This window comes from Rhodoluna sp. (genome assembly GCF_044239955.1).
Classification (GTDB): Bacteria; Actinomycetota; Actinomycetes; order Actinomycetales; family Microbacteriaceae; genus Rhodoluna.
Genome location: NZ_JBIIAL010000004.1, coordinates 1 through 84,889 on the forward strand (window position 1 = coordinate 1; position 84,889 = coordinate 84,889).

94 protein-coding genes and 4 tRNA genes are annotated in these 84,889 nt (G+C 47.7%); 57 read left to right on the forward strand and 41 right to left on the reverse strand.

Annotated elements, in window-relative coordinates; genetic code table 11:
* Position 1: 1 nt before the first annotated feature.
* Positions 2-74 (reverse strand) — tRNA-Arg (locus AC9UFE_RS02605).
* Between the two features lie 217 nt (positions 75-291).
* Between AC9UFE_RS02605 and AC9UFE_RS02610 the strand changes: the two genes are divergently transcribed.
* Both AC9UFE_RS02610 and AC9UFE_RS02615 read left to right on the forward strand, forming a co-directional pair.
* Entirely contained in the window at positions 292-591 is a 300-nt protein-coding gene (locus AC9UFE_RS02610) for a hypothetical protein (RefSeq protein WP_509545427.1), read from the forward strand.
* 16 nt (positions 592-607) lie between these two features.
* Complete coding sequence (locus tag AC9UFE_RS02615; RefSeq protein WP_509545428.1) at positions 608-2,515, forward strand: glycosyltransferase; 1,908 nt, start codon at positions 608-610, stop codon at positions 2,513-2,515.
* 38 nt (positions 2,516-2,553) lie between these two features.
* Here the strand turns inward: AC9UFE_RS02615 and AC9UFE_RS02620 are convergent.
* From AC9UFE_RS02620 to dnaA, 9 genes are all read right to left on the reverse strand, one after another.
* Positions 2,554-2,626, reverse strand: a tRNA-Ala gene (locus AC9UFE_RS02620).
* Between the two features lie 60 nt (positions 2,627-2,686).
* Positions 2,687-2,763, reverse strand: a tRNA-Ile gene (locus AC9UFE_RS02625).
* 71 nt (positions 2,764-2,834) lie between these two features.
* Positions 2,835-3,269, reverse strand: a complete 435-nt coding sequence (locus AC9UFE_RS02630) for a DUF3566 domain-containing protein (protein ID WP_509545429.1) — start codon at positions 3,267-3,269, stop codon at positions 2,835-2,837.
* Positions 3,262-5,760: a DNA gyrase subunit A gene (gene gyrA, locus AC9UFE_RS02635; RefSeq protein ID WP_509545430.1), complete on the reverse strand. Its 2,499-nt coding sequence runs from the start codon at positions 5,758-5,760 to the stop codon at positions 3,262-3,264. Before gyrA ends, AC9UFE_RS02630 begins: the two co-directional genes overlap by 8 nt.
* Before the next feature lie 15 nt (positions 5,761-5,775).
* Positions 5,776-7,836, reverse strand: a complete 2,061-nt coding sequence (gene gyrB, locus AC9UFE_RS02640; protein WP_509545431.1) for a DNA topoisomerase (ATP-hydrolyzing) subunit B — start codon at positions 7,834-7,836, stop codon at positions 5,776-5,778.
* A 123-nt stretch (positions 7,837-7,959) separates the two neighbouring features.
* On the reverse strand, positions 7,960-8,445 hold the full coding sequence (locus AC9UFE_RS02645; RefSeq protein WP_509545432.1) for a DciA family protein: 486 nt from the start codon (positions 8,443-8,445) through the stop codon (positions 7,960-7,962).
* Positions 8,438-9,601: a DNA replication/repair protein RecF gene (gene recF / locus AC9UFE_RS02650; protein WP_509545433.1), complete on the reverse strand. Its 1,164-nt coding sequence runs from the start codon at positions 9,599-9,601 to the stop codon at positions 8,438-8,440. Before recF ends, AC9UFE_RS02645 begins: the two co-directional genes overlap by 8 nt.
* Before the next feature lie 27 nt (positions 9,602-9,628).
* Complete coding sequence (gene dnaN, locus AC9UFE_RS02655) at positions 9,629-10,771, reverse strand: DNA polymerase III subunit beta (RefSeq protein WP_509545434.1); 1,143 nt, start codon at positions 10,769-10,771, stop codon at positions 9,629-9,631.
* A gap of 296 nt (positions 10,772-11,067) precedes the next feature.
* On the reverse strand, positions 11,068-12,486 hold the full coding sequence (dnaA, locus tag AC9UFE_RS02660) for a chromosomal replication initiator protein DnaA (protein ID WP_509545435.1): 1,419 nt from the start codon (positions 12,484-12,486) through the stop codon (positions 11,068-11,070).
* A gap of 299 nt (positions 12,487-12,785) precedes the next feature.
* Here dnaA and rpmH point away from each other — a divergent pair, with 299 nt between their 5' ends.
* The 8 genes from rpmH to AC9UFE_RS02700 all read left to right on the forward strand — a co-directional run bounded on the left by rpmH (position 12,786) and on the right by AC9UFE_RS02700 (position 17,649).
* Positions 12,786-12,923: a 50S ribosomal protein L34 gene (rpmH, locus tag AC9UFE_RS02665; protein ID WP_509545436.1), complete on the forward strand. Its 138-nt coding sequence runs from the start codon at positions 12,786-12,788 to the stop codon at positions 12,921-12,923.
* An 8-nt stretch (positions 12,924-12,931) separates the two neighbouring features.
* Complete coding sequence (rnpA, locus tag AC9UFE_RS02670; protein WP_509545437.1) at positions 12,932-13,258, forward strand: ribonuclease P protein component; 327 nt, start codon at positions 12,932-12,934, stop codon at positions 13,256-13,258.
* On the forward strand, positions 13,255-13,557 hold the full coding sequence (yidD, locus tag AC9UFE_RS02675) for a membrane protein insertion efficiency factor YidD (protein ID WP_509545438.1): 303 nt from the start codon (positions 13,255-13,257) through the stop codon (positions 13,555-13,557). The genes rnpA and yidD overlap by 4 nt, the downstream gene beginning before the upstream one ends.
* 4 nt (positions 13,558-13,561) lie before the next feature.
* The gene (gene yidC / locus AC9UFE_RS02680; protein ID WP_509545439.1) at positions 13,562-14,515 is read left to right on the forward strand and encodes a membrane protein insertase YidC; all 954 of its coding nucleotides are present in this window, start codon (positions 13,562-13,564) and stop codon (positions 14,513-14,515) included.
* Positions 14,516-14,524: 9 nt separating this feature from the next.
* Positions 14,525-15,019: a Jag family protein gene (locus AC9UFE_RS02685; RefSeq protein ID WP_509545440.1), complete on the forward strand. Its 495-nt coding sequence runs from the start codon at positions 14,525-14,527 to the stop codon at positions 15,017-15,019.
* A 6-nt stretch (positions 15,020-15,025) separates the two neighbouring features.
* The gene (gene rsmG, locus AC9UFE_RS02690; RefSeq protein ID WP_509545441.1) at positions 15,026-15,667 is read left to right on the forward strand and encodes a 16S rRNA (guanine(527)-N(7))-methyltransferase RsmG; all 642 of its coding nucleotides are present in this window, start codon (positions 15,026-15,028) and stop codon (positions 15,665-15,667) included.
* 142 nt (positions 15,668-15,809) lie between these two features.
* On the forward strand, positions 15,810-16,724 hold the full coding sequence (locus tag AC9UFE_RS02695) for a ParA family protein (protein WP_509545442.1): 915 nt from the start codon (positions 15,810-15,812) through the stop codon (positions 16,722-16,724).
* Positions 16,717-17,649: a ParB/RepB/Spo0J family partition protein gene (locus tag AC9UFE_RS02700; protein WP_509545443.1), complete on the forward strand. Its 933-nt coding sequence runs from the start codon at positions 16,717-16,719 to the stop codon at positions 17,647-17,649. The genes AC9UFE_RS02695 and AC9UFE_RS02700 overlap by 8 nt, the downstream gene beginning before the upstream one ends.
* An 18-nt stretch (positions 17,650-17,667) precedes the next feature.
* On the opposite strand, the gene trxA is transcribed toward AC9UFE_RS02700, so the two are convergent.
* From trxA to AC9UFE_RS02725, 5 genes are read right to left on the reverse strand one after another with little or no spacing between them, the layout of a single operon-like run.
* The gene (gene trxA / locus AC9UFE_RS02705) at positions 17,668-17,994 is read right to left on the reverse strand and encodes a thioredoxin (protein ID WP_509545510.1); all 327 of its coding nucleotides are present in this window, start codon (positions 17,992-17,994) and stop codon (positions 17,668-17,670) included.
* 40 nt (positions 17,995-18,034) lie between these two features.
* Complete coding sequence (trxB, locus tag AC9UFE_RS02710; protein ID WP_509545444.1) at positions 18,035-18,958, reverse strand: thioredoxin-disulfide reductase; 924 nt, start codon at positions 18,956-18,958, stop codon at positions 18,035-18,037.
* Positions 18,959-19,010: 52 nt separating this feature from the next.
* Positions 19,011-20,639, reverse strand: coding sequence for a murein biosynthesis integral membrane protein MurJ (gene murJ, locus AC9UFE_RS02715; RefSeq protein ID WP_509545445.1), 1,629 nt, complete (start codon positions 20,637-20,639; stop codon positions 19,011-19,013).
* A 3-nt stretch (positions 20,640-20,642) separates the two neighbouring features.
* Positions 20,643-21,155: a DUF6049 family protein gene (locus AC9UFE_RS02720; protein ID WP_509545446.1), complete on the reverse strand. Its 513-nt coding sequence runs from the start codon at positions 21,153-21,155 to the stop codon at positions 20,643-20,645.
* Positions 21,152-21,607 carry an NUDIX hydrolase gene (locus AC9UFE_RS02725; protein WP_509545447.1) on the reverse strand — a complete coding sequence of 152 codons (456 nt, stop codon included), beginning with the start codon at positions 21,605-21,607 and terminating at the stop codon, positions 21,152-21,154. The genes AC9UFE_RS02720 and AC9UFE_RS02725 overlap by 4 nt, the downstream gene beginning before the upstream one ends.
* A gap of 81 nt (positions 21,608-21,688) precedes the next feature.
* Between AC9UFE_RS02725 and AC9UFE_RS02730 the strand changes: the two genes are divergently transcribed.
* From AC9UFE_RS02730 to AC9UFE_RS02760, 7 genes are all read left to right on the forward strand, one after another.
* Entirely contained in the window at positions 21,689-23,104 is a 1,416-nt protein-coding gene (locus AC9UFE_RS02730) for a CCA tRNA nucleotidyltransferase (RefSeq protein WP_509545448.1), read from the forward strand.
* A gap of 123 nt (positions 23,105-23,227) precedes the next feature.
* On the forward strand, positions 23,228-23,698 hold the full coding sequence (gene rpsF / locus AC9UFE_RS02735; RefSeq protein WP_509545449.1) for a 30S ribosomal protein S6: 471 nt from the start codon (positions 23,228-23,230) through the stop codon (positions 23,696-23,698).
* Between the two features lie 2 nt (positions 23,699-23,700).
* Positions 23,701-24,207, forward strand: coding sequence for a single-stranded DNA-binding protein (ssb, locus tag AC9UFE_RS02740; RefSeq protein WP_509545450.1), 507 nt, complete (start codon positions 23,701-23,703; stop codon positions 24,205-24,207).
* A 23-nt stretch (positions 24,208-24,230) separates the two neighbouring features.
* Positions 24,231-24,488 (forward strand): 30S ribosomal protein S18, encoded by a 258-nt coding sequence (gene rpsR / locus AC9UFE_RS02745; protein ID WP_506557816.1) that lies wholly within the window; start codon positions 24,231-24,233, stop codon positions 24,486-24,488.
* An 11-nt stretch (positions 24,489-24,499) separates the two neighbouring features.
* Positions 24,500-24,952 (forward strand): 50S ribosomal protein L9, encoded by a 453-nt coding sequence (rplI, locus tag AC9UFE_RS02750; protein WP_509545451.1) that lies wholly within the window; start codon positions 24,500-24,502, stop codon positions 24,950-24,952.
* 60 nt (positions 24,953-25,012) lie between these two features.
* Entirely contained in the window at positions 25,013-25,771 is a 759-nt protein-coding gene (locus tag AC9UFE_RS02755) for an ABC transporter permease (protein ID WP_509545452.1), read from the forward strand.
* A 2-nt stretch (positions 25,772-25,773) separates the two neighbouring features.
* Positions 25,774-26,514, forward strand: coding sequence for an ABC transporter ATP-binding protein (locus tag AC9UFE_RS02760; protein ID WP_509545453.1), 741 nt, complete (start codon positions 25,774-25,776; stop codon positions 26,512-26,514).
* A 21-nt stretch (positions 26,515-26,535) separates the two neighbouring features.
* Here the strand turns inward: AC9UFE_RS02760 and rfbB are convergent, their stop codons facing one another.
* Positions 26,536-27,483 (reverse strand): dTDP-glucose 4,6-dehydratase, encoded by a 948-nt coding sequence (rfbB, locus tag AC9UFE_RS02765; RefSeq protein ID WP_509545454.1) that lies wholly within the window; start codon positions 27,481-27,483, stop codon positions 26,536-26,538.
* An 85-nt stretch (positions 27,484-27,568) separates the two neighbouring features.
* Between rfbB and rfbA the strand changes: the two genes are divergently transcribed.
* On the forward strand, positions 27,569-28,429 hold the full coding sequence (gene rfbA / locus AC9UFE_RS02770; RefSeq protein ID WP_509545511.1) for a glucose-1-phosphate thymidylyltransferase RfbA: 861 nt from the start codon (positions 27,569-27,571) through the stop codon (positions 28,427-28,429).
* On the opposite strand, the gene rfbD is transcribed toward rfbA, so the two are convergent.
* On the reverse strand, positions 28,418-29,251 hold the full coding sequence (gene rfbD / locus AC9UFE_RS02775) for a dTDP-4-dehydrorhamnose reductase (RefSeq protein WP_509545455.1): 834 nt from the start codon (positions 29,249-29,251) through the stop codon (positions 28,418-28,420). The two genes, rfbA and rfbD, sit on opposite strands and share 12 nt — an antisense overlap.
* Positions 29,252-29,303: 52 nt before the next feature.
* Between rfbD and AC9UFE_RS02780 the strand changes: the two genes are divergently transcribed.
* Together AC9UFE_RS02780 and AC9UFE_RS02785 are read left to right on the forward strand one after the other, a co-directional pair.
* Positions 29,304-29,876 carry a dTDP-4-dehydrorhamnose 3,5-epimerase family protein gene (locus AC9UFE_RS02780; protein WP_509545456.1) on the forward strand — a complete coding sequence of 191 codons (573 nt, stop codon included), beginning with the start codon at positions 29,304-29,306 and terminating at the stop codon, positions 29,874-29,876.
* A gap of 54 nt (positions 29,877-29,930) precedes the next feature.
* Entirely contained in the window at positions 29,931-30,842 is a 912-nt protein-coding gene (locus AC9UFE_RS02785) for a glycosyltransferase family 2 protein (protein WP_509545457.1), read from the forward strand.
* Here the strand turns inward: AC9UFE_RS02785 and AC9UFE_RS02790 are convergent.
* Positions 30,787-31,854, reverse strand: coding sequence for a glycosyltransferase family 2 protein (locus tag AC9UFE_RS02790; protein ID WP_509545458.1), 1,068 nt, complete (start codon positions 31,852-31,854; stop codon positions 30,787-30,789). The two genes, AC9UFE_RS02785 and AC9UFE_RS02790, sit on opposite strands and share 56 nt — an antisense overlap.
* Before the next feature lie 168 nt (positions 31,855-32,022).
* Here AC9UFE_RS02790 and AC9UFE_RS02795 point away from each other — a divergent pair, with 168 nt between their 5' ends.
* From AC9UFE_RS02795 to AC9UFE_RS02825, 7 genes are all read left to right on the forward strand, one after another.
* Complete coding sequence (locus tag AC9UFE_RS02795) at positions 32,023-33,297, forward strand: glycosyltransferase family 2 protein (protein ID WP_509545459.1); 1,275 nt, start codon at positions 32,023-32,025, stop codon at positions 33,295-33,297.
* 17 nt (positions 33,298-33,314) lie between these two features.
* Positions 33,315-34,304, forward strand: coding sequence for a hypothetical protein (locus AC9UFE_RS02800; protein ID WP_509545460.1), 990 nt, complete (start codon positions 33,315-33,317; stop codon positions 34,302-34,304).
* A 432-nt stretch (positions 34,305-34,736) separates the two neighbouring features.
* The gene (locus AC9UFE_RS02805) at positions 34,737-35,720 is read left to right on the forward strand and encodes a glycosyltransferase family 2 protein (RefSeq protein WP_509545461.1); all 984 of its coding nucleotides are present in this window, start codon (positions 34,737-34,739) and stop codon (positions 35,718-35,720) included.
* A 71-nt stretch (positions 35,721-35,791) separates the two neighbouring features.
* Positions 35,792-36,877: a DegT/DnrJ/EryC1/StrS family aminotransferase gene (locus tag AC9UFE_RS02810; protein ID WP_509545462.1), complete on the forward strand. Its 1,086-nt coding sequence runs from the start codon at positions 35,792-35,794 to the stop codon at positions 36,875-36,877.
* A 313-nt stretch (positions 36,878-37,190) separates the two neighbouring features.
* The gene (gene dnaB / locus AC9UFE_RS02815; RefSeq protein WP_509545463.1) at positions 37,191-38,546 is read left to right on the forward strand and encodes a replicative DNA helicase; all 1,356 of its coding nucleotides are present in this window, start codon (positions 37,191-37,193) and stop codon (positions 38,544-38,546) included.
* Between the two features lie 13 nt (positions 38,547-38,559).
* Entirely contained in the window at positions 38,560-39,072 is a 513-nt protein-coding gene (locus tag AC9UFE_RS02820; protein WP_509545464.1) for a hypothetical protein, read from the forward strand.
* A 15-nt stretch (positions 39,073-39,087) separates the two neighbouring features.
* Positions 39,088-39,300 (forward strand): hypothetical protein, encoded by a 213-nt coding sequence (locus tag AC9UFE_RS02825; RefSeq protein ID WP_509545465.1) that lies wholly within the window; start codon positions 39,088-39,090, stop codon positions 39,298-39,300.
* Between the two features lie 160 nt (positions 39,301-39,460).
* On the opposite strand, the gene AC9UFE_RS02830 is transcribed toward AC9UFE_RS02825, so the two are convergent.
* A complete protein-coding gene (locus AC9UFE_RS02830; RefSeq protein ID WP_509545466.1) occupies positions 39,461-40,081 on the reverse strand; it encodes an acetyltransferase in 621 nt (206 codons plus the stop codon).
* Between the two features lie 27 nt (positions 40,082-40,108).
* Positions 40,109-41,494, reverse strand: a complete 1,386-nt coding sequence (purB, locus tag AC9UFE_RS02835) for an adenylosuccinate lyase (protein ID WP_509545513.1) — start codon at positions 41,492-41,494, stop codon at positions 40,109-40,111.
* A 255-nt stretch (positions 41,495-41,749) separates the two neighbouring features.
* On the opposite strand from purB, the gene AC9UFE_RS02840 reads away from it, so the two are divergent.
* Positions 41,750-42,808, forward strand: coding sequence for an alpha/beta hydrolase (locus AC9UFE_RS02840; RefSeq protein WP_509545467.1), 1,059 nt, complete (start codon positions 41,750-41,752; stop codon positions 42,806-42,808).
* On the opposite strand, the gene AC9UFE_RS02845 is transcribed toward AC9UFE_RS02840, so the two are convergent.
* A complete protein-coding gene (locus AC9UFE_RS02845) occupies positions 42,795-43,220 on the reverse strand; it encodes a phage holin family protein (RefSeq protein ID WP_509545468.1) in 426 nt (141 codons plus the stop codon). The two genes, AC9UFE_RS02840 and AC9UFE_RS02845, sit on opposite strands and share 14 nt — an antisense overlap.
* Positions 43,221-43,294: 74 nt before the next feature.
* Between AC9UFE_RS02845 and AC9UFE_RS02850 the strand changes: the two genes are divergently transcribed.
* The 14 genes from AC9UFE_RS02850 (at position 43,295) to AC9UFE_RS02915 (ending at position 54,845) form a co-directional block, all read left to right on the forward strand.
* On the forward strand, positions 43,295-44,383 hold the full coding sequence (locus AC9UFE_RS02850; protein WP_509545515.1) for a thiamine pyrophosphate-dependent dehydrogenase E1 component subunit alpha: 1,089 nt from the start codon (positions 43,295-43,297) through the stop codon (positions 44,381-44,383).
* The gene (locus tag AC9UFE_RS02855) at positions 44,380-45,363 is read left to right on the forward strand and encodes an alpha-ketoacid dehydrogenase subunit beta (RefSeq protein WP_509545469.1); all 984 of its coding nucleotides are present in this window, start codon (positions 44,380-44,382) and stop codon (positions 45,361-45,363) included. The genes AC9UFE_RS02850 and AC9UFE_RS02855 overlap by 4 nt, the downstream gene beginning before the upstream one ends.
* A 14-nt stretch (positions 45,364-45,377) precedes the next feature.
* On the forward strand, positions 45,378-46,724 hold the full coding sequence (locus AC9UFE_RS02860) for a dihydrolipoamide acetyltransferase family protein (RefSeq protein WP_509545470.1): 1,347 nt from the start codon (positions 45,378-45,380) through the stop codon (positions 46,722-46,724).
* 42 nt (positions 46,725-46,766) lie between these two features.
* Complete coding sequence (locus tag AC9UFE_RS02865; protein WP_509545471.1) at positions 46,767-47,735, forward strand: metal ABC transporter solute-binding protein, Zn/Mn family; 969 nt, start codon at positions 46,767-46,769, stop codon at positions 47,733-47,735.
* Complete coding sequence (locus AC9UFE_RS02870; protein ID WP_509545472.1) at positions 47,690-48,538, forward strand: metal ABC transporter ATP-binding protein; 849 nt, start codon at positions 47,690-47,692, stop codon at positions 48,536-48,538. The genes AC9UFE_RS02865 and AC9UFE_RS02870 overlap by 46 nt, the downstream gene beginning before the upstream one ends.
* Positions 48,538-49,383 carry a metal ABC transporter permease gene (locus AC9UFE_RS02875; protein ID WP_509545517.1) on the forward strand — a complete coding sequence of 282 codons (846 nt, stop codon included), beginning with the start codon at positions 48,538-48,540 and terminating at the stop codon, positions 49,381-49,383. The genes AC9UFE_RS02870 and AC9UFE_RS02875 overlap by 1 nt, the downstream gene beginning before the upstream one ends.
* Positions 49,376-49,780 carry a Fur family transcriptional regulator gene (locus tag AC9UFE_RS02880; RefSeq protein ID WP_509545473.1) on the forward strand — a complete coding sequence of 135 codons (405 nt, stop codon included), beginning with the start codon at positions 49,376-49,378 and terminating at the stop codon, positions 49,778-49,780. Before AC9UFE_RS02875 ends, AC9UFE_RS02880 begins: the two co-directional genes overlap by 8 nt.
* 114 nt (positions 49,781-49,894) lie before the next feature.
* Entirely contained in the window at positions 49,895-50,131 is a 237-nt protein-coding gene (gene rpmB, locus AC9UFE_RS02885; RefSeq protein WP_509522845.1) for a 50S ribosomal protein L28, read from the forward strand.
* Positions 50,132-50,141: 10 nt separating this feature from the next.
* The gene (rpmG, locus tag AC9UFE_RS02890; protein WP_509522844.1) at positions 50,142-50,309 is read left to right on the forward strand and encodes a 50S ribosomal protein L33; all 168 of its coding nucleotides are present in this window, start codon (positions 50,142-50,144) and stop codon (positions 50,307-50,309) included.
* A gap of 2 nt (positions 50,310-50,311) precedes the next feature.
* A complete protein-coding gene (gene rpsN / locus AC9UFE_RS02895; protein WP_509522843.1) occupies positions 50,312-50,617 on the forward strand; it encodes a 30S ribosomal protein S14 in 306 nt (101 codons plus the stop codon).
* Between the two features lie 108 nt (positions 50,618-50,725).
* Positions 50,726-50,998 carry an HU family DNA-binding protein gene (locus AC9UFE_RS02900; RefSeq protein WP_509522842.1) on the forward strand — a complete coding sequence of 91 codons (273 nt, stop codon included), beginning with the start codon at positions 50,726-50,728 and terminating at the stop codon, positions 50,996-50,998.
* A gap of 74 nt (positions 50,999-51,072) precedes the next feature.
* The gene (locus AC9UFE_RS02905) at positions 51,073-51,537 is read left to right on the forward strand and encodes a methyltransferase family protein (protein ID WP_509545474.1); all 465 of its coding nucleotides are present in this window, start codon (positions 51,073-51,075) and stop codon (positions 51,535-51,537) included.
* Positions 51,534-53,486 carry a bifunctional copper resistance protein CopD/cytochrome c oxidase assembly protein gene (locus tag AC9UFE_RS02910; protein ID WP_509545475.1) on the forward strand — a complete coding sequence of 651 codons (1,953 nt, stop codon included), beginning with the start codon at positions 51,534-51,536 and terminating at the stop codon, positions 53,484-53,486. The genes AC9UFE_RS02905 and AC9UFE_RS02910 overlap by 4 nt, the downstream gene beginning before the upstream one ends.
* Positions 53,487-54,845 carry an ATP-dependent DNA helicase gene (locus AC9UFE_RS02915; protein ID WP_509545476.1) on the forward strand — a complete coding sequence of 453 codons (1,359 nt, stop codon included), beginning with the start codon at positions 53,487-53,489 and terminating at the stop codon, positions 54,843-54,845.
* On the opposite strand, the gene AC9UFE_RS02920 is transcribed toward AC9UFE_RS02915, so the two are convergent.
* Positions 54,842-55,951, reverse strand: a complete 1,110-nt coding sequence (locus tag AC9UFE_RS02920; protein ID WP_509545477.1) for a DUF2834 domain-containing protein — start codon at positions 55,949-55,951, stop codon at positions 54,842-54,844. The genes AC9UFE_RS02915 and AC9UFE_RS02920 overlap by 4 nt on opposite strands.
* Positions 55,952-56,013: 62 nt before the next feature.
* On the opposite strand from AC9UFE_RS02920, the gene dcd reads away from it, so the two are divergent.
* Entirely contained in the window at positions 56,014-56,610 is a 597-nt protein-coding gene (gene dcd, locus AC9UFE_RS02925) for a dCTP deaminase (protein ID WP_509545478.1), read from the forward strand.
* 2 nt (positions 56,611-56,612) lie between these two features.
* Here the strand turns inward: dcd and AC9UFE_RS02930 are convergent, their stop codons facing one another.
* Complete coding sequence (locus tag AC9UFE_RS02930; protein ID WP_509545479.1) at positions 56,613-57,944, reverse strand: MFS transporter; 1,332 nt, start codon at positions 57,942-57,944, stop codon at positions 56,613-56,615.
* A 213-nt stretch (positions 57,945-58,157) separates the two neighbouring features.
* On the opposite strand from AC9UFE_RS02930, the gene dnaK reads away from it, so the two are divergent.
* From dnaK to AC9UFE_RS02950, 4 genes are read left to right on the forward strand one after another with little or no spacing between them, the layout of a single operon-like run.
* Complete coding sequence (gene dnaK, locus AC9UFE_RS02935) at positions 58,158-59,999, forward strand: molecular chaperone DnaK (protein WP_509545480.1); 1,842 nt, start codon at positions 58,158-58,160, stop codon at positions 59,997-59,999.
* The gene (locus tag AC9UFE_RS02940) at positions 59,999-60,538 is read left to right on the forward strand and encodes a nucleotide exchange factor GrpE (RefSeq protein WP_509545481.1); all 540 of its coding nucleotides are present in this window, start codon (positions 59,999-60,001) and stop codon (positions 60,536-60,538) included. Before dnaK ends, AC9UFE_RS02940 begins: the two co-directional genes overlap by 1 nt.
* Positions 60,539-60,541: 3 nt before the next feature.
* Positions 60,542-61,459: a DnaJ C-terminal domain-containing protein gene (locus AC9UFE_RS02945; protein WP_509545482.1), complete on the forward strand. Its 918-nt coding sequence runs from the start codon at positions 60,542-60,544 to the stop codon at positions 61,457-61,459.
* Between the two features lie 15 nt (positions 61,460-61,474).
* Entirely contained in the window at positions 61,475-61,888 is a 414-nt protein-coding gene (locus AC9UFE_RS02950; protein WP_509545483.1) for a heat shock protein transcriptional repressor HspR, read from the forward strand.
* Positions 61,889-61,904: 16 nt separating this feature from the next.
* Here the strand turns inward: AC9UFE_RS02950 and AC9UFE_RS02955 are convergent, their stop codons facing one another.
* Positions 61,905-62,687, reverse strand: coding sequence for an exodeoxyribonuclease III (locus AC9UFE_RS02955; protein ID WP_509545484.1), 783 nt, complete (start codon positions 62,685-62,687; stop codon positions 61,905-61,907).
* Positions 62,688-62,704: 17 nt separating this feature from the next.
* Here AC9UFE_RS02955 and pyrE point away from each other — a divergent pair, with 17 nt between their 5' ends.
* Genes pyrE through AC9UFE_RS02975 form a run of 4 tightly spaced genes read left to right on the forward strand, consistent with a single transcriptional unit; the run spans position 62,705 to position 66,491 of the window.
* On the forward strand, positions 62,705-63,265 hold the full coding sequence (gene pyrE / locus AC9UFE_RS02960; RefSeq protein ID WP_509545485.1) for an orotate phosphoribosyltransferase: 561 nt from the start codon (positions 62,705-62,707) through the stop codon (positions 63,263-63,265).
* 1 nt (position 63,266) lies between these two features.
* Positions 63,267-64,496 (forward strand): MFS transporter, encoded by a 1,230-nt coding sequence (locus AC9UFE_RS02965; RefSeq protein ID WP_509545486.1) that lies wholly within the window; start codon positions 63,267-63,269, stop codon positions 64,494-64,496.
* Positions 64,497-65,156 carry a TrmH family RNA methyltransferase gene (locus AC9UFE_RS02970; protein WP_509545487.1) on the forward strand — a complete coding sequence of 220 codons (660 nt, stop codon included), beginning with the start codon at positions 64,497-64,499 and terminating at the stop codon, positions 65,154-65,156.
* A gap of 45 nt (positions 65,157-65,201) precedes the next feature.
* A complete protein-coding gene (locus tag AC9UFE_RS02975) occupies positions 65,202-66,491 on the forward strand; it encodes an adenylosuccinate synthase (protein ID WP_509545488.1) in 1,290 nt (429 codons plus the stop codon).
* Between the two features lie 3 nt (positions 66,492-66,494).
* On the opposite strand, the gene AC9UFE_RS02980 is transcribed toward AC9UFE_RS02975, so the two are convergent.
* The gene (locus AC9UFE_RS02980; protein ID WP_509545489.1) at positions 66,495-67,046 is read right to left on the reverse strand and encodes a hypothetical protein; all 552 of its coding nucleotides are present in this window, start codon (positions 67,044-67,046) and stop codon (positions 66,495-66,497) included.
* An 83-nt stretch (positions 67,047-67,129) separates the two neighbouring features.
* On the opposite strand from AC9UFE_RS02980, the gene AC9UFE_RS02985 reads away from it, so the two are divergent.
* Together AC9UFE_RS02985 and AC9UFE_RS02990 are read left to right on the forward strand one after the other, a co-directional pair.
* Positions 67,130-67,723, forward strand: coding sequence for a hypothetical protein (locus AC9UFE_RS02985; protein WP_509545490.1), 594 nt, complete (start codon positions 67,130-67,132; stop codon positions 67,721-67,723).
* Positions 67,713-68,084, forward strand: a complete 372-nt coding sequence (locus AC9UFE_RS02990) for a hypothetical protein (protein ID WP_509545491.1) — start codon at positions 67,713-67,715, stop codon at positions 68,082-68,084. Before AC9UFE_RS02985 ends, AC9UFE_RS02990 begins: the two co-directional genes overlap by 11 nt.
* On the opposite strand, the gene AC9UFE_RS02995 is transcribed toward AC9UFE_RS02990, so the two are convergent.
* Genes AC9UFE_RS02995 through purD form a run of 7 tightly spaced genes read right to left on the reverse strand, consistent with a single transcriptional unit; the run spans position 68,070 to position 74,725 of the window.
* Positions 68,070-68,960, reverse strand: a complete 891-nt coding sequence (locus AC9UFE_RS02995; protein WP_509545492.1) for an aldose epimerase family protein — start codon at positions 68,958-68,960, stop codon at positions 68,070-68,072. The two genes, AC9UFE_RS02990 and AC9UFE_RS02995, sit on opposite strands and share 15 nt — an antisense overlap.
* Positions 68,961-69,347 (reverse strand): hypothetical protein, encoded by a 387-nt coding sequence (locus AC9UFE_RS03000; RefSeq protein WP_509545493.1) that lies wholly within the window; start codon positions 69,345-69,347, stop codon positions 68,961-68,963. It lies immediately after the preceding gene.
* 9 nt (positions 69,348-69,356) lie between these two features.
* Positions 69,357-71,639, reverse strand: a complete 2,283-nt coding sequence (gene purL, locus AC9UFE_RS03005) for a phosphoribosylformylglycinamidine synthase subunit PurL (protein WP_509545494.1) — start codon at positions 71,637-71,639, stop codon at positions 69,357-69,359.
* The gene (gene purQ / locus AC9UFE_RS03010; RefSeq protein ID WP_509545495.1) at positions 71,636-72,331 is read right to left on the reverse strand and encodes a phosphoribosylformylglycinamidine synthase subunit PurQ; all 696 of its coding nucleotides are present in this window, start codon (positions 72,329-72,331) and stop codon (positions 71,636-71,638) included. The genes purL and purQ overlap by 4 nt, the downstream gene beginning before the upstream one ends.
* Before the next feature lie 3 nt (positions 72,332-72,334).
* Positions 72,335-72,586 carry a phosphoribosylformylglycinamidine synthase subunit PurS gene (purS, locus tag AC9UFE_RS03015; RefSeq protein WP_509545496.1) on the reverse strand — a complete coding sequence of 84 codons (252 nt, stop codon included), beginning with the start codon at positions 72,584-72,586 and terminating at the stop codon, positions 72,335-72,337.
* Between the two features lie 47 nt (positions 72,587-72,633).
* Positions 72,634-73,500: a phosphoribosylaminoimidazolesuccinocarboxamide synthase gene (locus AC9UFE_RS03020; protein WP_509545497.1), complete on the reverse strand. Its 867-nt coding sequence runs from the start codon at positions 73,498-73,500 to the stop codon at positions 72,634-72,636.
* Position 73,501: 1 nt separating this feature from the next.
* Positions 73,502-74,725 (reverse strand): phosphoribosylamine--glycine ligase, encoded by a 1,224-nt coding sequence (gene purD / locus AC9UFE_RS03025; RefSeq protein ID WP_509545519.1) that lies wholly within the window; start codon positions 74,723-74,725, stop codon positions 73,502-73,504.
* 58 nt (positions 74,726-74,783) lie between these two features.
* Here purD and AC9UFE_RS03030 point away from each other — a divergent pair, with 58 nt between their 5' ends.
* From AC9UFE_RS03030 to purM, 4 genes are read left to right on the forward strand one after another with little or no spacing between them, the layout of a single operon-like run.
* Complete coding sequence (locus tag AC9UFE_RS03030) at positions 74,784-75,143, forward strand: sterol carrier family protein (protein WP_509545498.1); 360 nt, start codon at positions 74,784-74,786, stop codon at positions 75,141-75,143.
* Positions 75,140-75,400: a hypothetical protein gene (locus tag AC9UFE_RS03035; protein WP_509545499.1), complete on the forward strand. Its 261-nt coding sequence runs from the start codon at positions 75,140-75,142 to the stop codon at positions 75,398-75,400. Before AC9UFE_RS03030 ends, AC9UFE_RS03035 begins: the two co-directional genes overlap by 4 nt.
* On the forward strand, positions 75,397-76,908 hold the full coding sequence (purF, locus tag AC9UFE_RS03040; protein WP_509545500.1) for an amidophosphoribosyltransferase: 1,512 nt from the start codon (positions 75,397-75,399) through the stop codon (positions 76,906-76,908). Before AC9UFE_RS03035 ends, purF begins: the two co-directional genes overlap by 4 nt.
* Positions 76,901-77,995 carry a phosphoribosylformylglycinamidine cyclo-ligase gene (gene purM / locus AC9UFE_RS03045; RefSeq protein ID WP_509545501.1) on the forward strand — a complete coding sequence of 365 codons (1,095 nt, stop codon included), beginning with the start codon at positions 76,901-76,903 and terminating at the stop codon, positions 77,993-77,995. The genes purF and purM overlap by 8 nt, the downstream gene beginning before the upstream one ends.
* Positions 77,996-77,998: 3 nt before the next feature.
* Here purM and AC9UFE_RS03050 read toward each other — a convergent pair whose 3' ends face one another.
* The 9 genes from AC9UFE_RS03050 to AC9UFE_RS03090 form a co-directional block, all read right to left on the reverse strand.
* A complete protein-coding gene (locus AC9UFE_RS03050; RefSeq protein WP_509545502.1) occupies positions 77,999-78,403 on the reverse strand; it encodes a DUF779 domain-containing protein in 405 nt (134 codons plus the stop codon).
* A 62-nt stretch (positions 78,404-78,465) separates the two neighbouring features.
* Complete coding sequence (gene exaC / locus AC9UFE_RS03055) at positions 78,466-79,989, reverse strand: acetaldehyde dehydrogenase ExaC (protein WP_509545503.1); 1,524 nt, start codon at positions 79,987-79,989, stop codon at positions 78,466-78,468.
* A gap of 118 nt (positions 79,990-80,107) precedes the next feature.
* Positions 80,108-81,139, reverse strand: coding sequence for an ABC transporter ATP-binding protein (locus AC9UFE_RS03060; RefSeq protein ID WP_509545504.1), 1,032 nt, complete (start codon positions 81,137-81,139; stop codon positions 80,108-80,110).
* Positions 81,136-82,587, reverse strand: coding sequence for an ABC transporter permease (locus tag AC9UFE_RS03065; protein ID WP_509545505.1), 1,452 nt, complete (start codon positions 82,585-82,587; stop codon positions 81,136-81,138). The genes AC9UFE_RS03060 and AC9UFE_RS03065 overlap by 4 nt, the downstream gene beginning before the upstream one ends.
* 89 nt (positions 82,588-82,676) lie before the next feature.
* The gene (locus AC9UFE_RS03070; RefSeq protein ID WP_509545506.1) at positions 82,677-83,681 is read right to left on the reverse strand and encodes an iron ABC transporter substrate-binding protein; all 1,005 of its coding nucleotides are present in this window, start codon (positions 83,679-83,681) and stop codon (positions 82,677-82,679) included.
* Positions 83,682-83,765: 84 nt separating this feature from the next.
* On the reverse strand, positions 83,766-83,963 hold the full coding sequence (locus AC9UFE_RS03075) for a DUF3073 domain-containing protein (protein ID WP_509545507.1): 198 nt from the start codon (positions 83,961-83,963) through the stop codon (positions 83,766-83,768).
* 93 nt (positions 83,964-84,056) lie between these two features.
* A complete protein-coding gene (locus tag AC9UFE_RS03080; protein ID WP_509545508.1) occupies positions 84,057-84,392 on the reverse strand; it encodes a fluoride efflux transporter FluC in 336 nt (111 codons plus the stop codon).
* Positions 84,389-84,778 (reverse strand): fluoride efflux transporter FluC, encoded by a 390-nt coding sequence (locus AC9UFE_RS03085; protein ID WP_509545509.1) that lies wholly within the window; start codon positions 84,776-84,778, stop codon positions 84,389-84,391. Before AC9UFE_RS03085 ends, AC9UFE_RS03080 begins: the two co-directional genes overlap by 4 nt.
* A gap of 21 nt (positions 84,779-84,799) precedes the next feature.
* A tRNA-Phe gene (locus AC9UFE_RS03090) sits at positions 84,800-84,875 on the reverse strand.
* Between the last annotated feature and the right edge of the window lie 14 nt (positions 84,876-84,889).

The following is an 84,889-nucleotide window of genomic DNA, read 5'->3' on the forward strand; positions in this document are numbered from 1 at the left end:
GTGCGCTTGGAGGGACTCGAACCCCCAACCTTCTGATCCGTAGTCAGATGCTCTATCCGTTGAGCTACAAACGCTAGCTTCTCAAATGAGAGGCGTTGTTGTTGTGACGATAATTCTAGTCAATAATGTTTTGTATCTCCAACGCCCAAATGCGTATTACACACTTGGGTGGATGTTGGGCCCGGCATCCTGACTAGATTTTCTCCAAATAGAAACCGATTCTCAGCTAAGATATTGGAATTCGTTGATGTTTTGGGCTTCACGTGAGGATCGCATAGGGGTGATGTGTCGATGAACGAAAGAAATCAACTTGAAAACAAAATCGTTCTGAGTGAATCCTTGGAACGGGAAATCGAACTGTACGCCTTCGAAAACTCTATGGTCTCGGCCAAAATTTCCGCCGAAAAGAATCTTGAAGAAGCAATTTTGAAGTATGAGGAAGTCCAGGCAAAGTACGACGATATTCTCCAGTCCAGAACTTGGCGTTACAGCTATCCGCTCCGAAAGATAAGCCACTGGGTCAAGACCCAATTTAGAGGTTCGGCATTTGGCCGATTTACACTAAAACTATTTAAGAAAATCTTCGGATAAACAGAAACATTTGAAAATGACTCTTTCTAGAGAATTAACTGTCTCTGTTGTCGTCGTTGGCAGGAACAATTTTGACTTAACCTCCAAATCTGTTGAGTCGGTTCTGACGCACACTGATAAAGACGTGGAAGTAATCCTGGTCGATAATGGCAGCGATTCTTATGTACTGGATAACCTAATTGAAAAGTTCAGGGATACAAGGGCCTCCATTCTGTCTGTTGGCGTAAATAGGTTTTTTGGTGAAGGCAGCAACATTGGTGCAGAATCAGCGACTGGTGAGATTCTGGTTTTTCTCAACAACCAAGTCATGGTTACAGAGAACTGGCTAGAGCCGCTGGTTCAAGAATTACAAGCAAACCCAAATGTGGGAGCTGTTGGTCCTAAATTTCTTTATCCGGGCGGATCGATTCGGGAGGCTGGGGCTTTCTTGGATAGGAATGCTCGATCCGTTCACAGAGGCAGGGGGCAAGCCTCGGGTGCTGGACTGTTTAGTGAAAAACGCGAGGTTCAATATGTATCGGAAGACTGTTTCGCAGTACGCAAGAGAGATTTTCTAAAAGTCGGTGGATTTAACTTCGTTTATGAGCCTGGCAATTACGAGGACGCCGGCTTGGGCTTTTCGCTCCGCGCGGCCGGACTAACGATCGTCAATCAACCGGAATCAACGGTGATAGACATAGGAACTCCAACAACCGCTGCTGCCGGCAACACCCCGCTTGTTGAGGGGGTATTTGAAATGAATCGAATCAAATTTCTGAATCGGTGGGGGAATGGAAAAATTCCGCCTCGATTGTCGATCGACACTCAAAAACCTCCTAGGGCGATTACCTCAGGCGGTCCAACTGTTGTGATTTACACACCTTTTGATCTGGTTTTTGGGGGTGGAGAGAAATACATACTAAGTGTCGCTCACGCTTATTCAAGCTCGGGCTTCCGAACAATACTTGCTACAAGACATAGGTATTCAAAAGTTCGCCTTATGGCACTTGGGATTGATTTTGGGCTAGACCTTGGCTCAATCGAGCTTGCCACTCTGGAGGAGGTGAGCTCTCCGGTTGACATATTTATAACCATGGGCAACGAGGTCTATCCTCCTGTTGAGCCAATTGGAAAGAAAAATATTCACCATTGTCAGTTCCCTTTTCCTCCTGAATCTCAGACAGACGACCAGGTTTCACGCCTAAACAAAATTGATTATGTTGTGGTTAATTCTGAATACACAAAAGGTCACTACCTACAAGCGGCTCAATCAGTGGGCTTCAATCATCTAAATGTTGTTGTCGTTGCTCCCCCTATTTCGGATTTAGTTGTATCTGATAGGGCTAAAAAGCCTTATCAAATTCTTTCTGTTGGCCGGTTTTTCGTTCATGGCCATAGTAAAAACCAACACATGCTAATAACCGCATTCCGTGAGCTATTGAAAAAGTACCCCGAGGCAACTTTGGTATTGGCCGGGGGTCTTGCACCTGGCTCTGTCCATCGTGAGTACCTAGATATGTGTCGCGACCTCGCTGAGGACCTTCCTGTTACTTTTCAAATTGATGCCGAGCGTGACAAGATTTCGTCACTTATGGAAAGTTCATCGATTTACTGGCACGGGGCGGGTTTTGAAGTGGACCCAGGGCTTTACCCGGAGCGTTGCGAGCATTTCGGCATTTCACTTGTAGAGGCAATGGGTTCTAGGCTCATCCCAGTCGTGGTTGGTAACGGTGGCCCTGGCGAGATAGTTCAATTTGGGGTAAATGGATTTAAGTATCAATCCTTAGAGGGGTTGGTGCGGCGTACTGGGCTTATCTTTGATCTAGATGATCAAAGTCGAGACATGATGCGCGAGTCCGCCCGAGCAAGATTTGAAGAGTACTTCCGTTTCGATTTTGATTTGGCTTGGACGTCATTAGCTCAGACTATTTCTCCACACAAGTAAAAAACTCCCCTGTAAAAACAAGGGAGTTTTTTGACTAGTGGAGACTAGGGGGGTCGAACCCCTGACCCCCTGCTTGCAAAGCAGGTGCTCTACCAACTGAGCTAAGTCCCCGGATCGTTAGATCTGGTGTTTCTTGGTTGGAACCATCACTTCTGATGAAGAGATGCTCCCTGGTGGGCCTAGGAGGACTTGAACCTCCGACCTCTTCATTATCAGTGAAGCGCTCTAACCACCTGAGCTATAGGCCCGTAGAGCTTCATTGAGTCTATTACATCCAAAAACAATGCTCAAACCGCTTGAAGCCAAACCAGTTGTGAATCTAGTTGTTTGTGAAGCTAACCGCAATACCGCCAGTCATCTTGCCGATTACGTTAAAGATCATGGCGTAAAGAGAAGCCAAGGCCGTTCCTATAATTACGTTGAAAATAGATAGACCGAAAGCAAAAGACATAACTCGAGGCAACGAAAGCTGCTGTTCTACGTCTATGCCACCTTCACCAAAAGCACCGGCTAGCAAAGTGTTCAAAGAAGAAAATAAGCCAAGTTGTCCTACAACTAGCCACATAGCAAAGAAACCAACGATTGTTGCTACTCCTACAGCCACTGTTACGAAGAAGCCGGCTTTAGCTGCTGACCAAACTTCGATGTTCACAAGCCTAAGCTGCACTCTTTTTTGGTCGGCGCTAGGGGTTGGGCGGAGCTTAAATCTGCTTAGAGATCTCAGTTTAGATTTCTTTGATGGTGCTTCACTCATTCTCTATTGAACCTTCCAAGTTTCGCTCTGAGTTCTTTGCTAGTCCTATTACTGAGTCCGCCTCGTCAAATCTGGCAAACACCACTCCCATGGTGTCCCGGCCCTTGGCCGGTACCTCGCTAACGGCGGACCTGACAACTTTACCGCTAGAGAGCACAACTAGCACCTCGTCGGCTTCAGAGCAGATGATGGCACCCACTAAATCACCGCGTTTTTCCTCTAGTTTGGCGACCTTGATACCCAAACCACCGCGGTTTTGTGGGCGATATTGATCGACCGCGGTTCTCTTGGCATAGCCACCTTCGGTGGCTATGAAGACGTAAGAATCATCAATGTCGTTGATAACTGTGGCCGATAGAAGTTCGTCACCCTTACGGAAGTTCATACCAATGTTTCCGGAGGTATCACGGCCCATCGGGCGAAGTGATTCATCCGATGCGGAGAATCTAATCGACATGCCCTTGCGAGAAACCAGCAGCAGGTCATCTGATTCTGAAACCAACATGGCCGAAATAACTTCATCATTGCCTTTTAGCTTGATAGCGATGATTCCACCGGATCTTGGGGTGTCATAAGACTCAAGCTCGGTTTTCTTTACCAACCCAGACTTTGTTGCGAGAACAAGATAAGGCGCTTGGTTGTAATCTCTGATGTCCAAAATTGAAGCGATTTGCTCATCTGGTTGCAGAGCCAACAAGTTGGCTACGTGCTGACCTTTTGCATCACGCCCTGCTTCCTGGACTTCATAAGCCTTGGCTCTGTAGACACGACCTTTATTGGTAAAGAAGAGTAGCCAATGGTGGGTGGTGGTAACAAAGAAGTGAAGTACGACATCGTCTGCTCTAAGCGACGCACCCTTGACGCCCTTACCTCCACGGTGCTGGCTGCGGTAGTTGGTGCTCTTGGTTCTCTTGATGTAACCACCGCGAGTAACGGTGATAACCATTTCCTCTACAGGAATTAGATCCTCTGTTGAGACATCGTCATCGCCACCAGATTGAATCTGGGTACGGCGCTCATCGCCGTGCTTTTCAACAACCTCGACCAATTCAGTTTTGATGATTTCGCGCTGTCTCTTCGGGCTTGCGATGATGGCCTTGTAATCCTTGATTTCAAGTTCAAGAGCAGCAGCTTCATCGATGATTCTCTGGCGCTCAAGAGCAGCAAGTTGACGCAGCTGCATGTTCAAGATTGCACGAGCTTGCAGCTCATCAATCTTGAGAAGCTTCATTAAGCCGTCTTTAGCAACATCTGCGTTCTCACTCTTTCGAATAAGAGCAATTACGGCATCGAGGGCGTCTAGGGCTTTGAGGTAACCACGGAGGATGTGGGCTCTTTCTTCAGCTTTTTTCAGCCTGAAGTTAGTTCTTCTAACAATCACATCAACCTGGTGGTTTACCCAGTGCGAGATGAAACCGTCCAGAGAAAGTGTCCTCGGGACACCGTCAACAAGTGCCAACATGTTGGCACTGAAGTTATCTCTCAGCTGGGTGTACTTATACAGGTTGTTTAGAACAACCCGTGCAACAGCGTCTCTCTTTAGAACAATGACCAGACGCTGGCCGGTGCGACCAGAGGTTTCGTCTCTGATGTCTGCAATTCCGGTCAGTTTGCCTTCCTTGACTAGCTCTGCAATTTTTTGAGCTAGGTTGTCAGGGTTTACTTGATATGGAAGCTCTTTTACAACAAGACAGGTTCTTCCTTGCAATTCTTCAACGTTTACGATTGCTCGCATGGTGATCGAACCACGGCCGGTTCTATAAGCATCCTCGATTCCACGGCGACCGATGATTTCAGCACCGGTTGGAAAGTCTGGGCCCTTGATGCGTTGCATCAATGCGGAGAGTAATTCTTCTTCAGATGCTTCTGGGTTCTCTAGATACCAGATTGCGCCCTCTGCAACCTCGCGAAGGTTGTGAGGAGGAATGTTGGTGGCCATACCAACGGCGATACCAATCGAGCCATTTATTAGAAGGTTTGGAATTCTGCTTGGAAGAATGGTCGGCTCTTGAGTTCTGCCATCGTAGTTATCTTGAAAATCAACGGTGTCTTCGTCGATGTCACGAACCATCTCCATGGCAAGTGGTGCCATCTTGCATTCGGTATATCTTGGAGCAGCTGCAGGATCGTTTCCTGGAGAACCAAAGTTTCCTTGACCTAAAACAAGTGGGTAGCGAAGGTTCCAAGATTGAACAAGTCTTACCAAGGTGTCGTAAATAGCGGTGTCACCGTGAGGGTGATACTGACCCATAACGTCACCAACGACACGAGAGCACTTTGAGAACTGCTTGTCTGGTCGGTATCCCCCGTCATACATCGCATACAAAACACGACGGTGCACTGGCTTTAGTCCGTCTCTAACATCCGGTAACGCGCGTCCGACAATAACGCTCATTGCGTAGTCGAGGTAGCTTCGCTGCATTTCAACTTGCAGGTCCACTTGCTCAACGTGGTCCATACGAGGCTCTGGTGCGTCTGTCTTATCTGCCATGGTTTTCTCTCTTTCCTAGATATCTAGGAAACGAACATCTTTCGCGTTTTTCTGGATAAATGATCTTCTGGCCTCAACGTCTTCACCCATAAGAGTTGAGAAAACCTCATCTGCAAGGGCCGCGTCATCGAGGGTTACTTGGAGGAGTGTTCTTCTGGCTGGGTCCATGGTGGTTGCCCAAAGCTCGTCGTAGTCCATCTCTCCAAGGCCTTTATAGCGCTGGATTGAGTTCTCTTTCGGAATTCGTCTTCCGGCCTTTTCTCCCTCTTTGAGCCTGAGGTCGCGCTCTTGATCTGTGTATACATACTCATGCTCTGCGTTGGTCCACTTGATTCGATAAAGCGGAGGCTGAGCAAGATACACATAACCGTGCTCAATAAGTGGTCTCATGTATCTAAATAGCAATGTCAGTAACAGGGTTCTGATGTGCTGGCCGTCAACGTCAGCATCAGCCATCAAGATGCACTTGTGGTATCTGATCTTCGAGACATCAAACTCTTCACCGATTCCGGTGCCAAAGGCAGCAATAAGTGCTTGCACTTCGGTGTTGGCAAGAGCTCTATCAAGTCTTGCCTTCTCGACGTTTAGGATCTTTCCACGAAGCGGCAGGATTGCCTGGTGCTCTGGGTCTCGGCCGCTAACTGCAGAACCACCCGCAGAGTCACCCTCGACGATGTAAATTTCTGACAACGCTGGGTCTCTCGAAGAACAATCACGAAGCTTGCCTGGCATACCTCCAGATTCCAAAAGACCTTTTCTTCTGGTTGCTTCGCGAGCTTTTCTAGCAGCCATTCGAGCAGCAGCAGCTTGGATTGCTTTGCGAACGATTTCTTTTGCAGACTGGGGGTTGCGCTCTAGCCAGTCGCCAAGCTGGTCGTTCACAATTTTTTGGGTGAAAGTTTTGGCTTCTGTGTTTCCAAGTTTGGTTTTGGTTTGGCCCTCAAACTGAGGCTCGGAAAGCTTGATTGATATAACCGCGGTTAAACCCTCGCGCACATCGTCACCGGAGAGGTTCTCGTCCTTCTCCTTTAGCAGGTTGTTAGATCTGGCGTATTTATTGAGCAAAGAGGTAATGGCTGTTCTAAAGCCCTCTTCATGGGTACCACCCTCATGCGTGTTGATGGTGTTGGCGTACGTGTGAACCGACTCAGTATAGGCATTGGTCCACTGCATTGCCACTTCAATTGACATGTCCTTCTTTGAGGTTTCTGCCTCAAGGGAGATGATCTCGTCGTGGACGATTTCAATCTTCTTTGATGCGTTTAGAAACTCCACATAGTCAACAAGACCGCGGGTGTATTTGTAACTGTCAGTTTTGTCGTTTCGCTCGTCGGTAAGAGTTATCCCAAGGCCTTTGTTTAGAAATGCCATCTGCTGAAATCTAGCTCGTAGTGTTTCGTATTCGAACTCAACTGTTTCAAAAATTGATCCGTCTGGTTTGAATTCGATTGTGGTTCCGGTGTAGTCAGCTTTCTTTCCCCTAACAAGCGGTGCTTGAGGAACACCGATCTTGTATTCCTGGCTCCATAAGAATCCATCTCTTGCTACCAGAACTTTTAGATCGGTCGATAAAGCGTTCACTACAGATGCTCCAACACCGTGCAATCCACCGGAGACCGCGTAGCCACCGCCGCCGAATTTTCCACCAGCGTGTAAAACGGTTAGCACCACTTCAACGGCAGGCTTTTTCTCAACCGGGTGCATGTCAACCGGAATACCCCTACCGTTGTCGGTTACTTTGATCCAACCCTTTTTGGTGATAAACACATTGATTTCATCACAGTGACCAGCAAGTGCTTCGTCAACAGAGTTGTCCACTATCTCGTAAACAAGATGGTGAAGACCGCGCGGACCAGTTGATCCGATATACATTCCGGGTCTTTTGCGAACTGCTTCTAATCCCTCGAGGACTTGAATGCTTCCGGCGTCATAGCCAGATTTTGACGCAGCTTTAGGTTTGGTTTCTTTTTCAGATTTAGGTTTTATCGCTACTTTTTGAGTGGTTTTGGCGGGAGCTTTGGCTGGTGTTTTCACGGCCGTTGTTGCTTTTTTTGCCGGTTCTTTCTTGACTGCCATTTACGAAATGCTCCTCTAGTAACGAGTTAGTTCCACATAACAGCGCAATGCGACTTAAATTCGGGTTTGCTAACTTATCTATTTTACCTTGTCAAAAGAGCAAATATTCCAGGTTGGGGAAATCTATCCGTAGGTGTCTCTAGGTCCCCGACCGGGAACCGATCTTGACCCTTTTTTCCAACTTGGTGCGTCTGGACCAATGAAGGAAATATTCGATATCTTTAGCTCTGGAAATGCGGCCTCGATTTTCTCCAAAATCTGAATTTGCATTAGACGCAATTCGGTTGCCCAAGCGGTCGATTTACAACGAATTGTTAACTTGCCATTATTCAAGGTTTCAGGTTGTGAATTCTTGGCGTTGATTTCGCCGACAATTTCACTCCAGCGAACAAATAACTCCGCTTCCTCTAGCTGCGATTGCCAGCGAAAATCGTGCATTAGGGAGTCGATGGTGTTTCCCGCCGGGACCGGGTCTCGGCCAGAATCAAAAGGTTTTGAGCGAATTTTCTTCTTTTCGATTATTCGCTTCTGATCCTTGGATACCCTGCCGGTAACGGCGGCCTTCATGGCGTAATAGAAATCAACTGCAAAGCCATTGTCTTCAGACATGTGTCACTCTCCCAGAATCGACTTCAAACTTATTGGCAAGGAGGTTATCAGGAACATCTTCTATTACCGCGGCTGTGATTAGCACCTGTTCATTTTGCTGCACTAAGTCAGAGAGTTTTTCTCTTCGGTCTTTATCTAGCTCTGCAAAGACGTCGTCGAGAATCAGGATTGGATCCCCTAGTTTGGATTCAGATTTAAGTATCTCAAGCGATGCAAGCTTGAGAGAAAGAGCGTATGACCAGCTCTCCCCATGGCTTGCATAGCCTTTCGCTGGAAGAGAGCCGAGGTTGAGCTGAAGATCGTCTCGGTGTGGGCCGACAAGTGTTATGCCACGCTCGAGTTCTTTCGCTCGCATCAGGGAAAGTTTCTGCTGAAACAGGCCAGATACTTCTTCTTTGTTGGTTGTAGATAACGCATCCTGAGTTTCTAGATCATCTTGATCAAGCTTGCTTGATTCCACTACAGACGACCTAACGAACATGCCTGGTTCGTTATTGCTCTTGGCAATGTTTTGGTAGTTAGTCACAAGCGGGGGTGAGAGTTTTTCGGTGATAGCAACTCGTGCAGCGATGATTTCAGTTCCGTTTTTCACCAGTGCCTGGTCCCAGGCGTCCAGGGTGGATAAGCCTTCTCCCTTGGTGCCTGTGGCTCTGGCTGACTTCAATAGAGTGTTTCTTTGTTTTAGAACACGGTCATAATCGGCATAAACACCGTGCATTCGGGGGTTGAACTGGACAATAAGTTGATCTAGAAAGCCCCTTCTATTACTTGGGTCGCGTTTTACTATATCTAGGTCCTCGGGGGCAAAAATCACCGAGTTTAGATACCCCAGTATGTCTTTGGGTTTAGCGACCTCAGACTTATTGAGCCTGCCTCTGTTTGATGAATCAATGTTGATCTCATACTCAAGAATTAAGTCTCTGTTGTCATGAGATAACTCGAGGGATATGATCGCAGTTGATTTACCTTGTTTTATAAGTGGGCTGTGTCCGGCAACTCGATGTGAATCCAGGGCGGCAAAGAAATTCAAGGCTTCAACTAGGTTTGTTTTTCCTTGGCCGTTGGGTCCATAAATTAGATTTACCCCGGATGAAAAATCGATGTCTGCTGACTCGTAGTTTCTAAAGTTGGTGAGCTTTACTCGCTTTGCAAACATCTTTTCGAGAAAACTCTATTTGTCTTTTTAGCGGCCAAGAAGATTTGGCTGTAAAAGATACATGTAGCTATCGCTAGCTGATTTTTCTTTTGCCTGATGGTTGGTAATCAAAACTGGACTTGGTCTATTTGGGTTGTCGCTGTTAGTGAAACCAATTTTAACAAACTCAGTTTTTACACCGGCCAAACCGTCGATCAAGAATTGTGGCTTTAGAGAAACTGTTACATCGGGCCCGGTAACTTGGACATCAATGCTTTCAGAAGCTTGGGCGGTTTCTCCCCCAGCGGCCTCTAAATTCAAGGAAGTTGAAGTAAAGATGTATTTGATTGGACTTTCGCGCTCCAGAACCAAAGAAACTCGCTTGGTTGAATCTAGTAAATCCTGTGTATTGATGATTGCGAAGTTTTCAATTTTTTCTGGGAATAAAGTTTTTACAGCAGGAAAGTTTCCTTTAATGAGTCTTGAGGTAACGGAGCGGTTGTTTGCCTTAAAAGCAATTAAATCTTTTTCATCTGATGGGTTAATTGAAATAGCAACCTCACCTTGATTAGCAAAAGTTTTTGCTATCTCCTGAAGAGTCTTTGCTGGAATTAATGCTGTTTGGTTGGCACCGGAGGTTTTTGATTTCCAAGGGATATCTTGAACCGCAACACGGTAACGGTCTGTTGCTACAAGAGAAATGTTTTCAGCTGAGGTTTCAAGTAGCACTGTTGTGAGAACTGGTGTCACGTCTTCTTTGGAGGCAGCAACAGAAATTTGAGAAATAGCTGATGCAAAATCTTCACCTGAAACTTGACCTGAGGTTTCTGGAATTTCTGGAAGGGTTGGGTACTCATCAATTGGCATGGTTAGAAGCGAGAATTTAGCCGAGCCACAATTGACTTGAACTTTGGATCCATCGGTTGAAAAATCCACAACAGAGTTAGGGAGTTTATTAACGATCTCAGCCAAAAGGCGGCCAGAAACCAAGACCCTTCCGGATTGTTCAACTTTGGCCACAATTTCCACCTGGGCTGAGGTGTCGTAGTCAAAGACTGATAACCGGAGGTTATTGGCATCGGCTTCAATAAGGATTCCACTAAGGATTGGGAGGGTGGTTCTTTGAGGGAGTAATCTCACCGCAAATGACACGGCCTCATTTAGAACGTCTTTATTGACTTGAAACTTCAATTGGTTCCCCTCCTAGTAGGTCTTCAATCTTGACACATTCTGATCTTGGTTTTTGACCAGTATTTCTATATGGGTTATAGGTTCTCTAAGAACTAATTAAAGTAATAACCACATTAACCCCTGTTGAAACTGTGGATAACTAGCTATATCCCTTTATTTACCTAAAAACTACATCTTTGAAACTTGTTTACACAGTTGTGTATAAGCCTGTGTATAACCACCCACCCTGTTGATTTACACTAGCCAGAAGGTTGGTTTTTGGGGAAAATTAGGCACTTTCCACACTTATCCACAGGTTATCCACGGGACTTCTGCTTCACCCTGTTGAGGATCTCAGTGACTTGGTTGTAGAGCGCCCTGCGCTCTTTCATCAAGTCGGTGACCTTCTTGTTGGCATACATAACCGTTGTGTGGTCGCGGTTTCCAAACAGTTGCCCAATCTTTGGAAGAGACAAGTTTGTCTGCTCCCGAATTAGATACATGGCAATCTGACGGGCTTGGGCAACAGCTTGCTGCCTCGAGGACCCAAATAGGTCACTTGGGGTGATTGAGTAATACTTGGAAACCTCGGCGATGATGTCGTTTGGGACAATAATGTTCTGCTCCCCCAATGGGACAACGTCCTTTAGGACAGTTTGAACTAGGTTCATATCGACCCGGGTCCTATTCAAGGCCGCGAAAGCAGTCACTCGAATCAATGTGCCCTCAAGCTCTCGGATATTTGAGGCAACTCGGGCAGCCATATATTCAAGGATCTCGTCTGGGACTTTAATTTTCTCGTTTTCGGCCTTTTTCCTGAGGATGGCGATTCGGGTCTCAAGCTCTGGAGCTTGGATATCGGTTATTAGACCCCACTCAAACCTAGAGAGCATTCTCTCCTCAAACCCAGTTAGCTCTTTTGGTTGCAAATCAGAGGTAATGACCACCTGCTTGTTGTGATCATGAAGGGTGTTGAAGGTGTGGAAAAAAGCCTCTTGGGTCTGGTCTTTACCTTGTAGGAATTGAATATCGTCGATCAAGAGAACATCGATATCCCGATATTCGGCCTGAAAAGCTGAGCTTCGGTTGTTCTGGATGGCATTGATGAAGTCGTTAGTGAATTCTTCAGAGGAAACGTAACGAACCTTGATTTTTGGATAAAGACTCAGGGCGTAGTGGCCAATGGCATGCAAAAGATGGGTCTTGCCAAGGCCTGATCCACCATAAATGAACAGCGGGTTATATGCCTTTGCTGGAGTTTCCGACACAGCAAAAGCTGCGGCATGGGCAAAACGGTTGGAGCCTCCGGTAACGAAGTTATCGAAGTTGTATTTGGGGTTCAGCCTGGTGTCAAAAACTACCCCAACTGACCCAGTTTTTCTTGGGTATTCATCGCTTTGAAGGGACGGGGCTGAGCCAATCGGAAAGACGTTTTCAGGGGTCTCAGAAACATTAGATTTGCCCTCAATATCTGGGTTTACCACAACGGCGAAGTTAGTTGGTCCCCCCATTAGGGCGTCTTCTTGCAAAACATCGAGGATATCGGTTCTAATGCGCTGCTCTAACATCCCGCGGGTCAGGTCGTTTGGAACCTCAAGATACAAGGTGTCCGCTAGGACACCCTTGGGTTCAACCAGAGTTAGAAAACCCATCAACTGGGGGCTCAGGGATCCTTTGGTGGTCAATCTAGAAACAACCGATGCCCACTGTTTGGTGACTTCTTCGAGTTCACTCATTTAGGACCCCCCTTTCTAGATTGAATAGTTTTCCACACTTTTACACACGATGACGAGGCTGTGGAAAACATCGGAACACCCGAGAAGTAGTCAACTGAAAACTGGGATTAAAAGCAAATCGAAATATTTTATTTGCGACCCTTCTCCACAAAAAATTAGTCAGTTTTCGACTTGACCAAACACCCCTCTAGGCTCTAGATTTGAGAGGTTGCGCTGTAGCAAGGAACCAACAGCCCAATAAACTAAAGGCCACTAGCCGACTCACCTGGTTCCTAAACAAATTTTCGGAGTGTATTCAAATGAGCAAGCGCACTTATCAGCCAAACAACCGTCGTCGCTCAAAAAAGCACGGCTTCAGACTTCGCATGGCAACTCGCGCCGGCAGATCTATTTTGGCTGCACGTCGTCGTAAGGGCCGCAAAGAACTTTCGGCCTAGAAACCAAAATGCTGGATCGGTCAAACCGACTAGTTCGTGGTGATGACTTTCGCAAAATCATGCGAGCCGGCAAAAAACAATCCACTAGTCACCTGGTCGGTTACCGACTAATTGAAGAAGCCGAACCCAAAAGATTTGGGTTCGTGGTTTCCAAGGCTAGTGGTGGAGCTGTCAAGAGGAATCTTCTGAAAAGAAGACTTAGGAGCCTAGTGAGGAAGCAATTGGAATCGTTTCCAACTGGCTCTCAGGTTGTGCTCAGGACCCTCCCAGGCAGTGCAGAACTAGATTTTCAGCAACTTTCCGTCGAGTTTGAGAAGGTTTGCGGGCTGAAATGAAGATCTTGTGGACAATTTGGCTGGTTCCTAGGAACCTGGTCGTCTTGTTTCTCAAGGGGTATCGGAAGTTCATATCTCCGCTTTATGGGGACGTTTGCAGATACTACCCGACCTGTTCGGCTTATGGCTTAGGCCAAATCCAACAGCGGGGAGTGATTGTTGGTAGCGTGTTGACAGCGGCAAGGATTGTCAGATGCAACCCTTGGTCCCAAGGGGGAATTGACCAGGTCAAGCCCTCAAACCAAAGGTTTTTTGTTTTAGAAAACGGCTTTGTTTCAACAAGGCCCCAGGGAAGGTAATTAGATGGATCTACTATTTCCAATCAAGTGGGTAATCGAGCTGATTTTGGTCAGTTTTCACTCCCTTTTTGCTTTCTTCGGCATTGCCCCAGAGTCCGGTCTTAGCTGGGTTTTGGCCATTGTTGGCCTTGTTTTGGTGGTCCGTTCGGCCCTAATCCCCCTATTTGTTAAGCAGATTAAATCTCAGCGAAACATGATGCTGGTCCAGCCGGAGCTTCAGAAGCTGCAGAAAAAATACAAGGGCAAAAATGACCGTGAATCCAGAGAGAAGTTTGCCAAAGAGCAGATGGATCTATACAAGAGAACCGGATCCAACCCCCTAAGCTCCTGTCTCCCGATTCTGGTCCAAATCCCTATCTTTACAGGCCTTTTCTTTGTTTTGAACGACGCCCAGGCCCAAAAAACTGGGGTTGGCCTGATGAATGCCACCTTGGCTACCCAGTTTTCAGAAGCCACCTTCTTTGGAGCCAAACTCTCCGAAACCTTCTTGACCGCTACCGGCATTGAGGTCCAGATCCTGGCTGGAATCATGGTGGTTTTGATGTCTGCCTCCCAGTTCATCACCCAGAAGCAGATCATTGCTAAGAACCAGAACCCTGATGTCCAAAACAGCCAATACATGCAGACCCAGAAGATCCTGTTGTATGTGTTCCCTCTAATCTTCGTGATTTCGGGAGTTTCCTTCCCTATTGCGGTTATCTTTTACTGGCTAACCTCAAACTTTTGGACCATGGGCCAGCAGTTCATTGTGATCCGCAACATGCCAACCGAAGGCTCCCCAGCTTATAAAGCCCGTATCGAGCGCCTAGCCAAGAAGGGCAAGCTTCCGAAAGAACTCCAGGAGAAGAAGGACGCCGACGACGCTGCCAAAGAAGCAGCCGAAGCCGCCGAGAAGGCCCAAAGAGAGCAGCCAGTTTCAAAGAAACGGGCCAAAAAAGACCAGAAAAAGAAGAAGTAGGAAACCAAGATGGCAGATTTAGAAGAAAGTAAAGAAAGAACCGTTAAGCAGCTAGAAGAAGAGGGCGACATCGCCGCTGACTACCTAGAAGAATTACTTGACATAACAGATTTGGATGGTGATATTGACATCGACGTTCGTGAAGGCAGAGCCTACCTAGCGGTAACCGCTAGTAAGGATTCCAACCTAGCGCTAGTGTCCCACCCGGACACCGTTGAGGCCCTTCAAGAGCTAACCCGTCTGGCTGTCCAGGTCAAGACTTCTAGCTACTCACGCCTAATCCTCGATGTTGGGGGCTCAAGACAGGCCAAGATCGACCAGCTAACCAAGGTGGTCGAGAAGTTTATTGCCCAAGTCAAGGAGACTGGCGAGCCAAAGCACTTGAAGCCAATGAGCTCTTACGAGAGAAAACTAGCCCACGATCTAATTGGCGAAGCTGGTTTGGGCTCAGAGTCCGAGGGTGAAGGCCGCGACCGTCACATCGTAATCTCCAAGCCTGCATAGTTTCACGTGAAACAATTCGAGGCTGAGCCAGAATCAGCCAAGGCAATCTTTAGCTCCCAAATCGACAAAGCAAGAGCATTTGCGCAGAAGCTCGCCAACGACAGCGACGACCTAGGCCTTCTTGGCCCAAGGGAACTAGACAAGCTTTGGTCCCGTCACATCCTCAATTCGGCTGTGGTGGCTGAAACGGTCAAACCAGGGGACAGTGTGGCGGATGTGGGATCAGGTGCCGGGCTCCCCGGAATACCAATGGCCCTAGCTCAGCCAGAGGCCAATTTTGTCCTTATTGAGCCCATGGAGCGAAGGTCCAACTGGATGCTCGAAGTAATCGAGGAGCTGGGGCTCAAAAACGTCCAGGTCAGAAGAGCTCGCGCTGAGGAAGTTACGGATCAGAAGTTTGAAGTAGTGACCGCCAGAGCGGTCGCAGCTTTGGATAAACTTCTTCGACTCTGTGTTCCTCTTTTGAAGCCAGGGGGGTCGTTGGTCGCCTTGAAGGGATCAAAAGCCAGCGAGGAAATCGAGGCTGCAAAGAGGCTTCAAAAGAAGCTCAGGATTGTCTCATTCGAGATTCAAATTTGTGGCGAAAAGTTTCTTGCTGAGCCCACATCGGTAGTTAAAACTACGCTAGATTCTTCAGTGGAGAAATAAATGTCAGAACAGCCTTCAGAAGCTACAGCAGTCACTAAAGCCACTGTTGTCAAGGGTTTGGGCTACCCTAACGCTCGACTTGAGAGTTCTCCACAACCCACAGGATGGCTTGTGGATAAGTCAGAGATTTCGGAGGTTTCACGTGAAACATCCCGATGATTTAGCACCAAATTTGACCGACTTAGCTGATACACCGCTGGCTCGAGAGCTTGTGGAAAACTCTCAACGTTTAGAGCAAGCTGGGTCTAAGGTTGTGGATAAACCTTTAACTACGAGAATCATAACTATTTCCAACCAAAAAGGCGGTGTTGGTAAAACCACCACCACAGTTAACTTAGCTTCAGCGCTAGCTTCTAAAGGCTTGAAGGTTCTGGTTGTAGACCTAGACCCTCAGGGCAACGCCTCTACGGCTCTTGGAATCGATCACCACGCCGACATCAAGAGCATCTACGAAGTACTCATCGACGACGTGCCTATGGCCCAGGTGGTCCAGCTAAGCACTGAAAGCCCAGGAGTAACCTGCGTACCGGCAACCATCCATCTTGCCGGAGCTGAGATTGAACTGGTGTCACTGGTTGCTCGTGAGCAACGCCTGCGCACAGCAATCGAAACTTACCTTCAATCAACACCCACCCCACCAGATTTTGTATTGATTGACTGCCCACCAAGCCTTGGACTTTTAACAGTCAACGCATTCGTCGCGGCTAAAGAAGTTTTGATTCCGATTCAGTGTGAGTACTACGCACTCGAAGGACTTAGCCAACTCATCAAGAGCATTGAGATGATCAAGAAGCACCTTAACCCTTCTCTTGAACTTTCAACAATCTTGTTGACGATGTATGACTCGAGAACAAAACTTGCTTCGCAAGTTGCTGATGAAGTAAAACTTCATTTTCCAAATCAAGTTTTGTCGACCATCATTCCAAGATCAGTTCGAGTTTCAGAAGCACCAAGCTATGGACGCACTGTCATTTCTTACGATCGAACATCACCAGGTGCAATTGCATATCTGGAAGCTGCAATCGAAATTGCGAACAGAGGAGCAAACCGTGGCTGAGAAAAAAGGCGGTCTCGGAAGAGGCATTGGTTCACTAATTCCAACTTCAGATAAATCCACTGAACGTCCAGTGGACATATTTTTTCCGGCCGGTGGAACTAAAGAATCAAACCTTGTGGCAGTTCCAGGTGCGCGCTTTGGTCACCTAGACGTTCAAGCAATTGTTCCTAACCCAAAGCAACCAAGATCTGTTTTTGAACCAGAAGCTTTTTCGGAACTCGTTCATTCCATTCGCGAGCTAGGTGTTTTGCAGCCGATTGTCGTTAGAGAAAAATCTGAAGGCAAATATGAATTGATCATGGGGGAGCGAAGACTCCGCGCATCCAAAGAAGCTGGACTGACAAAGATCCCCGCTGTTATTCGTGAAACAGCAGACGAGAACATGCTCCGTGATGCTCTATTGGAAAACCTTCACCGCAGTGATCTAAATCCACTAGAAGAAGCAAGCGCCTATTCGCAACTGTTGGAAGATTTTGGAATCACTCAAGAACAGCTTGCAGAGCGCATTGGAAGGTCACGTCCGCAAATCACTAACACTTTGCGGTTACTGAAGCTACCGGCAAGTGTGCAAAGACAGGTTGCATCCGGTGTCTTATCTGCCGGTCACGCTAGAGCAATTCTTGGTGCAGCAGATGCATCCAGAATGGAATACTTCGCAAACAAAACAATCAACGAGGGACTCTCAGTTAGATCCCTAGAAGAAATCGTCGGCATTGATAAGCCAGAAAATAAAAAGCCAAAAATAATTCAAGGGACCCGCCAGGATCTTTTGAAAGAAATTTCAGAAGGCTTGGGCGACCAACTCAACACCACGGTGAAGATCGCTCTTGGTCGTAAGAAGGGTCAGCTGATTATTGACTTCGCAACGGTCGCGGATTTGAACCGAATCTTGGATGAGATTGGTTACAAGAAAAAAAGTAGCTAACTAAAAACCAAACTGGTTTTAGGCTAGGAACTCTGCAAGGTCAGCAACGATAGCCTGCTTAGGCTTAGCCCCAACCATTTGCTTGACCATCTGGCCACCCTGGAAGATTCCCATTAGAGGAATGCCAGTTACTCCGTACTGCATGGCTAGCTGTGGCTCTTCATCAACGTTGACTTTTACGATCTCGATCTTGTCTGAGTACTCAGCCGCGATCTCGTCAAGAATTGGTGAAACCATTCGACATGGGCCACACCACTCGGCCCAAAAGTCCACCATTACGGGCTTCGGGTTTGACAGCACGTCTGCCTGGAAGGAAGCGGTGGTTACATTCTTGGGTGCCATGATTTCTCCTAATTGATCGATCTGTACTAAATCTACTGCGGGCCTATGAGTTATCTGTGAGGAAATGCTCAGCGTCTAAGGCTGCGACACAACCAGACCCTGCTGCAGTGATTGCCTGACGGTAAGTTGGGTCAATCACATCGCCACAGGCAAAAACCCCGGGCAAAGAGGTCTTTGAGCTTCGGCCATCCACCTTGATGAACTTTTCTTCGGTTAGCTCCAGCTGGTTCTCAACTAACCAGACTCTTGGGTCGTTTCCGATAGCAATAAAGAGGCCATCTAGATCCATCTGGGACTCGGCTCCAGTGACGGTGTCCTTTAGTTTCACTCCGGTTAGTTTGCCTTCACCCAAAAGCTCCTCAACACCTGAGTTCCAGATGAACTCAATCTTGGGGTTTGCTTTTGCTCTATCCTGCATAATCTTTGATGCCTTGAGCTCGTTTCTGCGGTGAATAACATAAACCTTGGAAGCAAAGCGGGTTAGGAAGTTAGCTTCTTCCATAGCAGAATCTCCTCCACCAATAACTGCAATGGTTTTGTCCCTAAAGAAGAATCCATCACAGGTTGCACACCAACTCACACCGTGACCAGATAACTCTTTTTCCTTTGGCAAACCAAGTTCGCGGTAGGCAGCGCCGGTTGCCAAGATAACCGTCTTGGCCTCAAAGGTTTCACCGGTGCCAATCTTGACGATCTTTGGGTTTGCTTTAAGATCCACTTCGACCACGTCTTGCATCAAGATCTCGGTTCCAAAACGCTCAGCCTGAGCCTGGAACTTCATCATTAGATCTGGACCCATTAGGCCATCTGGGAAACCAGGGAAGTTTTCAACATCGGTGGTTTTCATTAGCTCACCACCGGCTTCAACGCTGGAAGCGATAAGAAGAGGTTTCAGGCCTGCTCTAGCGGCATATATGCCCGCGGTATATCCAGCGGGGCCAGATCCAATAATGATTACTTCGCGCATCTTCTTCTTTCTTAGTGAGGCATCACTAGCCGCCACTCAACAAGAACTAAGTTTAGCGACGCAGTATTCCGCGAATTCCCCTAAGGGCAGTAACTATCTCTGGAACACCAAGAATCCTTAAAACCAGAACATAGGTTAGAAGCATTGCTGATCCCGTGGCAAAGATAACCGTGACCGCTCCAAATATCGAACCAAGTGCCAAACTACCCTCACCGGTTCCACCTAGGGTCACTATCAATCCATAGCCAACCAGCGCGGCCGCTAAACCAGCAGCTAAAACTCTCAGGGTCAGGCCCTCTCCCTTTGGCGGCGCCCCGATGCGCCCAACCCGCGATCGCAGGAACAAGTAAGCAACTAACGCTTGAATCGAAACAGTTACGCTGGTGAGCCCAGCAAGGGACATCACAAGAAACTCAGATGTCATGGTGAAAAACAAAGTGATTGACCCAGCGATGTGAATAGCTATTTGAATTGTTGTGAAAACAAATGGTGTTCTGGTGTCTTCAAGGGCAAAAAATGCTTTTTGAAACATGAACACTAAACCAAAAGGAACCAAACCAAACATGGTTGTAAATAACACGTTACCTAGGGCAACTGTCGATGGATACTCACCGACAAACACCCTGGCAACTGGGTAACTAAGCAAAATAAGCGCGATTGAAGAAAACACATTCACTAAAACAACCACTCGAAGAGCTGAGCGAAGGTCAATCTTCATAAGATCGATTCTTTTATCGTGAACATGCTCGCTCATTTTGGTGAAGTAAGCCGTAGCTATCGAAACCGTTACCACGGAGTGAGGAAGCATAAAAAGCAACCAAGCAATCAGCATGGCTGCAATTGAAGCAATGGCCAGATCCTCGGATCTATCTGCTACTGCGCGAGAGGCTACGAAGGTCTGAACCAAACCACCAATCTGGGAAACCAAAACCATTCCAATAGTCCAAGTGGCTGCCTTCATAGCCGGACGAAGCCCGACTCCTCGCCATGAAAAGTTCATCTGGAAATTGATTCCGATTCTCTTCCAAGACAAAAACAAAATTAGCGCTTGCGATGCAACCCCTAGGGTTGTGGAGCCACCAAGCAGAGCAATTTGGTCTGGGCCCCAATTCTCAACAGATCTGGCCCCAACTGGGTCTGCTCCAAAAATTACATAGAAGCCAATCAAACCAATTAGCCCTACGACGTTATTTAGAACCGGAGCCCACATGTAGGGACCAAATGCGCTTCGCGCATTCAAGACTTCCCCGAGCATCGCATAGAGACCGTAAAAGAAAAGCTGTGGAATACACCAGTAAGCAAAGGCGGTGGCAAGTGCCAGCTGGGCTGGTGTCCAACCGGTTGTATAAATAGAAATCAAAAAAGGTGCAGCAATAGTGGCAATCACGGTAACTGCTGCAAAGACAACTATTGCCAAAGTCAGCAGCCGGTCGATATACCCAAGCCCACCGTCCTTATGAGATCGTGCCTTTACTATCTGCGGAACCAAAACCGCAGATAAAACACCACCTGCGATAATCGCGTAGACGTTGTTTGGTAGTTGGTTTGCAACACCAAAAGCATCGGCTGCGTCGGTGGTAACACCAATTGTTAATGCCAAAACAATAGTTCTAAAGAAACCAAGGATTCTTGAGGTGATAGTTCCACCGGCCATCAACAAGGATGATTTAGCGACACTCATAATTTATTTTCCCTGGCTAGATTTCGATTTACGCCTAGTGCGAATGAAACCAAGGACTACTAGGACCGCCACAAGACCCAAAAACAAAATTATTGACCAAGTTTCGATGTCAGGATTAACTGTCAGTTTGATCTGCAATTTTGGGCCCATCTCGACTCCGCTAATCGTAGTTAACCAGGCAACCATCACAACATCGCCACTACCGATTGCAGAAACTGGAAATTGGGCGTTGACAGTAGTACCGGGTTGCATAACGAGCCAAACGGTGTTTTCCTCAACAGAAAGTTTTGGACTAGTAGACACCAGGTGCACAATCACCCTGGCTTCACTGTTCAGACTGTTATTCACGACCACCGGAAAACTTGATTGTCTGGCAACCAAAGTGATATCTGATCCGCTCTCAATCGAAACGCCAGGAGAAGGAGTCTCAGTTAGTTCTGCTGGGAAGGCAGGCATTGCCGCCATCCCCATGGAGGCGGCAATGGCAACAATTAAGACAATTGTTATTTTCTTCAACTTCGAGCCTCGATAAGTTCCAGTGCTACTTGGGCAATTCTTTTTTCACTTACGTGAGAGAGCCTTTCTATTAGCTCGCTCAATTTTACCCAGGCTAGTTCACTTGCCTCATGATTTGGGTCGTGCTCCATGGTTAGCTCACCGGCCACTTGATTCATTAAGTACACATGAACAGTTTTGGACACAGCCTTACCTTTTTGATTAAAGGTGTAGCTAACATCCCCCAAATAATCTGTAATTTCCGCCCCCAAGCCAGTTTCTTCAAAAACCTCTCTGAGTGCTGCCTGCTCTTTGGTTTCGTTGGGCTCTAAATGCCCCTTTGGGATACACCACTCAAGTTTTCCACCCCGATTAAACCTCGCCATAAGTGCCACCAGAGTCGAGTCAGTTTTAGAAACCACAAAACCACCAGCCGAGATTTCGATAACAGGAGATGGCTTTTCGCGGGTCATGCTATTAAGCCTAACCTCAACACTAAATGCTCCTATTTTGCTTGATAGAAACCACCTATTCGTTGTGGCAAGGTTGAATCTATGCAAACATCCGAAGCAATGAGCAATCTGGAGCGTGTTACAAAAACACCGCTTCTTGATTCGCTCGGTGCGATGTTTCACAACGCAGGTTACGAATTAGCCCTCGTCGGAGGCCCGGTTAGAGATGCAATTCTTGGTCGAGTCGCGCCAGATATTGATCTCACCACAAACGCGACTCCTGAACAGATTCTTCAAGTCATAAAGGGCCAAGTAGATACTCATTGGGAAATTGGAAAAGAATTTGGAACCATTGGGTGCCGAATTGGTGATGATCAAATTGAAATTACAACTTATCGAACCGATAAGTACGATGCCGACTCAAGAAAACCAGAAGTAAAGTTCGGAACAGATTTGAAGCACGATCTGCAACGCCGTGACTTCACCGTGAACTCAATGGCCCTAACTCTCCCCGCCAGGGAGTTTGTTGATCCGTTTGGAGGCTTGCGTGATCTGAACGACAAGGTTCTCAAAACCCCAGGTAAGCCAGAAGACTCCTTTGTTGACGATCCTTTGCGAATGCTTCGTGGAGCAAGATTCTCATCACAGCTCGGATTTGAAATTGAACCCGCAACTTTCCAGGCCATGCAGTCGATGCGCCAAAGAATTGAAATTGTCTCGGCCGAGAGAATCCAAGTCGAATTACAAAAACTAATGCTTGGAGCAAATCCAAGATTGGGTCTTGAGGTGTTAGTTGATTCAGGGCTTGCAGAAATAGTTCTACCGGAGCTTCCTGCCTTAAAGCTAGAAACCGACGAGCATCATCACCATAAAGATGTCTATCAGCACACCCTGACTGTTGTCGAGCAAGCAATCGATTACGAAAAGGATTACAACTTAGAGCCCGATTTTGTCTTGCGGTTTGCCGCCCTGCTTCACGACATCGGAAAGCCGGCAACTAGAAAGCTGGAGCCAGGTGGGGCAGTTAGCTTCTACCACCACGATGTGGTGGGAGCCAAGCTTGCGACAAAAAGAATGAAGGCACTTCGTTTTGATAACGAGACTACAAAAGCGGTTTCCAAGCTTGTCGAGCTACACCTACGGTTTTTTGGTTACAGCGATCAAGCTTGGACTGATGCAGCCATAAGAAGGTACGTTCGCGATGCTGGAGAGCAGTTGGTTCGGCTGCACATACTTACTCGCTCCGATGTAACTACAAGAAATAAGCGAAAAGCTGACCAGCTCTCTCACGCCTATGACGATCTAGAAAAGAGAATCGCAGTTGTCATGGAGCAAGAAGAGCTCAATGCCATGAGGCCTGATCTAACTGGCGAGGAGATAATGGAAATCCTGAATCTGAAGCCAGGGCCTAAGGTCGGTAAGGCCTATAAGTACCTTTTGGAGCTTCGGATCGAGAATGGCCCACTTGGGCCAGAGGCTGCGAAGAAGGCCTTGCTGGAGTGGCACTCTAAGGGCTAGACTCTTGAAGTTGCCTAGATTTCGACTCTGAAGTAAAGAAACGAAATCAAGAAAACAGATGCCACATACCCTCCTGTCATGGAACGTCCATGGCCGCTCTAGTCCAAAGGAGGTGGGTTAGCTATGCATCAGTATGAAGTAATGGTAATTCTCGACCCAACAGTTGAGGAAAAAACCGTTGAACCATCAATCCAGAAGTTCCTCAAGGTCATCACTGACGCCAAGGGAACAATCGACACTCTTTCCATTTGGGGAAGACGCCGCTTGGCTTACGAAATCAAGAAGCAGACCGAAGGTATCTACGCCGTCATTAACATGACAGCACCTTCTGAAGCTGTAATTGAGCTTGACCGTCAGCTAAACATTTCTGAAGCCGTAATGCGCACCAAGGTTTTGCGCGCAGAAGACGTTCAGTTCACCATCACACCTATTGAGTACTCACCAGAGCGTCCGGCACGTAAGCCATATGCCAAAAAGGGTGACTCAGATTCAAGATCAGATTCTCGTTCAGACTCTCGTTCAGATTCCCGCTCAGACAGCAAGCCTTCATACAAGAAGGAATCAGCTCCTGAGGTAGAAGCGGTGGTTGAGTAATCATGGCTGGAGAAGTAAACATCACAGTAGTTGGCAACCTAGCTGACGACCCAGAACTTCGTTACACCCAAGGCGGCATCGCTGTTTGCAGCGTGCGTGTTGGTTCAACTCCAAGAGTTATGAACCGCACTACCAACGCCTGGGAAGACGGCGAAACCGTTTGGGTTCGTTGCACCGCTTGGCGTGAACTTGCAGAAAACGTAGCTCAGAGCCTAACCAAGGGATCCCGTGTTGTAGTCTCCGGACGCCTAAAGGCACCTTCTGCTTACCAGAGTGCTCAGGGAGAATCTCGTGCATCGCTTGAGGTCGACATCGAAGAAATCGGTCCATCACTACGGTACGCAACAGCGGCTGTTACCCGTCGCGCTCGCGAGGGTGGACCAGCTGGTGGAGCCGCTCAGGTTCAATCAGACCCATGGGCAAACACCCCAGCTGCCCCGGCAGCTACCAAGGCCGATGACGGCTGGGCTAACCCAGGTGCACCTGCATCTGACGACACACCTTTTTAAAGATTAGAAACTAGGAGAAATAAATGGCTGGAAAAACCGACCCACGTCGTAAACCAACTAGAAACTCGAAGCTAGACAAACTAGCTCCAGTTAAGTTCATGAAAGTCGGCATCATCGATTACAAAGATGTTGCAACCTTGAGAAAGTTCATCTCTGACCGCGGAAAGATCCGCGCTCGCAGAATCACTGGCGTCTCTGTTCAAGAGCAGCGCCTAATCGCAACCGCTATCAAGAACGCACGCGAGATGGCACTATTGCCATACGCTGGCGCTGGCCGCTAAGGAGAAACCCCATGTCAAAGATCATTCTTACCAATGAGGTTTCTGGCCTTGGCTCCGCTGGAGATGTTGTTGAAGTAAAAAACGGCTATGCACGTAACTACCTACTGCCTAGAGGATTTGCAGTTATCTGGAGCAAGGGTGGAGAAAAGCAAGTAACTTCTATCCGCGCAGCTCGTGACGCACGTCAACTAGCAACTGTCGAAGAAGCACAGACCCTAAAGGCAAGACTTGAAGAGGGTTCCGTGAAGCTTGCAGTTAAGGCTGGCGTTGGCGGAAGACTGTTTGGCTCTGTGAAGACTGGCGACATTGCCGCTGCAGTATCCGAAGCTGGCCTTGGTCAGATCGACAAGCGTAAGGTCGAAATTCCAAATGCGATTCGCTCTGTTGGTGAGTACTTGGCAACCGTTAGATTACACGGTGACCTAGTAGCGACCATCAAGCTAAAAGTTGTAGCCAAGAAGTAAACTGCTATTGCTTTAGGGCAATAAAGTTCCTGAACTCTAACTTTAGGAGAGTCAAAACAGGTGAGAAAAACGCTTGGAATTGGCTTGATGCTTGGCTGGCAAGATATTAGGCAGTCATACCGAAGAAGTGTTTTTGGTCAGCTTTGGATAACTATCGGAATGGCAGTAACCATCTCTGCTATAGGGATAGTCTTCGGAACGATATTTAACACTCCACTAGAAGTGTTTCTTCCTTACCTAGCTTCTGGACTTATTACTTGGGGTTTGATTGCCGGAATTCTTAATGAAGGCAACCAGGCATTTATAGTCGCCGAAGCGATGATCAAGCAGCTGCCGCTGCCAAAGATTGTTTATGTTGTTCGAGTTGTTTGGCGAAACATTATTGTTTCTGCCCACAACATCGTGATTATGCCAGTTGTGATCCTCATCTTTGGCGGAGGATTTACTTGGGCATTGTTGCTATGGCCGCTTGGAGTTTTGCTGGCTGTGATTGCTTTATCTGGAATGGCAATGATTTTTGGAATTGTGGCAACAAGGTTTAGAGACCTCCCTCAAATTATCAGCGCTGCTTTGACCGTTGCTTTCTACATAACACCAGTTATCTGGATCAAAGAAAGTCTTGGAGACAACGAATTGGTTGAGTCGATTGTGAGCCTAAACCCGCTGTATCACATTTTGCAGGTGATGAGATTGCCACTTATCAGTCAATACCCGTCTCTTGAAAATTGGATATGGGTTGTGGTCATGGGAATAGTTCTATGGACAATTGGACTTTTGTTATTCAAGAAGTACGAAAAAAGAATTGCGTATTGGGTATAGACATGGCACACATAAGACTAAACAACGCCTCCGTCACACTCCCCATATATAACTCATCTGCAAGGTCACTCACAAATACTCTTGTGAGTGCTGCTACCGGAGGAGCTCTAACCGCTCAACGAGGCGGCCACCTCAGTATTGAAGCCTTGAAAGAATTGAATCTTGAAATCAAATCTGGTGACAGGGTTGGAATAATCGGTCACAATGGTGCCGGAAAGAGCACCCTATTGAGACTTTTTACTGGAGTGTTCGAGCCAAGTACCGGAATGGTTGAGAGATCAGGCACCATTTCCTCCTTGGTGGATATCTCTCTTGGCATTAATCCAGAAAACACCGGAAGAGAAAACATTCTCCTTCGTGGAAAGCTCATGGGTCTTTCAAAGAAACAAATCAATCAAAAGATTGACGAAATCATTGAATTCTCCGAACTTGGAGATTACGTAAATTTGCCAGTTCGCATTTACAGCTCCGGAATGCTTCTGAGACTAGCTTTTTCGGTTTCGACCTCAATGTCTGCAGACATCCTCATTATGGACGAATGGCTTTCTGTTGGAGATGGATCTTTTGCAGAGCGAGCGAGCAATAGGCTAAACGATTTGGTGAATCAGTCAGAAATACTTGTAATAGCAAGCCACAACAAAGAGTTGTTAGAGCAAACATGTAACAAGGTGGTTTGGCTGGAACACGGAATAATTAAAAAAGTCGGTCCCACTAAAGAAATTGTTCAAGAGTACTTCGGTTAATAGCTCTTGGTTTTAGCCACTTCAGTTTGTTGCGTAGAACCCAACCGTCTCGGCTAACTTTTCCTCAAAATTCCCGTGCTTGGGCTTCCAGCCAATTTCAGCCTCTGTCGCTGACGCATCGATCGCATATCTCAAGTCGTGACCTGGTCGATCACCAATAAATTCGATCCAGTCCTTGGGTTTGCCCATGATTTCAAGCAGCGCTTGAACAACCTCAAGGTTCGAGCGTTGGTTGTCCGCACCTAGGAGGTAGGTCTGGCCGATAACACCCTTGTCAATCACAGCCCAAACACCATCGTTGTGATCATCCACATGGATCCAGTCCCGAACATTTGCCCCATTGCCATAGAGTTCAGGTTTAGCTCCGGATGAAATTAGGCCAATCATGCGTGGAATCAATTTCTCTCCGTGCTGGTATGGACCAAAGTTGTTGCTGCAGTTAGAGATAGTTGCCCTAAGGCCAAAAGAACGCACCCAGGCCCTAACCAAGTGATCACTCGAAGCTTTCGAAGCGGAGTATGGAGATGAGGGGTTGTAAGGAGTGTCTCTAGTGAACTTGTCTGTTCCCTCAAGGGCCAAGTCCCCAAAGACCTCATCGGTTGAAACGTGGTGCATTCGAACATTGTTTTTTACACAGGCTTGAATGAGTTCGAAAGTTCCAAAAACGTTTGTCTCAATAAACGGGCGCGGAGATCTCAATGAATTATCGTTATGACTTTCGGCGGCAAAGTGAACAACCAAATCTGCCTTTGACACCACGGACTCCACGACCTCGGAGTTGCAGATATCTCCCTGAACAAACTCGTATTTGCCCTCAAGGCCTTCTAGATTTGAAAGACGGCCAGCATAGGTAAGAGAATCAAGAACTGTGATTTTTATATCTGGGTGAGTTGCGAGCGTCCTGCGGACAAAGTTTGAGCCAATGAATCCAGCTCCACCGGTGACAACAACCTTCAAAATGCCTCCCATAACTCTGTAATAGGCTATCAGCAGAGCGATTCATGTTTCGGGGAAAATCATGAGCGCTCAAACCTTTAGAGCGGTGAAGGGAAAAATGAAGGGCATAATTCTTGCCGGCGGTTCCGGTACCAGGCTCTACCCTCTTACCATCGCAAACTCCAAACAGCTCATGCCTGTTTACGACAAGCCGATGATTTACTATCCGTTGAGCACACTGATGCTTGCGGGAATTGTTGAGATTCTGGTGATCACCACACCTCACGAAGCCGAGCAATTCAAGAGACTTCTAAAAGACGGTTCGCAGTGGGGAATAAAAATAAGCTATGCAGAACAACCAGAACCTAAAGGTCTCGCCGATGCATTTGTTATAGGTGAAAAGTTTATTGATGGCGACAATGTCGCTCTAGTACTAGGAGACAACATTTTTTACGGCAGCGGCCTAGGTTCAACGCTTAGCCGCATGAAGAGCCGTCCGGGCGCAACAGTATTTGCCCACCGAGTAAAAAACCCACAGGACTATGGAGTCATCGAGTTTGATGAATCGGGCAAAGTACTTTCAATTGAAGAAAAACCAGCCAAACCAAAAAGTAAATATGTAATTCCAGGCCTATATTTCTACGATCACAAAGTTTCTGAGATTGCAAAGAACCTCAAACCCTCGGCCCGCGGAGAGATTGAAATATCAGACCTCAACAAGGCTTACCTGGACAAGGGTGAACTACAGGTTGAAAAACTTGATCGTGGAACCGCCTGGCTAGATACCGGCAGCATTGATTCTCTCCATGAAGCCGCAGAATTTGTAAAAGTAATTGAACACAGACAGGGAACCAAGATTTCTGTACCGGAAGAAATTGCTTGGCGACTTGGTTACATCAACGACGCTCAACTAAAAGCAGAGGCGAATCGTTTTCTCAAGTCGGGTTATGGCAAGTACCTGATGGACCTACTTCAGTAGTCCTAAGACATCGTCTTTAGCTGCAAGCCAACGATCTTTCCAATCACCAATCGGTGTAACCAAATTACTCGAGTTGTCCAAAACACTGTATTTCGGTCGCTTCGCTGCCGTTACAAAATCGCCACTAGAAACTGGCTCGATTGGGTACTCACCAACTACTTCAGTTGCAAAATCAAACCAGCTGGCTTTACCCGAAGATACGCAGTGGACAATGGCTGGCGCGTTGTCTAGTTGGGCGTAACTCAGAATTTGCTCGGCAAGGTCTTTGGTCCAGGTTGGTTGTCCAAACTGATCATTTACAACTCGTAGCGGGTCACCCTGCGAAGCTTTCTCCCGCAAAACTTTTGGAAAGCATCTTCCGTTTGCACCATAGAGCCAGGCAGTTCTAAAAATTGTGTAATTCGACCCAGATTGTTCAATCAGGTTTTCACCAAGTAATTTGGAGCGACCGTAGGCGCCTTGTGGATTTGGAATTGCATGAGGTGTGTATGGAACATCCGAGTTACCATCAAATACGTAATCGGTAGACAGGTGAAGAAACATGGCACCAACCATTTTCGAAGCGCTCGATAATTTACCGGCGTAATCGCCATTCACGAGGTTTGCAAGTTCGCTTTCTGACTCGGCCTTATCCACTGCTGTGTAAGCAACGGCATTTACTACAGCATCAAAACCTTCTAGCTGCCGAGCAATCATTTCGATTGAATTATCTAGATTTAGCGTCTCGCGATTAAAGCCCAAAACCTGATGGCCCCGATCAGCCAGAACAAGCATCATCTCTGAACCGAACATTCCACGATTTCCAATCACAGCAAATCGCATGGAAATCCTTTCGTTCGGTAGTCTTAGGATAATCAAACTAGCAGAGGGATAAATGAGCTTCACGCCGCTTAGCATCCAAGGCTCCTGGGTTTTCACCCCTAAAAAATTTGACGATGACCGTGGCTCGTTCCATGAGGTATTCAAATTGTCCTCAATATCGGAAACTCTGGGATTTGATTTTCAGGTAAAGCAAGTCAACCAATCTGTTTCTAAAGCGGGCGTTGTTCGTGGCATTCACTGGGCGGACGTTCCTCCGGGGCAAGCCAAGTATGTGTTCTGCCCGAGAGGTTCGATTTGGGATGTTGTGGTCGACATAAGAGTTGGCTCCCCAACTTTTGGTAAATGGGATGCTGATGTCATCTCAGAAAAAAACGGGAAAGCAGTGCTTATCCAAGAAGGCTTAGGGCATGTATTTCTTGCACTCGAGGACAACACAGTTGTGAATTACCTCTGCAACGAACCGTACAACCCAACTGGCGAGCACGAAATAAACCCTTTTGACGAAGCGCTTGGTATTCCATTCGCGGATAAGTGGAGCGCGTCAGAGTTTTTGACCAGCCCAAAGGACGCAGACGCTTACTCTCTAGCCGAGGCAAGTGTAAAAGGGCTTCTTCCAAAGTATTAAACCCAAGCCCAGGTCTGAAAATACTGGAAATTTAAAGCGATAGGGAGGTGTGACTTGTTAGTTTCCTCAGTACTTGGTTATGTAATTCGCAAGTTAGACACCAGAAACTGGGGTCTTTCAAATCTGGTTAGTTTCGATAACGACCACGACACCCGCCCCACCGCCATTGAACCAAAAGTTTCAATCATTGTTCCAACTAGAGACAAGCCGAAGCTGCTTCGAGCTTGCATAGATTCGATTCGAGAGAACACGAATTATTCGAACTACGAACTTCTGATTGTTGACAACTCTTCTATCGAGCCTGAAACAATAGATCTCCTAGCCCAATATGAATCTGAAGGGGTTTCAATCCTGAAATACCCTGAAGTATTCAACTACTCGGCAATCTGCAACTTTGCTGCCAAAAAAGCCACGGGTGATTACCTGTGCTTTCTCAACAACGACACTGAAGTTATTTCCAGTAACTGGCTAAGTTCCATGGTCGAGCATGCATCAGTAACTAGTGCTGGATTAGTGGGTGCGGTCCTTAGCTACCCAAATGGATCCATTCAACACATGGGGATAGCTCTGGGTTACACCGGAATTGCTGGTCACCCGAATCGCGGCAAATCTAAGGACGAGTGCGTTCCAGAAAACTGCTTCCGAGTTAGTGCAGTAACTTTTGCCTGCGCAGTTATATCCAAGAGTAAATTTTGGGAAATAGGTGCACTCGATGAGAACTTCCCATCAGGATTTAACGATGTAGATATTTCTATTCGAAGCTCAAACCATAACTACAACAACATCGTCTGCGTGAAGGCTGAGCTAATTCACCGCGAGGCTCAAACAAGACCGAAGTCGCTAAGCCCGGCAGGATTCTCAAGAGCAGTAACTGACGTTATTGGAATCCTGCGAAAGCATAGAACCAGACTTAGAGATCCTTTTTTCGCGGCAGGTACCTACCCACGAACTCACGAAGAGCCTTAGAGGGAAGCCGGGCCAGGACTGACAAAAGGCCAGACCGAAGAATGACCAAGAGGAATATCCTAAGAATTTTCTTACTGAACTTAACTATCGGAAAAGTTATAAAAAGGTATTTTCTTTTCCCGCGGGCTGTGATTTCGTTACTTGAACGCACAATCGACCTGAACTCCTTGAGCCTAGCCAAACGCTCTTCGTAGTTTTCGCCTCCCTTAAACGCGGACTCAATTACATCTCCAGCGAATTGGTAGGCGAACCTCTTATACATAAGTTGCCCGAAAACATAAGTTCCTACAACTGAACCTTCAGGGAAGGTCTTCAGCAACTTCTTGAAGTAAATGAATCTGCTTCGAGCCATAGACTCCGTGAAAGAAGTACTTGAAGTGTTTATTGTCCAAACGGTTACTGCTTCGGAGGTAAACCTGTTTGAATATCCAGCCAGGAAGAATCTTAGAAACAGATCATCGTCTTCGAAGCCGCGCAATTCTGGATCGAAACCACCAACTGCTAAGAAAGCGGTTCTACTTATTAGGGTGGCCGAAGGAACGATGAACATGTTTTTGCCAACCAAAGTATTGAGGCTTGTGTGCGGGTGTTTAATCTTCACGTTTATAGAGGAGTGCGAAAGGATTTGGCCGGCTTCATTCGATCGCCATAGGTCACCATAAGAAAAGCCAAATTTTGGATCTTCAAAATCGGCATTTTCAAGAAGTATTTGATTGTGTTTTGGAAGATAGTAATCGTCCTGATCAAGAAAGCAGACATAGTCAGACTGCGCAGAAGAAACCCCGTTGTTTCTTGCTGATGACTGACCCCCGTTTTTTTGGGTAACGATCTTAAACCCGTATTTCTGTTTCAACGAAGCTAGAAACTTTGCCTCTTCTTGCGTTGAGCCATCGTCGACCACGATTACCTCACTTGCCGCTACTGTCTGGCCCAAAACACCATCTAGGGCTCGCTCAATCCACCTAGATCCGTTGTGAAATGCGATAACAACCGCAATGGTTTGATTCGTCAACAAATTCTCCTCTGTGTCCTGCCCTTAGTAACTGATTACCATTATTCAACAACAACCGTCTCTAGTGTCTTGGTTCGTTGGGCCAAAGAAGGCACATGTCCTGTAATCGGCACCACATCGGCGACACTAGGCCCTTGAATTCTGATAAATTCGAAAGGGACCGGAGGCTTGAATCCATTGATAAATCATCCGAATAATCTTGATTGGCTGCGACGGGGCAGAAAAACACTCGGGAAGTTCAGTGGCGGTTCTAAATTTAGGACCACTGTTTTCCTGGGGTTATATGAGGGCAAGAAATACATCGAGGCAAGACTCAAAGATCTAGAGACTCAATCCAATCAGGCTTTCTACCTCCTTATTGTCGACAACTGCTCTTCCGACTTTGAGATGAATTACACCGAGGCTCTCTTACTTGCTTCCCCAATCTTCAAAGACAGATTTCAAATTGTTCAGAACCCTGTAAACCTAGGAGGACAAGGCTCATTTCAACTTAATTTAGACCTAGTTCAGACACCTTGGATCACGACAGTTCACCAAGATGATAAGTACCTCCCGAACCACGTAGCCACTCATTTGCAGGAAATAAACGAATGTTCAGATGAGATAATCTCAATGTCCACGGACACCGGATCTTTGAGAGCTGATGGAAAAAAGCAACCAGTCCCGCCAAGGGCAAACTGGTTCATCGAAAACAAGACTCAGTACGATCAATTCCTAGCCATAGTTGCAGAACAGGTCATTCCATTTCCTGCACTTTCTACCCGAACCTCATTTGCGCAGCGGGACGATGTCCCTTGGCACACCGCGGCTTTTTCAGATTCCGAGCAAACCTTGAGATCACTGATGCTGGGCAAACACGAATTCATTCGAAAGCAAACTGTCTTGTATCGAGAAAACCCAAACAGTGAGTCGCACACCCAAGGAGAAACAGTCAGGATTTATTCCGCCACCTTAGGTCTTCTAAGGGTTTTCGGTTCTCATGAATTTGTGAATTTCCTCCGAGGATTAGCAAAAGTCGATCGTGGGACATTTGCATCTAAATTAGAGAGCGCAATCAACCGCAGAATTTCGAACCCAGATTACGCGCAGCTACTTTGGTCCATGTGCTTAGAACAAATGACTCACGCATGGGCATACGAAGAACCCGGAACCACAGCTGCGACAAGCGAGATGTTTAGGAAACTAGGTCAGTCTTATACTCCTGGAATTCTTAATGGAATTCTAAGAAAGCTGGACCCGACTGTCAGAACCGAACAGGACAATTCAGCCAATTACATCAATGCAGAATCGGACTCTTTAGAGACCCCTAAAGAACAGAGAAGAACAATTCTCTCGATTTTGTATCAATTAGTTGGCCGTCTACCGTATTTCTTGAGACGCAGAATCTTTCAGGTTCATAATTACATTCAAGTCAAACTCCCTAACAATCGTAAAAATAACTGAACAGAGCCGGGTGCTATTTGACGAAGAAAATTTCTCTGCTTGGGCCAAACAGTGGAACGACCACTAAGCCAGGGGAGCAAAGTTTCGCAGAAACCCTAAGGTCTCTTGAGCGCCTTGCCCCCGAAGGCTCAAAGCCCGATGCCATTGTTTTTATTGACTTTGATAATGACCCAGCTGAGAAAATTGATTCCCACCCAGGCGCTTCCCCTAATGGCCTAATTCGTCAGGAACCCCGAGTAGTTAGACCACAAAACTACAGACCAGACTTTCTAAGTCAAATGAGTTTTGTAATAGATGTTGGGCGACCGCCTGGCACATCCTCTTCAAGAGTCAATTGGCCTCAGAATTGGAATCTTAAAATTCTGCATCTTTCACAATCGGATAGTCCAGTCAGAATCGACAAGACAGTAATGATAAATCGAAACCTCATGAGCTTTGTAGACGGGGAAATGTATTCACTACGAAGGCTCTTAGCTCAGAGATCTTCCGAAATTGACGTGTGGGGTATGGGTTGGCAGATGCCTTTTATCAAAAAGGCTATCCGAGTTATAGAGGAACTCATCATTCCAATCAGACACGGTTTTCCAGTTAAGCTCAGTTCAGTCCGAGGCTGGTTCAAAAGTCCACTGTCCTATAAGGGACCATCGGAAGATAAGCTCGCAACCTTAGCAAATTACAAATACTCACTCGTGGTTGAGAACAGTCTGGATTACATGTCAGAGAAACTTTTTGATTGTTTTTTTGCCGGAACTTTACCGATATATGTCGGACCAAACCCGAGAGCGTTTGGTATTCCTGAGTTTGCTGTAATTCACTCCAAACCAAACATCGAGTCAGTATTGGAGTCGATCGACTTAGCGCGCGGAGTGAATCTAGACGAATGGAGATCGTCCGTATTAGCGTGGCTATCTTCAGAAGGAGTAGAACAAATGTGGTCTGGGCCATACGTACTGAAGCAGATTCTGGAAAAAGTTGACACAGAGTTAGCTGCCATCAAAAATGCGTGACTTTTATCTCTAAAAGAGTCAAGTGATATTCCACTCGTAAACATTTAGTTTGTTGGCTGTTACCAGTCCTCATTTGCATGCTCGTGTCCAAGTCAGGGCCCCAGACCCAAATATCAAACCTTCTATCTTCAAAATGAAGGGTGTCATCACAGTAGACAAAGAGTCAATCACTCAATTGGGGCCAAAGCTTTCAATAGAATAATCATTGAAAGCCAAGAGCCCAGGGAATGTGCGGTCATAAAATTTGATGGTTTCTGAATACTTTTCGAAAGGCTCGTCTTGCCTTGACGTGGAAGCGTGTTTTATGTGCGCCGGCGCCGGGGGCATGCACCCCCAAGATTATATTTCAACTAACAACAAGAATTTCGTGACACTTAACCATCATGGACAAGCCAGGGCCGCGGCGGCACAAGCGATTAAGGATTAATGACCATGAACAAAACTCTTCCTACGGAAATAATCAAGAACAAAACTCCTTTGGTTTCTGTTGTGGTGGCTGTATTTCGAAACGCAGATTCCCTCGTTCAGCTGTATGAAGAAATCACTAAAGTCGCATTAAGGCGGTTTCCTCAACTAGAGCTTGAAATCGTTTTTGTAGACGACGGATCAGATGACAACTCATGGGATGTAATTTCGCATATAAAAAGTAAAGACCCCAGTCACATTTCTTCACATAGGCTTACTCGAAACTTTGGACAGGTGAGTGCTATGGTCTCGGGGTTTGGTCTAGCACAAGGGGATGCAGTTGTAAGCATTTCTGCAGACTTACAAGATCCCACAGAATTAATTGGCGACATGGTTGACAAGTGGCTATCTGGCGACGACGTTGTTATTGCCAACAGGCTTGAAAGGTCTGATGGTCGCTTTGCTGCTCTTACGAGTCGTATAGCTTACGCCTACGCCCGAAGGGTTGTTAAGGGAATTCCAAAAGGGGGATTTGATTACTTCCTGATGAGTAGGAGGGTGCTAACCCAGATTCTAAATTTCCAAGGAAGATTTCGATTTATTCAGGGTGACCTTCTGTGGCTAGGGTTTCCAACAAGCTTCATCCCGTATTCGCGAGCTAAAAGAACATTCGGTAAGTCCGGGTACTCATTTAGGCGAAGATTGAGCTACTTTGTTGATTTAGTTCTTGATTCTTCTTACGGACCTATAAAATTCATGTCGAGAATCGGAGTTTTATCGGCATTGTTTGGATTGATTTATGCAATTGTCATAGTCTTTGCATGGTTTGATCAGGCAACCCCTTTTGACGGCTGGGCTCCAATAATGGTTGTTTTACTAATAACTTCTGGCTTGATCCTTATAACTTTGGGCACTATAGGTGCATACATCTGGAGAATATATGATCAACTGCGAGTTCGCCCAATGAGCGTATTATTAGAATCCTCATTTCCCGAGAAAGAAAAGAAGTAAAGCCCTCGGCAGGAAGAACAAGGGCATTAGATTAACTAAGACAAAATAAAACGAGCAACGGAGAGGCGTCCATGTCGATTCCAGATGGGCTATTGAAATACCCCGTTATGAAAACCGATTTGAACTTGGATGCCAAACTAGTCAAATATCTTGAAGAAATTCAAAATAGCGGGACCTACAGTAATTTTGGCCCGCAAGTTACTGCGCTTGAGCATGAGTATTCAAGATTGCTGGGTGTAGGTGCCGCCAACATTGTGTCTTGCTGCAACGCCACCGTGGGGCTAATTGGAGCCATGGAGACTCTCAATTCTGAATCTTGGTTGATTCCGTCATGGACATTCGCTGCTACAGGACACGCTGCAAGGAGCGCATCATCAAGTGTCATTTTTGGCGATGTGGATCTAGTTACGTGGATGCTTGAACCTGAAGGGTCCAAATCAGCAAATGGCGCAGTAGTCACTTCACCGTTCGGGTCCAAGATTGAAATTGGTAGCGAATGGAACGTATTCAGTTCCCTGGTAATTGATGCTGCAGCATCTATAGCGGCACCTCCCGTGATTTCCAGTGAAGTAAAGGTCCCTTGGGCTGCAGTTTATTCACTACACGCAACAAAAATTCTTGGAATTGGGGAAGGGGCAATTTTAGTTTTCAGCACTCCTGAGCTTGCTCAAAACTTTAGAGCTTGGACAAACTTTGGCTTCTCCGGCGGAGGTCGAGATTCTTTGATTCGCGCTACAAATGGCAAGCTCTCAGAAGTACATGGAGCTATTGGAAGGCACAGGTTAGCAATCTGGAACAACGAAAAGGAGATGTGGAAAAAATCTAGAAAACTAGTTCACTCTGCAGCTGATGACTTGGGCCTCAATCCTAGTTTCTCAAACGAAGATTGGATCAGCCCTTACTGGATTGTCAACTTTAAATCTGCAGATGAAAAAAAGGAAGCAGTGAAGCTGCTGCATGCTAACGGTTTCGATACTCGCAACTGGTGGCAATCCGGGTGTCACGTGATGCCCGCTTTTACCGAAATACCGATCCTAAATTCCCTGGATAAAACAATCGAAATTGCAAGCAAGAGTCTAGGTTTACCATTTAACAAAAACATCGAAGCTGAAGTGGTAAGTAGAATTCATGCAATCCTGAGTGATGTTATTGACTGAGCCATATTCACTCAGCTGACCATTTAATCTCTCCCACCCCAGAGAAAAACCCTAACATTGAGCCACGAGTTAAGGGTTTCGGAGTTATTGTTATCCACAACAAAGAATCAAGCAAACACTGGATGAGCGTAAAGATGGCTCGGAATCTATTCACAGCTATCTCCACAGGGAACAGGTAGTTATTAGAGTGTTTCCCCAGGTTTATCCACAGCTTTATACACACCTTGGCTTTATCCATAGTTGTCAGTGGTGGATGCTAGACAAGTCAGTATGCACTCAACCCAAAAACTAATTTTCTAGTCAGGAGCAATAAATGTCATTGGCGCCAGTACTTCCGGTTGAACCCGGGCGCTCAACTGACCGAGTCTTACCGCACGATCTTCTTGCAGAGCAAAGCACCTTGGGTGCCATGCTTCTTTCCCAGGAAGCAGTAGCGGAAGTTTTTGAACATATCCGCGGAAATGATTTCTACGCACCAAAACACCAAATTGTTTTTGATGCGCTACTTACTCTTTACGGAATGGGTGAACCTACTGACGTCATTACCGTTACTGATCAATTAGTAAAAACCGGAACCCTGGTGCGCGCAGGTGGTGCTGACTACCTTCACACACTTACTAGCACCGTTCCAACTGCAGCGAACGCAGCCTTCTACGCAAAAATTGTTGAGGAAAAAGCAACGCTACGAAGACTGGTTGAAGTAGGAACAAGAATCGCACAGCTTGGATATGCCAACGAGGGTGAAGTCGAGTCACTTGTAAACCAAGCGCAAGAAGATGTTTATGCCGTTACTCGCACTGGCTCTAGCGAAGATTACGTTGCACTCAATGACTCCATAGAAGCAGCCATTGCCGAAATTGAAGCAGCATCTGCAAAAGATGGAGATCTAGTTGGTGTCCCAACTGGTTTTACAGAACTTGATGCTTTGACAAATGGTTTACACCCAGGTCAACTAATTATTGTTGCCGCTCGACCTGCGATGGGTAAGTCAACATTCGCTCTTGACCTGGCTCGCAACGCGGCTATCAAGTCAGATAAGCCAACGCTTTTCTTCTCGCTCGAAATGGGTCGAGCCGAAATCGCTATGAGAATGCTTTCAGCTGAATCGATGATTCCATTGCAGTCGATGCGTAAAGGAAACATCGCAGACAGCGACTGGACCAAGTTGGCACAGGTCCGCGGAAACATCAACGACGCGCCCCTTTACATTGACGATTCACCAAACATGACTCTTGCCGAAATTCGTGCGAAGTGTCGAAGACTTGCAGGGCGAGTTGGGTTGAAGATGGTGATCATCGACTACTTGCAGCTACTTACCTCTGGAAAGAAAGTTGAATCCAGACAGCAAGAAGTTAGTGAGTTCTCTCGTGCACTGAAGCTGCTTTCGAAAGAACTAGGTATTCCAGTAGTTGCTCTATCGCAGCTGAACCGTCAAGCGGAGCAGACAAAGGATAAGAAGCCAGAACTTTCTCACCTGCGTGAATCCGGATCGCTGGAACAAGACGCTGACGTTGTTGTTTTGCTCCACCGTGAAGCAGCAGGTGACACCGATCACCCAAGAGCGGGAGAAGCAGACCTTATTCTGGCCAAGCAGCGCTCGGGTCCTACCGGAACAGTCGTTGTTGCCTTCCAGGGTAACTACTCACGCTTTGTAAACATGAAGAACTAGCAAGAATCTCATCTTGCAGAAAGTTCTTGGCGTAAGGGCAGTAATTTTTGTTGCTGTTGGACTTTTTATTACTTTTACTCAGTCGCACTCCGCGGCAACGGGATTGTTTGCATTAGCTGTTTTTGGCATTGGGTTAGCGGTGGCCAACATAGCGGCAACCATCTGGGACAAAAGAAACTACTTATCGGTCGAGTCACTTCCTTTGACTCTTATCTCCTTGGCCGTTGGTTTGTTTGCAGTGCTTATCCCCCAAAGCGATTCAACGGCTCAAGCGTTAGTGTTTGTCTACTTGGTGTCCGGTTGGGCAGTTGTTTCTGGCGCAATCGAGCTTTATCTTGCGAATCGAAGTGGCTTTAGAACTCGTGCGGGCAAAGACGGCTTAATCACTGCAGTTCTTGGCCTAGCCATTGGATTGCTTTTTCTGATTGCACCACTAGATATCGTTAGCGCTGTTGGTTTCTTTGGAGCGTATCTAGTTATCTGCGGTGTGCATTTAGGTATCGCTGCTCTAACCCCGCAAAAATAGCTTTAGGCTGGTTCTATGCCCAAGAAATTAACCGCTACAACCTTTTTGACCCTGTCTGCAGTAGCGGCAGCGTTCGTTGGAGTGTTGGTCTTTTTTGGAGTGAGAAAAGTTGACATGGCGCTAATTGCGGCTGGAGTGGCTTTTATTGTTTCTTTGGTTGGAATAGCAACTCTGGCACTTATGGTCCCGGAGCAAAACAACGATCCAAATTCTCCGCTGATGAAGTAGAAGTTCTGATTAGATCTTGAAGCAGATTGCTTGAACCCTCACGTGCAATGAGAAATTCACAGATAACGAAACACGATTGGTTGGTGAATGGATTCGACTCGGCGGGGTCGTTAAGAATCAGAATTGGCCTTAACCCAGAGAGCCAAGATCACTCAACTGACTAGGAATCTTTTCTTCTGAAAGGGACGCCGTAGCCAACCGTGTTTTCTGGGATGTCTCTAGTCACAAGGCTATTGGCTCCGACTGTTGACATCGACCCGATTGATACTTTCTCCAATACAGATGCCCCCATCCCAATCATTGTTAAATCTCCTACACGAACGTTTCCTGCAAGTGTGGCACCTGGGCCAAGAGAAGAGAAATCACCAATAACTGAATCATGCTCCACTATCGAACCAGTATTCACAATCGAACAGATTCCTAATTCTGCGCTAGGACCAACGTAAGCGTTGGGCATTATCAAGGTCCCGGGTCTAACGACAGACATCTTTGAAACCACAGCTGACGAGTGAATCAGGGTTGCCAACAGGCCATAATCCGATGCCTTAAGTGTGCGACCAACCAACTCTTTTCGTTGCGCGTTGTGTCCTATTGCAAAATGAATCTCGATCCCTCGCTGGAGAAAATCATCAGGGATTGAACTTAAGACATCAAATCCACAAAAAGTGTTCTGAGACGGATTGTCTTCAATCACAGCCACGACCTCGCATCCCTCGTCTCTACATACCTCAAGAGCGCTTTTTGCGTGGCCGCCGGCACCATAAATTGCTATTCGCCTCAAAGCGCTCCTATCGATAATAAAAAAGTTCTATTTGATCGACTCAGCTAATTTCTTAGCAAGTCCCGTGTAATCCTTCGGGGATAAGGAAAGCAATCTATCTTTTGATGCCTGAGGTATGTCTAACTTCAAAACAAAATCAGCCAGGTCTTCACGAGTAAGCCTTTTACCGCGACTCAGGTCTTTGAGAAGTTCGTAGGGGTTACTGATCTCTGACTTACCGCTTGCAACATCCGTGCGAATAACAGTTTGGATTGCCTCTGCCAAGACTTCCCAGTTATCTGCCAAGTCGGCAGCGATTGCCGCATCAGCGACCTTGATCTCCCCCAGCCCTTTGTGAATGTTATCTATTGCAACTAGTGAGTGACCAAAGCCAACCCCAATGTTTCTTTGGGCAGAGGAGTCGGACAAATCTCTTTGCATCCTTGAGGTGACCAAAGTCTGGGCCAGGTTGTCCAGTACGGCATTGGATAGCTCCAAGTTGGCCTCTGCGTTTTCGAACCTGATTGGGTTTATTTTGTGAGGCATGGTCGAAGAACCGGTCGCTCCCTTAACTGGAATCTGGGTGAAGTAGCCAATAGAGATGTAACTCCAGATGTCGGTGGCTAAGTTGTGCAAGATTCTGTTGAAGTGAGAAACGCATTGGTAGAGCTCTGCTTGCCAGTCGTGAGATTCAATCTGTGTGGTTAGCGGGTTGAATTCAAGACCGAGGGATTCGACAAACTTTTTGGAAAACTCCTGCCAGTCAAAATTAGGAACAGCAACCATGTGAGCAGAATATGTTCCGGTTGCTCCCGAGAACTTACCGAGGTAACTGGTCTTCTCAATGCGGGCAATTTGTCTTTGGAGTCTGTGCACAAAAACAGCCATTTCTTTACCCATGGTGGTTGGCGTTGCTGGTTGGCCATGTGTTCTAGAAAGCATTGCAACGCCAGCCGATGACTTGGCTAGTTGAGACAGCTCTTGAACCAAAGCTTTGGCTTTTGGTAGCCAGACAGTATGCACGGCTTCCTTTATGGTCAAAGCGTAAGAAAGATTATTGATGTCTTCGCTGGTAGCTGCGAAGTGAGTTAGCTCGTACAGGTCTTCGCGGCCTAGTTTTGTGAGCTTGTCTCTGACAAAGTATTCAACAGCTTTGACATCATGTCTGGTTGTCGCTTCGATCGCGGCTAGAGCTGCAACATCTTCGTCGCTGAAGTCCTCGAAAGCTTTTCTTAGAGCCTTGGCTTGCTCTTCGGTTACATACCGGTCACGACCAAAGATCTCGGAGTTTGCAAGAAGCAATAGCCATTCGATTTCAACTTGTATCCTGGCTCGGTTTAGACCAGCCTCGGAAAGCAAGAGCGAAAGCTCGGCCACAGCCGATGCGTAACGACCGTCTAGCGGGCTAATTGGCTGCGAAGAAAGGCTCACCAAACTATTCTGTCGCATCGAAGGCAGTTATAGCCTGTCAGCTTTCAACAATTCGCAAATATTGTTCCAAAAAACTAACGAAACAGCGCAAAGTATTTGCGTGGACCAGATTCAGTTTCAGATTCAGCAAAGCCTTTATCGAATAAGGCTTGCTAAACCTGAGCCAGGATTTTGGTGCGGATCAGCTGCCATAGTGCTGACAGGTCAGCTTGCAGCTTTAGAGTCTGAACTAATTGCCTTAGGGCAATCCCTGAGCTGGTGACTATTGATAGCTACGGGGGAAACCCAGACATCGTGGCAACGAGGGAAGAAATACATCGCGTTGCCTTCGAGATAAAACTTGCAGCCGAACAGCTGGCAGATTTTGGTCCAATTGAATCGCTCCTATCTGACCCACTTCATCAGTTGCAGTATCGAATGGCAACAGTGAATATCCTTGACAAACTAGAGCGATTGCACGAAAGCTGTCTGCTGGCATCTGAACAGTATTTTTCGACAGAAGCTCAGATCCACAGGCGATTTGAAATTAACTTTGTTCCAACCCTTGCGGAAGTCACCACTAACATCGCCACAACTCTTGGCTGGAAATTAGACCACGCGGTTTCTGCAACCAAAACGAGAACCGTCGCCACAAATCCCCCAGACTCAATTACGCAGCTAATAGATCGTTTATCGCAGGTGTCATCAAAATCGCAACCTACCGTTGGCATCGACTTCTTCCAAACAGCAGATCAAAGAACCGCCATTGTTTACATTCCCGGCACACAAACCCTAGGCCTTGGAGATGGATCGAATCCGTTTGATCTGCAGTCCAACATTTTGGCAATGCAGGGTAGCGGCTTGGCAGCTAGCGAGCGGGCAGTGTTGGAGGCCATGACCCAAGCCGGCATTAGTTCAAATGACGAAGTGATATTTGTTGGTCATTCACAAGGTGGGATGGTGGCGGGCAACCTTGCTATGCACCCTGTCGGTTATGTCGCTGCAGGTTTGGTAACTATTGGTGCCCCGATAGCGCAACTAAAACTCACCAAGCTTCCGGTGATGGCGATCGAACACGTGAATGACCCAATCCCAAATGCTTCCGGAAGAGTGAATCCACTAACCAAAAATTGGGTGACTATTCAACGCACTTCCCTGGCGTCGGAATCAGATGCCCCGATACATTCCCATTCTTTGAGAAGTTACAAGAACACAACTGAAGAAGTGGATAGCTCAACCTCTAAAGGAATCGTTAACATCAAAGAGCAGTTACTGTCTCAGGTGCGCGGATTACCTGTTGGAAAAGCTATGGACTTTGTTATTGCTAGAGAATCTTAAGAATCTTGAAAACCCAGCGACCAATCAAGGAAGCTATCGAAATGATTGCCGCTCCCAAGATTGCCCAACCCATTGACTCAACCGTTAGACCCTCAGAGGTGAAGCCATCGATGGTGAAGATGTCGGATCCAATTTGAGATGAAAGCCACGCAACAAACAAAAGCAGTGCTCCATTGATTACAAATGAGATCAGACCAAAAGTAAGAATGTATAGCGGGAACGCAAGCACCTTAATAATTGGTGCAATTATCGCGTTCACTAAACCAAAGATTGCTCCAACAAGTAAGAAGGAACCAATTGTCTGCCAGAGCCCTTCACCACCGTAAGGAGTGAGAGTTATGGCTGGAATAAGGATCGTTGCAACCCATAGAGCTAGGGCGTTTATTGAGGTGGAGACAAAGAAACGAATCATTTTTCTATTGTCCCAGCATTAGAGCTAAATTAGAGCCTGTGACTACCTCGGCGGGCCGCGTGCCGCAAGTTCAGATGCTGTCTCCGGATGGCGTTTTTGAGGTGCCCAGCGAATACGCACACTATGGCAAATACATTGAAAAGCTCACCCTTGATGATTTCCTGAAGTTCTATCGCGACATGGCAAGAATCCGCCGCTTTGATAATGAGTGCACCGCATTACAGCGCCAAGGCCAAATGGGGCTTTGGGTTCCAGCCGTCGGCCAAGAAGCTGCCCAAATCGGATCAGGCTACGCGGTAGGCAAGAACGATCACATGTTCCCAAGCTATCGAGAGCATGGGGTGGCAATAACCCACGGCATCGATTTGATGTCGATTATCAAAATGATGCGCGGTGTGAATCACGGTGGTTGGAATCCTGAAGAAACCAGATTTCATCTTTATGCAATTGTTTTAGGAACCCAGGTGCTGCACGCTGCAGGTTATGCCATGGGTGTCAACTTTGATGGCAATGTCGGAACCGGTGACCCGGAAGTTGACCAAGCAGTAATTACTTATTTTGGAGATGGCGCAACCGCCGAGGGTGACGTGAGCGAAGCGCTATTGTTTGCAGCGGTAAACAAATCGCCACTTGTTTTCTTCTGCCAGAACAATCAGTGGGCTATTAGCTCTCCGGTGTCGGCCCAGACAGTAGTTCCTTTATATCTTCGAGGTGAGGGATTCGGTGTTCCTGGAATCCAAGTAGATGGCAATGACGTTTTGGCTTGTTACGCGGTAACTGCAAAACACATGGACGATGCCAGAAACGGTCTTGGCCCATCACTTATCGAGGCGCTGACCTACCGAGTCGGAGCACACACCACCAGCGATGATCCTTCTAAGTACCGCCCTCAGGAAGAAACGGACTATTGGATCGCAAGAGACCCAATTACCCGCTTTGAGAAGTTTTTGCGTCGCCAAGGCGTTGGCGACGACTTCTTCCAAGAGGTAGCTCAAGCAGGCGATGAGCTGGCAACTCAAATTCGCGAGGCTACCTTTGCGATGCCTAACCCTCCTTTAGAGAACATCTTCAAGCACGTCTATACCGACCCGCACCCGCTAGTTCAAGAGCAGCAAGCCTGGCTTGAAAACTACGAAGGCTCTTTCGAAGAGGGTGACAAATGACCAACACAGCGGAGATGACAATCGCCAAGGCAATCAACGCAGGCATTCAAAAGCAAATGCAGAACAACTCTAAAGTTCTGGTCTTTGGAGAAGACGTTGCAGAACTCGGCGGAGTTTTTAGAGTCACTGAAGGGTTACTCGCAGAGTTTGGCAACAAGAGAGTTTTCAACTCTCCAATTGCCGAGTCAGGAATTGTTGGAACTGCAATTGGTCTTGCTATGCGCGGCTATCGGTCAATTGCAGAAATTCAGTTTGATGGTTTCGTGTATCCGGCGTTTGATCAGATTGTTTCTCAGCTCGCGAAGCTCACCAATAGATCCGAAGGTCATCTGAGCATGCCGGTTGTTATTCGAATTCCTTACGGTGGAGGAATTGGTGCAGTTGAGCATCACAGCGAATCACCGGAGGCTTACTTTGCTCACACCCCAGGACTTCGGGTCATCAACCCATCAAACCCAAATGACGCTTACTGGATGATTCAGCAGGCAATCGAATCAAATGATCCTGTGATCTTCTTTGAACCAAAAAGACGTTATTGGCTTAAAGGAACTGTGAATCTAGATGCACCACCTGCTTCAATGCATCAGGCAAAAGTTTTGCGCGAGGGAACCCAAGTCACACTAGTTAGTTACGGACCTATGGTTGTGACTGCCCTGCAGGCGGCAGATTTAGCTAGCGCAGAAGGAATCAGTCTTGAGGTGATTGACCTTCGATCAGTTTCTCCAATTGATTTTCCAACCATCTTGAACTCAGTAAAGAAAACCGGTCGCCTGGTGATTGCGTCGGAAGCTTCGACTTCATACTCAGTGGCAGCTGAAGTTGCTGCCAAGGTGGCTGAATTGGCCTTTTATAACCTAGAGGCACCGGTTCTTAGGGTTGGTAGTTTCGATGTTCCCTATCCACCTGCCAAACTTGAAGAACTGTTTCTGCCCGACGCTGATCGGATTCTAGAAGCAGTAGATCGCTCGCTCGCCTACTAAGAAAGGGTAAGAAGATGTCACTTGCAGTATTCAACTTGCCCGATGTTGGCGAAGGACTAACCGAAGCCGAGATTGTTTCTTGGAAAGTATCTGCTGGCGACCAAGTAACCGTAAACCAAGTGATTTGTGAAATCGAAACTGCCAAATCAATAGTTGAGCTACCTTGCCCGTTCGCAGGAACAATCGACAAGCTTTTTGCCAAAGAAGGCGACACTGTTTTGGTTGGAAGCCCAATCATTTCGGTCCAAGCCGAAGGAAACATCCTGATGGCGGGACCCGCAACAAGTTCGATTCCGATTGTTACCGAGTCTGACACCATGCATGAGGCAGTCGCTGATGTTGCCTCATCAGTAGCCTCCGATGAAACAAAACCAAATCTGGTTGGTTATGGCTCTGCCGGCCACGCGGGAACTAGACGCAAGCGCTCTGGCTCTTTGGGCGCTGCTGCAGTTTCAGCAGCTGTCCCCAGTGCAAGCTCTGCAATTCCATCGGCGCTGAGCGGTGATGTAATTGCAAAGCCACCAATTCGAAAACTTGCTAAGGATTTAAACGTGGATCTTTCTAAAGTTGCTGCCACTGGGCCAGCTGGTGAAATCACGCGCGAAGATGTTGTCAACGCAGCAACTCAAGCGTCGGTGTTCAGAAATCTAACTACCCCTGCGATTCCATCAGAACGCGAAGAGCGAATCCCTGTGAAGGGTGTAAGAAAAGCAATAGCAACAGCAATGGTGCAGTCTGCCTTCACAGCACCGCATGTTTCGATCTTTGTTGATGTCGATGCAACAAGGACCATGGAGTACGTAAAGAGATTGAAAGCCTCAACTGACTTTGCTGGTGTGAAAGTTACCCCGTTGCTTCTTATGGCAAAGGCAATGATGTGGGCGGTTAGACGAAACCCAACCGTGAACTCCACCTGGACAGACAAAGAAATCATTGTTCACAACTTCGTGAACTTTGGAGTTGCAGCTGCAACTCCAAGAGGCTTGATTGTTCCAAACATCAAAGATGCTGATCGCATGTCGATGCTAGAACTAGCTCGCCAATTAGAACTTTTGGCAGCAACAGCTCGAGAAGGAAAGACCACACCAGAAGACATGAAGGATGGAACCATCACCATCACCAACATTGGTGTCTTCGGTGTTGACACCGGAACACCTATCTTGAACCCAGGCCAAGTTGCAATCGTTGCCCTCGGATCGATTCGCCCAAAGCCTTGGGTTGTGAACAACGAGATTGTTATTCGCCAGGTAACAACCATTGGTGCCACTTTTGACCACCGCGTTGTTGATGGAGATGTTGCGTCCAGATTTGTTCAAGATGTGGCTTCAGTCATTGAGGAACCAGCCTTATTGCTTGACTAATCGCTATTGACAATCATTATCAATAGGTGCTATGGTTTGGGTATGAAAACTAAATCCTTTGCCCTAGCAACCGCCACAGTCCTTCTCCTAGCGGGCTGTGCAGCCACTGATTCGACCACAGAAGCCACCGATGAGCCCTTTGCGGGGCTCACCATTGTTTCTTCCACCAACGTCTGGGGCGATGTCGCCTCATCAATAGGAGGGGACCTGGTTCAGGTTGTTTCGATCATCGATAGCTTCTCCCAGGACCCACACTCCTACGAGGCATCCGCCAGAGATCAACTGGCTGTGAACGATGCCGATGTGATTGTTGCCAACGGTGGCGGCTACGACTCGTTTATTGACACCCTTGCAACGGCTGCTGGAAACAGCAATATTGTTTACGCCTACCTACCTGAAGAAGGCGAAGAAGAAGACCACGCCACAGAAGAGGACCACGCTGCAGAAGAAGAGGACCACGCTACAGAAGAAGACGACCATGATCACGCTCACGGTAACGAACACGTTTGGTACGACTTCCACATGGTGGAGGATTTTGCAACTCGACTAGCTGATCAGCTAAAGACTTTGGATCCCGACAACGCTGCGCAATACACAGCGAACCTTGAAGATTTCCTAGTTGGAATTGAATCCCTTGAGGAAAGGGCAGCTGCTGTTGCTGGCTCTGTTTCCGGCGCGAGGGTAATTTCATCGGAGCCAGTGGCCGATTACTTGCTTGCTGAACTGGGCCTTACCAACGTCACACCGGAGTCTTTTTCCCAAGCAATTGAGGAAGAGCTAGATGTTTCTCCTGCAGATCTGCTGGAAATTCAGAACCTAATTTCAACAAATTCGGTTGACCTGTTTGTTGTGAATATCCAGACCGGATCGGTTCAGATTGATGCACTGGTAGAACTAGCTGAATCCAATGGTGTTGCAGTTATTCAGGTGAGCGAGCTTTTGCCTGAAGGCCTAAGCTATCTCGCATGGATGGAACAGAACATCTCAGCGATCGAGGCGGGTCTAAAGTAATTTCTTCAACGGAGTCCGTACTACAGGTCAAAAACGCCAGCCTTGGTTTTGCAGCAAAGAACGTTTGGAGCAATCTAAACCTGAGGGTGAAACCGGGTGAGTTCATTGCCGTAATTGGTGCCAATGCTTCAGGAAAGACAGTGCTTCTTAAAGCAATCTTGGGTCAGCTTGCTTTAACTTCTGGATCCATAGAACTATTTGGTGAACCCGTTCGTCACGGCTCCAGAGAAGTTGGTTACATCCCCCAGCACCGACAAGCAGACAGCGGAGTGCCGCTAAGAGCAAAAGACCTGTTGCGCATGGGATTGGATGGCCACCAATTTGGTTTGCCGCTTCCATCTTCGAAAACCAACAAGCGCGTCGCAGAAGTTTTAGAAATGGTCGGAGCAAGCGATATTGCAAACACTCCAATCGGTCAACTCTCCGGTGGACAACTACAGCGCATTCGAGTCGCTCAAGCCGTGGTTGATCGCCCGAAGTTGATCTTGGCGGATGAGCCACTTAGTGCACTTGATCTAAAACAGCAGGCGGTTGTTGCAGAACTCATAAACAATCAGCGCCAGCTAAGTGGTGCAGCTGTTTTGTTTGTTACTCACGATGTGAATCCAGTTCTTGATTACATTGACAGAGTGCTCTATTTAGCAAATGGAAATTTCCAAATCGGAACTCCGGATGAAGTTTTAAGATCCGATGTTTTATCAAAGCTTTACGGACGAGATGTTGACGTGGTTAGAAACCAGGGTCGCATTGCAGTTTTGGGTTCTTCGAACCACGATCATCACGAGAATGAGAAGTGGATCTAATGGACAGATTGTTTGACTTCTCGGATTACGACCAGCTGATTCCGCTAGTTCAGAACTCCCTGATTGCCGGTGCCCTACTTGGACTCATGGGTGGACTCATCGGTGTTTTCGTAATGACGCGCGATATGTCTTTTGCGGTGCACGGAATCAGCGAGCTTTCTTTTGCTGGAGCAGCGCTTGCGCTGCTATTTGGACTCAACATTGCTTTGGGTGCAACTCTTGGTTCGATTGTTGCAGCGGTGATTATTGCGATCATGGGATCTAGGGCGAAGGATCGAAATTCGATCATTGCCGTGCTAATGCCTTTTGGTCTTGGAATTGGAATCTTGGCACTTGCTCTCTACGAAGGAAGAGCGGCCAACAAGTTTGGATTGCTAACTGGACAGATCATTGCCGTTGACGATCCGCAGGTTTTTTGGTTAATTGCAACATCCCTTGTTGTTGTTGCCGCACTGTTGTTTATCTGGCGACCGCTTACATTTGCCAGCCTAGATTTGGAAGTTGCCGAAGCTAGAGCGGTTCCAACCAAAGCACTGGGAATTGTTTTCATGCTGTTGCTAGCTTTGGCGGTAGCGGCCTCTGTTCAAGTAGTTGGAGCACTGCTAGTTATGACCTTGCTGGTAACACCAGCTGCCGCTGCGCTAAGGCTGACTTCTTCACCGTTGTTGGTTCCTATTTTGAGCGTGAGCTTCGCAGTTGTATCGGTTGTGGGTGGAATACTTTTGGCCCTAGGTGGTGGGTTACCAATTAGCCCGTATGTGACAACCTTGTCTTTTGCGATTTACTTAGTTGCAAGACTTATCGAAAAATCCAGAACCTGGAAAGCGGTGAAACAAGATGGCTGAAACCCTAAAGCGCAACACCTGGCAAAAATCAGCCGTCAAGCAGGCCCTAGCTGAGGAATCAGGCTTTCGCTCAGCCCAGCAGCTTCATCAGGTGCTAAAAACCAGTGGTCCAGCCATTGGGCTGGCCACGGTCTACCGGGCCCTTAGTGACCTCGTGGCGGTCGGCGAAGCCGACTCGCTGCAGTCCAGCGATGGGGAAATGCTCTACCGAGCCTGCGGTGAGGGGCACCATCACCACCTGATTTGTCGAAATTGTGGCAAAACCGTGGAAATTGAAGCCAAGAAGCTCGAGGCCTGGGCGGACCAGGTGGCCAAGGAGCATGGCTTTAGCAATTCGAACCACGTGATCGACATCTTTGGCAACTGCCCCAGCTGCCAGAAAAAAGTTGCAAAGTAGGCCAGAACTAGCCTAGACTTGGCAAAGTTGCGAGGGTTTACCCGCAAATCTTATAAAGGCTTTCAAGCAAACTTCTTTTGGTTTTCCGCTTGTTTTGCCCACGAGGAGGAACGAATGGCAGCTTACTGCCAGGTGACTGAGACCAAGCCACAGTTTGGTCACGCGGTTTCGCACGCTCAGAACAAGACCAAGCGTCGCTTTAACCCGAACATTCAGAAGAAGACTTACTTCGTTCCTTCCCTAAAAAGAAACGTAACTTTGCAACTATCCGCTCGCGGAATCAAGGTCATCGATGCCCGCGGCATTGAGTCTGTGGTCAGCGAAATCCTTGCCCGCGGCGAGAAGATCTAAGGACAGCTAAATGGCCAAAGAAAAGGACATCCGTCCAATCATCAAGATGCGTTCCACTGCTGGCACCGGATACACCTATGTCACCAAGAAGAACCGTCGAAATGACCCAGACCGCATCACTTTGAAGAAGTATGACCCTGTTGTGCGCAAGCACGTCGAATTTCGCGAGGAGCGCTAAAAATGGCTAAGAAAAGCAAGATTGCCCGTAACGAACAGCGCAAGATCGTTGTTGAGCGCTACGCTGAGCAGCGTCTAGCCCTAAAAAAGGCCCTGGTAGACCCTAATTCCACCGATGCCCAGCGCGAGGAAGCTCGCTTAGGCCTTCAGAAGCTTCCAAGGAACGCTTCCCCGGTAAGACTTCGTAACCGCGACTCAATTGACGGAAGATCCAGGGGAGTTTTGGCCAAATTCGGCGTTTCCCGCATCAGATTCCGCGATATGGCGCACCGAGGCGAGTTGCCAGGCATTACCAAGTCCAGCTGGTAGTTTTTAGCCATAGCAACACGCCGTCTCGAAATAAAGGGTCCAGGCCATTAGGCCGCCGTTAGATTGATTCGGACATCAAGTCACGTAGAGATCGTCCAGGAGGACCACATGAACAAGAGCGAACTAGTAGCTGCAATCGCAGATAGCACTGGCGAGTCACAGGCTGCCGTAAACCGCATTGTTGACGCAATGTTTGACACTATTGCCAAGGAAATCAGGAAGGGCACCAAAGTGACCATTCCAGGTTGGCTATCAGTAGAGAAGGGCTTCCGTGCAGCACGTGCGGGCCGTAACCCACAGACTGGTGCAACAATCCAGATTGCAGCCTCAAACACCGTAAAGGTATCTGCAGGTTCCAAGCTAAAGGCTTCAGTCAAGTAACTTACATTCTTGAAGAAAAAGGCATCGGCTTCGGTCGGTGCCTTTTTCATTACTTTCAATCAAAAGGCTAAGAAATGAATAACTCACTAAAGGGCACCCTTTTGGTTATTGGCCAATTCATCTTGCTTGGGTTACTGATTTTCTACCCAGCAAACTCAATCAACTACGGTGTCTTTGGACTCACAGTGACTATTGCTATCGCAGTATTGCTAGCAATGGGACTTGTAATTCTTGGGCTTTCTTTCTTGGCTCTCGGTAAATCCCTAACCGCTCACCCAATCCCTGCTAAAAAGGGCGAACTAGTAACTGACGGTTTGTATAGATTTGCCAGGCACCCCATTTATACAGGCGTGCTAGCCATTGGATTAGCCATGGCCCTAAGCCGTGGCCTATTTCCACACATCTTATTTTTCATAGCCCTTGTTGTTTTGCTGAATTACAAGGCAAGTTTTGAAGAGCAACTGCTTCGAGCAAGATACGTTGACTACGCAAGCTACGCGGATAAAACCGGCAGGTTTTTACCTAAGCTTAAAAGGTGACCTTACTTCAAAACCGCACAGTAGCAGCCAGCTTGGTTGCTATCTCCGGCCTGTTGGTTGCGATCATGTTTGGTCTTGTAATTGGTGGCGGCGCCGATCCACTGCAGTTCTCTGATCCAGGCCCTGTAGTTCGCTACGGAACTCCTATAACTAAAGGGCTCATGAATCTTGCCATGGCCATGGCAATCGGGTCTTTAGTGTTGGCGGCCTTTGCGGCAGACGATAAATCCGCGGTTTTACGCAAGCTACTGAATTTGTCGGCAGTGTCGGCTGCAGCCTGGGTCCTAATTGGCTCCGCCCACTTCCTACTGAGCTTTATCTCCGTATCTGGAGCAAGCTTTTCATTAGAGCCAAGCTTTAGTCAAGGCTTGTTTGTTTACGCAACTGAGATAGAACTAGGTATCTCATTTGGGCTGAATCTATTTGCCGCGCTAGCGATAGCAACATTGGCGCTGATGGTTAGCTCACTTACAGGCACTGCCCTCACCGCAGGGCTGGGGCTTGCAAGCTTGATCCCGCTGGCTCTTATTGGTCACGCTTCGGGGACGGAAAATCACTCTTTAGCGGTGAACTCGCTAGGTATGCACCTGGTAGGAATTGTGATTTGGGTCGGGGGCCTTATTGCGCTGTTTGCGATCAAGCCAGAGCTAAAAGGAAACTCGAAACCAATGGCTTTGCGCTATTCCTCGTTGGCGCTAGCGAGCTTTGCACTGGTTGCCATATCGGGCGTTGGATCTAGTTATGTTCGCCTGCCTAGTTTTGAAAGCCTCGCAAGCCCCTATGGGCTTTTGTTGATCCTAAAAGTGGGTTTGCTTATTGCCCTTGGAGTATTTGGCGCTATCTATCGCAGGGGGATACTCGCAAAGATTGACCAGAAGGGCTCATTTTTCAAACTAGCGCTCCTCGAGATATCAATCATGGGCTTGGCTCTTGGAACTGGAACTGCACTCGCTAGAACCGCACCTCCGGTTTCGCAGGGCGAGTTTGTCGTTCCAACGCCTGCAGAGTTTCTAACCGGCGAACCACTTCCTCCAGAGCTCACCCTTGAGACGTTTTTGACTGTAACCAAGGTCGATATTCTTTGGCTAGTAATTGCCCTTGCTGCGATGGGTGCATATCTACTTGGCGTGAGGGTTCTAAAGCAACGCGGGGATAGCTGGCCGATAGCTAGAACGGCTTCTTGGCTTCTTGGCATGCTGCTACTTATCTACACAACCAGCGGTGCCTTGAACGCCTATCAGGAGTATCTATTTAGCGTTCACATGATCGCTCACATGAGCCTGACGATGGCGATACCGGTGTTACTGGTGCCAGGGGCACCAGTGACGCTTTTGATGCGAGCAGTTCAGAAAAGACCGGATCAGTCCAGGGGAGTTAGAGAGTGGGTGCTCTGGGCTGTTCACACCAAGCCTGCGATGTTTATCGCTCATCCGGCTTTCGCGGCCGTGAACTTCGCAGCTTCATTGGTGATTTTCTACTTCACCCCTATTTTTGACTGGGCCACCCGAGAACACATCGGCCACCAATGGATGGTTGTTCACTTCTTGATTACTGGCTACCTGTTTGTTCAGTCACTTATTGGAATTGATCCAGGACCAGCTCGAGTTGGCTATCCGTTCCGGATTATCACTCTTATTCTCGTTATGGCCTTCCACGCGTTCTTCGGACTTGCTTTGATGACAGGTTCAGGATTACTGCTTCCCGATTGGTTCGGAGCTATGGGTCGCACCTGGGGACTTTCACCTTTGGAGGATCAGCAAAACGGTGGAGCAATTGCTTGGGCAATTGGCGAGCTTCCAACCATCGCGCTCGCGATAATTGTGTCTTGGCAATGGTTCAAATCAGACCGAAGAGATTCGGTCAGATTAGACCGCGCTTCTGATCGAAGCGGCAACAAAGACTTAGATAACTACAACGAGATGCTAGATCGCATCAACCAAAGGCCTTAGATGCAATCTGTGACACTCTCTGTTGAACAGCAGAACCTTTTCGATTACATCGAACAGTCTGAAAACAACATCTTTATCACCGGCCGTGCTGGAACCGGTAAATCAACATTGCTTAGCTACCTGGTTGAAAACACCAAAAAGAATGTTGCTGTTTGTGCGCCGACAGGAGTTGCCGCGCTAAATGTTGGTGGAGTAACCATTCATTCGCTCTTTGGCTTTCCCTTTGGAATTTTGGCCGATCAAGATCTCGCACGGCACATGAACAAGAGAACTAGAGAAGTTCTTGCTGCATTAGATGTTTTGATCATTGACGAAGTTTCGATGGTCAATGCCGATCTGATGGACGCAATCTCCAGAGCTATGGGAATAGCGCGAGGCAGAAGAAAGCTTCCCTTTGGTGGAGCGCAGGTAGTTATGTTCGGAGATCCCTATCAACTTTCTCCAGTTCCGGGAAATAACGAAGAACGCAACTATATGAGTGAGAACTACCAATCAATTTGGTTCTTCGATGCAAAAGTATGGCACGAAGATTCTTTGGAAAGATTTGAGCTAGGCGAAATCTTCCGTCAATCTGACGAAGATTTCAAAGCCATCTTGAATGCGATTCGAGTTGGAGAAGTTGACCAGCAGATGCTGGATACTTTGAATGCTGCCGGAAACAGATTTCCGTCGCACGAAGAAATCATTCGTCTAGCGACCATCAACGCAAGCGTTGATAAGACCAACAAAGAGCGCATGGACAAGCTCACCACCAAACCAAAAACCTTCGAAGCTATTTTCAATGCAAGTGATGAAAGCGCCTTTGGAAGAACCCTTCCAGCAGAACCATCACTTGAACTGAAGGTCGGCGCTCAGGTCATGTTTATAAAAAACGACGACGGCAAAAGAACTTCTGACGGATTAGTTCGCCGCTGGGTTAATGGAACCATTGGAAAAGTAGTTGACTTGCCATCAAGTGGTGGAGTGGTTGTGGAAGTTGATGGCGAAAGACTAGATGTTGGAAAAGCTACCTGGGAAAAAGTTCGTTACGAAATAGACGAAGAGTTTGATGAAGAAACAGGCCGAGTAAAAGAAGTACTGGTCACTATTCCCCTCGCCGAGTATCAACAGATACCTCTTCGTCTTGCGTGGTCAGTAACTATTCACAAATCCCAAGGCCAGACCTATGACGAAGCAGTTATTGACTTAGGTCGTGGGGCTTTTAGTCCAGGGCAAACCTACGTTGCACTATCTCGAATTCGCTCTTTGGAAGGACTGTATTTGACTCGCGCCATTAGGCAACAAGATGTCATGGTTGATAAAGACGTGATCAGGTTTATGAGTGGTGTGAAGAACGCACCGGTTGAGAAGCTCTTTTAGCCCCTCAGCCACCAGTTGATCGGCTGATGAAGCCTGTCTGCCCAATCGCTTTCTTCGTGGGCGGTTCCTGGAAACACCCCATACATCAAATCTTTATCGCGAACATATCCCTTGGCTTCAAAACCTTTAATGGCTTTGTTGTGAAACGGTTGGTAGAACAAATCCAAACCTTCTGTGCCACTATCGGTGTAAATCTTGTGCTTGCCAGCAACTGGCACAAGCCTAGATAGCTCCTGTGCCATGTATTCGTGGCCAATGATCCAATGCGTTGAAAAACAAAGCGCAGCGCCAAATAGGTTTGGGTACTTGCTCATTAAGTAAAGGGAGGCAAGTCCACCCATTGAAGCACCTGCTATTGCAGTGCGCTCTAGCTGGTGCTCAATGCCATACTTTTCCAAGACCATCGGCAGAATCTTTTCGGCGAGCAAGACGTTGTATTCACCGTTCAAAGAAGTTTTGTGAATTGGTTTGTATTCGAGCGGCAAGTTATCAAAGATGTCTGGGTGTGCCAGCACTATCTCCTTTGGCGCAAGTTCTAGCATTCTGGTGTCAGGGCCTAGGCCGTGGACCGCAACAATCAAGGGTTGTGGATCGGCCTTGATCCTCTTGTCTTGGATGGCATCCAAGATTCTCCAAGGAGTGTTGCTCGAAGCAGTCCTAGGATCAAAGACATTCTTGCCATCATGCATCATCAGAATTGGCGTATAGGAGACAACCTTTTCTGGAACCCAAACATCAACTCTGTGATCATCAACCACAAACGTCTCGAGCTTGCCAAAGGCCATGGCAATCTTTTGTTTGCGAAGTTCTCTAAAGGCCATGAACAGCGGAAAAGTGAAAGCCATCGCCGTTATCCCAGAAGCCAAGAAATATAGCCACACCCGCTTCATGCCAAGCTTCTTGGCTTCATAAAGGATGAACACAACTAAAGCCAAAATCACAATCAGAAGATCCAGCGAGAGTACCCAGTCCACAGCCGAACCAAACCAGGCCTTGATGTAATCCTGACCCTCGATGGAGGCAATCGCGTTAAACCACCAAGCGGTGATGAGCCCAATGCCAGCTAAGACAAAGTAGATTCTGGCGCGCACTTCGTGACCGAACATAAAATTTCCTTCCTCGGTAGTTATTACCCTAGCAACGCTTATCGAAGCGGTAATCTAGAGCAATGTTGATGTCAGATCGCGATATACGCGCAAGTATCGAAGCCGGCCAGATTGGGCTAGAGCCCCTCGAGATGGGCTTACTGCAGCCAAGCTCAATCGATGTTCGCCTAGACCGCTTCTTTAGATTGTTTGACAATCACAAGTACGCATTCATCGATCCTGCTGAGCAGCAAGACGAGCTGACCCGTCTAATCGAAGTTGACCCATCGGAACCTTTCATCTTGCACCCAGGAGAATTTGTTCTTGGTTCGACTTATGAGTTTGTAACCTTGCCAGACGATGTTGCTGCAAGACTCGAAGGTAAAAGTTCGCTTGGAAGACTTGGACTTTTAACTCACTCAACAGCAGGATTTGTTGACCCAGGATTCAAAGGTCACGTCACTCTTGAGCTATCAAATGTTGCAACGTTGCCTATCAAGTTATGGCCGGGAATGAAGATTGGTCAGCTTTGCTTTTTCAAGCTGACATCGCCTTCAGAGCATCCTTACGGAAGCGAAAAGTACGCATCGAGATATCAAGGACAGCGCGGACCAACAGCTTCTAGAAGTTACAAGAACTTCTATAGAACAGATGTTGGTTCTGCTCCGCTCGAGAACTAGCTCTACGCGGCTGGTGCAAATACCGGCTTCACAGTTAGAAGCAGTAGGAAGCCAATCATCAAAATCAACATCAGACCGATGATTCCCCAAATTGGCGACAACAAACCAATAAACAGAGTCCATGCTGCAGGAGCTAAGAAGCTAACCGATCTACCTGTTGTGGCGTAGAGCCCAAAAGCCTCACCTTGCCTGTCGTCAGCTGATAGTCGAGACATCATCGTTCTAGAAGCTGCTTGAGCTGGACCTACGAACGTGCATAGGAATAGACCGAAGCCAAAGAAAGCAACGGTTCCAAGGTCTGCAAACACAAAGACCCCCAGACCCCCAAGTATCACTCCCGCTAGTGAAATGAACACAACTGCGCGAGAACCAATTCGGTCTTCAATGAAGGCACCAACAAATGTTCCAATTCCTGCAACCACGTTGGCAGCGATACCAAAGATGATAATTTGTTCTGTCTCGAGACCAAAAGCTATTCCACCGAGCACCGCCCCGTAGATAAAAACTCCATTTAGACCATCACGATAAACCGCAGAGGCAATCAGAAACTTCAATAGGTTTGGGTTCTCGCGGCTCATTTTTACTAGTGAGCGGAACAAGTAGGCATAACCAGCGAAAAAAGATTCTTTCTGCGCGACCAGTACTGGCTTAGACTCAGGAACATTTATCATCAGTGGAATTGAGAAAAGCAAAACCCAGAACATACTGATTACCATGACAACACGCACTGGCAGTGCCCCAGAGTCTGGTATGCCAAGCATCTCTGCTCCACCAAAACGAATTATCCACAACGCCATAATCAGCAAAACAATTCCACCGATGTAACCAAGACCCCACGCAAGCTGGCTCACCTTGCCGCGGTCCCTAGGGCTTGCAACCTCGGAGAGCATGGAGTTGTAATTAACTGTCGCAAACTCAAAAAAGATTCCGCCGGCAGCTAGCAGCACTAGACCAAAGAAGAAGAAATCATTTGAGGGAGCAACAAAGAACATCAGTCCGATGGTCCCGGCAAACAGCCAGGTGTTGATCATCAGCCATTTCTTCTTTTGTCCAGAGGTGTCGGCGCGACGGCCAATAATTGGAGCAATCAACGCGATGATCACACCCGCGATAATGCCTGAGACACCCAGCCAGACGCCGGTGTACTGGCCAGCGTCCTCTTCACTGAGACCCGCCGGAGCGAATGCAGAGTCAGTAATGTATCGACCGAAGATAAAGGAGGTCACCACTGTCGGGAAGGCCTGAGAGGCCCAGTCCCAGAGGGCCCAGGAGAACGTACCCTTTTTACCGAGTTTGTTCGAAGAGGTCTTAGCTGATCCAGATGTGTTTGTCATGGCAACAAGCTACCGCAAGCCTGGTCAGTTGCCCCCAAATAGGTGGAGAATTTGGCGTGAACAGATTGCCTGGCTAGAACTTGAGTAGACGCGACTCAAGTTTTTCGGGAAAATACTTGACAAATGATTTGGGATTTGTGAAACTTGAGTCAATGAGGCTCAAGTTTGGGTCCTCAACCCCGATACACCAGTAAATACAAGGAGAAAACAAGCATGGCACGTGCAGTGGGTATTGACCTAGGAACCACCAATAGCGCAGTTTCAGTTCTAGAAGGTGGAGAACCAACGGTTATCGTCAACGCTGAGGGCTTTAGAACCACACCTTCCATAGTGGCTTTCGCCAAAGACGGAGAGGTTCTGGTGGGCGAGACCGCCAAGCGCCAGGCCGTCACCAACGTAGACCGCACCATTGCCTCTGTAAAGAGGCACATGGGCACCGACTGGAAGTTCAAGGTCGATGACAAGAATTACACCGCTCAGGAGATCTCAGCCAGGATTCTGTCCAAGCTCAAAAGAGACGCCGAGACCTACCTGGGTGAATCCGTAACCGACGCCGTGATCACGGTTCCGGCTTACTTCAACGACGCCGAGCGTCAGGCAACTAAGGAAGCCGGTGAGATTGCAGGACTAAACGTTCTTCGCATCATCAACGAGCCAACCGCAGCTGCTTTGGCCTACGGACTCGACAAGGGTCAGCAAGATGAATTGATCTTGGTGTTTGACCTCGGTGGTGGAACATTCGACGTATCTCTTCTAGAGGTAGGAAAAGACGATGACTTCTCTACCATTCAGGTTCGCTCAACCTCAGGTGATAACCGCCTAGGTGGAGATGATTGGGACCAGAGAATTGTTGATCACCTAGTCAAGAAATTCAAGGACACTACCGGTGTTGACGTTGCTAAAGACAAGATCGCTTTGCAGCGTCTAAAGGAAGCAGCGGAACAGGCTAAGAAGGAACTTTCTCAGTCCACCACCGCAAACATTCAGCTTCCGTATTTGTCTCTAACTGAAAACGGACCTGCAAACTTGGACGAGACAATTACTCGTGCCCAGTTCGAGCAGCTAACCGCTGATCTACTAGAGCGCACCAAAAAGCCATTCAACGACGTAATCAAGGAAGCGGGTGTAAAGGTTGCCGACATCGCACACGTTGTGATGGTTGGTGGATCAACTCGTATGCCAGCGGTTACCGAATTGGTAAAGCAGCTAACCGGAGGAAAAGAACCAAACAAGGCAGTAAACCCAGATGAGGTTGTTGCTGTTGGTGCTTCACTCCAGGCCGGTGTTCTAAAGGGTGAGCGTAAAGATGTTCTGCTTATCGACGTGACTCCACTAGCTCTTGGAATTGAAACCAAGGGTGGAATCATGACCAAGCTAATCGAGCGCAACACTGCGATTCCAACTAAGCGAAGCGAAACCTTCACTACAGCTGATGACAACCAGCCTTCGGTTTCGATTCAGGTTTACCAGGGTGAGCGCGAGTTCACCAGGGACAACAAGTCTCTTGGAAACTTTGAGCTAACCGGTATCGCACCAGCACCTCGTGGAATCCCACAGGTTGAAGTTACTTTCGACATCGACGCTAACGGTATCGTTCACGTGTCCGCCAAGGACAAGGGAACCGGTAAAGAGCAGTCGATGACAATCACAGGTGGATCTTCACTTGCGAAAGAAGATATCGAGCGCATGGTCAAAGAAGCTGAAGAGCACGCTGCTGAAGACAAGAAGCGTCGTGAAGAGCAGGACCTAAAAAACACTGCAGAGCAGATGGCTTACCAAACAGAGAAGATCATCAAGGACAACGATGACAAACTTCCTGAAGAAGTGAAGACCGAAGTTCAAGCAGACATCGATGCCCTAAAGACTGCACTTGCAGGCGAAGACATCGACGCCATCAAGAGCGCTAACGAGAAGCTAGCCACCTCAGCCCAGAAACTAGGCGAGGCAATCTACGCAAACACTTCAGAGGAAGCTCCGGCTGAATCAGAAGCTTCCAGCGAAGATGTGGTTGACGCTGAAGTAGTCGACGACGAGCCAGCCGCAGAGAAGAAGTAATGGCCGAGGAAAACCTCGAGCCAACCGAGAACGAAACTGTTGATCAGGTCGGGTCCGATTCCCCTTCGGACCCGATCGATCAGGAGCTAGCTGACTTAGTTGAGCAAACAGGACCAATCAGCAAAGAAGCAGAGCTTCTTGCTGATTTGCAGCGTCTGCAGGCAGAGTTCGTAAACTACAAAACCAGAGTCGAGCGCGACAGAGATCAAGCAAGAAACTCAGCAATTATTGAAGTAATTCGTTCTTTGCTTCCAGCATTGGACGATTTGGAGCGCGCAGAAGCGCACGGCGATCTTGAAGGAACACCGTTTATGGCGGTAGTTACCAAGCTAAGAAATGCTGGCGACAAGTTTGGACTCAAGAAGTTTGCGGTCAAGGGTGAAAAGTTCGACCCTGAGATCCACAACGCCCTAGCTCAAGTTCCAAGCAAAGACGTGAAAGAACCCACCATCAATGAGGTAGTTGAGGCGGGATTCATGATTGATGACCGACTTATTCGCCCAGCGATGGTCTCTGTGCTGGTTCCGGAGCAGGATTAACCTATGGCTAGCCAAGACTGGTTTGAGAAGGATTTCTATCAGACGCTTGGCCTACCCAAGGACGCATCCGAAGGGGATATAAAAAAGACCTACCGAAAACTAGCCAGGCAGTATCACCCGGACTCCAACCCAGGTGATGCCAAAGCCGAAGCTAAGTTCAAAGAGATCAGTGAAGCTTTTTCTGTTTTGTCTGATGCCGAGCAACGCAAAGAATACGACGCAATCAAAGCCATGGGTTCGGGTGCCAGATTTACTTCAGGTAGTCAAGGCGCCGGTGGCGGAGGTTTCGAGGACGTTTTCTCGAACATCTTTGGTGGCCGAGGCGGCGGCTTCGGTGGAGGCTTCGGAGGTTTTGATTTTGGCCCAACTGCAGGAATCGATCTAACTGCCAGAACTTCGATTGACTTTATCGATTCCATCAAAGGCGCAACAATCAAGCTAAGCCTGCAAGGTATGGATGCTCTCAACGTAAAAATTCCAGCCGGTGTTGTTGATGGTCAGAAAATCAAACTTCGCGGTAAGGGAAGGCCTTCACCAAACGGTGGACCATCGGGAGATCTAATTGTTACCGTTCGGGTAAAACCACACCCAGTTTTTATTCGCGATGGAATTAACCTACGCGTCATTGTTCCGGTCACTTTCGCTGAAGCAGCGCTTGGCGCAACTATCTCTGTTCCAACATTGGGAGCAGAACCGGTGAAGCTAAAAATTCACCCTGGAATTCCAAACGGCCGTGTGCTGCGAATTAAAGGTCGTGGAGTTGAAACGGGAAATAACCGTGGAGACCTTCTCGCAACAGTTGAAGTAGCGGTTCCGTCCCATTTGTCTGAAAAGGCTAAGAAGGCGCTTTTGGAATTTGAAGAACAAATGCCAAAAGAAGATCCACGAGCAGAACTTAATTCCAAAGCTGGCTTGCTCTAAAAAGGGAGGTGGAAAATGACTGAGTTAGATGAGAACACTCCGCTTTTTGTTATTTCCGTTGCCGCAGAGCTTGCTCTAATGCACCCTCAAACACTCAGGCAGTATGACCGTCTTGGTCTAGTGTCACCTTCCAGAACAGCCGGTCAATCTCGCCGATACACCATGCGCAACGTTGCGCAATTGCGAGAGATCGCGAGACTTTCAACCGAGGGTGTTTCACTCGAGGGAATAAAAAGAATTTTGGAACTCGAAAATCAAAACATCGAGCTCAAAAAACGAGTCCGAGATTTAGAGCAAGCGCTAGCAAATGAAATGTTGAACCGTCCCGGCGCAAGAATCTTCTCCGCTGGTGATCAGGGTATTGAGAGCCTGCTGGCAGGAAAGAGACCCGCTAGGTCCACTCAGGTTGTTTTATGGAGAGCAAGATAGCCAATTCAGATATGAATTAGGAAATCTCTACAACCACCGGAACGTGATCGCTCGGGCCTTCACCTTTTCGCTCATCACGTTCAATCTTTGCAGCAGTTACTTTTTCAGCAAAAGTATCTGAACCCAAAATGAAATCGATACGCATTCCTTCATTTCTTGGAAAGCGAAGTTGCTGGTAGTCCCAATAGGTATAACCGTCTGGAATTAGTTTTCTAACAACATCTTGCATACCAATTTGCTCAAAAGCTTCGAAGGCTTGTCTTTCTGCTTGAGAAACATGAGTTGAGCCAGCAAAGAAATTCATGTCCCAAACGTCGGTATCCAAAGGTGCAATGTTGAAATCTCCCATGAGCGCCAAAGGCGTTGAAGGATCGTTTTCTAAACTCTCCGCTGTAATTGCAGCTAGACGATCAAGCCACTCAAGTTTGTATGTGTAGTGAGGGTCATCCAAAGTTCTGCCGTTTGGAACATACAAACTCCAAAGTCTCACGCCATCAAAAGTTGCTGCTATCGCCCTGGCTTCTTCTTTGGTTTCAGGACCAAAACCAGGCATTCCGGTGAAGCCAATTTCTATATCCTCTGCTGGAATCTTGGAGGCAAAGGCAACACCGTTCCATTGGTTTAGACCATGCATTGTGATCTCGTAGCCAGCTTCTTCAAAAGGGGCATAGGGGAACTGGTCACGCTTGCACTTAATCTCTTGCATAGCCAAAACATCTGTTCCAGAGGCCTCTAGGTACGCTAAAACCCTTCCAACACGGGTTCTTATGGAATTCACGTTCCAGGTGGCTATTTTCACTCCTTAAACTTATAGCTATGTCTTCAACCGCCAACGACAAAGCAAAACTTGTTGAACTAATAAAGGATCTTGCCGTCGTTCATGGCAAGGTAACTCTTTCGAGCGGAATTCAAGCCGATTACTACGTAGATCTTCGACGAGCAACTCTGCATCACGAAGCTGCTCCTCTGATTGGCAAGCTCATGATTCAGATGCTCGAAGATGCTGGAATAGACAACTTTGAAGCTGTTGGTGGACTAACCATGGGTGCAGACCCAGTAGCAACCGCAATTCTTCATCAAGCAAATGCTCAGGGAAAAACAGTGGATGCTTTCGTTGTTCGCAAGGAAGCCAAGGCCCACGGAATGGGTCGTCAGGTCGAGGGGCCAGATGTTGCGGGCAAGTCGCTTATTGTTATTGAAGACACATCTACTACCGGGGGATCACCACTAACCGCGGCCGCTGCTTTGGAAAAAGCTGGCGGCAAGATTCTGGCGGTTGCAACTGTGGTGGATAGGGACACCGGTGCCAGACAGGCAATTGAGGCAAAAGGCTATCGCTACCTGTCACTGATCTCATTAGAGGAATTAGGTTTATAACTTGAGTAGCAGCCGAGGCATTGCCTCGTACATTTTCGTCGAGCTCTCCAACATCACCAGTGTTATCGCAGGATCAATGGTTTTCATAGCCCTTCCGTGGCTTGCTCTTGAGATCACGGGCTCCGCAGCAATGGCCGGTGCTGTTGTTGCACTGACCGCTATTCCGGGATTATTTCTGAGTCCAATTCTTGGAACAATCGTTGATCGAATTGGTAGAAAGGTAAGCGCGATTATTTCAGAGGGACTATCAGCTTTCGCGATTTTGCTGATACCTGTTGTTCACAGTTTTATGGAAATTGGATTCGTACTATTAGTACTTCTTGCAATGGCAAGAGCAATTGTGAACCCAGCGGCTTCAACTGCGAGAAAGTCAATCATTCCTGACATCGCAGGACCGGCACGTATTTCTTTGGAGCGAGCTAACTCAATCCACGAGGCAGTATTTGCAACTGGTTTTGCAATTGGCCCAGCAGTCGGTGCCGCGTTCATCGCCGTAATCGGTCCATACGACGTGTTTATTATTGTCGCGGTGTTTTCCGCCCTTGCTTCAATTTCAGCGATGCTCATAAATACCGTTGAGCATCGTGGCGATGGAGTTTCTGAAACAGGAAGTCTGTTACGAGACACCGCTCTTGGCATCAAGACGATATCGCAAACCCCAGCTGTGCTCTTGGGTATGAGCTTTGTTCTTACTCTTGCGATGATTTATCTTCCAACCGAGATGGTTATTCTCCCGGCTCACTTCAACTCACTGAACTATGCAACTGGACTTGGAATCTTGATTTCCACCATGGCGGGTGCATCGGTTATCGGGGCGTTGCTTTTTGAGACTCTTCAGAAATCTTTGAGCTATTCAACAATCTTGAAATTAGGTTTCATCGGACTCGGGCTATCAGTGCTGGTTTTATCATTCATCCCGCCGATGCCTATCATGCTTGTTGCAGGTGCTGTTCTTGGATTTAGCTGGGGACCACTGATGCCAATGCTAAACACAGTTATTCAGCGAGTCATCCCGGAGAACATGCGCGGCCGAGTATTTGGAATTGAAATGACCATCTGGGGGGCAGGACCGATGTTGACTGCAGTTGGCGTAGGTCTTGCCGTTGACTCGGTTGGTGTGCGGCCGGTGTATTTGTTCTTGGCAATTTTGGTTCTACTACTGTCGGTATTTGTATCCTTCAATAAAGCGAACATTCAATTGGATCAAGCTCAAAAGATTAGGTCAGTTTAGGTGCAGCACGAAGATTCTGATTTTGTAGCAGAGCAAACTACCTGGGGAGTGGGTCCCTGGGTGGGTGAATTGCCGACTGGCCAAGAGGCCTCCAAATACGATCCAGAGCTACTAGCTAATGGCGACACTAGAAACGTCGTAGACAAGTATCGCTACTGGTCGATGGAGTCGATTGTTGCTGACTTAGATTCCAAACGGCACAGCTTCCATGTTGCAATCGAGAACTGGCAACATGATCTAAATATTGGATCTATCGTTCGAACCGCAAATGCATTTTTAGCTGCCGAGGTCCATATCATTGGCAACAGGCGCTGGAACCGACGTGGTGCCATGGTGACCGATCGCTACCAACACATCAAGCACCATCCAACGGTTGAAGACTTTGTGGCTTGGGCAGCAACAGCAAACGAGGGCAAAGAGCTCCCGATTATTGCAATTGATAACGTGCCTGGCTGTAAGCAGCTAGAGAGCTACCAAATGCCAAAAAATTGTGTTCTGCTATTTGGTCAGGAAGGGCCTGGTTTATCAGAAGCAGCAATCGAAGCTTCTAAAGATGTAGTGGAGATCACCCAGTACGGTTCCACAAGGTCGATAAACGCTAGTGCTGCAGCAGCCATAACCATGCACGCTTGGATCACCCAGCACAAGTTCGGCTCCTAACAAGTCCCCAGAGGCCCAGAACTAGCTAGCTGGTAGGATTTTCTCGTGCCCGCAATAGTTCTAGTTGGCGCCCAATGGGGCGACGAAGGTAAGGGCAAAGCCACAGACTTACTCGGAGATCGAGTCGACTACGTAGTTAGATACCAAGGCGGAAACAACGCCGGACACACAGTCGTTATCGGGGACAAGAAGTTCGCTTTGCACCTACTGCCTAGCGGCATTCTCACACCCGGAGTAATTCCAGTAATTGGTAACGGTGTCGTGATTGACCTAAGCGTCTTGATCAAGGAACTAGATGGCTTGATTGAAAAGGGCGTTGATGTTTCAAAACTAAAGATTTCTGCCAACGCACACATCATCACCCCTTACCACGTGACAATCGATAAAGTCTCCGAGCGCTTTCTAGGAAAGCGCGCCATTGGAACCACCGGCCGTGGAATCGGACCAACCTACGGTGACAAGGTAGGACGTCTAGGCATTAGAGTTCAAGATCTTTTCGACGAGAGCATTCTTCGCCAGAAAGTTGAAGCGGCACTAGCGCAGAAAAACCAGTTGCTTTCCAAGGTTTATAACCGCGCCGGCATCAAAGCTGAAGAAATAGTTCGTGAACTACTTAGCTACACCGAGCGTCTTGCTCCAATGGTTTCTGATACTGCTCTAGAGCTTCACCTAGCTCTAGAGGCTGGAAAAACTGTTTTGCTTGAAGGTGGCCAGGGAACACTGCTGGACGTTGATCACGGTACTTACCCATTCGTAACTTCGAGCTCACCTATTGCCGGTGGTGCAACCATTGGCACAGGAATTGGTCCAACAAAGATCAGCTCAGTGATTGGAATCCTCAAGGCCTACACAACCCGCGTTGGATCAGGACCTTTCCCAACAGAACTGTTTGATCAGTGGGGCGAGTTCTTGCGCGAGAAGGGTTTCGAGTTTGGAACTACAACCGGAAGAGAACGTCGTTGCGGTTGGTTTGATGCACCGGTTGCCAAGTTTGCAACTCGAATCAACGGCCTAACCGATATCTTCTTGACCAAGCTTGACGTCTTGACTGGAATAAAAGAAATTCCAGTTTGCGTAGCTTATGAAGTTGATGGAGTTAGAACCGAAGAGATTCCAGTTTCGCAATCTGATTTCCATCATGCTAAGCCCATTTATGAAAACTATCCAGGCTGGGATGATGACATCACCGGTGCGAAAACTTTCGAAGATCTTCCAAAGAATGCCCAAGACTACGTTCTAGCCCTTGAAAAACTTTCTGGAACTAGAATCTCCGCAATCGGAGTCGGTCCTGATCGTAACGCGACAATTGTTCGCCATGATTTACTTCGCGCTTAATCTTTAGGGTTTAAGAGCAAGTGGATAAACCGCGTCTAGCCAAATACTGTTTTGACCATCGGCTGCTGAGAAATAAATAGCAGCGTCTGCTTTTGCATAGCCGCCATTTTGAAGTAGGAACTTGTATGCAACCGCTGATTTGTCTTCTGGAACGTAACCAAGCCTTAGCCCGGAAACAAAAACCGCCACAGCAGTCTTGCTATTTCTGTTTCCAGGATCAACAATCAAGGTTGCAACATCATCCCAATCTCTGCCGTCAATAAGACCAACGTTTTTTTGCAGTGCCGAGAAGTTGGGTGCGTAGAAACTTTCTCCAACTACCTCGAAGCTGAAGCTCTCGTCACCGAGTAATTCTCTGGCTGACATTGCGGTCATGGAGCGATTAGCGTCCAAGATGTTTGGAAGAGGTTTATCGCCAACCACTTTAAGAGTGTCAGCTTCTAGAGCGGATTTTCTGGCTTTTGAGAGCACTACCCCCAGAGCAATTAGTCCACCAAACACCAAAAGCAGCCAAGGAGCTGCTTGAAAGAACTGCGCTGCTAGGGCAAAAATCACTACCCAAGCAATGACCCCCATACATGTGCGCATGTTTTCCAATCTAGGCCACGGGTAAGACAATTTCTTGGTTAACTTGTAATGTGACCAGCTCTGAATACGCAACCGAACCCGGCGAGAACGATGAAGCCATCGATCGTTGGGGTTCAGCGACATTAGGCCAAGACCCACTGCTTGCGAGCTTTACGTTAGAACCATATTCTGCCGTTCGACCACATGTTCCGTTTTATAGGTTCTTTCACTACCCTGACATTTTGGACTTTCGAGCAAATGGGTTTGAGGTTGACCACTTTGTAGAAATCTTTGATTCCCTTGACGGTGCCAGGTATTCTCAAGCACTGCAGGTTCACAGACTACTTCGACAGCGTGGTGGCAATCTAATTTGGAATGCCAGGCGAGCTCGGGAAATAGAGTTTTCAGTGAGAGCTTCGCTACACAGCTTTGGTATTTCAGATGTTCCTAATTTGCTGAGAAAAATGCTTGGCAGGGCATTTCCGGATGAATCAATTAGTAACCTCTCTATAGACCTAATAAATGTTTATTTCTGGGGATGCCTAGCACTAGTTGCAAGAAGGTATTCCTGGAAAGATCCCGCCCTTGAAAGATACGCCGACTACCTGGAGCTGCCCTTGCTAATCTCAGGTCTACTGCCAGAAAAGGAACAGAATGCTGCTTAGAAACCTGGCCATTATTTCAGCCGGTACGTTACTGCTGACAGGCTGCTCCAGCCTTAGCCTTCCTGATCAGGCAGACGCTCCAGCTTGCGAAGCACTGAGCACAGTTCTGACTACAAAACTGGAAACGCTTCCAAGCGGCGGTTTTGACGCAACTGCGCTATCAAGTGCAATAGTCAACGACGTACTTTCCATAGCACCGGAAGGCTTACAGGCAAATATCCAGAGTGTAACTGACGCATTGGCTACCGACCCGATTAGCGCAACTGAGGTGGCAGCAGCTGCTTCTGAGATAGCAATCCGGTGCGCTCTGGTGGGTGTGGACCTTGAGTTTCCAAACCCACAAGATCTACTTGGTGGCTAGCCTTACTCCCCAGTGACCACTGAATTTCTCACCTGGATTTATTAGTACCAAATCTTCCTGGTTGTTAAATGCGTTTGCTGCCCCCGATGCTGGCTCAAGAGCTAAAGCAGAGATTAGACCGGAATCAGAATCAAATTGATCTGTGAGATAAACCACAAGGTGTTTTAGATTATCGCTTTGATGTAGATCGGCACTCCATTCAGCAGTCACAAGCTTGCTAACAATCTCACCTGATTTCGCCACAAGATCGGTAAAGAAATCATCAAGTTCTACACCAGCAAGAACTTTACTGTTGGAAAAATCAAAATCAGAACCCCGAGTCGTAACTTTCACGTCGGGTATCTTGCTCTTTGTCTGGGTGTAATAACTTTGAGCAGGCAAAGTTAGTAAAGCTTGGCTTGAGTCACCAATCGCAAAATAGGGGTGGAAGCCAATCACAAATGGAGCAACCTCTGCACCCACGTTTATGGCAGTGAAACGGCAGACTAATTCAAGCTCAGTTAATTCGTAGGAAATTTCTAGTTTTACCTTGAACGGGTAGCCAGCCGATTCGTCAATCAGGTGCTCAAGGGTAATTGAATTTGTTCTTTGGTCTTTCACACTGAACTCGGCTTCAAAGACAAGTCCGTGATGCGCATTTCCTAAGCCAATCTCATTTATTGGGTTTCTAAGAGTTCTACCCGAGGGGTCAACCCACTCACCGTTTGCTAGACGGTTCTGCCAGGGGGCTAGCACCGCTCCGGCAAATACCTTGGTTGCATTTTTTGCTCTACGAATCAGCTTCTTGGAATCAAGAGATAGCTCCAAAATTGAAGCACCGGTAGTTGAAAGTGTTGCTGAGGATCCAGCACCGTTTGTAAGAACTATGTCGGGCATTTAGCCTCTGCGAAATAAAAAGAATGTGTACATCGCGGAGAAAACAAAACCAATGGCCGCATACAAGATTGTGAACCAGGTTAGCTCCGCAGGAATCAATAGCGTGATGACTCCAAGACCAAATGCTGATAACTGCATCACGGTGCTGGCAAATCGAACTCCGCTATCATTGGCATACATGCTCACAACAACCATGTTTCCGGTTAGGGCAACTAAGGTAATTGCAATCATTCGCATCGACCACTGCTGATCTAAGGAAGCTTCTAGGCCCAATAGCTCCAGAAACACAACTGGTAGGGCAAGTAGGAAAATTGCGCTGGCTCCAAAAACCATGGCTCCAAATCGAAGGACCATGCGAAGAGCTGTTTGGTCTTTTGTTTCGTTCATTAGTTCAGCTTAGCCAAACAAGTCAGGCAGGGCACTTTCCCAAGGAGCACGAAGATCGTTGAGCTTCCAGGTGGCCAAGTCTTGGATAGCAAGCTCGTCTGTGTCATCGGTGACTCCGATTCGAAGAACTGGTACTCCCCTTGCTTCGCAAAGACCAACGAATTTCACGTCATCTTCACGGCCAACGCTAACAAGAACACGTCCTGTTGATTCAGAGAACAAAGCGGAGGTGCGATCAACACCATCTCGCTCACAAATCTCAGTGATCCAAACCCTAGCCCCCATGTTAAATCGAAGAACGGATTCGGTAAGCGCTTGTGCTAAACCACCCTCTGATAAGTCCATCGCAGAGGCAATCAACCCTTGCAAACTCGCGCCGTGCAACAGTTCAGCCAGTTTCTTCTCATAAGCAAGATTTACTTTTGGAGGACGGCCCCCAAGGTGGGAGTGAATAACATCTGCCCAAACAGAACCATCTAGCTCATCTTTGGTGACACCAAGTAGATAAAGATTGTTGCCATCGTCTTGCCAGCCAGATGGAATTCTTCTGGCAACATCATCAATTACGCCAAGCACACCAACAACCGGTGTTGGGTAAATGGCAGTATCACCGGTTTGGTTATAGAAACTAACGTTTCCACCTGTTACTGGAATGCCAAGCTCTAGGCAGCCATCAGCCAAGCCTGTGGTTGCCTGCTTGAACTGCCACATCACACCGGAGTTTTCTGGAGAACCAAAGTTCAAGCAGTTGGTAACGGCAATGGGGACAGCGCCACTAGTTGCAACGTTTCGGTAGGCCTCAGCTAATGCGAGCTTGGCACCCTCGTATGGATCTAGCTGACAGTAGCGACCATTGGCATCAGTAGAGATTGCAACTCCTAAGCCGGTAGTTTCTGAGACTCGAATCATGCCGGCACCGTCTGGATAAGCAAGCGCGGTATTGCCTCCCACGTACCTGTCGTACTGGCCGGTAACCCAAGACTTATCTGCCTGGTTGGGGCTAGAAATAATTTGAACAAACTGGCTCGCTAGATCAGATGAGTTTGCATTGGCCCTGGCAAGTTTTCTAGATGCACCAGTGTCCTCATTGAGCGGCTTTTGGAAAGTTGGTTTTTTGACTGGTCTTTCATACACCGGACCGTCATGAGCCACAGTGCGGGGAGGCACGTTAACGATTTCTTCCTTACCCCAATTGATGTGTAGCCGGTCTTTCTTGATTACTTTGCCAAGAACTGAGTACTCAACCTCATGACGATCAACAATCTTCTTGAAGCTCTTGAGGTGCTTTTTAGGCACAATTGCCATCATGCGCTCTTGAGACTCACTCATCAGAATCTCTTCTGGGGTTAGTGACTCATCGCGAAGCAGTACGTTTTTTAGCTGAACTTTCATACCGCGGCCACCGTTTGATGCAAGTTCACTGGTTGCACAAGATAATCCAGCCCCTCCAAGGTCCTGAATACCTGCAACAACTCCTGCTGCAAATAGCTCAAGGCAACACTCAATCAAAACCTTTTCTGCGAATGGATCGCCAACTTGCACTGCAGGCCTTCGGCTTGGACCAGTGGAGTCGAAGGTCTCACTAGCTAAAACAGAAACACCACCGATGCCATCGGCTCCAGTTCTAGCTCCAAACAAAATAACCAGATCGCCTGGGTTTTCAGCTTTGGCAAGTTTCAAATCTTCGTGTTTCAAGGCTCCGATGCTTAGAGCATTTACTAGCGGGTTACCCTGGTAAACCTTGTCAAAAACTGTTTCACCACCAATGTTTGGTAGCCCCAGACAGTTTCCGTAAAAAGAAATTCCATCAACAACGCCGTGCACAACGCGTGCAGTGTCTGCACTCTCAGGTGCACCAAAGCGCAACTGATCCATCACCGCTATCGGTCTTGCCCCCATGGTCAATATATCGCGCACGATTCCACCAACACCGGTTGCTGCTCCCTGAAACGGTTCGATATAACTTGGGTGGTTATGGCTTTCCACCTTGAAAGTGACTGCTAGACCCTCACCGATGTCGACTACACCTGCGTTTTCACCCATGCCAACTAATAGATGTTTTTTCATTTCGGGGGTAACTTTTTCACCGAACTGGCGAAGATAAATCTTGGATGATTTGTAGCTGCAGTGCTCACTCCACATAACCGAATACATGGCTAATTCGGCGCTGGTTGGTCGTCGCCCTAAAATCTCGCGGATGCTCTCGTATTCATCTTTTTTTAGGCCAAGCTCTAACCAGGGCTGTTCTTTGTCTGGATCGGCTTGGGCTTGTTTGGTGGTGTCGATGATCATGCGCTAACAACCGAGTTCAAAACTGACTGGAAAATCTTGAGTCCATCGATACCGGATCGCATGGCAACAGGAGAGTCAGGACCAAAGCCAGGCTCAACCGCGTGCTCTGGATGAGGCATTAGGCCCACTACGTTGCCTCGTTCATTTCTAAGTCCCGCAATGTCATTCATTGAACCGTTTGGATTCACATCTAGGTATCTAAAAGTGATTAACCCTTCACCCTCGAGCATCTTTATTGTTTCTTTGGTGGCGATGTAACCACCCTCGCCGTTTTTTAGCGGAATGGTTATTTCATCGCCTTTTTGGAATTGATTTGTCCAAGCGCTGTCAACATTTTCAACCCGAAGCTTTTGATCTCTGCATACAAAGTGTTGCTTTTCGTTTCGAATTAATCCGCCTGGTAGCAAATGGGATTCAACCAAGATTTGAAACCCGTTACAGATTCCCAACACAGGTAGACCCTGAGAGGCCCTTTTTACTATGGTTTCCATAACCGGTGCTTGAGCTGCAATAGCACCGCAGCGAAGGTAGTCACCGTAGCTAAAGCCTCCAGGCAAAACCACAGCGTCAACTTTTTTGATTGATGAATCTGCATGCCATAGGGAAACTGGCTCACCGCCAGCGAGTCTGATTGCTCTTGCGGCGTCGCGGTCGTCTAAAGATCCTGGAAAAGTGACGACGCCGATTTTCATTGTTTAGTCTTGCTCCACAGTCACCGAGATAACGTCTTCGATTACCCCGTTGGTTAGAAAACTCTCCGCGATTTTCTGAGCCTCAGCAAGCTGAGCTGCTGTTGGGTTTGACGGGTAGTGAAGCTCAATACGCTTACCGATACGAACAGCTTTGATTCCCTTGTGACCAGAGCGCTCCAGGGCTTTAGCTACGGCCTTTCCCTGTGGATCCAGTAGGTCTTGCTTGGGCATCACCTGAACGACAATTTTTGGCAACTAGTGGCCCCCTATGGTGGCTAAAACAATCTGGGAATGCTTTGAGTTTACTGGTTTGCGTGCACGAGCTTTTGACGCAACTCCGCATAACGCGAACTTACCTTCTCAACTAGCTCTGGACTCAAAACAGTCGGAGGATTCGTGCCTTCGGGGTCCCAGCTTTCGAGTAGCCAGTTTCGAACAATCTGCTTATCAAAGCTCTCAACAGTTTTGCCTTGCTCGTAGGCAGCCTTATTCCAATACCTACTGGAGTCAGGAGTTAGAACCTCATCAGCAAGAACAATTTCCTCGCCCTTAGGGTCCCTACCAAACTCGAACTTGGTATCTGCAAGCACCAACCCAGCCTTCAGCGCAATTGCGCTTGCTTGCTTGAAAATCTCAATTGAAGTTGAACGCAATTTCTGCGCTACATCTTCACCCACCAGTTCAACAACCTTCTCAAAGTCAATGTTTTGATCGTGCTCGCCAACTTCTGCCTTAAAAGCCGGCGTAAAGATTGGCTCTGGTAACTTGTCGCCATCTTTCAAACCCTCAGGAAGCTTGATGCCGCAAATTTCCCCAGTGGCTAAATATTCCTTGTATCCAGAGCCAGCTACGTAACCACGCACCACGCATTCCACTGGATACATTTCTAGCTTCTTAGCTACCGTTGCCCGGCCCTCAACTTCACTTGGAGCAGAAACATTTTTGACTAGGTGATTTGGAACATTCAGTTTTTCAAACCAAAAGTTTGTTATTGCCGTTAGGTTTTCGCCTTTGCCAGGGATTGCCGGAGACAGGATGTTGTCAAAAGCGCTGATGCGATCGGAAGCAACAATTAAAACTAAATCTGCTTGTGAAGAATCTTCTGATTCATACAGATCTCTTATCTTGCCGCTGTATACATGTTTCCAGCCAGAAACCTGCTCCGGCAAGCTAATCAGCCACCTTGGCTGCGATGTCAGTTCGGTAATGTGAACCGTCGAGAGTAATCTTCGATATGGCTTTGTAAGCTCGCTTCCGCGCTTTCTTAAAGTTCTTTCCAGTGGCAACAACCGATAAAACTCTTCCAACTTCAGACCCAAAACAAATCTCAACACCGGATACTCGCTGTGCTTTCTTGATGCCTTTGATTTCACGCACAGGAGCCTGGCTAGCTGGGTAGCCCTCGCTAGCCAGCACAACTGTGACTGCAACATCTTGAGTGAACTGCGCATCGGAGGCATTTTCTAGATGCCCTGTTGATGCTTTGTAGAGCAGTGACTCCAAAGGTGTAATTAGCCTTTGCAGGACAACTTGAGTCTCGGGATCACCGAATCTCGCATTGAATTCAATAACCCTGATGCCACGGTCGGTAACTATTAATCCGCAGTATAAAAGTCCAACAAATGGCGCACCTAGATTGGTTAGCTCGTTGATTGTCGGCAGGGCAACAGTGTCTTCGACTTCCTGGATGAAGTTTTCAGGAAGCCAAGGCAGGGGACTGTATGCACCCATGCCACCGGTATTTGGACCCTGATCATTATCGAAAGCCCTTTTGAAATCTTGCGCGGGAGTTAGCGGCATCACGGACTTTCCATCCGATAAGAAAAACAAACTTACTTCTTGCCCGGCAAGAAACTCTTCGACCAAGATTCCCATGTGGATGTACTCGGCTGCATGCTTTAGGGCAGCTTTTGAATCATCGGTAACAATTACGCCCTTGCCAGCAGCTAAACCGTCGGCCTTGATTACATATGGAGCACCGAAGTCTTCCATGGCTTGTTCAACTTCGTCTATGGTCTTGCACTGCCTTGCCATACCGGTTGGTACCCCTGCAGCAGACATGACTTGTTTTGCAAAAGATTTGCTACCTTCAAGCTGGGCAGCGACTTTGCTTGGACCAAATACTGCAACTCCTTGAGCGCGCAGTGAGTCAGAAACTCCTGCAACAAGAGGTGCCTCTGGCCCAATGATTGCAAGCTCAATTCCTTGCTCGAGAGCTAGCTTGTCAACCGCTAGGCGATCGGTTATGTCGATATCTGGTGCGCACTCAACTTCTTCAGCTATGCCTTTGTTACCTGGCGCGACCAGAACATCTTTTGGGCTGGTTCCAGTTCTGATTAGAGATTTTACAATCGCGTGCTCTCTGGCACCCTGACCCAAAATCAGTATCTTCATGTTCATTAGCTTAGTTAGCTTGAACAAAGCGACTTTTGAGAGTTTGTAGGCTGGAGCTGTGCTCAGAAGAAAGATATCCACCTCAGACGGAGAAGCTGCTATCCAAAGCTTTCAAGCTGGATCGGCTACCAGTCAAGAACTAGCTACCGCGGTTAGATTCTTACTCGAAGAGCTCGGAACCAAATACCCAGGCGCCGCAGTTGAGGTCCGGGTCCCACCCCTTGGTGCTATCCAGTGCGTGGCTGGCCCAAGTCACACCCGTGGCACACCGTCTAATGTTGTTGAGCTTGGCCCAGAGCCTTGGCTTGCCCTAGCCCTTGGCGCCCAAAGCTTTGAGGAACTTCTGGAGCAAGGAAAATTGACCGCCTCTGGCAATAGGTCAGACCTTACGGATTTGTTCCCTATATTTAAAGCGTGAGCCAAACCCCCATCGTTTCAAATGCAGAGGTAAACATCAGGCGCGCTCCAAAGTATTTACATTTTGCGCTAACCGGCTTTGTTCTGGGAATCATCGTGGCACTTTTTATGGGCCTTAGTTCACCTGCAATCGCTGGACTACTAATTGTCTTCGGCGGAATTGCTGGTGGAGGAACTGGAATAATTCTTGCCCTTGTTTTTGATGCAATCTATCGATCACGAGGCAAAAAACTAACCGCAACGAAAGTGAACGAGTGATTCGCGGCGACGGCAGACTAAATCACGATCTGCTTCCAGGTGAAAAAGGTCCACAGGATCAGTGTGGAGTATTTGGCGTCTGGGCCCCAGGCGAAGAAGTTTCTAAGCTTACGTACTTTGGTCTTTATGCTTTGCAGCATCGCGGACAAGAGTCTGCAGGTATTGCCACATCAAATGGTAAAAAACTTCTTGTTTACAAAGACATGGGTCTTGTTTCACAAGTTTTTTCCGAATCCGCACTTGAGTCACTAGTTGGTCACGTAGCTATCGGTCACACCAGATACTCCACAACCGGATCTTCTTCTTGGCGAAACGCACAACCCACTCTCGGTAAAACAGCCTCTGGCACAGTCGCACTCGGTCACAACGGAAATCTCACCAACACCGCAGAGCTTCTAGAAATTTTGCGTGCAAACTACCCGGACCAATCAGACAATGAGATAACCGGAGGTAACACTACAGACACCGCGGTGCTAACTGCTCTGCTTGCTGGAAATCCAGACAACTCTTTGGAAAACACCGCACTTGAATTACTACCAAAAGTAAAAGGCGCATTTTCTCTGGTGTTCATGGACGAACAAACCCTTTATGCAGCCAGAGACCCGCAGGGTGTAAGACCACTGGTTCTTGGAAGATTAGAGCGCGGTTGGGTTGTTGCCTCAGAAACTGCAGCCTTGGATATCGTTGGCGCTTCCTTCGTTCGAGAGATTGAACCAGGTGAGCTGATTGCAATTGATGAGAACGGTTTGCGCTCCAAGCATTTCGCAGCAACCAAAAGAGCCGGCTGTGTTTTTGAGTATGTGTACCTGGCCAGACCAGACACTTCCATCAACGGACGTAACGTATACGACGCCCGAGTGGAGATGGGTCGAACTCTAGCTAGAGAATATCCAGTGGAAGCAGATCTGGTTATCCCTACTCCAGAATCTGGAACCCCAGCAGCAATTGGCTTTAGCCAAGAATCTGGAATTCCTTTTGGTCACGGGTTGGTAAAAAACGCTTACGTGGGAAGAACCTTTATCGAGCCGAGCCAAACAATTAGACAGCTTGGAATTCGATTAAAGCTAAATCCGCTAAAAGAAGTAATCAAAGGCAAAAGAATTGTCGTTGTCGACGATTCAATTGTTCGAGGAAACACCCAGCGGGCACTGGTTCAGATGCTGCGCGAAGCTGGTGCCAAGGAGATCCACGTTCGTATTTCTTCGCCACCGATTACCTGGCCTTGTTTCTACGGAGTGGACTTTGCTACCCGCGCCGAGCTAATTGCAACGGGTCTTGCGCCAGATGAGGTCCGGATGTCCATTGGCGCTGACAGTCTCGGTTACCTATCCAAAGATGGAATGGTTCAAGCTTCGGAGCAAAAAGAAAGCGAGCTTTGTACCGCTTGCTTTACCGGAACTTACCCAATCGAGCTCCCAACAGCAGATCGCTTGGGAAAGAACCTTCTCGAAAAAGGTGTTGCCACCATCCACCAAGAAGGATCACTAAAAAAGGTCTCGAATGACTAACCCCTACGCTGGCAGCGGCGTCGATACCGAGGCTGGCGATCTAGCAGTTTCATTGATGAAAAAAGCTGTTAGTGCAACACACAACAAGCATGTCTTTGGCTCTTTGGGCGGCTTTGCCGGGGCAATGGATGTTTCGTTCTTGAAGAACTTTCAGCAACCAATCCTTGCCACCTCTACCGACGGAGTTGGAACCAAGGTTGCAATAGCTCAGGCAATCGACAAACACGACACCATCGGGCAAGACCTAGTTGGCATGGTCGTTGACGACATCGTTGTGATGGGTGCAAAGTCGCTTTTTATGACTGACTACATCGCATGCGGGAAGCTTTTTCCAAACCGCATTGCCGAAATAGTCACAGGAATTGCCAAGGCCTGCAGTGCAGTTGATGTTGCGCTATTGGGCGGAGAAACCGCCGAACACCCAGGTCTACTGGGCGAAAACGAGTATGACGTTGCTGGAGCGGCGGTTGGAGTAGTTGAAGCAGCCAAGGTTCTTGGACCGGAGAAGGTAAAAGTTGGCGATGTAGTTTTGGGTCTTGCTTCTTCAGGATTGCACTCCAACGGCTATTCTCTAGTTCGCAAGATTGTCGAAGACAGCAAATTGGATTACACCCAATCCGTATCGGAGTTTGGATCCAAATCCCTTGGAGAAGTTTTACTTGAGCCAACAATGCTTTACACGGGAATTTTGAACCAACTACTTGATTCAGATTTGGGTAATTCAGTTCACGCCCTAAGTCACATCACCGGCGGTGGAATTGCAGCAAATCTTTCCAGAGTTTTACCCGTTGGAGTCTCACTTGAAATCTCCAGAGCAAGTTGGGCACCACAGGATGTGTTCAAGGTCCTCGCTGAGTGGGGAGCGTATCAACTCGAATCTCTTGAAGGAACCTGGAATCTAGGTTTGGGTTTTGCGGCAGTTGTGGACGCATCTTCCGTAAGTGCAATATCGACAAAGCTAAATCAAATGGGGATCAAGACTTGGCAATTGGGTGTTGTAGAAAAGTCAACTGACGTTTCGGGATTTGTAACTTCGGCCAAGGGAGTCGAGGGTGGAGCAGTTCGCCTAATTGGAAACTACGCCTAAAAACTAAACTCTGCCGGTTGGGACCGCTTGGTCCTTGAGGATTTCCCACTCCTGGTCTGTGTAAATTCTTGAGCGAGTTAGAAATCTCATTCCCTCTGGAACCTCAAGAGAGAATCCGCCACCGCGACCAGGAATCGCGTCGATAGTCAAATGGGTGTGTTTCCAGTATTCAAACTGTTCTTGCGACATCCAAAACTTGATTGTTCCAGGAACACCTTCAACTTCAATGTCGGCTAACAAAACATCGCTTCCGCCAACACGGAATTCGCCTGCGGGGTAACACATAGGTGAAGAACCATCACAGCAGCCACCGGACTGGTGGAACATCAAACCAGTGCCGTGAATTTTGGAAAGCTTAGCCATTAGCTCACGAGCTGTGTCTGTGAAATCAACTCTGGTTATTTCCATGATTATTCCTTTGTGTAAAAAATCCTGCCCGCGAAAGTAATCTTCCGCGGGCAGGACACTTTTTAGAAGAAACCTAGCTTGCTCTCACTGTAGCTAACAAGTAGGTTCTTGGTCTGCTGGTAGTGATCCAGCATCATCTTGTGGTTTTCTCTTCCGATACCGGATGACTTGTAACCACCGAACGCAGCGTGAGCTGGGTAAGCGTGGTAGCAGTTAGTCCAGACTCGTCCGGCCTTGATCTCGCGACCAGAACGGTATGCAGTGTTCATGCTTCTTGTCCAAACACCGGCACCTAGTCCATAGAGAGTGTCGTTCGAGATCTTCATTGCTTCATCCCAGCCATCGAACTTAGTAACGGCTAGAACCGGACCAAAGATCTCCTCCTGGAAAATACGCATTGAGTTCTTACCTTCGAAGATGGTTGGCTCAACGTAGAAACCATCAGATAGGTCTCCACCAAGGTCAACTCGGTTTCCTCCCATTAGCAACTTGGCACCTTCTTGCTTACCAATTTCGATGTAGCTCATGATCTTCTCGAGCTGATCGTTAGATGCCTGAGCACCCATCATGGTGTTGGTGTCTAGCGGGTTGCCCTGAATGATTGCCTTGGTGCGAACCATGGCATCTTTCAGGAACTTGTCGTAGATCGGTGCATCGATAAGTGCACGGGAAGGACAGGTACATACTTCACCCTGGTTTAGGGCAAACATGTTGAATCCCTCGATGCACTTGTCGTAGAACGCGTCGTTTTCATCTGCGATGTCGCGGAAGAAGACGTTCGGGCTCTTTCCACCAAGCTCCAGTGTTACTGGGATGATGTTTTCCGATGCGTACTGCATAATCAAACGGCCGGTTGTGGTCTCACCGGTGAAGGCAACCTTGGCAACTCGCTTTGATGAAGCAAGAGGCTTTCCAGCTTCAACACCGAATCCATTGACGATGTTGACAACACCAGCAGGGATTACATCCTTGATCAGATCCATCAAGAAATGAATCGAAACAGGAGTCTGCTCAGCAGGCTTTAGAACAACACAGTTTCCCGCAGCTAGTGCTGGAGCAAGCTTCCAGGTAGCCATCAGGATTGGGAAGTTCCAAGGGATGATCTGAGCAACTACTCCCAGTGGCTCATGGAAATGATACGCAACGGTATCAACATCTAGCTCACCGATTGATCCTTCTTGCGCACGGATTGCTCCAGCGAAGTAGCGGAAGTGATCGATTGCGAGAGGAATGTCAGCTGCCATGGTTTCGCGAACGGCTTTACCGTTCTCCCAGGTTTCAGCAACTGCAATCTTTTCTAGGTTTGCCTCCATGATGTCGGCAATTTTTAGCAGCATGTTGGAGCGCTCTGTAACAGATGACTTGTTCCAAGTAACTGCAGCTTTGTGTGCTGCATCCAGAGCTTTTTCAACATCTTCTGCGTTTCCGCGCGCAACTTCACAGAATGTTTTTCCATTTACTGGGGATGCATTCTCGAAGTATTGGCCCGATGATGGTTTTACGTATTGGCCACCAATCCAGTGGTCATAGCGGGGTTTGTATTCCGCGACTGAACCGGGTTGTCCCGGAGGAGCATAAATAGTCATTTAGTTTCCTTCCGTCATAGAGCCTCGTTGCTCTGCGACTAATTGGACACTACGCCTCTCAAAGGGGTGCGTCAAATGAACTGTAGGTTCCCTACAAACAAAGGCAAACAGGCCGAATCTAGGCCTCTGGATAGAAGTTAACTGCGCCTCGAACCCAGACCGTAACCTTCATCCCGATCTCTGGAGCGAATGGTCCTGAGGACCTGGCGCGAATTAGCTGCTTTGGAGTCTGAACATCGACAACGGCGTCATGACCAAAAAACTGTCTTCCAACAACCGTTGAGTCACCGTTTAGATCTGGCTGCAAATAGAAATTCTCTGGTCGAATCGCAACTTTTCCTCGGCTACCCTCAGCAGCTGAATTCAGCGGAGTTAATTTTCCTAGTGAGGTAACTACTTTTCCTGATTCGATAACTCCAGCAACAATCACCGAGTCACCAAGGAAAGTCGCTACCCCTAGGTCAACTGGAGAAGAGTAAATCTCTCTCGGGTTTCCAATTTGTGCAAAGTTTCCATCACGCAGCAGCGCAACGCGATCTGCAATAGACAAAGCCTCTTCTTGATCGTGGGTCACCAAAATTGAGGTGGAACCAGTTTTGTCCAAGACTTCACGAACATCGTCGCGAATGCGACCTCTTAGTTCTGCATCAAGAGCCGAGAAAGGCTCATCCAACAAAATCAGTTCAGGCTCAGGAGCTAGTGCTCTAGCGAGTGCAACACGATGCTTTTGACCACCAGATAGCGATGAGCTATCTGAATTTTCAAAAGCGCTCATCTGAACTAAATCAAGCAAGGCTTTGACTCTGGATGACTTTGCTTCTTTGGATAAACCCTTAAGGCCAAAAGCAATGTTTTCAAAAACATTGAGGTGTGGGAAAAGTGCCGCATCCTGTGGAACGTAACCGACCTTGCGTGCTTGGGCTGCAACGAAGATTCCTTCAGCAGCAACCTTGTTGCCTGCAATTGAAATTTCACCGGTATCCGGTGTATCAAAGCCTGCGATCAATCGAAGCAAGGTGGTCTTACCGGATCCAGATGAGCCAAGAACAGATACGAACTCTTTCGGAGAAATCTCGATAGAAAGGTTGCGAAGGACGGGCTGAGCCCCGAATGCTTTAGTGAGGTTAGAAATCTTTAGAGTCGAGCTCACTGGTAACGCTCCATCTCCATAGGTTCTAGATCTTTTCTGATGGCTCGATTAAGAAGCCAAGCTGGAAAGCCAGCCAGCACTACCAAAAGTAATGCATAAGGTGCCGCTGCGGAAAAGGCAGCTACCGAAGTCTCGGTCCAGAGCCTGGTGGCTAGGGTTTCCATCCCCGTTGGTCGCAACAGCAAAGTTGCCGGAAGCTCTTTCAAAACCGTGAGAATCACAAGAGTGGTTGCCGCAAAAATTCCAGGACCTGCAATTGGCAACACAACTTTACGAAGTGTCTGCATGGTGGATAGACCAAGCGAAGAAGAAACCTCGTCCAGTGCCCTAGGAGACTGACGAATTGGAGTTGAAACTGCGGCCAACGCGTTTGGCAAGAACAAAGCTAGGTAAGCAACAAGAACCAACAAAGTCGTTTGGTAAACCCACGGCACAACTTGGTTAGAAAAGAACACCAGCGCTAGCGCAACAACAATTCCAGGGGTAGCGTGCGTGAGCCAAACTGATCGTTCCAAAACAACACTGAACTTTCTGCGATGCCTGATAGTCAATACGGCGATTGCAAGAGCTGCAAAAGAAGTCAGCAATCCTCCAGAAACTGCCAACCCAACTGAGTTCGCAAGTGCGCCCAATACCGCTGCCCAATCAACCGAACCAAAGCCTTCGATGCTCCAACTAAGCAAGCTTCCAAGTGGCACTAGCAAACTAACAGTTGCAAGTCCTAGTAAGACTAGAACCATCGGAGCTCTCCAAGCTCCAAGTTCAACTAAACCTAGCCTGCCGGCAATTTTTCCAGTGGTAAATTTTTGCCCTCTTGCCTTGGATTCGAAGTAAAGAACCAAGACCGTAACTAAAACTAAGACAAGTGCTAACGCAGCAGCTTGGTTTCTATCAAAACTGGCACGGTAGGCGTTATAGATTGCTCTAGTAAAAGTGTCGTAACGAACAATGCTTACTGCACCAAAATCACTCAACACATACAAAGCCGAAAGCAAACCACCAGATACCGCAGCGGTTCTAATGTTTGGCCAGGTAACTTTTCTAAAAACTTGGAACTTTGTTGCTCCTAGCGATTGGGCTACCTCTTCGGTTCCGGCATCGAATCGAACCAGCGCTGCAGATACTGCTAAATAGACCAGTGGGGCAGTGCCAACAGTTAGTAGCAACCAAGCGGCAAAGAAACCGCTGAACCCCGGGATTACTGCAATCCACGCGTAAGCAGCAACATAAGAAGGTATTGCAAGCGGCAAGGCTGCTAGAACAGAAAAGATCTTTCGACCTGGCAGGTTCGAACGCACTGCAACCCAAGCCTGCATTGAACCAATCAGCACTGCCGAAACCGATACCGCAACAGCTAGCGAGAGCGAATTGATAATTAGCTCAAGCGTTCTAGTCTGAAAAATCAACTCAATCAGTTCACTCAATTCAATGGTGGCCACGCGAACCATTAGGTAAATCAAGGGGACTAGAGAAATCAGCACGGCCGAGATAGCCACCAGCAAGATAATTAGTGGCGGTCTCGACCTAAGTGCTTCTATCAGAGCAGTCCGGCCTTTCGAATTAGCTCGAGTGTTTCAGACAAAGAGTCAAGATCGGATAGATCAATGTTTGGCGCCTTGATTTCGCCGAAGGGCTTCACGCCAGGAACATCTGGAACACCGGTTAGTGAGTACTCTCTAGTTCTTTCAACAAAGTAGTTCTGGGCGGTGTCGCCAAGAAGCCACTTCACGAACACGTTGGCACTGGCATTGTCAGAAAGAACCGCAACACCAGCCACGTTGATTAAGTTGCCAGCGTCTTGATCTTCAAACCAAACAAGCTCGGAATTCATATTTCCGACGCCTTTTTCGTTCTCCAACTCAAACCAGTAGTAGTGGTTGATAAGTCCTGCGTCCACAACCCCGTCTTCAACTGCCTGCAAGATCAAACCATTTTTTTCAAATAAAACAGCATTTTCTTTCATGGCAGCTAAGAACTCTTCCGCTGCCTGGTCACCCTCGGTGACACGAATAGCGGTTATAAAAGCTTGGAAAGATGCATTGGTTGGTGCAATTGCAATGCGACCTTTCCAACTTGGATCCATAAGATCTTTATAAGAGGTCGGAAGCTCGGTTACTTTTGCAGGATCTACGACCAACACTCTTGCTCGACCAGACACCCCTACCCACTGCGAATCTCTTGATTTATAAGATGCATCAACTAGGTCGGTGATGTCCGCAGGGAGAGATCTAGTTAGGCCTTCCTTTGCGAGGGCACCAAGTGCACCAGCATCTTGAGAGAAAAACACGTCTGCTTGAACATTCGAGCCCTCTTCAAGAATCTGGGCTGCCAATTCAGCTGAGTCGCCGTATCGAACGTTTACCTCTATACCTGTTTCTTGGGTGAAGGTATCAAGCAGTTCGGAAATGAGAGTTTCACTTCTACCTGAATAAATAGTTATTGACTCTTCAGAATTGGTTGTTGACGCTGCGCAGCCACTTAGGGCGATTATTGGGGCCAGCGCGAGCGCGACTAGACCGTATCTATTTTTCTTCCTATTCAATTGGCACTTCTTTCAGTTTCGGATCGAATATCATTTCGACCGTCTGTTTTGCCTGGAAGCAGCTGCCTCAGGACTTCTTGGGACTTAAGAGTTTTTGGCTGACTCTTCTTCGCCCTCTTCATCTTCGTAGAGGTCGGCCCACTTGTCTTCGTAATCAGGCTCAGCAGAGCCTGATGGTGCGGTGAGTTCTTTTTCTAGCGCGCTGTAATCGGTAGAAGGGCTGAAATACTTCAGCTCACGAGCTACTTTGGTGTGTTTTGCTTTTTGACGGCCACGCCCCATGGCGAGACCCCCTTTTTTGTCTTGGCCACGCCGATAAAGGCGCAGAATCGATGAAATCTGCTACAAGTTTAGCATCCGGGTACCCTGTTTGGTCTAGAGCAATATTGAGGCTGTGAGGAAGCTCACAGCTGGAACCAACAGATTCAAAACAATGTTCAGTGAAGCTTGACCCAGTTGCTTCTTGGCAACCAGGTCGTGGGTTTGGGCCGCAAAAGTGGAAAAGGTTGATATTCCGCCCGCCAAACCAACAACTATCCATGCGCTATCAATTGATCCACTAAGTGCTAAGCCTGCAATAAATGACCCAATTGCGTTTGCCGTGAGAATTCCCCAAGGCAGCTTGCCGTGCCAATAACTCAGCCAAAATCTAACAACTGCCCCAAAGCCTCCAGCGATGGCTACTAAAACAAAACTGGTCGCTAGCGTCATCTCTTGCCAGCCCCCGCCATGACCAACCCCAATCGGTAGGCGGCAACACCTAGTACTAGTTGCATCAAGACAACTAGCCAATAGATAGGTCCAACAGGAGAAAGTCCAAGATCAGATCCTGCGGTAATAACCGCGAGACCACTCATTGTTGTGAAGCCACCAAAGAAACCAACACCCCAAAGCCCCTGACTGCTCGAGGAAGCAAAGAATTTATGAACGCTGACAAAGCCCAATAGGGCAGCACCCAAGAGATTCACGAAGCTAGTGAGAACGATTTGCCCCTGAGGCATACCGCCAACCAGGATCTCGATTAGGTATCTAAGTGAGGTTCCCAGTGCCCCGCCAAGAAAAACAAGCGGCAGCAATTTTCTCGAAACCATGGGCATGGGGTAGATGCTACCCGCACATGGTGGCTCCGACCGGCATCGATCCGGTGACCTAACGATTTTCAGTCGTTCGCTCTACCAACTGAGCTACAGAGCCTTGGGTGGTCAAGC

Bases quoted from the DNA above. Each gene is read 5' to 3' on its own strand.
- AC9UFE_RS02610 (WP_509545427.1), top strand. From the start codon at position 292: ATGAACGAAAGAAATCAACTTGAAAACAAAATCGTTCTGAGTGAATCC.
- AC9UFE_RS02615 (WP_509545428.1), top strand. From the start codon at position 608: ATGACTCTTTCTAGAGAATTAACTGTCTCTGTTGTCGTCGTTGGCAGG.
- AC9UFE_RS02630 (WP_509545429.1), bottom strand. From the start codon at position 3,269: ATGAGTGAAGCACCATCAAAGAAATCTAAACTGAGATCTCTAAGCAGA.
- gyrA (WP_509545430.1), bottom strand. From the start codon at position 5,760: ATGGCAGATAAGACAGACGCACCAGAGCCTCGTATGGACCACGTTGAG.
- gyrB (WP_509545431.1), bottom strand. From the start codon at position 7,836: ATGGCAGTCAAGAAAGAACCGGCAAAAAAAGCAACAACGGCCGTGAAA.
- AC9UFE_RS02645 (WP_509545432.1), bottom strand. From the start codon at position 8,445: ATGTCTGAAGACAATGGCTTTGCAGTTGATTTCTATTACGCCATGAAG.
- recF (WP_509545433.1), bottom strand. From the start codon at position 9,601: ATGTTTGCAAAGCGAGTAAAGCTCACCAACTTTAGAAACTACGAGTCA.
- dnaA (WP_509545435.1), bottom strand. From the start codon at position 12,486: ATGAGTGAACTCGAAGAAGTCACCAAACAGTGGGCATCGGTTGTTTCT.
- rpmH (WP_509545436.1), top strand. From the start codon at position 12,786: ATGAGCAAGCGCACTTATCAGCCAAACAACCGTCGTCGCTCAAAAAAG.
- rnpA (WP_509545437.1), top strand. From the start codon at position 12,932: ATGCTGGATCGGTCAAACCGACTAGTTCGTGGTGATGACTTTCGCAAA.
- yidD (WP_509545438.1), top strand. From the start codon at position 13,255: ATGAAGATCTTGTGGACAATTTGGCTGGTTCCTAGGAACCTGGTCGTC.
- yidC (WP_509545439.1), top strand. From the start codon at position 13,562: ATGGATCTACTATTTCCAATCAAGTGGGTAATCGAGCTGATTTTGGTC.
- AC9UFE_RS02685 (WP_509545440.1), top strand. From the start codon at position 14,525: ATGGCAGATTTAGAAGAAAGTAAAGAAAGAACCGTTAAGCAGCTAGAA.
- trxB (WP_509545444.1), bottom strand. From the start codon at position 18,958: ATGCGCGAAGTAATCATTATTGGATCTGGCCCCGCTGGATATACCGCG.
- murJ (WP_509545445.1), bottom strand. From the start codon at position 20,639: ATGAGTGTCGCTAAATCATCCTTGTTGATGGCCGGTGGAACTATCACC.
- AC9UFE_RS02725 (WP_509545447.1), bottom strand. From the start codon at position 21,607: ATGACCCGCGAAAAGCCATCTCCTGTTATCGAAATCTCGGCTGGTGGT.
- AC9UFE_RS02730 (WP_509545448.1), top strand. From the start codon at position 21,689: ATGCAAACATCCGAAGCAATGAGCAATCTGGAGCGTGTTACAAAAACA.
- rpsF (WP_509545449.1), top strand. From the start codon at position 23,228: ATGCATCAGTATGAAGTAATGGTAATTCTCGACCCAACAGTTGAGGAA.
- ssb (WP_509545450.1), top strand. From the start codon at position 23,701: ATGGCTGGAGAAGTAAACATCACAGTAGTTGGCAACCTAGCTGACGAC.
- rpsR (WP_506557816.1), top strand. From the start codon at position 24,231: ATGGCTGGAAAAACCGACCCACGTCGTAAACCAACTAGAAACTCGAAG.
- rplI (WP_509545451.1), top strand. From the start codon at position 24,500: ATGTCAAAGATCATTCTTACCAATGAGGTTTCTGGCCTTGGCTCCGCT.
- AC9UFE_RS02760 (WP_509545453.1), top strand. From the start codon at position 25,774: ATGGCACACATAAGACTAAACAACGCCTCCGTCACACTCCCCATATAT.
- rfbB (WP_509545454.1), bottom strand. From the start codon at position 27,483: ATGGGAGGCATTTTGAAGGTTGTTGTCACCGGTGGAGCTGGATTCATT.
- rfbA (WP_509545511.1), top strand. From the start codon at position 27,569: ATGAAGGGCATAATTCTTGCCGGCGGTTCCGGTACCAGGCTCTACCCT.
- rfbD (WP_509545455.1), bottom strand. From the start codon at position 29,251: ATGCGATTTGCTGTGATTGGAAATCGTGGAATGTTCGGTTCAGAGATG.
- AC9UFE_RS02780 (WP_509545456.1), top strand. From the start codon at position 29,304: ATGAGCTTCACGCCGCTTAGCATCCAAGGCTCCTGGGTTTTCACCCCT.
- AC9UFE_RS02805 (WP_509545461.1), top strand. From the start codon at position 34,737: ATGAACAAAACTCTTCCTACGGAAATAATCAAGAACAAAACTCCTTTG.
- AC9UFE_RS02810 (WP_509545462.1), top strand. From the start codon at position 35,792: ATGTCGATTCCAGATGGGCTATTGAAATACCCCGTTATGAAAACCGAT.
- dnaB (WP_509545463.1), top strand. From the start codon at position 37,191: ATGTCATTGGCGCCAGTACTTCCGGTTGAACCCGGGCGCTCAACTGAC.
- AC9UFE_RS02825 (WP_509545465.1), top strand. From the start codon at position 39,088: ATGCCCAAGAAATTAACCGCTACAACCTTTTTGACCCTGTCTGCAGTA.
- AC9UFE_RS02845 (WP_509545468.1), bottom strand. From the start codon at position 43,220: ATGATTCGTTTCTTTGTCTCCACCTCAATAAACGCCCTAGCTCTATGG.
- AC9UFE_RS02850 (WP_509545515.1), top strand. From the start codon at position 43,295: ATGCTGTCTCCGGATGGCGTTTTTGAGGTGCCCAGCGAATACGCACAC.
- AC9UFE_RS02855 (WP_509545469.1), top strand. From the start codon at position 44,380: ATGACCAACACAGCGGAGATGACAATCGCCAAGGCAATCAACGCAGGC.
- AC9UFE_RS02860 (WP_509545470.1), top strand. From the start codon at position 45,378: ATGTCACTTGCAGTATTCAACTTGCCCGATGTTGGCGAAGGACTAACC.
- AC9UFE_RS02865 (WP_509545471.1), top strand. From the start codon at position 46,767: ATGAAAACTAAATCCTTTGCCCTAGCAACCGCCACAGTCCTTCTCCTA.
- AC9UFE_RS02870 (WP_509545472.1), top strand. From the start codon at position 47,690: ATGGATGGAACAGAACATCTCAGCGATCGAGGCGGGTCTAAAGTAATT.
- AC9UFE_RS02875 (WP_509545517.1), top strand. From the start codon at position 48,538: ATGGACAGATTGTTTGACTTCTCGGATTACGACCAGCTGATTCCGCTA.
- AC9UFE_RS02880 (WP_509545473.1), top strand. From the start codon at position 49,376: ATGGCTGAAACCCTAAAGCGCAACACCTGGCAAAAATCAGCCGTCAAG.
- rpmB (WP_509522845.1), top strand. From the start codon at position 49,895: ATGGCAGCTTACTGCCAGGTGACTGAGACCAAGCCACAGTTTGGTCAC.
- rpmG (WP_509522844.1), top strand. From the start codon at position 50,142: ATGGCCAAAGAAAAGGACATCCGTCCAATCATCAAGATGCGTTCCACT.
- rpsN (WP_509522843.1), top strand. From the start codon at position 50,312: ATGGCTAAGAAAAGCAAGATTGCCCGTAACGAACAGCGCAAGATCGTT.
- AC9UFE_RS02900 (WP_509522842.1), top strand. From the start codon at position 50,726: ATGAACAAGAGCGAACTAGTAGCTGCAATCGCAGATAGCACTGGCGAG.
- AC9UFE_RS02905 (WP_509545474.1), top strand. From the start codon at position 51,073: ATGAATAACTCACTAAAGGGCACCCTTTTGGTTATTGGCCAATTCATC.
- AC9UFE_RS02915 (WP_509545476.1), top strand. From the start codon at position 53,487: ATGCAATCTGTGACACTCTCTGTTGAACAGCAGAACCTTTTCGATTAC.
- AC9UFE_RS02920 (WP_509545477.1), bottom strand. From the start codon at position 55,951: ATGTTCGGTCACGAAGTGCGCGCCAGAATCTACTTTGTCTTAGCTGGC.
- dcd (WP_509545478.1), top strand. From the start codon at position 56,014: ATGTTGATGTCAGATCGCGATATACGCGCAAGTATCGAAGCCGGCCAG.
- AC9UFE_RS02930 (WP_509545479.1), bottom strand. From the start codon at position 57,944: ATGACAAACACATCTGGATCAGCTAAGACCTCTTCGAACAAACTCGGT.
- dnaK (WP_509545480.1), top strand. From the start codon at position 58,158: ATGGCACGTGCAGTGGGTATTGACCTAGGAACCACCAATAGCGCAGTT.
- AC9UFE_RS02940 (WP_509545481.1), top strand. From the start codon at position 59,999: ATGGCCGAGGAAAACCTCGAGCCAACCGAGAACGAAACTGTTGATCAG.
- AC9UFE_RS02945 (WP_509545482.1), top strand. From the start codon at position 60,542: ATGGCTAGCCAAGACTGGTTTGAGAAGGATTTCTATCAGACGCTTGGC.
- AC9UFE_RS02950 (WP_509545483.1), top strand. From the start codon at position 61,475: ATGACTGAGTTAGATGAGAACACTCCGCTTTTTGTTATTTCCGTTGCC.
- pyrE (WP_509545485.1), top strand. From the start codon at position 62,705: ATGTCTTCAACCGCCAACGACAAAGCAAAACTTGTTGAACTAATAAAG.
- AC9UFE_RS02990 (WP_509545491.1), top strand. From the start codon at position 67,713: ATGCTGCTTAGAAACCTGGCCATTATTTCAGCCGGTACGTTACTGCTG.
- AC9UFE_RS02995 (WP_509545492.1), bottom strand. From the start codon at position 68,960: ATGCCCGACATAGTTCTTACAAACGGTGCTGGATCCTCAGCAACACTT.
- AC9UFE_RS03000 (WP_509545493.1), bottom strand. From the start codon at position 69,347: ATGAACGAAACAAAAGACCAAACAGCTCTTCGCATGGTCCTTCGATTT.
- purL (WP_509545494.1), bottom strand. From the start codon at position 71,639: ATGATCATCGACACCACCAAACAAGCCCAAGCCGATCCAGACAAAGAA.
- purQ (WP_509545495.1), bottom strand. From the start codon at position 72,331: ATGAAAATCGGCGTCGTCACTTTTCCAGGATCTTTAGACGACCGCGAC.
- purD (WP_509545519.1), bottom strand. From the start codon at position 74,725: ATGAAGATACTGATTTTGGGTCAGGGTGCCAGAGAGCACGCGATTGTA.
- purM (WP_509545501.1), top strand. From the start codon at position 76,901: ATGACTAACCCCTACGCTGGCAGCGGCGTCGATACCGAGGCTGGCGAT.
- AC9UFE_RS03050 (WP_509545502.1), bottom strand. From the start codon at position 78,403: ATGGAAATAACCAGAGTTGATTTCACAGACACAGCTCGTGAGCTAATG.
- exaC (WP_509545503.1), bottom strand. From the start codon at position 79,989: ATGACTATTTATGCTCCTCCGGGACAACCCGGTTCAGTCGCGGAATAC.
- AC9UFE_RS03065 (WP_509545505.1), bottom strand. From the start codon at position 82,587: ATGGTTCGCGTGGCCACCATTGAATTGAGTGAACTGATTGAGTTGATT.
- AC9UFE_RS03075 (WP_509545507.1), bottom strand. From the start codon at position 83,963: ATGGGGCGTGGCCGTCAAAAAGCAAAACACACCAAAGTAGCTCGTGAG.
- AC9UFE_RS03080 (WP_509545508.1), bottom strand. From the start codon at position 84,392: ATGACGCTAGCGACCAGTTTTGTTTTAGTAGCCATCGCTGGAGGCTTT.
- AC9UFE_RS03085 (WP_509545509.1), bottom strand. From the start codon at position 84,778: ATGCCCATGGTTTCGAGAAAATTGCTGCCGCTTGTTTTTCTTGGCGGG.